We start from the raw sequence: 92,433 nt of genomic DNA on the forward strand, positions 1-92,433 counted from the left end.
GCCGCATCCGCTCTTCTTCGTATGGACTCGTTCCAGTCAGACCCCGTCGGCGCCCAGCGTGCCGAGGTAGAGGCCGATGACCTTGGGGTCGTTGAGCAGGTCGCGTCCCGTGCCCTCGTACGCGTCGCGGCCCTGGTCCAGCACGTAGCCGCGATCGCAGATCTGCAGGCAGCGACGTGCGTTCTGCTCGACCATGATCGTCGTCACGCCCGCCTTGTTGATGTCCGAGACGCGGATGAACGCGTCGTCCTGGCGAACGGGGGAGAGCCCGGCCGACGGCTCGTCGAGCAGGAGCACCGACGGGTCCATCATGAGGGCGCGCGACATCGCCACCATCTGGCGCTCCCCGCCCGAGAGCGAGCCGGCCCGCTGCTTGAGGCGCTTGCCCAGTTCGGCGAAGATGCCCGTGACGAAGTCGAGGCGTTCCCTGTAGATCTTCGGGTTCTGATAAAGCCCCATCTGGAGGTTCTCCTCGATCGACAGCGAGGGGAAGACGTTGTTCGTCTGCGGGACGAACGCGACGCCGCGGTTGACGAGCTTGTCGGCCTTCAGGCCCACGATCGACTCGCCGTTGACGGTGATGTCCCCTCCGCGCACCTTGACCAGCCCGAAGATCGACTTCAGCAGCGTCGACTTGCCGGCGCCGTTCGGGCCGATGATGCCCACGAGCTCGCCCTTGCGTGCGATGAGGTTCGCGCTGTTGATGATGTTGATGCCCGGGAGGTAGCCGGCCAGGAGGTCTTTGACCTCGACGACGATCTCGTCGGACTTCGCCGCCGGCGCGGCCGCGGCCTGAGGCATGCTCATCGGGTCTCCTTGTTCGCCTCGTCGATCGAGTGCTCCTGCTCCTCGTGGATCTCCTCGAGGAGCTCGCGCCCCTCAGCGCCGAGCTCGCCCTCGATGCGGCCGGTCACGACGCCGAGATCGACGTCCTGGTGACTGCCGAGGTACGCGTCGATGACGGCCTGATCCTCCATGACGGTGTCGGGCGGTCCCTCGGCGACGACCTTGCCCTCGGCCATGACCACGACCCAGTCGGCGATGTGGCGGACCATGTGCATGTCGTGCTCGACGAAGAGCACGGTCATCCCCAGGTCCTTGAGGTCGAGGATGTGGTCGAGGAGCGATTCGGTGAGCGCCGGGTTGACGCCCGCCATCGGCTCGTCGAGCATGACGAACGACGGATCGCTCATGAGCGCGCGCGCCATCTCGAGGAGCTTGCGCTGACCGCCGGAGAGCGAGGCGGCGAAGTCGTCGGCCTTCGCGTCGAGCTTGAAGCGGGCGAGCAGCTCGCGGGCCTTCTGCTCGTTCTCGCGCTCCTGCGTGCGCCAGAAGCCCGGCACGAAGCTCGTCCAGAACCGTTCCCCGCGCTGGCCCGTCGCTCCGAGCTTCATGTTCTCGAGCACCGTGAGCAGCGACAGCGCCTTCGTCAGCTGGAAGGTGCGGACCTGCCCCATCCGCGCCACCTTGAACGCGGGGATGCCGGACAGGCGCTTGCCGTCGAACTCCCACGTGCCCGAGTTGGGCTTGTCGAAGCCGCACAGCAGGTTGAAGAGCGTCGTCTTGCCGGCCCCGTTGGGTCCGATGAGCGCTGTGATGGCGTTCCGCGGGATCTCGAGGTGCTCGACGTCGACGGCGGTCAAGCCGCCGAAACGACGCGTCACGTTGTCGACGACCATGATCGGGTCGACCTTCGCGACGCCCGGTGTCGGCTCGCCCTTGGCGAGCCCGGTCGTCTTGGGACGACGGACGCTTCCCGTCACGGGTGCAGGTTCCGACGCCGGCGCGGCGGTCGGCACCGCGGCCGGCGCCGCCGGCTCGTGGCTCGGCACCGCTTCGCGGGCGACGTCGGGCGGGGTGGGGTCCTCGTGCGGGCGGGGCGCCGAGGCATCCCGATCCGGGCCCGGCGTCAGGCCGTCGTTGCTGGGGGTGCTGTTACTTGACAAAGGTCATCTCCCTCTTGTCGCCGAGGATGCCCTGGGGACGGAAGATCACAAGGAGCATGAGCGCGACACCGACGAGGATGAAGCGCAGCGTGCCCGCCTGGATGTCGCTGATCGGCAGGATGCCGGCGGTCGCGAGGTCCGGGAGCAGGTTGCCGAGCAGAGCCATCACGAGCCAGAAGATCACGGCGCCCAGCGACGGACCCAGGATCGTGGCGGCACCGCCGAGGAGCAGACAGGTCCACACGAAGAACGTGAGGGCCGTCGTGTAGCTCGACGGGACGACCGCCGAGGGCAGGACGTAGACGATGCCGCCGAGGGCGCCGATGACACCACCGACGACGAGGGCCTGCATCTTGTAGGCGAAGACGTTCTTGCCGAGCGATCGGACGGCGTCCTCGTCCTCGCGGATGCCCTTGAGCACGCGGCCCCAGGGGCTGCGCATGAGCGACCACACCAGCAGGATCGACAGGCCGAGCAGGATGAGGCCGAACAGGCGCACCCAGAGGCCGACTTCGTTGAACGTCCACGGGCCGAAGCCGTAGGTGCCGGGCGGGAAGGGGTTCGCCGCCCGGAAGCTGTCGTGGTACCCGCCCAGGCCGTCGGCCGAGTTCGTCCACTCGTCGAACACCTGCGTCGTGAACAGCAGGCGCACGATCTCGGCCGCGGCGATGGTGACGATGGCGAGGTAGTCGGCCCGCAGACGCAGGGTCGGGATGCCGAGCAGGACGGCGAACAGCGCCGCCATGATCATGCCGACGATCATGCCGAGCCACCACGGGGCGCCGAAGCTCAGGATCGAGATCGCGTAGCCGTAGCTGCCGAGGGCCATGAAGCCGGCCATACCGAAGTTGAGCAGGCCCGCGAAGCCGAAGTGCACGGCCAGGCCGGTGGCCGCGAGCGCGTACGCGATCGTGACCGGGCTGATCAGGTAGCCCAGCGTGTTGCCGAAGATGGATCCCCAATCCATGGCTAGCCCAACCTCTCTTTTCGTCCGAGCAGACCTTGAGGTCTGATCAGCAGAATCAGGATCAGCACGACGAGCGCCCCGGCGTACTTGAGGTCGGACGGGATCCACAGCGTCGACATCTCGACCACGATGCCGACGATGAGCGAGCCGAGGAGGGCGCCGAACGCCGTCCCCAGACCGCCGAGCGTGATCGCCGCGAAGATCAGCAGCAGCATCTGCGTGCCCATGTCCCACCGCACACCCGGCCGGAAGTACGCCCACAGGATGCCGGACAGGGCGGCGAGCGCACCGGCGAGGATCCAGACGATGCGGATGACGCGGTCGACGTTGATGCCCGACGCCGAGGCCAGCTGCGGGTTGTCCGAGATCGCGCGCGTCGCCTTGCCGATGCGGGTGCCGAGGAGGAAGTACGCCACTCCGAGGATCACGACGATCGAGACGCCCATGCTGATCAGGTCGATGTACGACAGCGAGATCGGGCCGATCTGGATGGGCTGCGGGCTCGCGCCGGGCAGCTGGTACGTCGCTCCGCCGATGAAGAACTGGAAGGTGTACCTCAGTGCGAGGGACAGGCCGATGCTCACGATCATGAGCTGGACGACGCCGAGCCCTCTTCGCCGGAGTGGTCGCCACAGCCCGGCATCGAGCGCGAGTCCCAGGAGCCCGCCGGCGACGATCGCGAGGGCGATGCCGAGCCAGAACGGCAGGCTCCAGAACGACGTGAACACCAGGGCTGCGACGGCACCCCACGTCACCATCTCGCCGTGGGCGAAGTTCGACAGGCCCGTCGTGCCGAAGATGAGCGCCGCGCCCATCGCCGCGAGGGCGAGCAGGAGGCCGAAGTTGAGGCCGTTCACGAAGCGGACGAGCAGCTGATCGGCGAAGGACTGCGTCTGGCGCTCGCCCTCGCCGAGGAACAGGTTGATGATCGCGGTGTTGGTCAGACCGAAGGATGCCTCGAACGACGCGGTCGTGCCCTGCACCGGCTCGAGCGTTTCGGGGAGCTGTGCGGGGTCGACGATGACGCCCTCCGGAAGCGTCTCCTCGTCGACGGTGATGACGTAGTCCTCCTTCTCGGGGACGTACAGGCGCCAGCGGCCCTCGGCATCCGTCACCGTCTCTCCGTCGAAGCCGTTGCCCGAGATCGAGATCACGACATCGGGGACGGGGTCGCCCTCGAACTCGATACGGCCGCCGAAGTAGTAGTCGGTCGCCTCTTGATCACCGCCGGGCGTATCGGGTGCTTCCGCCGCGAAGGCGCTCGCCGGCGATGAGAAGAAGACCATCGCAGCTGCCAGCAGCGCAGCCGCGACGACAACCACCCAGCGCATCGAACGCCCCGCGGTCACAGTCGTAGGACCCACAAAACCTCCCGTCCGGCACAGCGCACCGAAGCTTCCGGGTCGCATCGGCCGTGATGAACGACGGTACGAGCGTAATGTGTCGCGCGTGTTTCGCGCACGAAGCGCCCGGACTCTCGCGCGATCGGCGCCCTGCCGGTGCCCCGCGGGGCCTGCTCTCGGGAATGTTTCCCAGGCTCCGCCGCTTAGAATCGAGTACGGCGCGCCCTGCGCACCGGCCGTCGTCGTCCACCCCGAGCAACGCGCGAGCCACGCGCAGGAGAACCATGGAGCACAACGACCCCTTCGGCTTCGTCGGACTCACGTACGACGACGTCCTGCTGCTGCCCGGGCACACCGACGTCATCCCGAGTGAGGCCGACACGTCGTCTCGTGTGACGCGGCGGATCACCGTCGCCACTCCTCTGCTCTCGGCCGCGATGGACACCGTCACCGAGGCGCGCCTGGCCATCGCCATCGCGCGCGAGGGCGGGATCGGCATCATCCACCGCAACCTGTCCATCGAGGAGCAGGCGGCGATGGTGGATCGCGTCAAGCGCAGCGAGTCCGGCATGATCACCGACCCCATCACGACGACGCCCGAGGCCACGATCGAGGAGGTCGACGCGCTGTGCGCGCAGTACCGCATCTCGGGACTGCCCGTCATCGACGAGGACAACCACCTCGTGGGGATCGTGACGAACCGCGACATGCGGTTCGTGTCGGGCTTCGAGCGGCAGACCACGAAGGTCCGCGACGTCATGACGACCGAGAACCTCGTGACGGGGCGCGTCGGCATCAGCGCCGGCGAGGTCATCGCCCTCTTCGCGCAGCACCGCGTCGAGAAGCTGCCCCTCATCGACGAGGACGGCACGCTCGCGGGCCTCATCACCATCAAGGACTTCGACAAGAGCGAGAAGTACCCCCTCGCCACCAAGGACGAGCACGGCCGCCTCCGCGTCGGCGCCGCCATCGGCTTCTTCGGCGACGCCTGGCAGCGCGCCGAGGCGCTGCGTGACGCGGGGGTCGACGTCATCGTCGTCGACACCGCGAACGGGCAGTCGGCCGGCGTCCTCGACATGGTCCGCCGCCTCAAGGGCGACCCGTCGTTCTCCCACATCGACGTCATCGGCGGCAATGTCGCCACGCGCGAGGGCGCCCAGGCGCTCGTGGACGCGGGGGTGGATGCTGTCAAGGTCGGCGTCGGCCCCGGCTCCATCTGCACCACGCGCGTCGTCGCCGGTGTGGGTGTGCCGCAGGTGACCGCGATCTATGAGGCCTCCCTCGCCGCGCGCGAAGCGGGCGTCCCCGTCATCGCCGACGGCGGTCTGCAGTACTCGGGCGACATCGCCAAGGCGCTCGTCGCCGGTGCCGACACCGTCATGCTCGGCTCGCTCCTCGCCGGCACCGACGAGTCGCCGGGTGAGATCGTCTTCCAGGGCGGCAAGCAGTTCAAGCAGTACCGCGGCATGGGCTCGCTCGGTGCGCTGCAGACGCGCGGCAAGAAGACCTCGTACTCGAAGGACCGGTACTTCCAGGCGGACGTCCCGAGCGACGACAAGCTCATCCCCGAGGGCATCGAGGGACAGGTCGCGTACCGCGGCCCCGTGTCGGCGGTCGCCTACCAGCTGGTCGGGGGCCTGCGTCAGTCGATGTTCTACGTCGGCGCGCGCACCATCGACGAGCTGAAGGCCAAGGGCAAGTTCGTCCGCATCACCGCCGCAGGACTCAAGGAGTCGCACCCGCACGACGTGCAGATTGTCGTCGAGGCACCGAACTACAAGCGCTGAGCGGCCTCGCCTCCTGCGGCGACTTCGGAGATTCGCGCGAGATTCGGACTTCTCGTGCGTTCCGGTCCGAACTTCGTGCACACCTCCGAGCTTCGTCGAGGGATGCCTCGGCGCCGTCTCCTCGACAGGAGCCGCGGTGCGGCATCCATCCACGGATCGGACGCCGACGGTGGAGGGGGCCGTCCCGCCCGGCCCAAGATCGCGGGATGGTGGACGCTGCAGGAATAGGCGCGTGGCTGGCCGCCCGGGACGGGATCGCGCACCGCGAGGCGCTCGTCCGCGCCGGGATCCCCGTCACCCGCATACGGGCATTCGTGCGGACGGGGTCGGCGGAGCTGATCCGGCGAGCCTGGATCGCGCTGCCGACGGCCGATCCCGGCCTCGTCCTCGCGGCGCGGGCCGGTGGCCGTGTGTCATGCGTCTCGCTGGCGCGCCGGCGCGGGTGGTGGATGCCTCCGGCCATCGACTCCCGCCCGCACCTGCATCTCGATCCTCGCGCCGGGTCCGCTCGTCTCGGGCAGGACTGGGAGGGGGTCCTGCACTGGACGCAGCCGATCGCCCCCTCGCCCGGACGTGTTCTTGTCGGCACCATCGAAGACGCGCTTGCGCACATCGCCGTGTGCCAGCCACCCGAGGTCGCCCGACTGCTGTGGGAGTCGGCGGCCCGCACCGAGCGGCTGGCTCCTGAGTACCTCCGATCAGTCCAGTGGCGGCGGCCGGTCGCCCGTGAGCTGGCGCAGGAGGTCACCGGCCTTTCCGACTCCGGCCTGGAGACGCTCGTCGTCGCGCCGCTCGCCCGCTGGGGCATCCGGGTGCGGCAGCAGGTCAAGATCGCGGGGCATCTCGTCGATCTGCTCATCGGGGAGCGTCTGGTGCTGCAGATCGACGGGTTCGAGTTCCACTCGACGAGCGCGGCGCGCACCCGCGACCTCGCACAGGATGCAGAGCTCAGGCTCCGCGGCTACACCGTCCTCCGATTCAGCTACGCCCAGATCGTCCATGACTGGCCGGCCGTCGAGGCGATCATCCGCCGCGCGCTCGCCGCGGGGTTGCACGCGGCCGGCTGAGCTCCGCCATCCAGACGCGAACTCCGGAGCTGCGCACGAGGTTCGGAGTTTCCCGGTCCGTCGGTCCGAACTTCGTCCGATTCTCCGAGGTTCGTAAGGGGCAACGGCGGCCGCCCTCGCTAGCCTGAGGGCATGGCGAGGGTGCAGCCGGCACGGACGTTCTCGACGACGCGCGTCGAGGCCTTCACCGACGGCGTCTTCGCGATCGCCGCGACGCTGCTCGTGCTCGACCTCACGACGAACGCGTTCGGGCGGATCGGCAGCGACGCCGAGATGTGGGAAGCGCTCGCCGACATGCGCGACAGCTTCCTGGCGTTCGTCATCAGCTTCGGTCTGCTCAGCATGATGTGGGTCATCCATCTGCAGCAGTGGCGCGAGATCGCCCGCGTCGACGGCGGGCTGCTCTGGCTGAACAACGTCCGCCTGCTGTTCATCGTGCTGATCCCGTTCACGACAAGCCTCGTCGCCGAGTACTCGGAGTTCTACGCGGGACGGATGCTGCTTCCCATCAACTTCTTCTTCGCGGCCCTGCTCGGCTTCCTGTCGTTCCTATGGGCCTCGGCCCGCGACGGACATCTGCTCCGCGACGAGGCGAAGGACGACGCCCACGCGGAGGGTCTGGCGGGGCTGAGCGCCGTGATCTGCGCGGCGGTCGCCGTCGTCCTCGCGCCGTGGGTCGGATCCTGGGGCTTTCTCGCGTTCGTCTTCAACGAGCCCCTGACACGCGTGCTCCAGCGCCGCTCACGGACGCGGGTCACGCCCGGAGACTGAGGCGGCGCGTCTCCGGGGCGGGTACGGGCAGAGCCCCGACACGTCGGGGCCCTGCTCGGTGATCGTCGGCGGAGCGCGGTCAGGCCCCGACGAGCTCCTTGTCGGGGTCGACCGTCCCCACACCTTCCCTGGGAAGCGCCGAGGACGCGGGGCTCGTGGCCGAGGCATCCGCCCGGTCCGTCTCCTCACGCGCGGCGCGGCCCGAGGGGAGCCACAGCGCCGCCAGCGCGGCCACGAAGAGCACGGCCGCTCCCGTGAGCACGGCGGGTCGGGCCGCGTCGACGTAGAGGTCGGGCTGCAGCGCGCCGCCCGCGCCGACGAAGACCGCGGTCATGACGGCGGTGCCGAGGGCGAGGCCGATCTCGCGGACCGTGGAGTTCACGCCCGACGCCTTGGCGTGATCGACCACGCCGAGCGTCGTGAGGAGAGCGGTGGCCGAGGGCGCGAAGACAAGGCCCATGCCGACGCCGGCGAGGATGAACGGCGCGATGAGCTGGACGTAGTCGAGGGTCGCCGACATCGTCAGCCCGATCCAGGCCAGCGCCACGCCCTGCAGCACGAGGCCCAGGATCATGAGAAGGCGCGTGCCGACGCGGGGTGCGATGATCCCCGCGATCGGGGCGACGAACATGGGCGCGAGCGTCCACGGCGTCGTCTGCACAGCCGCCTCGAGCGGCGTCGAGCCCTGCACGACCTGCATGTACTGGATGAGGATGAAGACGGCGCCGAACGTGCCGAAGCTGAACCCGAATCCGACGACGTTCGTGAGCGTGAACGACCGGTCGCGGAAGAGACGCAGTGGAACGAGCGGTGAGCTCGCCCGGAGCTGCCAGAGCACGAATGCGACGAGGAGCGCCGCGCCGACCGCGATCTCGGCGATCACGCCGGCCGACGACCATCCGTCGTCGTTGCCGCGGACGATGGCGTGCACGAGGGCGAGGACGCCGACCGCTGCCAGCACGGCGCCGACGACGTCGACCCGGGCGCGGGCGCCGAAATCGTTGTTGAGCGCGAAGAAGGCGAAGGGGATGGCGACGATCGCGACGGGGATGTTGATCCAGAAGATGGCCTGCCAGTTCCACCCCTCCATGACGGCTCCGCCGACGAGGGGGCCGACCGCGACGCCGAGGCCCGAGATGCCGCCCCAGATCCCGATCGCGAGAGGTCGGCGCTCCGGCGCCACCCCGCCCGAGATGAGAGCGAGGGAGAGCGGCATCACGCCCGCGCCGCCGAAGCCCTGCAGCGCCCGCGCCGCGATGAGCTGCGCAGGATCGGTGCTGAGCGCGGCGAGCACCGACCCGACGCCGAAGATCATGATGCCCGCGATGAAGACCGTACGACGCCCGAACCGGTCGCCCAGCGCCGAGGCCACGAGGATGGCGCTCGCGAACGCGAGCGTGTAGGCGTTGACGAACCACTGCAGCTGCTCGACGCTCGCCCCGAGCTCGGTGTGGAGCACGGGGAGGGCGTTGGTCATCACGAGGTTGTCGAGGGTCGCCATGAACATGGGGACGGATGCCGCTGCGACGACGAGCCCGAAGGCGCGTCTGCGTGGCGGGGCGGGGGTGAGCACGGCGGTCACGGAAGGCTCCTTCGAATGAGTTGTAATCGAATGATTACTTCGGTTGCCCTGACAATGTAGTAATCGACTGATAACATGTCAACCATGAGTCCGGATCATCAGGTGACTGCGTCACGACGGGAGACCACGGCCCGGCGGATGAGCTCCGAGGAGCGTCGGGAGCAGATCATCCAAGCCGCCATCGCCGTGTTCGGCGCCCGCGGGTACGAGGGCACGACGACGGATGACGTCGCGCGCACGGCGGGCGTCAGCCAGCCCTACGTCGTCCGCCTCTTCGGGTCGAAGGAGAGCCTGTTCCTGGCCGCGATGCAGGAGTCGCTGGACGAGCTGATGCGGGTGTTCCGGGAGGCGCTGGAGGAGGAGGGGTCCGACCGACCCGTCTCGAAGCGGATCGGCCAGGCGTACGTCGACCTCCTGACCGTGCGCGGGCTGCACCAGACCCTTTCGCACGCGTGGCTGCTGGGCGGCCACCCCGTCATCGGTCCCGCCGCCCGCCGCGGATTCGCGGCCGTCTGGCGGTTCTTCCGGGAGGAGGCGGGCCTCGACGCCGAGGAGGCCCGCATGTTCCTCGCCGAGGGGATGCTCATCAACGTCATGATCGGCATGCGCCTCGTCGACGACTACGGGTCCGACCCGAGCATCACCGAGCTGTTCCGCACGTGCTTTCCGACGGAGCTGCCGCACATCCTCGACGTCGCACCGCGCGGAGACGAGCCCTGGTGACCCTGGTCGGCTGAGCGGGGGCGGGCGTATCGTCGGGGGCATGTGCCGCAGCATCCACACCCTCCACAACTTCGAGCCGGCCGCGACCAGCGAGGAAGTGCACGCCGCCGCGCTCCAGTACGTCCGCAAGATCGCGGGCACGACGAAGCCGTCGAAGGCGAATGCGGAGGCCTTCGAGCGCGCCGTGCACGAGATCGAGCACATCACGCAGCATCTCCTCGACGACCTCGTCGCGACGGTGCCGCCGAAGAACCGCGAGCAGGAGGCGGCGAAGGCGCGCGATCGCGCGGTGCGCTCGGGCCGCTACGCCGCTCCTGCGGCCTGACCCCGCCCCGCCCGGCGCCGCCGCGCCGCCGCGGCTCGGCGCGACCCCGCCCGGCGCCCCTTCTTCCCGCGAGTCGAGCTTCCGGGGGCGAGTCGAGCCCGGGTGGAGCTCGACTCGACCCCCGGACCTCGACTCTTCACGCTCCGGTGGGCCACGCCGACGGGGTAGGCTGGTCGGCTCCGCGCTCGCCGGGGCGGACGGAGGGACACGTGGGGCACATCGACGTCAACGGCGTCTCGCTCGCGCTGCCCGACGGGCGTCAGCTGCTCGACGACGTGTCGTTCCGCGTCGGCGCGGGGTCGACGACGGCGCTCATCGGCGCCAACGGCGCCGGCAAGACCACGCTCCTGCGGATGATCCGCGGCGAGGTCCCGCCCGATCAGGGATCCATCTCGATCGGCGGCGGCCTCGGCGTCATGGACCAGTTCATCGGCCACGGCGGCGCCGACCAGACCGTGCACGATCTGCTGGTCGAGGTCGCGCCCGCCCGCATCGCCGCGGCCGCGCGGCGGCTCGAGGCGGCCGAGAACGCCCTGATCGAGCACGACGACCTCGAGGCGCAGATGGCGTACGCGACCGCGCTCGCCGACTACGCCGAGGCCGGCGGCTACGAGCACGAGACGGTCTGGGACACCTGCACGATCGCCGCGCTCGGCATCCCGTACTCCCGTGCCCGGTTCCGCGACCTCTCGACCCTCTCGGGCGGCGAGCAGAAGCGTCTCGCGCTCGAGGCGCTGCTTCGCGGCCCCGACGAGGTGCTGCTGCTCGACGAGCCCGACAACTACCTCGACGTCCCGGGCAAGCGCTGGCTCGAGGAGCGCCTGCGCGAGACGCCGAAGACCGTGCTCCTCGTCTCGCACGACCGCGAGCTGCTCGCCCGTGGCGCCGACCGCATCGTGACGCTCGAAGCGAGCCCCGCCGGCAGCTCCGCCTGGGTGCACGGCGGCGGCTTCGCGACGTATCACCGAGCACGCGAGGAGCGGATGCTGCGCCTCGACGAGCTGCGCCGCCGCTGGGACGAGCAGCACGCCAAGCTCAAGGCGCTCGTCGCCGACCTCAAGGTCAAGGCCGCCGCCAACGACGGCTTCGCGTCGCGGTACCGCGCGGCCCAGACCCGGCTGCGCCGCTTCGAGGACGCCGGCCCGCCCGAGGAGCGGCCGCCCGAGCAGGAGCTCGCGCTGCGCCTGCGCGGATCCCGGACGGGAAAGCGCGCCGTCGTGGCGGAGCGTCTGGAGCTCACCGGCCTCATGCAGCCCTTCGACCTCGAGGTGTGGTTCGGCGACCGCGTGGCGGTCCTCGGGTCCAACGGATCGGGCAAATCGCACTTCCTCCGGCTCCTCGCCCGCGGCGGCACCGACCCCGATGCGCGGCTCGGCCACGTGACGACCGTCGGGGCGGGTCTGGAACCCGTGCCGCACTCGGGCCGGGCTATCCTCGGCGCGCGGGTCGTGCCCGGCTGGTTCGCGCAGACCCACCGGCATCCCGAGTTCTCCGGCCGCACCCTTCTCGACATCCTGCATCGCGGCGATGCCGAGAGGTCCGGCATGCCTCGGGATGCGGCGAGCTCCGCCCTCGACCGCTACGGGCTCGTCCGCCAGGCGGAGCAGGCGTTCGACACGCTCTCGGGCGGCCAGCAGGCCCGCTTCCAGATCCTGCTGCTGGAGCTCTCGGGCGCGACGCTGCTGCTCCTGGACGAGCCGACGGACAATCTCGACCTCGTCTCCGCCGAGGCGCTCGAGGAGGCGCTCGCGCGGTTCGAGGGGACGGTCGTGAGCGTCACGCACGACCGGTGGTTCGCACGGTCGTTCGACCGGTTCCTCGTCTTCGGCGCAGACGGCCGCGTACGGGAGGCGCCGGAACCGGTGTGGGACGAGGGCCGAGTGGCGCGCGCCCGCTGACGCCGCCCGCGCAGGCCGAGGCCGCCCGCAGGCTCGGCGCGTTCCGTCTCGCTTCGCTCGCTCGACGACCGGTGCATCGGTCGCCGAGCAGACTCGCTCCGCTGGCTCGACGACCGTGGATCAGAGGCGTGGAAAGGGTCACCGGTAGGCTGGGACCGTGAGCATGGACATCGAGCTCGGCCGCGCCAAGCGCGCCCGTCGGGCGTACGCGTTCGACGACATCGCGGTGGTGCCCTCGCGCCGCACCCGCAATCCCGAGGATGTCTCGACCGCCTGGTCGATCGACGCGTTCCAGTTCGCCATCCCGGTGCTCGGCGCTCCGATGGACTCGGTCATGAGTCCGCGCACGGCCATCATGCTCGGCCAGCTCGGCGGGCTCGGCGTGCTGGACCTCGAGGGCCTGTGGACCCGGTACGACGACCCCGAGCCGCTCCTCGCGGAGATCGCCTCGCTCTCCGACGAGGCGGCGACCGCGCGCATGCAGGAGCTGTACTCCGAGCCGATCAAGCCCGAGCTCGTGCGCGATCGTCTCGCCGAGATCCGCGACGCCGGGGTCACCGTCGCGGGCGCCCTGACGCCGCAGCGCACGCAGGAGCTATACGAGACGGTCGTCGCCGCCGGCGTCGACCTCTTCGTGATCCGCGGCACCACGGTCTCGGCCGAGCACGTCTCGTCGGTCGACCAGCCGCTGAACCTCAAGAAGTTCATCTACGACCTCGACGTCCCCGTCATCGTCGGCGGTGCCGCCACCTACACGGCGGCGCTGCACCTCATGCGCACGGGTGCCGCCGGCGTGCTCGTCGGGTTCGGCGGAGGCGCAGCATCCACCACCCGTGCCACTCTCGGCGTGCACGCACCCATGGCGACGGCCGTCGCCGACGTCGCCGGCGCCCGCCGCGACTACCTCGACGAGTCGGGCGGGCGGTACGTCCACGTCATCGCCGACGGCGGAGTCGGCACCTCGGGCGACATCGTCAAGGCGCTCGCGATGGGCGCCGACGCCGTCATGCTCGGTGTCGCGCTCGCGCGGGCGACGGATGCCCCGGGCCAGGGCTTCCATTGGGGACCCGAGGCGCACCACGCCAAGCTCCCGCGGGGTCACCGCATGAGGGTCGACCAGCTCGTGAACCTCGAGTCGGTGCTCTACGGACCGGCGCCCGTCGCCGACGGCACGGCGAACCTCATCGGCGCGCTTCGCAAGTCCATGGCAACGACCGGCTACTCCGACCTCAAGGAGTTCCAGCGCGTCGAGGTCGTCGTGGCGCCCTACAGCGGCGGATGACGGACCCCACGCCCCCACACCGGTCGTCGAGCGAGCGCAGCGAGACGAAACGCCACGAGCTCTCCGAGGACGGCGAGCCCGAGGTCTTCCCGCCGACCCTCCGCGAGGTCATGCTCCGGCCACGCTGGATCGCGATGCTCGGCCTGTGCCTCGTCGTGGCGGGGATCTTCGCGTGGCTCGGCCAATGGCAGCTCAGCCGGGCGATCGACACCGATCCCACCCCTCCCGGCGCGACCGAGGTCGTCCGGCCGCTGGCGGAGGTGACGGAGCCCGGCGAGTACCTGCCCGAGCCCCTGGTCGGGCAGCTCGTCGAGACCTCGGGCCGATGGGTGCCCGGCGACTTCCTCCTCGTCGAGTCGCGCTTCAACGACGGGGTCGAGGGGTACTGGGTGACCGGCCAGCTGCGGCTCGCCGACCCCGCCGCACCGACCTCGGTCGCCGTGGCCGTCGGCTGGGCGCCGACCGCCGAGGCCGCCCGGCGCGCCGCCGAGCAGCTGGATCAGGATGCCGCGGCGCCGTCGGCCGAGACCGTCACGGTGGTCGGTCGGCTCATCGCCGACGAGGGCCCGCTGCCTCCTCCGCGGGGGAGCGATCCGCAGACGATGACCCGCATGTCGCCGGCGGCGCTGCTCAGCTGGTGGCACGACACCGAGGGCCTCGACGTCTACCGCCCGTACATCGCGTCGCAGACCGCGCCGGGGGGACTCGACGACATCTCCTCCCCGCCGCCCGACGAAGGATCGCGGGTCAACTGGCTCAACATCTTCTACGCGGTCGAGTGGGCGGTCTTCGCCGGCTTCGCCTTCTACCTGTGGTATCGCCTGGCGAAGGATGCCTGGGAGAAGGAGGTCGAGGAGATGGAGGACCGCGACGCCACGGCCTGACGCGGACCGGCGCGAGTCTGCGCCAACCCGGTCCGGCGGGACGGTCGAGTCCGAGCCGGAGCGGCCGCGGTCAGCGTGCGTCGCCGTCGGCGTCCTGCGGCTGGTCGCTCCAGATCCACACCGTCGTCTCGGCGGGCACGACCCCGATCGGCGCATCGTCGCTCGTGAGGATCGCCTCCGGCGCATCGAGCGCGTAATCATCCGTGCCGAAGTTCGTGACCACGAGCCATCCGTTGGGCCTGCGGAACGAGAGCACGTCGGGTCGCCCGGTGTCCTGCCACTCCAGCTCTTCGTCCGTCTGCAGTCGATGGCGCCACCGGAGCGCCCGCCGGTAGAGCCGGAGGGTGGAGTGCGGATCGTGCTCCTGCACATCCACGGCGAGCTCCCCGAACCAGTCGGGCTGAGGCAGGTGCGCGCCGCCGCCACCGAAGCCGAAGGATGATCCCGAAGCGGTCCAGGGCAGCGGGACGCGGCATCCATCCCTCCCCAGGTCTTCCCCGGGCCGGCGGAAGAAGGTCGGATCCTGGCGCTGCGCCTCCGGGATCTCGGCGACCTCGTGCAGGCCCAGCTCCTCGCCCTGGTACAGGTAGGCAGCGCCGGGCAGCGCGAGGACGAACAGCGCGGCGGCCCGAGCCCGCCGGAGTCCGCGCGAGCGGTCGAGGACCGGCTGCGCGCCGCCCGACAGCAGCCACTCGTTGCCGTGCCGGCGGGCGGGCCGGCCGTCGGCGCCGCGCCCCGGATCGGGCAGGCCGTACCGGGTGGCGTGCCGGACGACGTCGTGGTTCGACAGCACCCACGTGGTCGACGACCCGGACTTCGCCGCGAGGGCGAGGTTGTCGGTCACGATGCGGCGGAACTGGTCGGCGTCGAAGTCCGCCTCGAGCAGCTCGAAGTTGAAGGCCTGTCCGAGGCTCTCGGGACTCGCGTAGAGCGGCACGCGGGAGGGGTCCACCCACGCTTCGGCCACCGCGGTGCGCGGCGGGTCGTACTCGTTGAAGACGCTTCGCCATTCGGCGTAGATCTCGTGCACGTCGTCGCGGTCGAGCACGGGGTGCTGCCCGTCCACGGGCATGGCGGCGAGTTCGTCGCGCGAGGGAAGGGGTTCGGTGAGGTCCTTGGTCAGCATGTGGGCGACATCGATGCGGAACCCGTCCACCCCTCGGTCGGACCAGAAGCGGATGGTGCGCACGAAGTCGGCGCGGACGTCCTCGTTGTCCCAGTTGAGGTCCGGCTGCTCCACGGCGAAGTGGTGCAGATACCACTGTCCGTCGGGAACGCGCTCCCACGCCGAGCCGCCGAACAGGGACTCCCAGTCGGTCGGCGGCTCCTGTCCATCGGCTCCCTTCCCATCGCGGAAGATGTACCGATCCCGCGCCGCCGAGCCCGGACCGGCGGCGAGGGCCTCTCGGAACCACGCGTGCTGATCCGAGGTGTGATTGGGGACGATGTCGACGACGACCTTGATGCCTCGTGCGTGCAGCGCCTCGGTCATCGCGTCGAAGTCGGCGAGGGTTCCCAGACGCGGGTCGACGTCGCGGTAATCCGCCACGTCGTAGCCGCCGTCGGCCAGTTCGGAGGGATAGAACGGGCTCAGCCACACCGCGTCGATGCCGAGCTCGGCGAGGTAGTCGACCCGGGACGTCACTCCCGGCAGATCGCCGAGCCCGTCACCGTCCGCATCGGCGAAGCTGCGCGGGTAGACCTGGTACACCGCCGCCTGGCGCCACCACGGGGGCCCCTCTTCCGGCACGGCACGGCTCTTCGTGGAAACGCCTTCCGTCGTCGTCACCGGATCAGCCCTTCACCGCGCCCTGGGTCACGCCCTCCATCACCCATCGCTGGGTGAACAGGTAGACGATGATCGCCGGAGCCATGGCCATCAGATAGGACGCGAAGGCGACGTTGTAGTTGTTGCTGAACTGCGACTGGAAGAGCGAGTTGAGCACCGGCAGGGTCTGCAGGGCCGGGTCGGCGATGATCAGCGAGGGCATCATGAAGTCGTTCCACGCGTAGAGGAACGCGAAGATGCCGATCGTCGCGCTCATCGGCGACAAGAGCGGGAAGATCATGTGCCAGAAGGTCTGCCAGGTGGTGGCGCCGTCGATGCGCGCGCTCTCCTCCAGCTCGAACGGGATCGAGCGGAGGAAGGCCGTGAACAGCAGCACACTGAAGCTCAGCTGGAACATCGTCGCGAGGATGATCACGCCGGCGGGGTTGGCCAGCCCGACGAGCCCCGTCATCTGCACCTGCGGCAACGCGACCACCGGGAACGGGATGAACATCGCCGCGAGCAGGTAGAAGAACGAGAACCGGAAGAGCTTGCGGTCCCAGTTGCGGACGATCGCGTACGAGGCGAACGCCGCGAGGAAGATCGTCGCCGTCACGACGCCCGCCGTCACCAGCACCGACATCGCCGCGCCCATCGGGAAGTTGGTGAGGTTCCAGGCTGTCACGAACCCCTCGATGCTCCAGGGCGAGGGCAGCGAGAATGCGTTCCCGTCCACCGCTTGCTCGCTGGTCTTGAACGCCATCATGACGGTGACGTAAAGCGGCAGGATGACCGTGATCGCGCACAGGACCAGGATGATGGTCGCGGTCCAGTTGACCCGCTCCATGCGGACCCGGCTCGAGGAGCGCTGCGGCGCGACGCCCTCGAGTACCTCGGTGGCCTCGACCGTTTCGACGACGAGGGCTGGTTGCACAGACATCAGAGGGAGTTCCTTCCGCGCGTGATCGAGAGCTGGAGGAGGGCGATGAGCAGCGTGATGATGAAGAAGACGGTCGCGTTGGCCATCTGGTAGGCGTAGTCGCCCGTCGTGAGTCCGGAGACGACCGTCATGGCGATGCTGTACGTCGAGGTGCCGGGACCGCCGCCGGTGAGGCCTTTGATGACGTCGTACGCGTTCAGGAATCCCTTGAAGCCCAGGATCACGTTGATCACGATGTACCCCACCATGAGCGGGATCGTGATGCGCGTGAGCTGCTGGAACTTGGAGGCCCCGTCGATGTCGGCCGCTTCGTAGACGTCCCCGGGAATCGAGAGAAGACCCGCGATGTAGATGAGCAGGGCGCCCGGGATCGCCTGCCAGGCGGTGACGATCACGATCGCCAGCCACGCCCAGTCCGGCTTGGCCAGGATGCTCTCCTGCAGCCAGGCGATGCCGGAGATCGTCCCGAAGGCCGGCAGCGAGTTGGAGAACAGGAACTTGAAGACGAAGGCGATGATGATCGCCGAGATCACCATCGGGATCACGAAGATCGTCCGCAGCGGTGTCTTCAGCCGGATCTGCGACGTCAGCCCCACCGCCAGCAGCAGAGCGATGACGTTCACGGCCACGACCGTGACGAGCGAGAACCCAAATGTGAAGAGGTAGCTCTGGAGGATGAGCGGGTCGCTCCACATGGAGATGTAGTTCGTCAGCCCGATGAACTTCCACTCGCCGAGGCCGATGGAGTTCGTGAAGCTGAAGAAGATGCCGATCACGGCCGGCACGGTGATCGCCAGCGTGAACAGGACCAGGGTGGGGATCAGGAACCAGTAGTAGAGGCCGTCGACGCGGCCTCGGGGCCGCGCCTGTCCCGATCGTCGCCTATTCTGCGTGACGATCGTCGTCGTGGTCGCCGCAGTCGTGGTGGTTGCCATGGGGGACTCCTTCGTTCCCGGTCACTGCTGTCGGTAAGCGAGCCGCGCGTAGTCGGCGTCGATGTTGCTGAGGATCCGCTGCGGATCGCTGCCTAGCATGATGGCCTGCGTGTAGTTCATGATCGGGATGGCTCGGGGCACGAGCTGCGTCGAACCCTGGTACATCTCGCCGGCGTCGATGTACTCCTGGAGGCCGATGATGCGCGGGTCCGTCACCGGCGGCGCGTTCTTCGTGGGCAGGAAGCCCAGCTGCGATTCGTTGTACGACTGGATGATCTCCGGCTGGTAGAGGTACTCGAGGAACTCCCGTGCGGCTTCCTTGTGCTCGGAGGCCTCGGGGATCCACGCGGCGAGGTCCATGTTGATGCGCGCCTTGAGGTCGTCCGGGTCGTTCGTCACCGGCAGGGGGAACATCCCGAGCTCGAGGTCGGGGGCCGCCTTGGCGATCTCGCCGAACGCCCACGGGCCCTGCATGTACATCGCGCCCTCGCCCTTGGCCATCGCCGTGTTGCCGTCCCCGTAGGTGCGGCTGGGAGCGTCGCTGTTGACGTACTGCGCCAGTTCGAGCATCTTGTCGACGGGCTCGGCCTGATCCTTCTGGAACGAGACGGGGGAGTCGGGGCCGACGTTCACACCCTCTTCCGCGAGGTCCTCGAAGAAGGCGAGCGTGTCGATCATGCCGCCGACGCTGTAGTCGTACCATCCCTGCCCGATGGTCCAGTTGTCGGCGAAGGTCGCGTAGAACGGGGTGACCCCCGCTGCCTCGAGCGTCTCGCAGACCTCGATCAGCTCGTCCCACGTCGTCGGCACTTCCAGGTCGTTGTCCTCGAAGATCTGCACGTTGTAGATGACCGCCGCGCCCATGATCGAGTACGGGATCGCGCTCGTGCGGCCCGGACACACGCCGAACTGGTCCATGAAGGGCTTCAGATCCTCGCGCACGCTCTGAGCCGCCTGCGTGTCGGAGATGTCCGACATCGCGCAGCGCTGGATGAAGCGCGCCGTCTCCTGGTTGTAGTTGTTCAGCCCGATGTCCGGCGGGTCTCCCCGCACGAAACCGGCCGAGAAGGCGTCCACTCCGGACGTGTCGAGGATGACGTTCACTTCGTCCTGAGACGCGTTGTAGGTCTTCACCAGCTCCCGCATGTACGGGATGGCCTCGGGTTTCGCGAACGCGAACCGGACGGTCTCCCGGCCGTCCGAGCTGCAGCCCGCGAGGCCGCCGCCGACGAGGGCGAGCGAGAGGAGAAGCCCTCCTATTCGAATCGGTCGATTTCCAGCTGCAGGCACTTCATCGTCCCTTCTGCCCGTCGGGAAAGACGCTATTGGTTCGGCTATTAGATCAACTGCGCGAATCAACTCTGCTATACTCATCTTCCACCCATCCCAGGCAAAGATCAAGAGCGATGTCGAACGCGCTGACCGATTCGGGGCCCACTCGGGCCGAGAGTCTTCGTGCCGTGCTGTCCTTCCTGTGGGATGCCGGGCCCTTCACGGCGACCGACGCCATGGCGGTGGGCTACACCCGCTCCACGACGATCGATCTCATCGACGAGCTCATCGACCGGGGACTCGTCCGAGAGCTCCCGAACGCGCGCACTGCGGGCGAGTACCGCAAGGGGCGCCCGGCTCGACGCTTCCAGCTCGATGCCGGGTTCCGTGCGGTGATCGGCGTGGACGCCGGTCGCGCGCACGTGACGGCCACCGTCGCCGATCTGGTGGGCGGCGTCCTCGCCAGCCACCACGCGACTCTCCGGCCGGCGGACGACCGGGCGGAATCGAGGCTCGCGGCGGTGCAGCGCGCGGTCGACGATGTGCTGGCCGAAGCGGGCATCGCGATGGATCAGGTGGTCGCTCTCTGCATCGGAGTGCCTGCACCGGTCGACGTCGACGGCGTCTCGCCCGCGGGCCGGGACGGTTTCTGGGCGCGTATGAATCCCGGGCTGCGTGACGCGTTTCCCGCCGTGCCGGCGGTGGAGGTGATGAACGATGCATCGCTGGCGGCGGTCGCGGAGGGCGCTGTGGGCGCGGGTCGCGGCCACGCGAACTACGTCGCGCTCCTCGCGGGCGAGCGGATGGGCGCCGGCGTCGTCATCGACGGTCGCGTGCTGCGCGGTGCGCACGGTGGAACCGGAGAGATGGCCGGGTTCGACTACGTCGAAGCCGTCGGCGGAGCGTGGGGCCTCGGCTACCGCCTCGCCGAGCACGCGAAGGCTGACGTCCGCCACGGGAAGGTCTCCGCACAGTCTCCTCTGTCGCGCCTCCGCACGGACGAAATCACCGGCCGGACGGTCCTCGAGCTCGCACGCGACGGGGATCCGGATGCCTCGCGTATCGTGGAGCGGATCGGCGGCATGCTCGCGACGATCGCCGCCGTGATCAACAGCTTCTTCGATCCGTCGCGCATCATCGTCTCCGGCGCGATCTCGGAAGGCGCCCAGCAGCTCATCGAGGTGGCGACGCGGCAGCTGCCCGAGCGGGTCGACCTTCCCGCGCCCGTGATCGTCGGGTCGAGCCTCGGTGCCGACGTCGTCTCCACCGGCGCGATCTTCCAGGCCATCCAGGCTGCGCGCGAGGTCGTGCTGCGCCTTCCCGCTCCTGCTCGCGGGGACGCCCGCGCCCTCCGTCCGGGCGGGGACGAGGCATCCGGCCGCTAAACTGGAGTCCATGCCCGCCGCCCCGAAACTCGCCTCCTTCCCGGCGATCCGCGGTGCGCTGAGGTTCTACCAGATCTGCTCGGTCATCACCGGCACGATGCTGCTGCTCCTGTGCGCCGAGATGATCGCCAAGTACCTGCTCGGCTACGAGCTGTTCCTCGGTGGGTCGGGGGGCCTCCTGTGGTTCGCGCCGGTCGTAGAGGGTCCCGAGGGCCTCGAGTCGACCGGCGACGGCTTCAACCTCTCGCTCGGCATCCTCGTCGCGCACGGCTGGTTCTACGTCGTCTACCTCTTCTCGTGCTTCCGCGTGTGGAGCCTCATGCGGTGGCACTTCACGCGCTTCCTGCTGCTCGCGGCCGGGGGTGTCGTTCCGTTCCTGTCGTTCTTCCTCGAAGCGCGCGTGGGCCGCGAGGTCAAGAGCTACCTCGCCGAGCGCGAGGCGGGCGAGACGCACGTTCTCGCGAAGCACTCGACGCTGACGCAGGCGATTCCCACCGAGCGCGACCAGCCGCTCATCTGACAGAAAGCACCCGTTGACCGAGCAGACCGAGACCTCCCAGCGCCCCGTCCTCGTCGTCGACTTCGGCGCCCAGTACGCACAGCTGATCGCCCGGCGCGTCCGCGAGGCCGGCGTCTACAGCGAGATCGTGCCGCACACCGCGTCGGCCTCCGACATCGCCGCCAAGAACCCGGTCGGCATCATCCTGTCGGGCGGACCGTCGTCGGTGTACGAAGAGGGCGCGCCCTCACTGGACGAGGGGGTGTTCGACCTCGGCGTGCCGACGCTCGGCATCTGTTACGGCTTCCAGGTCATGGCGCAGGCGCTCGGTGGCGAGGTCGCCAACACGGGGCTTCGCGAGTACGGGGCGACGGATGCCTCGCTGTCGGGCGACGGCGGCGTGCTCCTGGGCGGGCAGCCCGCGGCGCAGAACGTCTGGATGAGCCACGGCGACCAGGTATCGCGTGCCCCCGAGGGCTTCGACGTGCTCGCATCGACGACGGCGACGCCCGTCGCGGCGTTCGGGAGCGACGAGCGGCGCCTGTACGGCGTGCAGTGGCATCCCGAGGTCAAGCACTCCGACCACGGCCAGCGGGTGATCGAGAACTTCCTGCACCGAGCCGCCGGATTGCCCGCCGACTGGAACAGCGGCAACGTCATCGCCGAGCAGGTCAAGCGCATCCGCGAGCAGGTCGGTGACGGCCGCGTGCTGTGCGCCCTGTCCGGCGGCGTCGACTCGGCCGTCGCGGCGGCGCTCGTGCACAAGGCCGTCGGCGACCAGCTCGTCTGCGTGTTCGTCGACCACGGGCTCCTGCGCAAGGGCGAACGCGAGCAGGTCGAGAACGACTACGTCGTCTCCACCGGAGTCCGGCTCGTCACGATCGATGCCCGCGAGCAGTTCCTCACCTCGCTCGCCGGCGTGAGCGACCCCGAGCAGAAGCGCAAGATCATCGGGCGCGAGTTCATCCGCACGTTCGAGGCGGCCGAGCGGGACCTGGTCGCCGAGGCGGCGGCCGACGGCCAGCCGATCCGCTTCCTCGTGCAGGGGACGCTGTACCCCGACGTCGTCGAATCCGGCGGTGGCACCGGCACCGCGAACATCAAGTCCCACCACAACGTCGGGGGCCTGCCGGAAGACCTGCAGTTCGAGCTCGTCGAGCCGCTGCGGACGCTCTTCAAGGACGAGGTCCGCGCGATCGGCCGCGAGCTCGGCCTGCCGGAGGTCATCGTCTCGAGGCAGCCGTTTCCGGGCCCCGGCCTCGGCATCCGGATCGTGGGTGAGGTCACCGCTGACCGCCTCGCGATTCTGCAGGACGCCGACGCCATCGCTCGCGAGGAGCTGACGCGCGCGGGCCTGGACGGTGAGATCTGGCAGTGCCCTGTGGTGCTCCTCGCCGACGTGCGCTCGGTGGGTGTGCAGGGTGACGGCCGCACCTACGGCCACCCGATCGTGCTGCGCCCGGTGTCGAGCGAGGACGCGATGACGGCCGACTGGACGCGTCTTCCCTACGACGTGCTCTCGCGCATCTCGAATCGCATCACGAACGAGGTGCGGGACGTCAACCGGGTCGTCCTCGACGTGACCTCCAAGCCCCCGGGGACCATCGAGTGGGAGTGATCCGAAGGGGCCGGACGCCGCGTGAAGTGGCACCGGGTCCCCGCTCCGTCCCCTCGCGCGTGCGAGACCACTGATCCGAGCCCGAGCCCACACATCCGCGCACCATCGATGTGCGGGCTCGCGCACGGATGTGCGGGTTGAGCGTTCCCACGCTCGAGCGTGAGCCGCGCGGGATCCGCCGGGGTGGATCTGCCCGGGGCAGAACCGCCCCCAGCAGAACCCGCCCCGCCGTGGCCGGGCGCGGCGCAGGCTGGACGCATGGCTGAAGAAGGCACCCTCCCCCGGTTCGGGGCCGAGGCGCGACGCGAGCTGTTCCATCAGCGCGTGCTCGTGCTCGACGGCCCGCTCGACGACGACAACGGCACCCTCATCGCGACGCAGCTTCTCGCGCTGGCCGCCGAGGACGAGGCATCCGACATCGCGCTCTGGATCCACTCGCCCGGCGGCTCGGTGCCGTCGATGCTCGCGATCCGCGACGTCATGCGGCTCATTCCGAACGACGTCGCCACCCTCGCGCTCGGGTTGGCCTGCAGCGCGGGTCAGTTCCTCCTGAGCGCCGGCACGCCCGGCAAGCGCCGCGCCCTGCCGCACGCGCGGATCCTCATGCATCAGGGCTCGGCCGGCATCGGCGGCTCGACGGTCGAGGTCGAGGTGCAGGCCGGCGACCTGCGGCACATGCGTGACACCGTCCTCGGGCTCATCGCCGGCGACACCGGCCAGCCGATCGAGCGGATCTTCGAGGACTCGCTCCACGACCGCTGGTACACGGCGCCGGAGGCGCTCGATTACGGCTTCATCGACGGCATCGTGACGGACTTCGCGCAGGTCGTTCCTCGCCGCCGGCGCCCCGCCGGCCTCAGCGTCGGGGCGGCGGCATGACCTCGTACGCGATCCCCAACGTCGTGGCGCAGCATCCGCGTGGCGACCGCGTCATGGACGTCTACTCGCACCTGCTCGCCGAGCGCGTCGTCTACCTCGGCACCGGCATCGACGCGGGTGTCGCGAACGCCCTCATCGCGCAGCTGCTGCACCTCGACGCCGACAGCCCGGAGCGCGACATCCAGCTCTACATCAACTGCGAGGGCGGCGACCCGGCCGCGATGCTCGCGGTCTACGACACGATGCAGCACGTGAGGCCGGACGTCGCCACGACGGTCGTCGGGCAGGCGATCGGGGTGGGGGCGGTGATGCTCGCCGCAGGTGCGCCGGGCAAGCGCGCGGTGCTCCCGCACGCCCGGGTCGTGCTCCACCAGCCGGCCGGCCAGGGCCGCGGCGCGATCCCCGACCTCATCCTTCAGGCCGACGAGCTCGTCCGGGTGCGCGGCGACGTCGAGCAGATCCTGGCCGCGCATACCGGAAAGGATGCCGCGCAGCTCCGCGCCGACACCGACCGCGACCGCGTCTTCACCGCGGCCGACGCGGTCGCGTACGGGCTCGCCGACCGCGTGCTGGAGCGGGTGGGCGCCGGTCGACCCTGACTCACGAGCCGGCGATCTGCACAACTGAGGAAGAATCGGCTCCGTGCGCGGGCGCGGCCGCGGAATTCCCCTGATCCTGCTCAACCTGCGCGCTGTTCTTCCTGAGTTGGGAGGCTCGCACGGCGGGCACGCCCGAGCCGCGCCGCGTGAATCAGGCCGCGAGGGCGAACGCGGCGCGGACGCTGACGACAGCGCGCTCGGCCGCGCGGCTGCGCAGGTCATCCGCGACGGCCGCGGTCAGCTCGATGAGCGTGACGTCGAGGGCGCCGGCGACAGCGGCGATCATCTCGCTCGAGGGCTCCTTCAGGCCGCGCTCGATCTCGGAGAGGTACTGCGGCGAGACGCCTGCCCGGTCCGCCGTGTCGGCGAGGCGCTCGCCGCGCTCGTGCCGGAGGCGTCGCAGCAGATCGCCGAGCGCGTCGCGCCACAGCGGCTCGGGCTCGCGCGGAGCCGGCTTTCCCGTCGGCAGTTCGATGATCTCGGCCATGCGCTCACGATAGATCGGGACGCGTCGGCCACCGAGCCCTTCCGCTCAGAGCAGAACGGCCGCCGGGCGCGCTTCGTCTCGCTGGGCTCGCTCCACGACCGGGGAGGGTCGGCGCTTTCGGTCGTTGAGCGAGGGAGCGGAGCGACCGAGACGAAACGCGCCGAATGTCCGAGTGGCGGCGCGCATCGGCGGCCGCACGGGTGGGGGAGGATGGACGGATGACCGACCTCCTGCCCGACGCGCACTACCTCGTGCTCGCGAGCCGGCTGCTTCCAGACCGCGACGGCGGCTTCACGATCTCAGTCCTGCGGCGTGCCCTCGACATGGCCGAGGCGGGAGCCGGCCCCCTGCTCCTCACGATCGACCCGGGCGAATCCGAAGATCACGACTCCGACCGCATCGAGTGGGTGCGCCGGGGACTCCTGTCCGAGCCGGACGCCCTCCGCAACCTCTTCGACGACGCCCGCGCCGACCCCGCCTGGCTGCGCGCGGCGGCCGTCTCCGCACCGATCCCCGAGGCAGAGTGGCCGTATCGACCGATCACGGATGCCTCGGGGGCGACCGTCCTGGAACTCCCCGTCGTCAGCGGCGACCCCGCGTGGCACCTGACCGAGGCTCCGGTTCGCATCTGGACGGACGGCGAGCCGACCGGGTGGCTCCCCGGCTACGCCGGTCTCTATCGCGCGTGGATCAACGCCCTCGCCGCCCGCGCGGACAAGCCCGTCGTCCTCGTGTGCGAAGCCCGCCAGGTCGGCGAGGCGCTCGTCGCGCCGGGCGAGCCCGTGCTCGACCCGCGCGTGCGCATCGTCCACACCACCCATGCCTGCCACGTCCTCGCCCCGTTCGCTTGGGACTCGCCGATGGATGCCGCGTGGGAGCGCTGGTTCACCGTAGCCGACCGCTTCGACGCCGTCCTGTGGCTCACCCCGAGCCAGCAGCGAGATGTCGAGCGGCGGGTGGGACGCGTCATCCGTTCGTTCGTCGTTCCGCATCCCGCGCCGCAACCCGAGGATGTCGGCGCGACACCCGTGATCGGCCGCATCGTCATGCTCAACTCGCTCATTCCGCGCAAGCGCGTCGACCACGCGATCCGCGCGCTCGCCGCACTGCGGGCGACACGGCGCGAAGCGCACCTCCATGTGTACGGCGACGGCGCGCAGCGCGCCGAGCTGGAGCAGCTCGCCGCCGACCTCGGGGTCGCCGACGCGGTGGTGTTCCAGGGCCACGCACCGGACACATCCCGCGCGTGGGCCGAGGCCGACGTGTTCGTGCTCGCCAGCACCAACGAGGGCCAGCCGCTCGTCGTGCTCGAGGCTCTCGGCGTGGGAGTGCCGGTCGTGAGCTACGACATGCCGTACGGTCCGCGCGACACCCTCGCCCTCGGGGGCGGCCGGCTCGTCGGCGACGGCGATGTCGACGCGCTCGCCTCGACGCTCGCCGAGGTGATCGGCGACCGCGCACTGCGCGAGAGGCTCTCGCATGAAGGCCGCGCAGCCGCTGCCGAGATGGATGCCGCGGCCTCGATGCGCGCGATGGGCGAAGCCGTCCGCGCGGCCATCGAGGAGCCGGCGCAGCGGGCCGGACGGTGACGGTTCGATCGCGCCCCCGGTCGTTGAGCGAGCGAAGCGAGACGAAACGCGCCTGACCTCCGATCGGACGCCCGGCCCGTTTCGTCCGCGGTCGCTGCGCGACCTCCGCTCAACGACCGGAATCGACGGCGCGGCCCGTTTCGTCTGCGGTCGCTGCGCGACCTCCGCTCAACGACCGGGAGCGCCGGGCCAGACCTTGCCGGCCCAAGGGTCGTAGTCGGCGATCAGCTCCTCCTGCGCAGGGCGCCCGGCCTCGGGCACGTGCTGCAGGTTGATCCGGACGCGGTACCACAGCGAACTCGATCCCCGCATGCCGTCGATCATGACGTCGGCGGGGTGCAGCTCCGCCGCGACCTCTGGATGCCGCGCCTTCCACTGCTCGAGCGCCTCGAGCGCCTCGGGCTTGGTCTTGGTGCGGGCGACCTCGATCAGGGGCATCGTCGAGACCCGCCGGCCCGAGCCGTCGCCGCCGCGCGGCGGCTTCTCGGCCGGTCCGAGGTCCTTCGCGAGCTGCAGCAGCCCGTCGAGCGTCCCGACGGCGTCGTCGATGCCCGCGTGCGGATCCCCGCGATCCGCGAACCGAGCCGGCACGGTGCGGACGGTGAACTCCTCGGGCCGCCGGTCGTGCAGCTCGGCCCAGTCGAGAGGCGTCGAGACCCGCGCATCCGCCAGGGGCCGCACGGAATACGCGGATGCCACCGTCCGGTCCTTCGCGTTCTGGTTGAAGTCGACGAACACGCTCTCGCCGCGCTCCTCCTTCCACCAGCGCGCCGTGGCGAGCCCCGGTGCGCGGTTCTCGACCTCGCGTGCGACGGTCTCGGCCGCGAGCCGCACATCGCGGAAGTCCCACTGCGGCGCGATGCGCGCCAGGATGTGCAGTCCGCGCGAGCCACTCGTCTTCGGCCACCCGACGAGCCCGTAGTCGTCGAGCACTTCGCGCGCCACCATCGCGACATCCACGATCTGCGACCAGTCGACCCCCGGCATGGGGTCGAGGTCGATGCGCAGCTCGTCGGGATGGTCGAGGTCCTCCGCCCGCACGGGGTGCGGGTTGAGGTCGAGGCATCCGAGGTTCACGACCCAGACGAGGCCCGCCGTGTCGCGGATCACGGCCTCCTCCGCAGAACGGCCTGAGGCGTAGTGCAGCGTCGCCGTCTCGACGTAGTCGGGGTGGTTCTCGGGCACGCGCTTCTGGAAGAACGGCTCGGTGTCGATGCCCTTCGGGAACCGCTTGAGCACCATGGGGCGTCCGCCGGCGCCACGCAGCGCGCCCTCCGCGACGGCGACGTAGTACTGCACGAGCTCGAGCTTGGTGATCCCGGGCTCGGGGAACACGACCTTGTCGGGGCTCGAGACGCGCACGTCGCGCCCGGCCGCCTCGACGAACGTCTCGGACTTCGAAGGGCTCATGTGGCCCACGCTAGGGCGATGACGGATGCCGCGGCCAGGGCTTGCGAGAAGCCGCGGCTTCGGCGTCCCCGCGCGCGAGCGACGCAAAGGGCCGCCCCGAACGGGACGGCCCTTCGCGCGAGAGGTGACGGCTAGTTGCTGCCGCGCAGGATCGCAAGGATGCGGAGGATCTCGACGTACAGCCACACGACCGTCACCATGATGCCGAAGCCGCCGAGCCAGCCGTACTGACGGGGAGCGCCGTTGCGGACGCCCTGCTGGATCGAGTCGAAGTCGATGACGAGCGAGTACGCGGCCATGATGACGACCAGCACGCCGATGATGAGGCCGAGCGGGATGCCGAAGACCGTGGCGCTGTACAGGCCGAACATCTGATCGGCGGGGAGGACGCCGAAGAGCATCAGACCGACGTTGAGGAGGGCGAACACCAGGTAGCCGACCATCGCGATCATCCAGATCTTGGTCGCGCGCTTGGACGCGCGGACCTTGCCGCTGGCGAAGAGGGCGAGTGTCACACCGACGACGGCGAGGGTCGCGAGCGTCGCCTGGATGACGATCCCCGGCCAAAGGAACTCGAAGTAGGCCGAGATGCCACCGACGAAGAGCCCTTCGAAGGCGGCGTAGGCGAAGATCAGAGCGGGACGGACCTTCTTACGTGACGTGAAGATGACGACCATCGCCATGACGAAGCCACCGAGGGCGCCGATGATCCACGGCATGATCGTCGGGTTCGGGTTCTCAACCGACACCGGAGCCATCGTCCAGACCCAGCCCGCGACCGCGCCGACGAGCAGCACGACGAAGAGGCCGAGCGTCTTCATGACGGTGTCCTCGACCGTCATGCGCCCCGTCTCGACCGAACCGGCCGGGGGAGCGGCGTAGGCGCCCTCGAGGCGGGCGTTGGCGGCAGCATCCATTCCGGCGTGCGCCGTCGAGGCGTACTGGGTCGGTCCGCCGAGGTTCGCCGCCTGCGGACCACCCGGGTAGGTCTTCACTGCGCGCGGGTCCTGGAAGGCGGGGTTGTTGAATGCGGGGTTTGCCGAGGCCATGCTCGATCACACTCCATTGGTCGTTAGCAGCACGGTGCTGTTGATCAACGATATCCGATGGGTGGTATTCCGCCGGGGGCCGGTGCTGTGAAGGGTCTTTGAGCCCGCGGGGCGATCGTCGCCCCGCGGGCCGCGGATAGCCTGGATCCATGCCGCGCATTCGCCCGCTCGTGATCGGGCATCGCGGAGCTCCGGGGTACCGGCCCGAGCACTCCCGCTCCTCGTACGACCTCGCGCTCGCGATGGGCGTCGACGCCGTCGAACCCGACATCGTGGTCTCGCGGGATGGCGTGCTCGTGGTCCGGCACGAGAACGAGATCGGTTCGACGACGGATGTCTCGACTCGTCCCGAGTTCGCCGACCGGCGCACGACGAAGGTCGTCGACGGCGCCGAGCTGACCGGCTGGTTCACCGAGGACTTCGCGTGGGAGGAGCTCGCGACGCTGCGGTGCCGGGAGCGGCTGCCCAAGATCCGCGAGAGCAGCGCATCGTTCGACGACCAGCAGAGCGTGCTTCGCCTGCACGACGTGCTCGAGCTCGTGCGCGGAGCCTCGCTCGAACAGGGACGCGAGATCGGCGTCGTCCTCGAGATCAAGCACGCCACGTATTTCGAGGGACTCGGATGGGATGTCGCGTCCCTCGTCGACGCCGAGCTCCGGGCCTCGCGCTGGGCGGGCGGCGAGCTGCCGCTCGTCATCGAGTCGTTCGAGTCGACGGTGCTCGCGCGGGTGAAGGAACGAGGCATCCGCGGCGCGTACGTCTACCTGCTGGAGGCGTCGGGGAGCGCGTTCGACCTCGTGGCAGCGCACGGGAAGGCGGCGCCGACGTATCGGCAGACCGCGACCCCCGCGGGACTCGACGCTCTCGCAGGGGTCGTCGACGGCATCAGCCTCGACAAGCGGATGATCCTCGCGCCGGATCGTCTGGGCCGGGCGACGGGGCCGTCGCGGGTCGTAGCGGACGGGCACGAGCGCGGGCTGCAGGTCTTCGCGTGGACATGCCGCCCGGAGAATGCGTTCCTCGTGCCGCAGTTCCGGACGCGCGGGGGCGCCGCCGCCTTCGGCGACTGGGAGTCGGAGTGGGCGGTCATTCGGGATGCCGGCATCGACGGTGTCTTCGTCGACCATCCCGACCTCGGCGTGTCGTTCTTCCGCTGAGTGCAGCCCGGTCCTGGAGCCCGTCGAAGGGGTGATAGCGGCGCCTTCTCGCGACGTCGGCGCGTTTCGTCTCGGTCGCTCCGCTCCCTCGCTCAACGACCGCGGGAGAGGCGCGCCACCCGCCGGTCGTTGAGCGAGCGAAGCGAGACGAAACGCGCCTAACCCTCGAAGGAACTACGTCCGCCTGGCGTTCGCCTCGGTCGCGGGCTCGGCGTGCAATGAGCACTGCTCAGCGGAAGGGATTCGCCCTGTCGCCCCCGCCCGCGTCGGCGATCCCCGCCGCGTAACCCTGGTCCCAGGCATCCCCTCGTCCCTCGAGGTCCTGGCGCAGCGCGTCGGCCGCGAGGATGCGCTGCGCGAGCACGACCCAGTCCGACCAGTGCGCAGCGCCGTCGGCCTGCCAGAGGTCGGCGTCGTCGAGGGGACGCAGCGCGATGCGCCCGATGTCGATCGGCCTTCTGCGGGAATCCGCCATGGTCTCGCCTCCGCGGGCAAGGCTAGTGCTCCACAGCCCGGCCGGGGCGCTGAGCGCCTGTGCGACGATGCTGGAGATGGATGCCGATGCCACCGCAGAGCTGCGGAGACTCCGGGCGCGGGCTTATGGGCCCGGTGCCGACATCCACGACGATCCCGCGGCGATGCGGCGGCTCGAAGAGCTCGAGGAGCGGAATCGCCCCGGGGAGGACGACGCGGTCCGGCCCGCCAGGCCGAGCGACCCGGTGCAGGCTCGGCCGGCCGCGGCGATCGGCACCGAAGACCCGGCCGACCCCGAAGACCCGGCCGGCCCCGAAGACCGGGCCGACCCCGAAGACCCGACCGACCCCGGAGACGCGTCGGACGAGCCCGCCGAGGCTCCCCGCCGCTTCCGCTTCTGGGTCCCGTCCCTCTGGGCCGCCTCTCTTCTCGTCGTCGCGGTGCTCGCCGGCGTCTGGACGCTCACCACGACCGTCGCGGTACTGACGCCGATCGAGCGCACCGGCGAGGGGCGTCAGATCGCCGTGCTTCACGTGGATCCGGGCTTCCAGCCGCCGCCGATCTTCGGACAGGGTGAAGTCGGGCAGGTCGGCTACGAGGACTTCCACGGCCTGACGGCGATCTCGACGACGGGCTCGTGGATGGGCGGACCCGGTGCGCCCGAGGGCCGATGCCTCTTCGTCATGCGCACGGACGCGATCGACGTCGACTCCCAGTCGTTCAACGGACCGATCTTCAACGACTGCACCGCCGGCACCTTCCCGGCGACGATCGAGATCGGCGTGGGCCGGGATCTTCCGGCCGAGATCCGCGACCGCTTCCCCGAGGGAAGCGCGCTGCAGTTCGTCCTCGACGGCGATCGCGTCGGAGTGTTCACCGACGCCGGATGACCGCCGCCGAGTCGGGCCTACGCGGCCGTTCGAGCGCCTGCGTCGCGCTGCACCAGGCCGTACGACGGGTCGCGCAGCGCGCGGATCCAGGCGTACTGCTCGGATCCGGGGAGCGGATGCCGTGCCGCGTCAAAGCGCAATTCGGTGTCGTCCTGGTCGGGTGCGAGCCGGAGCTCGACATCGGCGAACGGATGCCATTTGCCCGTCGTCGTCGCGTGGTGCAGCCGCAGCCGCCATCCGCTCGTCTCGAGCTCCTCGTCGAGCGCCGGCCCGCCGGCGGGCAAGGCGCCGGGTGCGAGCGTGCGCGCGCAGACGAGCACCGGTCCCTGCGTGCCGCGGTACGGCAGCAGCGTCCCGAGTCGTGCCCGCGCGGGTGAGCGCTGCGGCAGCAGCAGGAAGCGGGAGGGGATGCCGAGGCTCGACGAAGACAGCTCGAGGTCGGCCGGCCGCCCGTCGGCGTCGAAGCGGAGTGCGAGTCCGAGGATGTCGGGGAAGCCGTCCGGCAGCCCGACCGAGCGGGAGAGCCGCGCGACGACCGGCTGCGGTGCGGGGGGCACGGTGTCGATCCACGCGATCCCCGATGGCGCCGCGTTCGGAAGCCACGTGATCCAGCCCTCGAGCACCCGGCCTCGCGAATGGATGGGCCGCGGGCGACGCAGGAGGAGGATCGCAGCGAAGGCCGCGCGCAGCATCCATCCCGCGAACTGGGCGATGCGAGTCAGCATCCGGCCATCATGCGGGCTGGCGGCCTGCATGCGTGGGGGACTTCTCGCGGGGGCCTTCTCGCGTTACCCTGCGCCGGCACATCGAACGTAGCGCGATGTTCCGACGCGGGATCGGTCGGGAGGCCCCGGTGGGTGGGGGCAGTCGCGCCGCGCGTGGAGGGCGCGGCCGGGCGTGCGAGGTCCCTCCCGGCTACTTCTGCTCGCCGACGGTGCTCGACGGCCACGCGAACGCGCCGCCGCGGAATCGTGCGTCGAGCCAGTTGCCGAGCAGGGCGTTCGAGATGCTCAGCTGGGTCGAGCGGGAGATCGAGCCGCGGTCGCAGCCGAGGCCGAGGAAGGACGACGAATCGAGGAACCCGCAGTGGTACCCGCCCGTGATCGACACCCACGTGGCGGGCGACGGCTTCGCGTCGAAGATGGCGCGGGTCGAGGCGGGGCGCACGACGGTGTCGGCCGAGCCGACGACAAAGAGCCCGGGGGCAGCGACCGTCCGGGCGGCAGCGACGGCCGACGGGCGCGTCTCGGCAGCGGCGAGGGTCGCGAGCGTTTCCAGCTCGGGATGCCTCGACGCGGCCAGCACCGCCGCTCCGCCGCCCATCGAGTGGCCCACGACGGCGTCGAAGGAGGGGTGCGCGTTCGGCTGCGTGCGGTGCGCCCACACGGCGGCCGCCCAGAGGTCGTCGGCGAAGGCGGAGTGGTCGGGGAACAGGCCCGTCTGCGAGCCGGGGGCGATCACGACATAGCCGCGGGCGGCGAGCGCGTTCAGCGTCGAGGCGTACCGGCTGGGCGACTGCGTGAAGCCGTGCCCGAAGACGACGACCGGGTAGGCGCCCGGCGCCGACCCGGTCGGCTGCACGAGCCGGGCCGACAACCGGCGGCCGTCCTGCGAGACGTCGACGGTCGTCGTCGACACGGGGAGGGCCAGGGGCGCGGCCGATACGGGACCCGTCGGCTGCGCCGAGGCGGCGGAACCGGGGGCGACGGCGAGGGTGATGGCGAGGGCGAGAGCGGCGAGGACCGGGGGGAGGCGCTTCATGCAGTCATGCTAAGTCGGCCCTTCCGATTGTGGGACGGGGATTTTCGGTGCCCATCCGCAGGGGGTGATCCCCGTCGCGCGGGGGGTTCGAGGTCGTCCCCTCCTCTCGTCGCTTCGCTCCTCGCTCGGGGACCGGATGGTCGCGGGTTCTCGCTCGGGCACCGGTTGGTCGCGGGTTCTCGCTCGGGGACCGGTTGGTAGCGAGCGGAGCGAGAGGAGGCCGCAGTGCCCGTGTCCTCGTGTGACGACGTGGACGCGACGGCAGGAGTCGAACCTGCAACGCTGCCGGTTATGAACCGGTGCCCGGGACCGCCCGGATCGCCGCGATGACCCCACGCTAGCGCCGAACCGCGACAGGGTGAGAGACCGTTAACCGGGGTTTCGCTGTGAGTCGCCCTATGACGCCCGGAGGCCGTGCGCCGCGCGCGGCAGCGGTGTCCGTGGCCGCGTGGGTCGCGGTGTCCGCGCGTCGGCCAGACTGAGATGCACGACCCGTCGTGGTCGCACCCGTGTCGGACGATCACCCGGAGGTTACTCGATGGCCCACTTCGACCTGCCGTTGGACGAGCTGCGACGCTATCGCCCGGAGGTCGGCGAGCCTTCCGACTTCGACGACTTCTGGGCGCGCACCATCGGGGAGGCGCGATCGCACGGCCGGCCGACCAGCGCGACCGGTGCGCAGCCGCTTCTCACGACGCTGGAGGTGCGGGACGTCCGCTTCGCCGGCTTCGGCGGCGAGCCGATCGCCGCGTGGCTCCTCACCCCGCGGGACGGTTCGCCGCGCGGCGGGATCGTGCAGTACGTGGGCTACGGCGGAGGGCGGGGGCTCGCGCACGAGCACCTCGCGTGGGCGTCCGCCGGCTACGCCCATCTCGTCATGGACACGCGCGGGCAGGGAAGCGGCTGGAGCCTCGGGGTCACGGCGGATGCGGTCGGCTCCGCGCCCGCTGCGCCGGGGATGATGACGCGGGGCATCGGCTCGCCCGACACCTACTACTACCGCCGTCTCATCACCGACGCCGTGCGCGCGGTCGACGCGCTGCGCGGGCTGGACCTGGTCGACCCGGCACGCATCGCCGTCGCCGGCGGCAGCCAGGGCGGCGGGCTGGCGCTCGCCGTGGCGGGTCTCGCCGATGAGTTGTGGGCCCTCGCCGCGGACGTCCCGTTCCTCTGCCACTTCGAGCGCGCGGTCCGCCTGACCGACGAGTACCCCTACCGCGAGATCGCGAACTACCTGGGCGCCCACCGCGCCGACGTGGACGAAGTGTTCGCCACTCTGGCGTACTTCGACGGGGTCAACTTCGCGAAGCGGGCCTCCGCGCCGGCGCTCTTCTCCGCGGCTCTCGAAGACCTCATCTGCCCGCCGTCGACGGTGTTCGCCGCCGCGAACCACTACGCCGGCCGCGCCGAGGTCGATGTCTACTCGTTCAACGCGCACGAGGGCGGCGGCGCCGAGCGGTGGCCGCGACATGCGGAGTGGCTCGCGTCCCTGACGGCGGCGGGAGCCGGCTGAGCGGTCAGCCCGACGGCGCCCGGAAGGCGCGCAGGTGCTCGACGACGAACGCGTGGTCGTCGGCCTGCGGGAGCCCGGAGACGCCCACTGTTCCGACGACGCCGACACCCGCGATCGTGATCGGGAACACCCCTCCGTGCGCGGCGTACTCCGTGGTGTCGAGCCGTGCCGACGTGTCGAAGTCCTTGCCCGCTGCCCGGAACGACAGGCCCACCCCGTACGAGGAGCGGCCGAAGCGGCGGGCGACGCGCGACTTGCGCTCGAGCCAGCCGTCGTTGTCGGCGCTCGATCCCGGCAGCGCCGCGTGGAAGACCCGCGCCTCGCCGAGCGAGATGCCGATCACGATCGGCAGACCCCGCTCGAGGGCGGCGGCCCGCATCGCCGAGCCGAGGCGCCACGCGTCGTCGAGGTCGAAGCGCGGCAGCACGATCTCGCGCTCCTCCGTCTCCACGCGGGCAAGGATCTCGGCGGGCGTCTCGTCGCTCATGATCGCGAGCGTATCGCCCGGTGACGGATGGATGCCGGGTCCCGGCGCCGACGCCCCGAGACACCGCCGCCCGCATCGGCGCACCCGGCCGGCGACCCGCGGCGCTCAGCGCCGGATGCGGGCGCGGGACGAGGCATCCAGCGCCCGAGGTTCCGGCGGAGCGGCATCCAGCGCGCGCAGCATCCGCTCCAGCACTTCGCGCAGCTCGCCCCGGGCGGGCTCGGCGAGGTCGGTCGTGTACTCGACCCCGACCGGCACCCATGACATGCCGTACATCGTCTCGCGGAAGTCGGCGCCGCCGACCGGCCAGCGCGTGTGGCCGTCTCCTTCGGCGGACGCACCCTGACCCCATTGCCCGAACCACTCCCGCATGACGTCGTAGGGCAGCTCCATGACGAGGTCGGTCTCGACCGGCTGGCGCACCCACGAGCGCGCGACGAGGATGAACTCCTCGACCTGCTCGGGGGCGAGCGGGCGCGGCTCGAAGAGCACGCGCGTGTGATCGACCTCGGCGAGGCGGTCGACTCGGAAGGTGCGCCAGTCCTCCTTCTCGAGGTCCCAGCAGAGCAGGTACCAGTGCCGGTCCGCGGGCGCGAGCACGTGCGGCTCGACCCGCCGCCGGGTCACCTCGCCCGACGCGGCGGTGTAGGTGAAGCGCACGCGCTCGTGATCGCGACAGGCGAGGGCGAGCTCGCCGAGGACATCGGTCGACACGGCGGCGCCCGCATGGATACCCGTCGGCTGCACGGCATCCGCCAGGGCATTCACTCTGCGGCGCAGGGGCGCCGGGAGCACCTGCTCGAGCTTCGCGAGCGCCGTCAGCGTCGTCTCGGGGCCGTCGATGAGGCGCTGGGATGCCGCGACCCGCAGCCCGATCGCCATCGCCACGGCTTCCTCGTCCGTGAGCAGCAGGGGCGGCACGGCACTGCCCGCCTCGAGGCGGTACCCGCCGGCAGACCCGGGCGTCGACTCGATGCGGTAGCCCAGGTCGCGCAGGCGCTCGACGTCGCGGCGGACCGTGCGTTCGGTCACGCCGAGGCGCTCGGCGAGCTCGGAGCCCGGCCAGTGCCGGTGCGTCTGCAGCAGGTTGAGGAGCGATAGGGCCCGGGTGGTCGTATCGGACATGCCTCCAGATTGGCATGCTTTGCGGACCTAATCTGTCCGCATTCGCGTCTACCTTCAAGGCATGGCGAACGAACCGATCATCGAGGCCTCGCGCCTCACCAAGAGATTCCCCGATCAGCCCAAGAGGAACTCGAAGAAGAAGACGGTCGAGGCCGTGACCGACCTCACCTTCACCGTGCGCCGCGGCGAGCTCGTCGCGTTCCTCGGGCCGAACGGCGCCGGAAAGTCCACGAGCCTGCGTATGCTCACGACCCTCATCCCGCCGACGTCGGGCACCGCGCGCGTCGTCGGCCACGACATCCTGAGGCAGTCCGTCGACGTGCGTGCGCGCATCGGGTACGTCGGGCAGCTCACGAGCGGAAGCTTCGCGCAGCGGGTCCGCGACGAGCTCCTCAGCCAGGGCGCGTTCTACGGCATCGGCAAGCAGGCGGCGGCGCAGCGGGCCGACGAGCTCATCGAGTCGCTCGACCTCGCCTCTTTCGCGACGCGGACGGTGCAGCAGTTGAGCGGAGGGCAGAAGCGCCGGCTAGACATCGCGCTCGGGCTCATGCACGCGCCCCCGCTCCTGTTCCTCGACGAGCCGTCGACGGGGCTCGACCCGCAGAGCCGGGCGAACCTGTGGCAGCACATCCTCGACCTGCGCGCCGAGCACGGCACGACGGTCTTCCTCACGACGCACTACCTCGAGGAGGCTGATCGCTACGCCGAGCGGGTCATGGTCATGGACAGAGGACGTGTCATCGCCGACGACACCGCGACGGCGCTCAAGGCCAACCTCGCGGGCGACGTGCTGACGTTCGGCTTCGGCTCGGACGAAGAGGCGTCGCGCGCGGTGGGGGTCGTGCAGGGACTGACCGATCGCGAGGTGCGGCGCGAGGGCGAGGCATCCATCGTCCTCACCGTTCCGGACGGCGACGGTCTGCTGCCGACTGCGGTGCGGGAACTGGATGCCGTGGGCCTCCGCGTCCGGACGGCGACCGGTGTGCCGCCGACGCTCGACGACGTCTTCCTCGCGCTGACGGGTCGCACGCTGCGGGAGGCGGGCGAGGGCGCCGGCGCCGGAGAAGAGCAGGACGAAGCGGATGCCTCGACCGAGGCATCCGCGCACGACAAGGCGGGAGCCAGCCGATGACCACTTCGACCACACCCGACACGGCCGTGCGGCAGAACGCCGCGCGCGACACGTGGAACGTCCTCACGCGGGAGCTCAAGCCCGTCGTGCGGGATCCCTTCACGCTCATCTTCAGCCTCGTGCAGCCGCTGGTGTTCCTGGGACTGTTCGCGCCGCTGCTCATCGGGTCGTCGGGGCAGCCGCCGGCGGAGACGCTGCAGTGGTTCGTCCCCGGAGTGCTCGTGATGATCGTGCTGTTCGGCACGGGGGCAACCGGGTCGAACCTGCAGTACGAGATGATGACCGGCTCGCACGAGCGCACCCTCGTCGCGCCGCTGTCGCGGGCGTCGCTGCTCGTCGGCCGTGCGCTCAAGGAGATCGCGCCGATCGTCGTGCTGGCGGTGCTCATCGTGCTGATCGCGTGGCCGTTCGGGTTCTCGATCAACCCGGCAGGGCTCGTGATCGGGCTCGCGCTGCTGGCCGTGTTCGGGGTCGGCCTCGGGTCGCTCTCGTACACGCTCGCGCTCAAGACGAAGGACCGCGAGTGGCTCTTCTGGGGCGTGCAGCAGACGCTGATCTTCCCGCTGCTGATCCTCTCGGGGATGCTCCTGCCGCTGGATGACGGACCGGCCTGGATGAAGGCCGTCGCAGCGGTGAACCCGGTGAACTGGGTCGTGCAGGCCGAGCGCGCGCTCTTCGCGGGCGATCTCGGCGCGATCACGGTGCTGTGGGGGTGGGTCGCGGCGCTGATCCTCGCGGCGCTGGGGCTCTGGGCCGGCGTGAGGGCGATCCGCACCTCGAGCTGAGGCGTGCCGAAGCGCCCCGGACCCGCGTTTCCCGTGGGTCCGGGGCGTTTCGTCTCGCGGGGGTCGGGGTCCGCTCCCGGTCGTTGAGCGGAGGCGCGAAGCGCCGGAGACGAGACGTCCGAGGCCGACGCATCCACCCAGGCGAGAACAGCACGGGACGATAACGATTGCCGCGGGGGCCGTCCACAGCGTGCACGGACGGGCGAATCCCCAGGCTGGCCCCGCTTATGCTTCTCCGCATGCCAACGGCGCGCCGAAGGGGGATCCTCGCAGCCGTCACCGCCATCGTCCTCCTCGCCTTGGGCCTCGGAGTGGGAGTCGCCGTCGGTGATGCGCTCGGGATCCGCACCGAACCTTCCACCCAGATGACGCCGGCCGACCCCGTCGTGCCGGCGGTCCAGCAACCGGTCTTCCCGCCCGAGTTCACGACGATCGTCGCTCCCGGCACGCCTCGCGTGACGGCGGCTCTCGACGAGCTGACGGATGCCGCGGCATCCGCCACCGAGAAGAACGGCGAGGCGACGCTGACGGTCGTCGCCGGAGAGGGCGACAGCGCCGACGACTCGTACACGCTGAGCGGGAACCCGACGGCGCTGCGGATCGATGCGTCCAGCGAGGCCGGCGCGGCGCGCGGGATCTACGACATCGCCGACTCCATCCGCATCGGCTCGCCGGTCGAGGCGCTGATCGGCGAGCATCCGGCGGCGGAGCTGCCCCTGCGGATGGTCGACCTCGGGGCGGTCGGGGTGGATCCCGACCCGTCGCAGTGGGCGGACGGCACCGACTACTCGCATGTCTCGCGCGCGTTCGAGGACGTCTACCTCTCCGAGCCGCCCTACATCGATCAGGACGCCCTGACCGCCGCCTACGACGAGTGGGACGAGTTCCTGCGGCACTCCGTCGCCAACGGCTACAACGCCGTCTCGTGGCCCGGGTTCATCGAGTTCGCCACCTTCGCCGACGTGCCGGGCGGGCCCGTCTACCCCGAGGGCGACCCCCACGTCGCGCGGGCCCTCGCCTTGCGTGGCGCTTTCGGGCCGTTCTGGGACCGGGCGGCCGAGCTCGGCGTCGACATCTACCTGCGCACCGACATGCCGATGCTCACGCCCGAGCTCGCGGACTTCTTCGACGCGCAGTTCGGCGGACTCGACACCGAGAACCCCGAGCTCTGGCAGACCTATACGGCGGCCCTCGACGAGCTCTACGCGGCGGAACCCGCGCTCTCGGGCATCCTCATCCGCATCGGCGAGGGTGGCAACGTCTACCAGGAGCCGGGCTGGGACTACTACTCCGAGATCGCCGTCCGCTCGGTCGCCGCCGTCCGGACGATGCTCGAGACGTACGCGGCGCAGGCCGAGGCATCCGATCGTGACGTCATCTTCCGCACGTGGAGCGTCGGCATCGGCGACGTCGGCGACATGCACACCGACCAGGAGTCGTACCGGCAGGTGCTCGACGGCATCGATTCGCCCGCCCTGATCGTGTCGACGAAGTACACGCTCGGCGACTTCTACTCGTGGCTGCCGCTCAACGACACCCTCGAGATCGGCGATCAGCGCCGCATCGTCGAGTTCCAGAGCCGCCGCGAGTTCGAGGCGTTCGGCTCGTTCCCCAACGACCTCGGATCCGAGTACCAGTGGGCGCTGCAGACGCTCCTCGCGGCGAACCCGAACATCGAGGGCATCTGGACCTGGACCCAGGACGGCGGCCCGTGGCGCGCCGGCCCGATGTCGCTGTATCTGAAGAGCGGGTTCTGGCAGCTCTACGAGCTCAACACGCAGACCGCCGCGGCGCTCGCCCGCGACCCCGACGCCGACATCGGCCAGGTCACCGTCGATTGGGCGAGGGAGTGGTTCTCGGAGGACCCGGCAACGGTCCGAGCCATCGCCGACGCGATGGCGCTCTCGCGCGACGCGATCACGCAGGGCCTCTACATCGAGCCGTTCGCCGAGCAGCGCACGTTCGCCCTCGGCCTCGAGCCGCCGCCGCAGATGTGGATCTTCGAGTGGGACATCCTCACCGGCGACTCCGCGACGCTCGGCGTCATCTACGAGATCGCACAGGACCGGCTCGACGAGACGATTGCGGCAGGGCACGAGGCGGTCGCGAAGGCCGAGGAGATGCGAGACCTCGTGGCGGGGACGGATGCCTCGACGTGGCGCGACGCCGAGCTGCGCGATGCTTTCGTCGGCGCGATGGACTACCAGTCCGACGTGCTTCGGCTGCTGGGCGCGTACCGCGAGATGTTCCTGGAGCAGATGCGCTGGCACGACACCCTCTCGCCCGAGGCGGAGGCCGCGTGGCAGCAGGCGCGTGACGAGTTCGGGGCGCTCGCCGATCAGCACCTCGCGACCTACACGGGCGACATCGACCACCCCGCCTGGAACCTCGACGCCGCTCTGCAGTTCGAGCAGCGTGCCGACCGGGACGAGGCGATGGCCTGGATCGCGCGGATCCTGCTCGTCCTCGCCCTCGCGTGGGTCGTCATCGGCATGGCCGCGACCCGCACTCGGCTCGTGCGGCGGCCCGGCGCCGCCGCGGCGCGTGTCACGTGGCTCGCGGCGACCCGGCCGTGGCGTGCGCAGGAGTCGACGCTCGGCCTTCTGCCGCTCGACCGGTGGCTGCTGCTCATCGTGCCGGGCGCGCTCCTGGTCGGAACGCGCGCCGTGCAGACCTCGTTCCTCTCCTGGACGCACCTCGCCGTCGTGCTCGCGGCGTGGCTCATCTTCGCTCTCGCACTCGATCTCCTTGTGACGCGCAAGCGCTCCCCGTGGCCCGTGCTCGCGGCGGTCGGCGGGGTGATCGTCTTCCGCTGCATCGTCACGCTCGCAGCGCTGTCGGTCACCGGGCCCGGCGGGTACTGGTTCGCGTTCTGGACCGACCCGGTGCGGCGCACCCTCTACATCGGAGTCGCGTTCGCGCTGTTCCTGTGGGTCTTCGTCGCCGCCGGCTGGGCGCTCTCGACGCAGCTCGGCCGACGTCGTGCGACGGGCGCCGTGCTCGCGGCGATCGGCGCGGCGCTCGCGATCCCCGCGACCGTCGTCGCGATCATCGGCCTCGAGCCGTCGCTGTCGCTGTGGAACGACCAGCTGGGACTTCTCCCGTGGGGGCTCGCGCGCATCCTCGGGCTCACGACGTACCTCGAGATCCCCGCCGATACGGCGTGGTGGGCGGCGGCGTTCGGCGCCCTCCTGGTCGGGATCGGCGTGCTGCTCACTGTTCCGTGGGGTCGTCGCCGCGGGGGCGCTGGTCGGAGCGCCGAGGCGGGGCATCCCGAACCCGTCCACGGCTAGCGCTGCGGGGCATGCGTCCCGTCGCGGTGGGTCGAGTACCGGGGGGTTTGTCGAGCGTGCCGAAGGCTTGACCCGCACCCCGAGCCCCGACTCGGAGACGGGGAGCTGCCGCAGCGGCACGGGGCTAGGCTGGCGCCACGCGCGCTCGCCCGCGCGCGCCGAGCGCGGGAGACGCGGATGTCGAAGAAGAAGTCCAAGGACGGCGGCCTGAGCGGCAAGAAGTACGACAAGGAGCTCAAGAAGCTGCACGTCGAGCTCGTCAAGCTGCAGGACTGGGTCAAGCACGAGGGCGTCAAGATCTGCATCGTGTTCGAGGGGCGCGACGGCGCAGGCAAGGGCGGCGTCATCAAGGCGCTGACCGAGCGCGTGAGTCCCCGGGTCTTCCGCGTCGTGGCGCTGCCCGCACCGACGGAGCGCGAGCTGAGCCAGATGTACATCCAGCGGTACGTGAAGCACTTCCCGGCCGCGGGCGAGGTCGTCATCTTCGACCGCTCCTGGTACAACCGCGCCGGCGTCGAGCGGGTCATGGGCTTCACCGACGACGAGACGGCCGACAGGTTCCTGGCGCAGGTGCCGCTCGTCGAGAAGGCGATGATCGACTCGGGCATCGTCCTGTTCAAGTACTGGCTCGAGGTGAGCCCGGAGGAGCAGACCAGGCGCCTGGAGGACCGCATCTCCGACGGACGCAAGACCTGGAAGCTCTCGCCCATGGACCTGAAGTCTTACAACCGCTGGTACGACTACTCCCGAGCCCGCGACAAGATGTTCGCCGCGACCGACACCGACTTCGCGCCGTGGAACGTCGCCGTCTCGGACGACAAGGAGAAGGCGCGGCTCAACATCATCTCGCACCTGCTGTCGATGATCCCCTACGTCGAGATCCCGCGCGAAGAGCCCCTGCTCCCCGCGCGCCAGGAGCCGGGCGACTACGTCGAGCCCGACTACCCCTACCGCTACGTCCCCGAGACCTACTGAGGCGGCTGCGTCGCGGCGGGTTGACGCCGGGTCGGGTCCCGGCGGGGTGGTTGGTCCGCTGGCTAGGCTCGGGAGATGGCGAACGGTCACGCGACATTCACGAGGCGCGAGGTCGTCGTCGTCGCGCTCCACACCGCCGCGGCGGAGGTCGCCGAGACGGCTCCGGCCGCCCTCGCGGACGAGCCCGACGGCGTGCACCAGCACCGCGTGCGTGTGCGACGGCTGCGGAGCGTGCTCGCGGGCTTCCGCGACGTGCTCGACGAGCCGGCCGCGGAGGCCGTCCGGGTCGAGTACAGGGAATGGGGTCGCGAGCTCGGAGTCGTGCGCGACATCGAGGTGCGCGCCGACGTCGCCGAGGGCGAGCTCGCCGACGCCGGCATCGACGATCCGCGGATGCGCCGGCGACTCGTGGAGAGCGAGCGCGACGCCTACGCGCGGGCGCACGCGCGGCTCGTGGAGCTCGCGGCGCTGCCCCGGGCCGAGAAGCGGAGACGGGCGCTGGACGCGCTGGTCGCAGCATCCGTCGTCCGCGATCCCGACGCGGACGCCGCACCGTTCGTCGCCACCGTCCTCGCGAAGCAGGCGCGCCGCCTGCGCAAGGCGGTCGGACGGATCGACGGATCGGAGGACTCCTACCACGCCGTCCGCAAGGCCGCCCGACGGCTGCGGTACGTGGCGGAGGCGACGGCGCGGGCCGCGCCGGGTCTGTACGTCGAGCAGGTCGCCGAGCTCGCCGTCGTCGGTGACGCGCTGCACGACGCCCTCGGCGGGCATCGCGACGCGCTGCTCTTCGCCGATCACCTCGAGCGCGAGGCCGTGAGAGCCGCGCGGGCGGGCGAGCCGGTCGACGCCTACCCTGTGATCGAGGCCTCGGCGCGCGCGGCGGCCGCGAAGAAGCTGACCGCGCTGCCGGACGCGATGCGGAGACTCCGCGCCGCAGCATCCGATCTCCGCTGACCGAGCCACCGACGGCGCAGGCTGTCGCCACCCGCGGCGAACGGCGGGGGCATCCCGCGAGCCATGCCGACCTCGACGAGGGCCACGCTGCTGTCGGGCGTCGCGCCTAGACTTGTCGGGCCATGACCGACGCCAGAACGCCCCTCATCGTCGGCAGCGACATCGGACCGCAGACCTCCCTTCGGCAGGGCCCGGGATCGCGGCCCGACGAGGATCTGCTCGCGGGACTCAATCCGCCGCAGCGCGAAGCCGTGACCTACCGCGGCCCGGCCCTGCTCATCGTCGCGGGCGCCGGCTCGGGCAAGACGAGCGTCCTGACGCGGCGTATCGCCTCGCTCCTGCGCAACCGCGAGGCGTGGCCGAGCCAGATCCTCGCCATCACGTTCACCAACAAGGCCGCCGGCGAGATGCGTGAGCGCGTGCAGCAGCTCGTCGGCGAGCAGGCGTCGCAGGGCATGTGGATCTCGACGTTCCACTCCGCCTGCGTGCGGATCCTCCGCCGTGAGGCGCAGCAGTTCGGCTTCACGAGGGCCTTCACGATCTACGACTCGGGCGACTCGCGCGCGCTCATCAAGCGACTGGTCAAGGAGCACGAGGCGGATGCCTACGGCCTCACTCCTGCGGCGACCCAGAGCAAGATCTCCAAGCTCAAGAACGAGCTCGCGGATGCCGAGTCCTACGCCCGTCAGGCGAACATGAACGATCCCGCGGAGCGGATCTTCGTCGACCTGTTCGCCGATTACCAGCGCGCCCTGCAGCGCGCCAACGCGTTCGACTTCGACGACCTGATCGCGCAGACGGTCTACCTCTTCCGCGCGTTCCCCCGCGTCGCCGATGTGTACCGCAAGCGGTTCCGGCACATCCTCGTCGACGAATATCAAGACACCAACCACGCGCAGTACGCGCTCATCCATGAGCTGACGCAGCCGCTCTCGGAGCCCGAAGGCGAGTCGTTCGGCGACAGCGGCATGATGATCTTCGCGCCGTCGACGGGCTCGGGAACCGGGGATGCCGACGCGCTCCCCGCCGCGTCCCTCACGGTCGTCGGCGACTCCGACCAGTCGATCTACGCTTTCCGCGGCGCGGACATCCGCAACATCACCGAGTTCGAGCGCGACTACCCGGGGGCCAAGGTCGTGCTCCTCGAGCAGAACTACCGGTCGACGCAGAACATCCTGAGCGCCGCGAACGCGGTCATCAGCAACAACTTCGACCGCAAGGACAAGAAGCTGTGGACCGACGTCGGCGCGGGCGACAAGATCGTCGGCTTCACCGGCTACTCGCAGCACGACGAGGCGCAGTTCGTCGCGGACGAGATCGAGGGGCTGCGCCGCAAGGGCGTCCCGTACGCCCAGATGGCGGTGTTCTACCGCACGAACTCGCAATCCCGAGCGCTGGAGGAGATCTTCATCCGCTCGGCCGTGCCCTACAAGATCATGGGCGGCACGAAGTTCTACGAGCGCGCGGAGATCAAGGACGCCCTCGCGTACCTCGTCGCCGTCGCCAATCCCGCCGACGAGATGGCGGTCCGGCGCATCCTGAACAAGCCGCGCCGCGGCATCGGCGACGTGACCGAGACGGCGATCGCCCGCTACGCCGCGGACGAGGGCATCACCTTCCGCGACGCGCTCGCGAACGCGTCCGCGCTCGGCGTCGGACCGAAGATCCAGGCGGCGATCGCGCAGCTCGACGCCGTGCTCGCGGAGGCGACCGAGCACATGCTCCCGGCGACGGGTGAGCTCGCTCCGCCGACCGCTGTCGCCGAGGGCCTCCAGATCCTGCTCCAGAAGAGCGGCTACCTCGACGCGCTGCGCGCGAGCAAAGACCCTCAGGACGAGGCGCGTGTCGAGAACCTCGACGAGCTGGTCGCGGTGGCCCGCGAGTTCGCCCGCAACAACCCCGAGGGAACCGTCATCGACTTCCTCGCAGAGGTCGCGCTCGTCTCCGACGCCGACGATCTCGACGACGCCTCGGGCTCTGTGTCCCTCATGACGCTGCACACCGCGAAGGGCCTGGAGTACGACGCCGTCTTCATCACGGGCGTCGAGGAGGACCTCATCCCGCACCGCATCTCGGCGGGGGAGCCGGGCGGCCCGCAGGAGGAGCGGCGCCTCTTCTACGTCGGCGTCACACGCGCCCGCAAGCGCCTGTTCTTCACGCTCGCGATGACCCGTGCGCAGTTCGGCGAGGTCACCGTCGCGATGCCGAGCCGGTTCCTGCAGGAGATCCCGGCCGAGCTCATCGACTGGCGGCAGTCGCCGGGTGACGTCAACTCCCGCGGCGGCACGCAGTCGCGCGCGCTCAACGCGCGCCGGCCGGGCGGCGGATGGGGCGGCTCGCCGGCCTCGGGCGGCCGTCGGTACGGGGAGGACCTGGTGCCGAAGTCCACGTCGATCGAGCGCTTCGCGAACAAGATTCCAGCGAAGGTGCGTGACAACGGCGACATGGTGCTCGGGCCGGGTGACCGCATCCGTCACGAGGACTTCGGCGAGGGACGGGTGGATGCTGTGACCGGCGAGGGCGCGAAGCGCGTCGCGCACGTGCGATTCGACTCCGCCGGCCCGAAGAAGCTCCTGATCAAGATCGCCCCGATCGAGAAGCTGTAGGGTCGCTCGACCACCCCGTGGGCGGCGGCCCCCGGGGTTAGGCTCGATCGATGGCTCTCTTCTCACGCGGCAAGCGCGATCGTGACCAGCCCGTCGACGCCGAGGTCGAGCGGCCCGCCGAGCCCGAGGCGGGCGAGTCGCCGGACTCCGCGTCGTCGGATGTCGTGACGCCGGAGGCGACGGATGCGGCGGCCGAGGCATCCGTCGGCATCTCGATCTCGTCGTTCCGCGGCGTCGGAGTAGCGCCCACGACGCCGACCCAGCCCGCCGCGGCGCTCCGAGCTGAGCCCGGCACGCGAGCGGAGCCCGGCACGCCGGCACACGCTGGAACGCAGCCAGACGCTGGAACGCAGCCAGACGCCGGGACGCAGCCAGACGCTGGAACGCAGCCCGCCCCCATCGGACAGCTGCGGCTGGGGCGGGAGGTCGCTCCGCCCCCGCGCGAGACCGTCCCGGGACTTCGCGACAACGTGCTGCTCGCCGACGCGCTCGCGGCGCTGCCGACCGATCCGACCGGCCAGCAGATCCTCCACGTGGCTCGGCAGCTGCTGCAGGGCACCCTGTATCTGCGGGTCAAGGGCGATGCGCGCGCGCTGCTGTCGGAGGGCAAGGAGCTGCCCCTTGCCATCGTGACGCTCGGCGAGGAGAACTTCGTCGTCGCCTACAGCGGCGGCGAGGCTCTCGGTGCGAGCCTGCGCAACGACGGTGCGAACGACACCTCGGCGATGGGGCAGCCCGCGCTGACGGTGATCCGGTACGTGCTTGCTGGACCCTACGCGGGTCTGGTGATCGACCCCGCCTCGGCGCCGGCCCGAATCGTGCTGCGCCGGGACATCCTCGAGCGCATGGTCGACGGCATCGATCCGCGTCTCGAGATCAAGGCGCTCCTCTCCGGAGAGAGATCGGCGGCGACACCCGCCGCGGTCGCGGAGGCCCTCGGCCGCGCGCCGTTCTGGGTCGCCGTGAGCAGGGTCGGCGACGCGGGCAGGCTCGGCGTCGCCGAAGCCCGAACGGCGGAGGGGGAGCGGTTCGTCGAGCTCTTCTCGCACCCGCTCGAGGCGGTCGCGCTCGGTCGCGGCGACCAGCCGGCGCCGATGAACGCGGAGCAGCTCGCGAAGGCGCTGCGCGCCGATCCGGGGATCACCGGAGTGATCATCGATCCCGCCGGTCCGTGGATCCGCATCCACCGCGACGACCTCGAGGCGCTCGCGGCCCCGGCGTAGGAGCAGGAATGGGCACCGTCATCGCCTCCGCCACCGTCTCGCTCGACGGGTTCGTCGCCTATCCCGACAACACCCCCGGCGAGCTGTTCGACTGGTACGAGAGCGGTGACGTCGAAGTCGAGCATCTCGGCGACTTCCCGAGCTTCCGGCTGACTCCGCAGAGCGCCGCGTACTGGCGCGAGTTCACCGGCTCGCTCGGCGCGCTCGTCGTCGGCCGCACGCTGTTCGACATCACCGACGGCTGGAGGGGGCAGCATCCACTCGGCGTCCCCGTCGTCGTCGTGACGCACGAGCCGCCCATCGACTGGTCGTATCCCGGGTCGGAGAACTTCCACTTCGTCACGACCGGCATCGAGGACGCCATCGCACGGGCGCAGCAGATCGCCGGGCACAAGGCGGTGGCCGTCGCGGCGGGCACGATCGCGAGCCAGGCGCTTGCGGCGGGACTGCTCGACGAGGTCGCGATGGACCTCGTCCCGGTCCTGCTGGGCGCCGGCGTGCCGTACTTCATCGACCTGCCGACGGTCACGGTGATGCTCGGCGATCCGACCGTCGTCGTGCAGGGGAACCGCGTGACCCACCTGAAGTTCCCCGTCCTGCGCGGCTGACCCTTCCGGCGTCCCGCCCTCGGGCCGGAAGGGCAGGCGTTCGTCGGCGTGCCGGGGCCGCCGCCGACGTGCCGGCGTGCCGGGGCCGCCGCCGACGTGCCGGCGTGCCGGGCCGCCGCCGACGTGCCGGCGTGCCGGGGCCGCCGCCGACGTGCCTGCTCGGCGGCGAGCGCGGCGCAAGGCCATGACGAGCGTCGGGATGTGCCCCTAGGGTCGGATCCATGGCCTCCCCGCGCATCACCCTGACCGTCCCGGGACCCGACGGCGACCGCGAAGTCGGCATCTCGAACCCCGACCGCGTGCTGTGGCCCGAGGTCGGCATCACCAAGCGGGAGCTGGCGGAGTACCTCGTGACGGTCGCCGAGCCCTTCCTCGCCGCGAACGGCAACCGCCCCGTCTCTCTCGAGCGCTTCCCCGACGGCGTCGACGGGGAGCGGTTCTACTCCAAGAACCCGCCGAAGGGCGCGCCGTCGTTCGTCGACGCCCAGACCGTCACCTACAACAGCGGCCGGAGGCATCCGCAGATCGTGTTCACCGAGATCGCGGCGGCGGTGTGGGCGGCGCAGATGAACACGGTCGTGTTCCACCCGTGGGCATCGCTCACATCGAACACCGACAACCCGGTCGAGCTGCGGATCGACCTCGACCCGCAGCCGGGCACGGACTTCCAGGATGCCGCAGCCGTCGCCCCGGCGCTCCGCGACGTGCTCGCCGAGGCGGGTCTGACGGCGTTCCTCAAGACGAGCGGCAATCGCGGCATCCACGTCTTCTGCCCCATCGAGCCGGAGTGGGAGTTCCTCGACGTGCGGCACGCCGTCATCGCCGCGGGGCGCGAGCTCGAGCGGCGCCTTCCCGACCAGGTCACGACGAACTGGTGGAAGGAGGAGCGCGGCGAGCGCATCTTCGTCGACTTCAATCAGGCCAACCGCGACCGCACGATGGCCGGAGCCTACAGTCCCCGGGCGCTGCCGGCGGCGACGGTCTCCACGCCGCTCACGTGGGATGAGCTCGAGGCCGGGGTCGACCCCGGCGCCTTCACGATCCGCACCGTGCCCGAGCGCCTCGCCGCTCAGGGCGACCCATGGGCGACGCTCCTCGACAGGCCGGGCCGCATCGACACGCTTCTCGAGTGGTGGCAGCGCGACCTCGACGGAGGGCTCGGCGAGCTGCCCTTCCCGCCGGACTTCCCGAAGATGCCCGGCGAGCCGCCGCGTGTGCAGCCCAGCCGCAAGAACGAGGCGAACTGGCCCAAGGATGGCGAGGCCTGACCCTCGCCGTGACCCGGCGGCGCCGCATCCTCAGTCGAGGACGTCGCCCAGATCGTAGGCCGAGACCGTCTCGAGCTGGTCGTAGGTGCACGAGCGCGGATCGCGGTCGGGGCGCCAGCGCTCGAACTGCACGGTGTGCCGGAAGCGCCAGCCCTCGAGCTGGTCGTACCGCACCTCGAGCACCTTCTCCGGCCGGAGCTTCACGAACGACATGTCCTTGTCGGCCCCCGTGAACCGCGACTTCTCGCCGGCCCCGGTTACGGCTTCGCCCGACTCATCGCGCTCGACGAGCGGGGCGAGCTCGTCGACGAGTTCGAGTCGGCGCGAGTTGCTCCACGCCGAGACCGCGCCCACGGGCAGCAACGTGCCGTCGTCACCATAGAGGCCGACCAGCAGCGACCCGACACCCTGCCCGGACTTGTGAACGCGATACGCCCACGCGACGACGTCGGCCGTGCGGGCGTGCTTGATCTTGAACATCGTGCGCTTGTTCGGCGCGTAGGGCTGCGCGAGCGGCTTCGCGACGACGCCGTCCAGGCCCGCGCCCTCGAACTCCGAGAGCCACCGCCGGGCGAGCTCGGCGTCTTCGGTGGTGCGCGTGACGTGCACGGGGTGCGGCACGCCGCCGAGCAGGTCGGCGAGCTCGGCGCGCCGCACCGCGAACGGCTCGTCCAGCAGATCGCGTTCGCCGCGCGCCAGCAGGTCGAAGGCGATGAACATGGCCGGCGTCTGCTCCGACAGCATCTTCACGCGGGATGCCGCGGGGTGGATGCGCTGGGTGAGCGAGTCCCAGTCGAGCCGCTGCTTGCCGCCGACGTCCTTCGGGACGACCACCTCTCCGTCGATCAGGCAGGGCTCAGGGAGAAGGCGCGAGAACGCCTCGACGAGCTCGGGGAAGTACCGGGTGAGCGGCTTCGCGCCGCGCGATCCGATCTCGACCGACTCGCCGTCCCACGAGATGAGGGCGCGGAAGCCGTCCCACTTCGGCTCGAAGCTGAGACCGCCCGCGACAGCATCCGGACCCGGAACCTCGGGGACGGACTTCGCGAGCATCGGCGCGGGGATCTCGTGCGGCATGCACCCATCCTGCCCGCCGGGACGGACACCGGCGAGAGCGGTCTCGGGGTCGGCGCCGCCGCGACCGCGGACGGCTGCCGGATCCCGCCGCGACCGCGGACGGATGCCGGATCCCGTCGCGACCGCGGACGACGATTGGATCGCGCCGCGACCGCGGACGGATGCCGGATCCCGTCGGGAGCGCACGGACGACGGATGCCGAGGCATCCTGCCCGTGATCCGTGCGGTCTCGACCGGGAAGGCCCGGGGGCTAGGAGCTGACCGCGCGCTTCGGCCGCGCCCAGCGCGCCGGCCGGTCGGGACCGTCCCACACCTGTACGACGCCCCACAGGACGGCGGCGATCGGCACGGCGAGCACCGCACCGAGGATGCCGTTGACCGCCGTGCCGACGGCGAGGGCGATCAGCACGACGAACGCGTGCAGGCGCATCGTGCGACCCATCAGCACCGGCTGGAGGAAGTTGCCCTCGAGCTGGTTGACGAGGATCACGACGCCCACGACGAAGAGCGCGTTGACCCAGCCGTTGGCGACGAGCGCGACGAGGGCGGCGATGATCCCGGCGAGCACGGCGCCCACGATGGGGATGAAGGCGAGCAGGAAGACGAGCACGGCCAGCGGGATGGCGAGAGGTACCTGGAGGATCAGGAGGCCGATGCCGATGCCGACCGCGTCGACGAACGCCACGAAGGCCGTGCCGCGCACGTAGGATCCGAGCACGCCGACGGTCTTGTCGCCGATGCGGCGGGCGCGCTGGTACTTGGAGCCGCGGAAGGGGCGCAGGACGAACTCCCACATCTGCGGTCCGTCCTTCAGGAAGAAGAACAGGATCGTCACCATGAGGACGAGTCCGGTGAGGAAGTTGGCGATCGCGTTGACCCCCGCCAGCGCCCCCGAGCCGAACTGCGCGCTGGTGAGGAAGTCGGTGAGCTGTCCACCCCAGTCCTGCAGCTGCTCGGAGGAGGGCGCGAACGGCAGTGTGTTGACCCACGAGATCACGCTCTGGAAGCCCTCTTGCGCCTGGACCGCCAGCTCGTCCCATTGACCGCGGACCGCCCACACGATGAGCCATCCGACCGCGCCCAGGATCAGGAGGATCGCGAGCAGCGTGATGATCGTCGCGAGCACCGACGGGACGCCGCGCCGCTTCATCCACGCCATGACGGGTGCGAACGCCGACGCGAAGATGAGGGCGAGCATGAGCGGGATCGTGACGAGCGTCACCTGCTGCAGCACCCACACCGCGCCGACCGTGATCGCCACCACGAGGATGATCTGCAGCGCGCGGGTCGCCAGGCGGCCGAAGCTGTCGGCCCACAGGCTCCACGGCGGCTGCGACGCACGCAGACCGACCTCAGAGGTCTCGAGTTCGACGTACTGCGGCCCGCGGGGTCGGAACATGCCCATGTCACGAAGGTACGACCACGACGGGGTGGGGTCGTGGGGCTTGCGCATGCGACGCGCCGTCTCTATCGGCTCACCCGCAGGGGACGATGCACCCGTTCCGGCGGCGCCGGAGGCCCAACACTGGACGTGCGGAACACACGGCCGCGTAAGGAGGAAGCATGTCCGAATCAGACGTCGTCGCGACCAAGGCCCAGGCCGAGGAGCCGACGACCACACACACCGGCGAACTCGCGGACGAGGAGCTGGGCCCCATCGACTACATCGTCGTGGAGTTCCCCGCCGATGAGGCGAACTTCACGGGCGAGGCCGCGGCCGAGCTCGTGCGCCTCGTCGAGTCGAACACCATCCGCGTGCTCGACCTCATCTTCGTGTACAAGAACGACGACGGCTCTGTCGACATCGACGAGCTCGAGGATGTCGACGACCTCGGTCCGCTCGGAGGCATCGTGTCGTCACTGGCCGAGGTGCTCGCGGAGTCCGACCTGCTGCAGCTGGCCGAGACCCTGAGCCCCGGCAGCCGCGCCGCCGTGCTCGTGTGGGAGAACACGTGGGCGGCGCCCTTCGCGGTCGCCCTGCGGCGCACCGGAGCGCGCCTCGTGGCGAGCGACCGCATCCCGACCCAGGCCCTCATCGCATCACTGCAGGACGAAGGAGAATGACCATGCCCATCGGAGTCGGACGCGTCGGACGCGTCGGAGTCATCGGCCGCCCGGTCGCCCGCACGGCGGCTGTCGTCGGCACCGCCAAGGTGGTGTCCAACGGCATCGACCGCCGCCAGGACCGCCGTCAGGATCGTCGCGACCGCCGCTTCTGAGCACCTCACGACGAGCCGCACGCCGTCGGATCCGCACAGCGGGCCGGCGGCGTGCGTCGTGTTGGGTCGACGCCGAGCGGAGCGTCCCCTGTGGCCTCCGGCGGCGCGGCGGTCAGGATGCCTCGGCAGCCGCGGTCGATGAGAAGAGCGCAGCGGCCTCGGCGCGGTTGGCGGCGCCGATCTTGCCGAGGATCGCCGAGACGTGCACGGATGCGGTCTTCGGGCTGATGAAGAGACGCTCGCCGACCTGCGCGTTGGTGAGACCCTCGGCGACGAGCGCGAGCACCTGGCGTTCCCGGGGTGTCAGCGCCTCGATGCCCGTGACGGCTGCACCTCGGCGCGGGGATGCCGCGGTACCCGCGCGACGTGCGAGTTCGGCGGCGCATCGGCTGATGCTCGCGACGCCGTGGGCCGTGGCATCCGTCGCAAGAGCCCCCAGCAGCTCGCCCGCCTCGTCGCGCGCGCCCGACTCCACGAGCGCCGCGGCGAGGCTCAGCCGTGCGAGGTGCCGGTGACGGACCGGCATGACGCCCTCGCCCGTGGCCGCGACGACGGCTCGCCAGTTCGCGATGCGTGCCTCGACGCCGTCGCCGGCGGCGTCTGCGAGGGTCGCGCGGACGAACGCGGCGATCGTCGGGGCGGTGCCGCGCGGCGCCCACCGCCCGGCCGCCGTTGCGACGAGTTCGTGGAGCTCGGCCGCCCGCGCCGCTGCGTCTTCGCCCGCGAGAGCCCGGACGACGAGCGCTCCCGCGACCGCGGCATAGCGTCGCGAGGGCGGGGAGCCCTTCCCGTTCACCGCCGCGGAGATCGACGCGATGCGCGCCGGCCAGTCCGCGGGGGCCGCTCCCGTCCGCCGTCCGATCGTTGCGCTCAGGACGGCGTCGACGGTCTCGGGCACCCACCACTCGCGGCGCTCGGGATGGCGGCGGGTGTGCTCCTCGAGCGCTGAGCGCTCGCTGTCGAGCAGGGCGCGGCGCGCGTCGGGCTCGTCGTTCCAGGCGTGGTGGGTCGCGAGCATCCGCACCACCGCGACGCGCGCGTGCCGGTCGAGCAGACGCCGCGCCCGCTGTGCGTAGTGGAGGGCCGTGTCGGTGTCACCGGTCGCGAACGACGCGTGCGCGACCGACACCGCGATCCCGGCGCCGACGCCGCGCTCGATGCCGGCGCGCGCGGACTCGGCGTGAAGGCGCCTGCCCATGTCGGCGGCCTCGTCGAAGCGGCCGAGGCGCGACAGCAGACTGACGTACGCCTCTCCGACGTAGGCCCTCGTGGACGGGTTGACCTTCAGGGTCAAGGCGCGCTCCAGGGGCTCGAGAGCGGCCGGCTCGTCGTCGTCCTCATCGGAGATCCGCCACGACTTGTTGGTCAGGGCGATCGCGAGGGCGGTGTCGTCGCCCAGCTCCTCGGCGATGGCGAGCGCGCGCTCCAGGTGTCCGGGGGACTCCGGCCCGCGATCCTCGCCGACCAGATTGATGAGCGTGCGCGACAGCAGCACGCGCGCACGCTCGCCGGGAACGCCGTCCAGCAGTGCGATGGCCTCGTGGAGCCCGGAGCGGTCGGGATTCCTGTCGAGGTTGAACTCGTGGACGAACCGCTGCCGCAGGAGGCCCGCGCGCACGAGCGGATCGCCCGTGTCGATGGCCAGTCCCTCGTTCGTCGCGCGCAGCGCCCGCTCGGCGTCGCCGAGCTCGTGCCACCACTGCGCGGCGGCCAGGTGAAGCTCGGGCAGAGTCGTCGACGCGCGGGTCGCGGCATCCGGAACCTGGTCCCACAGCTCGGTCAGGCGCTCGGCGAGCTTGACGGACGTCGCGGGGGCGAAGGTCGCCCTGGACTGCTCCAGCGCCCGCACGGTGGCATCGAAGGCCGGGCCGATCTCGCGCGCGATGAGCCAGTGCTCGGCGACGGCCGACACGGCGTCGGGGGAGTCCGCGCGGTGCTCGGCGAGGCTCTCGGCAAAGCGGCGATGCACGCGCACCCGCTCGCTGGGCAGCATCTCGCCGTAGACCGCCTCGTGCGTGAGCGCGTGCCGGAAGGTGTAGCCGGCTCCGTCGGCGACGATGACGCGCGCCTCGATCGCCTCGCGGAGCGCGGTGTCGAGCTCGTCGTCGTCGCGGGCCGCCACGGCGCGCAGCACGTCGTGGTCGGTGTGCACCCCTCCCGCCGCCATCGCCCGGACCACCTCGCGCGCGGCGTCGCTGAGCCGGCCGTAGCGCGCGAGCACGAGGTCGCGCAGCGTGTCGGGCAGCTGCGCCTCGCCGAGGTCGACGAGCTCCTCGACGAGGAACGGGATGCCGCCGCTGCGGTCGCTGAGCGCGCGCAGCGCGCCGTCGGGGAAGTCGCGGGACGAGAGGAGGGCGACCTGCTCGGCGACCTCGTCCGCGCTGAGCGGCGCGATCTCGACGCGCACGACCGCGCGCGTGCGGTCGAGCTCGGCGAGCACCGGCCGAAGCGGATGGAAGCGGTCGATGTCGTCGGAGCGGTAGGTCGCGATCACGGTGAGATGCCGTCCGCGAAGGGTGCTTGCGAGGGTGCGCAGGAGCGCCAGGGTCGCAGCATCCGCCCACTGCAGGTCTTCGACGACGATGACGAGGTGCCGACGCCGCGACAGCGACTCGAGCACGACCTCGATCGCCTCGGCGAACTCGCCGGTGTGCTCGTCGACCGCGGATGCCTCGTCGGCGATGCCCGGGACGAAGGAGGCGAGGGTCGCGACGGCGCCTGGGGAGCCGGCGGCCTCGCGCAGCGCCTCGGTTCCGAGCGCGGCGGAGAGATCGCGCAGCACGCGGCGGATCGGCCCGAAGGGCGCGCCGATGGGGCCCAGGTCGACGCACTGGCCGATCGCGACGACGACGGGGAGCTCGGAGCTCTCGTCGGAGGCGATGGCGACGAGGAACTCCTGCACCAGGCGGGTCTTCCCGATCCCCGCCTCTCCGCGCACGACGACCGTGCGGGGCGTTCCCCTGCGGCCCTCGGCGAACGCCTCGAACAGGCTCTCGAGCTCGCGGCGGCGGCCCACCATGCGAGGACTCGACGCGAGTGCGGGCATGCTCATATGCTCGCATCTCCCCCCGACATGCCGCAGGGCCGAGCGACGGGGACAGGTCGGCGGCGCCGGAGCGATCCGCGCCGCTCCGCCTGTCGCACCGGCCGGTGCGCCGGCCCGACGCGCGTCAAGAGCTAGGCCCGGCGAGCGCGAGCTCCTGCTGCCCGCACACCGCGGCCGCCATGCCGCCGTCCGGGGTTGCGGTGGCGCGAGCGGCGGCTCGCCGAGCGTGGGCCGCGCGGATCGCGATCTCGCGCTGCAGTTCGGCGTCGCGGTGTGCGGCGAGTCGGCTCGCTGCGAAGGTCATGGCATCCATGTCGCTCTCCTGTTCTCGCCCCTGCGGGCTTCTGACAGGTACGACTCTCCTCGGTAAGGCGGGGCCGCCTCATTGGGCGGATGCCTGATCTTCGCGGCGCTCCTCGCCTTAGGTGCGGGGCCGACGTCTTAGGCGCGCGGCCGCGCGCCACCGGACGCGCCGGGGCCGAGGCATCCGTCCGCTCGCTCGGCGCCGTCCCTGGGTTGGCGCATTCCGTCGCTCGCGGGCGGCGTGTGCGGCGATCTGCGCCCAGTGAAGCGTGACCGGGACGAGCCATCCGTCCCCGCTCGGCTGGCGCCTTCGTTCACTTGGCGTATTCCGTCGCTCGCAGGCGGCGTGTGCGACGATCCGCGCCCAGTGAAGCGTGACCGGGACGAGGCATCCGTCCCCGCTCGGCTGGCGCCTTCGTTCACTGGGCGCATTCCGTCGCTCGCGGGCGGCGTGTGCGGCGATCTGCGCCCAGTGAAGCGTGACCGGGACGAGGCATCCGTCCCCGTGAAGGGCGAAATCCGTGCCGAGGCGGGTCAGGCGAAGGCGCTCATCCCGGTGATGTCGCGGCCGATGAGCAGAGCCTGGATCGACTCCGTCCCCTCGTACGTGTGAATCGCCTCGATGTCGGCCATGTGCTGCATGACGCCGTTCTCGAGCAGGATGCCGTTGCCGCCGAGGAGGTCGCGCGCGGATGCCGCGATCCGCCGCGCGGCGCGCGTGTTGTGGTACTTGGCGAGCGAAGCCTGCGTCGGCCGCAGGCCGCCGGACAGCTCGAGGTCGGCGAGGTGCCGGCAGTAGAGCTGCATCGCCGTGAGCTCCTCGAGCATCTGCGCCAGGCGCTCCTGCACCATCTGGAACTTCGCGAGTGGCTTGCCGAACTGCACGCGCTGCTGCGAGTAGGAGAGGGCCGCCTCGTAGCAGGCGGTCGCGTGGCCGAGCGCCGACCACGCGACACCCGAGCGCGTCGAGTACAGGACGGTCGAGGCGTCCTTGAAGCTCCTGGAGCCGGGCAGCACGGCCTCGAGCGGAACCCGGACGTCGTCGAGGGCGATGTGCGCCTGGTGGATGCCGCGCAGCGACCCCTTGCCCTCGATGACCGTGCCGGTGTAGCCGGGACTGCTCTGCTCGACGAGGAAGCAGCGGACGGCGCCGTGCTCGGCGGCGCCCTCGTCGTCGACGCGCGCCCACACGAAGGTGACGCCGCCCGAGGCGCCGTTGCCGATCCACTTCTTGGCTCCGTTGAGCACCCACTCGTCGCCGTCGCGCCGGGCCGCCGTCTCGAGCGAAACCGAGTCCGAGCCGTGATCCGGCTCCGTGAGCGCGAAAGCTGCCGGCACCTCGGCGCGCGCGATGGGCCCGAGCCACGCCTCCTGCTGCGCCGGACTGCCGAAGAGCGCGAGCGTGCGGAGGGCGAGGCCGCCCTGCACCGCGACGACGGTGCCGAGCGAGCCGTCGCCGCGCGAGACCTCCATGTTGACCAGGCCCGCTGCCAGCGGCGAGAACGGCGTGAGGTCCGGGTGCTCGATGCCGTCGTTGAGGAGGTCGAGCTCGCCGAGCCGGCGTGCCAGGTCGAGCGGGTACTCCGCCCGGTCCCAGGCCGCGCGCATCCGCTCGCCGACCTCGTCGACGAAGGCCTGCGCGCGCTCCCAGACAGCCCGATCCGCCGCGGGGATGTCGTCGAAGACGGCGTAGTAGTCGGTGCCGAGGCGACGCGTCACGTCGTAGCTCTCGACGGTCTGACCGGGGCGGGCGCTGAAGTCTGACACGGTTCTGCCTCCAGATGCAGGGGACGGATGCCTCGATTCTACTGGAACTCAGTCTCAGGTTTTCTCGGACGCAGTGTCACTCCAACCGCGCCGGCGCGAGACGGGAGTCGCCCGTACGCCGCACGCGCGCGGCGCGCGCACCATCGTGGGGGATGCGAACCCAATCGCCGTGCTACCTTCGCCGCATCGGCCGCGCGCCGAAGGACGAGGAGGTCCGGTGGGAAGGTTCGAGGGACGGGTCGCGCTGCTCACAGGAGCAAGCCGCGGGATCGGCTTCGCCGTCGCGCGCCGGCTCGTCGCCGAAGGTGCCCAGGTCGTCCTCACCGGGCGCAAGCAGGACGCCCTCGACACGGCGGTGAAGGAGCTCGGGGATGCCGCGAGCGCCGTCGCCGGACGCGCCGACGACTCCGAGCATCGCGCCCAGGTCTTCGCGCATCTCGCGGAGCGCCACGGCCGGCTCGACCACCTCGTCAACAACGCCGGCATCAACCCGGCCTACGGTCCGATCGCCGAGGTCGACCCGAGCGCCGCCCGCAAGATCCTCGAGGTCAACGTGCTCGCGACGCTCGAGTGGACGAAGGCCGCCGTCGCGGCGGGCCTCACGAGGTCCGTCGTGAACCTCGCATCGGTCGCCGGCCTCGGCGCGAGTCCCGGCATCGCCGTCTACGGCATCTCGAAAGCCGCGGTCATCAACCTCACGATGCAGCTCGCGTGGGAGCTCGCTCCCGGCATACGAGTGAACGCCGTCGCCCCGGCCGTCATCAAGACGGCCTTCGCCCGCCCGCTCTACGAGGGGCGCGAGGAGGAGGCATCCGCCGCCTACCCGCTCCGCCGGCTGGGAGAGATCGACGACGTCGCCGGACCCGTGGCGTTCCTGCTGTCAGACGACGCGGCCTGGATCACGGGCGAGACCCTCGTCATCGACGGAGGGTCGAGCATCCGGCCCCTCGCCTGAGTCGCTCCGGCACGGCGTCAGTCGAATCCGATGAGCTGGCGCAGCTCGCCCCCGAGCGCAAGGCGGTCCATCGCGGCAGGAAGCTCGTCGAGGCGGATGCGCGACGAGACGAGCCGTTCGAGGGGCAGGCGGCCCTCGCGCCAGAGCTCGACGTAGCGGGGGATGTCGCGCTCGGGCACGGCCGACCCGAGATAGCTGCCGATCACCGTGCGGGCCCCGGCGGTCAGCGCGAGCGGTGAGATCTCGGCCCGGGCGTGCGGGGCGGGAAGGCCGACGGTCACGGTCGTCCCGCCCGGCGCGGTCAGGGCGAACGACGTCTCGAACGCGCGGGCGGAGCCGGCGGCCTCGATCACGAGGGGAAGACGGATGCCGCGCTCGGCCGCATCGTCGGGACTCACCGCCGTTGCCGCGCCGAGCCGGCGGGCGAGGTCGCGCTTGCCCTCCACGACGTCGACCGCGACGACCTGGTGCCCGAGGGCGACGGCGACCAGGAGCGCTGCCATGCCGACGCCGCCGAGTCCGACCACGCCGACCGTCGAACCCGGCGCCGGACGACCGGCGTTGATGACAGCTCCGCCGCCGGTGAGCACCGCGCAGCCGAGGAGCGCCGCGACGTCGGCCGGCACGACGGGGTCGACCCGCACGACGGACGTGCGGCTCACGACCGCGTGCGTCGCGAAGGCGCTCACACCGAGGTGGTGGCGCACCTCCTGCGTTGCGCCGCCGGGATCTTCGCGGTGCAGGCGGATGCCGCCGCCGACCAGGACGCCGGCGGTGTTGGCCGCCGTGCCGACGTCGCAGGGCAGTCGCCCGTCCGTGAGACATCCGGCGCACTCCCCGCATCGGGGGAGGAAGGTCATGACCACACGGTCGCCGCGGACGACGTCGGTGATGCCGCCGCCGATCTCCTCGACGATGCCGGCGGCCTCGTGACCGAGCAGCATGGGCGTCGGGCGAGGGCGGTTGCCGTCGACGACGCTGAGGTCGGAGTGGCACACCCCGGCTGCCTCGATGCGCACGAGCAGCTCGCCGTCCTGCGGAGGATCGAGGTCCAGCTCGCCCACAGTGAAGGGTCGGGATGTCGTGAACGGCGCCCGCGCGCCGGATGTCTCGAGCACGGCTCCCGTGATGCGCACGCGACCTCCTTCTCTCGGCGTCGCTCCAGTCTGCGACACGTGAGCGCCTGCGTTAGGGAGCCGGGCCGCGGGACGAAGAACGTGCGTCAGGGGCGCAGCATCCCTTCCCGCGGCGCGAGCCGGCGCCGGCGCACCCACTTCTCGACCTCGACGAACACCGGGACGATGAGCGCGAGTCCCACGCAGATCAGCCACTGGTCCCCGTCGAGGGAGGTCGTGCCGATGAGTCGCTGCAGGAACCCGATCTCTACCGCGGCGACCGTGATGACGATCGGGATCGAGAGCCACTTGACCGCCTTCAGGATCGGCGGTGTGAGCCCCGACTCCGGGTCGCGGCGGATCGCGACGCCCCCGAGGATCGATCCGAACGCCGCGATGACGAAGGTCATCGTGACGGGGACGTTGGGAGCGGTGGAGCTGAGCTGGTCGGGGTAGATCAAGAGCGGGATGAGCGAGGTGAGGAAGATCAGACCGCCGTAGACGAACCAGAGGACGACGGCCTTGCGGTTGGCGATCGTCTTCTTCGGGTCGCGGGGAGGCTTCTGCATGATGCCGTCGGGAACGGGATCGAGCATGATGACGATGACGGGGAAGATCGTCACGAAGAAGTTGAGGAAGAGCACCATGATCGGCGTGAGCGGGACGCCGTCGTTGATGTCGAAGATGCTCGCGACGAGGAACAGCAGCACGAGCGAGAAGAGCTGCGCCATCTGGTACCGGACGTAGCTGACGATCTTCTCGTAGATCGCGCGGCCCAGGCGCACGGCCGTGACGAGGGTGCCGAAGTTGTCGTCGACGAGGATCATCTTCCCCGCCTGCTTGGTCACGTCGCTCCCGGAGCCCATCGCGACGCCGATGTCGGCTTGCTTGAGCGCCGCCGCGTCGTTCACGGCGTCGCCGGTCATGGCGACGACCGCGCCGTCCTCCTGCATGAGGCGGGCCAGGCGCAGCTTGTCCTCGGGCGTGACGCGCCCGAACACGTGCAGATCGGGCAGCTTCGCCTTCAGCTCCTCGTCGCTCATCGCCTGGATCTCGGCGCCGCTCGCCGCGCCCGCGCCGAGACCGAGCTTCGCGCCGATCGCGGCCGCCGTGATGGCGTGATCGCCCGTGATCATCCGCACCTCGATGCCCGCCTCACGCGCGATGCGCACCGCCTCCTTCGACGACGGGCGGAGCGGGTCGATGATCCCGACGAGCCCCGCCAGGGTCAGGTCCTGCACCTCCGCCATCGGGTCGGCCGGCACGGGCGTGCCGGGCGCGAAGCGCCGGAACGCGAACGCAAGCACCCGGAGCCCCTGCTCCGACAGCTGCCGGTTCGCATCGAGCACGGCCTGCCGCCTGTCGGCGATCGGTGCGGCGCCGTCGGCGGTCAGGACGCTCGCGCAGCGGTCGAGCACGACGTCGGGGCCGCCCTTGACCAGGGCGATGAGCTGCTCGCCGCCCTCGCGCGGCAGCGTGTGGAAGGTCGCCATGAACTTGTAGGCCGAGTCGAACGGCACCTCCGCCGCACGCGGGTACTGTGCGCGGGTCAGCTCGGCATCCGCCCCCATCTTCGCCGCAAGCACGACGAGAGCCGCCTCGGTCGGATCGCCGACCACGACGCCGTCGTCCGACACCGTGGCGTCGCTGCAGAGGGTGAGGCCGAGGGCGAGCGGGGTGAAGTCGGGGTTCGCGGAGCCCGCGACCCGCCGGATCTCGCCCGACTTCTCGTAGCCGCTCCCGCCCACCGTGAACCACTCGCCCGCGAGGTAGAGCGACTCGACCGTCATCTCGTTCATCGTGAGCGTGCCGGTCTTGTCGGAGTTGATCGCGCTCGTCGCGCCCAGCGTCTCGACGTCGGTGAGGTTCTTCACGACGGCCTTGTGCTCGGCGAGCTGACGCGAGCCGTACGAGAGCATCGCCTGGACGAACGACGGCATGCCGGTGGGGATCGCCGAGATGGCCATCGAGATGCCGAGGAGGATGACGGATGCCACGGGCTGGCCACGCAGCAGACCCGTGATGACGATGACCGCGACGGCGCCCCACGCGATCCAGCCGAGCACCCCCGTCAGCGAGTCGAGCTCGCGCTGCAGCGGGGACTTCGACGGCTTGACCGCCGAGAGCATCGTCGCGATGCGTCCCATCTGCGTGTCCATGCCGGTGTCGGTCACGACGATCGCCGCGGTGCCCCGGGTGACCTGGGTGTTCTGGAAGACCATGTTGGCGCGGTCGCCGAGCGTCGTGTCGGGAGCGTCCAGGGACGCGGCATCCTTCGCGATCGGCGCGCTCTCGCCCGTGAGCGCCGCCTCCTGCGTCTCGAGCGTGGCCGAACGCAGGATGCGTCCGTCGGCGGGGACGATGTCGCCCGCCTCGAGCGTCACGATGTCACCGGGGACGAGCGTCGTCGCATCCACCTGAGCGAGCGTGCCGTCGCGGATGACCTTGGCCTTCGGGATCTGCATCTTGGCGAGGGCGTCGACGGATGCCTTGGCCTTCAGCTCCTGCCGCGTGCCGAGGACGACGTTCAAGATGACGAGGGCTCCGACGAGGATCCCGACGCTCAGCTGATTGATGACGAGGCTGATGATCGCGACGACCACCAGCATGATGTTCATCGGGTCGGCGAGCTGGCGCAGCGCCACCTGCCAGACCGACGGGGCCGGCTCGGCGGCGATCGCGTTGGGTCCGTGCTCGGCGAGCCGCCTGGCGGCATCGGCCTGCGTCAGACCGCGCTCCCGATCGCTGCGGAACGAGGCGACGACGGCGTCGCCGTCCTGCGTGAACCACGGGGCGCTCGCGGGGGTGTCGACAGTGCTCATGGGGCCGAAACTAGTCCCGCGCCCGCGGAGCCGAGGCGGCGCATCAGCCGCCGTGGGCGAGGGATCCGGCGACTAGCCCGACCCGAGCCGGCGCCCGACGCGGCGTGCGACCTCGGCCGACGGCATCGACCGGGGGAACACCGCGACCACGAGGTCGTCGGGCGCGGCATCCGCCCCCTCCGGATGCACGCCGTAGCGGCGCATCACGTCGTCGAGAGCGCGGCGCAGCACCGAGACCGGCACGCGCTTCGTCCCGCGCAGGAGCTGGCGCAGCACGTGATTGTGCACGGCCGTCACGAGGGCGGCGAACCCGACGGCGTCGAGCGGCTCGAGGCCCGGCAGCGACTGGCGCAGGTACTCGTCGAAGAGCCGCTCGTACCGGAACACGGTGACGATCTCCCGCTCGCGCAGCGCCGGCACGCCGCGCACGACCGCGTAGCGTCGCCGGGCGAGCTCGGGGTCGGCGGTGAACTGCTTGAAGACCCAGAGGGATGCCTCGCACACGGCCGCCCACGGATTCTCGTGCGGCTGGGAGAGGTAGGCGCGCAGACCGTCCAGCAGCAGCTCGTGATCGGCGAAGACGACGTCGTCCTTTCCGCCGAACTGGCGGAAGAAGGTGGAGCGCGAGATGCCCGCGGCCTGGGCGATCTGCTCGACGGAGGTGGCCTCGAAGCCCTGCTGCGCGAAGAGGTCGAGAGCCGCGGACACGACGGCGTGGCGCGGGGCGGTTGCCGAAGCGGTGTCGCTCATGCGCAGAGCCTAATGGCGGGCTCGTCGTGTTCTCCGGCGAACCGCGGGGTCTGCCGCGACCGCACACCGGCGCGGAACGCGGAGGCGGCGACGACCGCACACCGGCGCGGAACGCGGAGGCGGCGACGACCGCACACCGGCGCGGAACGCGGAGGCGGCGACGATGGGCACCGGCACGGACCGCTCCGTCGTCGGTAGTAGGCTGGGGGACTGGTCGATCTCTCGACATCGAGAGATCTCTCGGCCGTTTCCCCCACATTCGCCCCCAGCGAAGGACTGCACTGTGGATCTGTACGAGTACCAGGCACGCGATCTGTTCGAGAAGTACGAGGTGCCGGTGCTTCCGGGCATCGTCGCCGACACCCCCGAGGAGGCGAAGGCGGCGGCGGAGAAGCTCGGCGGCGTCGTCGTCGTGAAGGCGCAGGTCAAGACCGGCGGCCGCGGCAAGGCCGGCGGCGTCAAGGTCGCCAAGACCCCCGACGAGGCCTACGAGGCCGCGAAGGCGATCCTCGGCCTCGACATCAAGGGACACGTCGTCAAGCGCGTCATGATCGCGGGCGGCGCCCGCATCGCCAAGGAGTTCTACTTCTCGGTGCTGCTCGACCGCGCGAACCGCTCGTACCTCTCGCTCGCGAGCGTGGAGGGCGGCATGGAGATCGAGCAGCTCGCCGTCGAGAAGCCGGAGGCGCTCGCGCGCATCGAGGTCGACCCGCTGACGGGGATCGACCAGGCCAAGGCGCTCGAGATAGCGAAGGCCGCGAACTTCGACGACGAGCTCGCGCCGAAGGTCGCCGACGTCTTCGTCAAGCTCTTCCAGGTCTACAAGGGCGAGGATGCCACCCTCGTCGAGGTCAACCCCCTCATCCAGTCGGAGGACGGCGAGATCATCGCCCTCGACGGCAAGGTCTCGCTCGACGAGAACGCCGAGTTCCGCCACGCCGGCCACGCCCTCCTCGAGGATAAGGCCGCGGCCGACCCGCTCGAGGCGAAGGCCAAGGAGAACGACCTCAACTACGTCAAGCTCGACGGTCAGGTCGGCATCATCGGCAACGGCGCGGGCCTGGTCATGTCGACCCTCGACGTCGTCGCCTATGCGGGCGAGAACCACGGCGGCGTCAAGCCCGCGAACTTCCTCGACATCGGCGGCGGCGCTTCGGCGGAGGTCATGGCCGCGGGCCTGGACGTCATCCTCGGCGACCCGCAGGTCAAGTCGGTCTTCGTCAACGTCTTCGGCGGCATCACGGCGTGCGACGCCGTCGCGAAGGGCATCGTCGGCGCGCTCGCCGAGCTCGGGTCGTCGGCGACCAAGCCGCTCGTCGTCCGCATCGACGGCAACCGCGTCGAGGAGGGTCGTCGCATCCTGCAGGAGGCGAACCACCCGCTCGTGACGCTCGCCGCCACGATGGACGAGGGCGCCGACAAGGCCGCCGAGCTCGCGAACGCCTGACGCCGCGACAAGCTCAGCGACCGGATCACAACATAAGGAATCTGAAACATGTCGATCTTCCTTGACAAGAACTCCAAGGTCATCGTCCAGGGCATCACCGGCGGCGAGGGGACCAAGCACACCGCTCTCATGCTCAAGGCCGGCACGCAGGTCGTCGGCGGTGTCAACGCGCGCAAGGCCGGCACGACGGTGCTCCACCGCGACGCGGACGGCAACGGCGTCGAGCTGCCCGTCTTCGGATCGGTCGCCGAGGCGATCGAGAAGACGGGCGCCGACGTCTCGATCGCCTTCGTCCCCGCCGCCTTCACGAAGGCCGCGATGATCGAGGCCATCGACGCCGAGATCCCGCTGCTCGTCGTCATCACCGAGGGCGTGCCGGTCGGCGACACCGCCGAGGCGTGGGCCTACGCCAAGTCGAAGGGCAACACGACCCGCATCATCGGACCGAACTGCCCGGGCATCATCACGCCCGACGAGGCGCTCGTGGGCATCACTCCCGCGAACATCACCGGCAAGGGCCCGATCGGGCTCGTCTCGAAGTCGGGAACCCTGACGTACCAGATGATGTACGAGCTGCGCGACCTCGGCTTCTCGACGGCCATCGGCATCGGCGGCGACCCGATCATCGGCACGACGCACATCGATGCGCTCGAGGCCTTCGAGGCCGACCCCGAGACCAAGGCGATCGTCATGATCGGCGAGATCGGCGGCGACGCCGAGGAGCGCGCGGCCGACTTCATCGCGGCCAACGTGACCAAGCCGGTCGTCGGCTACGTCGCCGGATTCACGGCCCCCGAGGGCAAGACGATGGGCCACGCCGGCGCCATCGTGTCGGGCTCGGCGGGCACCGCGCAGGCGAAGAAGGAGGCCCTCGAGGCCGCCGGCGTCAAGGTCGGCAAGACGCCGTCCGAAACCGCCGCGCTGATGCGCGAGATCATCGAGTCGCTGTAGCCCGCACGGCGGGATCGAGGGGCGGATGCTGCGGCATCCGCCCCTCGTCGTCTGCCCGGCCTGCCCGCCACAACGGAGGAGATCTGCACAACGGAGGAGCGCGAAGCGCTTCCCGGTCCTGAGAAGTGCAGATCTCCGGAGTTGTGCACCTAGCGAAGGCGACGGATGCCGCGCCCGGGCCGGGACGCGGCATCCCGAGCCGTCAGATGCCGAACGCGGCGGAGATCGGCCCGCGCGCGAAGTAGAGGACGAACCCGGCCGCGACGATCCAGAGCAGGGGGCTGATCTCCTTCGCCTTGCCCGTGACCGAGCGGACGACGACCCACGAGATGAAGCCCGCGCCGATGCCGTTTGCGATCGAGTAGGTGAAGGGCATCACCGTCACCGTGAGGAAGACCGGCACCAGCACGGAGAAGTCGCTGAGGTCGACGTGACGGATCTGCGACATCATGAGCGCGCCGACGATCACGAGCGCGGCGGCCGCGACCTCCGACGGCACGACCGTCGTGAGCGGCGTGAAGAACATCGCGGCGAGGAACAGCGCCCCCGTCACCAGGTTGGCAAGGCCCGTGCGCGCGCCCTCGCCGATTCCCGACGCGGACTCGACGAAGACGGTGTTCGACGATGACGACGTGAAGCCGCCCGCGACGGCGCCCACGCCCTCCACGATGAGCGCCGAGCGCAGGCGCGGGAAATCTCCCCGGGGGTCGGCGAGTCCGGCCTCGCGCGAGAGCCCGGTCATGGTGCCCATCGCGTCGAAGAAGTTGGTGAAGACGAGCGTGAAGATGAGGCCGATCGCCGCCGGCGCGCCGATGCGCGCAAAGGCGCCGAACAGGTCGACCTGCCCGACGAGGCTGAGGTCCGGAAGGCTCACGAGATTCGCCGGCAGCGCGGGCACCGACAGGCCCCAGCCTCCGACCGTCACCTCCCCGTCCGGCCCGACGGCCGGGCCGAAGTGCCAGATCGCCTCGGCGACGATCGCGAGCACCGTGCCGGCGACGAGCCCGATGAGGAGGGCCGCGCGCACGCGGAGCGCCATGAGGACGGCGCACAGCAGCAGCGTCAGGACGAACAGCAGCGTCGGGACGGTCGCGATCGAGCCGTCCACGCCGAGCCCGACGGGGGGAGAGCCGAGGCCCGTCGACGTCACGAAGCCTGCGTCGACGAACCCGATGAAGGCGATGAACAGGCCGATGCCGACCGTGATGGCCGTCTTGAGGGCGACGGGCACGGCGTTGAAGATGAGACGGCGCAAACCCGTGGCGGCCAGCAGCACGATGATGAGGCCGTTGATGACGACCAGCCCCATCGCCTCCGGCCAGGTCACCTCGCCGACGACGCTCACGGCGAGGTACGAGTTGATGCCGAGGCCCGCCGCGAAGGCGAACGGCAGCCGCGAGACGAGGCCGAAGAGGATCGTCATGACGCCGGCGGTGAGCGCCGTGACGGCGGCGACCTGCGAGAAGCCGAGGGTGTCGCCCGCGACATCCGCGCTCCCCGACAGGATGATCGGGTTGAGGATGACGATGTAGGCCATCGTGACGAAGGTCACGAGCCCCCCGCGCACCTCGGCACCCGGCGTCGAGCCGCGCCCGGTGATCTCGAAGAAGCGATCGACGCGTCCGCGTGGTTCGGCGACGTCGGTCGCGCGCGACGGCGTAGTGGTCACAGGCAGCCTCCAGGATTTCCGGATTCGACGTTAGCCGCCGTGGCACGCGGTCGGAGCACCGTGGCGGGATGATTCTTGTGGTGCAATGCCATCCGGGCGGGGGCGCCCGGTGCGAGGGGGCCAGATGGAACAGCGGACGCGGCGCGCCTTCCCGCGCCATCCGTGGGACCTCGTCATCGCGACCGCGGCGGGCGTCGTCCTCTCCGCTGTCATCGCGGGCGCCGCTGCCGCGATCGTCCCGCCCGCCGTCGCGAACATCGGCTCCGAGGTCGCTGACGGCGTCGCTGCGGTGGAAATCGGGGATGCCGGGGCCTCGGTGGTCGTCCCCTCGGGGTGGGTCGTGGTCGGCGGCGGGGCGGACCGCGTCACCGTCCGATCGCCGGACGGTGTGCTGACCGTGCGGCTGACGGCGGTGGACGGCGGTCTCGATCGGGCCGCGCAGTCCGCCCTCGACGAGGCCGCGTCGCACGCCGGGGAGGGGGAGCGGAGCCGCCCGCTCAGCGAGACGCTGCGATCGGGCGCGACCTTCCGCCACATCGACATCGGTGATCGATTCCTCGCCGGCGGCCTGGCGTCCGGCGCCGGCGCGGAGGACGCGATCGCGGTGGTCGCCGCCACGTCCGACGAGGTCACGCTCGACACGTATCGCCCCGCGCTGGCCGAGCTCGTGGAGCGCATCGACCCATGAGACGCCGCCGCCTCGCCCTCCTCGCCGCCGTCGTATTCGTGCTCGCCGGCTGCGCGCCCGCCGTCGACACGTCGTGGCAGCCGCCGGGCTGGCCGGCGACCGAGGTCGGCGTGCTCGACAGCGAACCCCCGACAGTCGCCTCCGCCGCTGTGCCTGGGCTGGTCGCCCAGCGCATCCGGCACGACGGCCTTGGCCTGCAGGCGCGCTTCACCTATCTTCCCGGCCGGGGGGCGCTCGTCGACCCGTTCAACGATGCGGTCGACTCATTCGTCCGCGCTGCGATCGATGCCCGTGCGGGAGCATCGGGGATCGCCTATTCGCCACAGGTGCATCCCGCCGGCGCCGGGCTCGCCGATCGCGCGTGCGTCGAGGGGTCGACGGTGCGCCCGGCCGGCGAGGTGCTCGCCGACCCCGCGCTCGGTCCGGCGGGCGGAGCCGGAGCGGCCGTCGTGTGCGATGTCGTCGTCGCCGCGGGAGCCCTCTTCGCCGAGCGCCTGCGCATCGTGACGGGGTCGGCCGACGGGGTCGTCGCCGACACCTCCGCCGTCTTCTACACCGACACGCGCACGGGTGAGGTCGTGCAGGCCGCGGGACTGTGGACGGATGCCGCGGCCGCCGCCCTCGCCGAACACGTCGTCGAGGCGACCCGCCGCGATGCCGGCGCGCTGAGCCTCGCTCCGGCGGTCAGCCCCGGGGGAGAGGAGGCCGCGGCCATGCAGGCGGCGCTCGCCTCCACCGTCCCGGCCGAGGGCGGCGGGTTCGCGATCACGCTTCCCGCCGGCTTCACCGGGCCCGCGCTCGCCGCCGCCGGGATCGCGCCGACGGCCGAGCCCAAGACCTTCCGCATCGACGCGGCGCTCGCCCGTTCCCTCGCGTCGCCCTTCGGCGAGACCGTCCTCGCGGAGGCGGGCGAGCCGTACGCGGGCCCCGCCGACCAGCCCGCGGGGTGGGACCGGATCGACTGCCGCCTCATCCCCTGCGTCGGCCTGACGTACGACGACGGACCCTCCGACCTCACGCCCCGCATCCTCGACGCCCTCGCCGCCTCCGAGTCGTCGGCGACCTTCTTCGTGCTCGGGCAGAAGGCGAGGCAGTACGGGGGGACCATGAAGCGCGCGGTGCGGGAGGGGCACCTCGTCGAGAACCACACCTGGAGCCACCCTCACCTGCCGAGGCTTCCCGGCCCGCAGGTCGCCACGCAGCTCGCCGACACGAACGCGGCGATCTCGGCGGCGACCGGCGTCGCCCCGATCGCCTTCCGCCCGCCGTACGGCGACTGGAATCAGGACATCCTCCGCATCGCGGGGATGCCGGCGATCCTGTGGGACATCGACACCCTCGACTGGCAGGGACCGGCCGACGACGAGCTGCTGCGCCGCGTCGTGGATCAGCCCTCGCCGGGGTCGATCGTGCTGCAGCACGACGTGCACGGCAACACCGCGCGCACCGCAGCCGCCGCCTACGAAGGCCTGCGAGACCGCGGGTTCTCGGTCGTCAACCTCGTGCAGCTCTTCCGTGGGGAGTTCCCGGCGTCGGGCGCCTGGCGCTCCGCCCGCTGAGTCCGTCGCCCGAGGCTCCCGGATCCCTCGACACCGGGCGTGCCCGCGGAGGCGCCTCGGAAGCGGTGGGTAGGGTCGGAAGTCGCATGCACCGCCTGATCGTCGCCCTCCTCGCAGCCTTCGACGCCGCCATCGCGGTCGCCGTCGGGATCGCCGCGATCCTGGCTCCCCTCACCCTCGTCTGGGTGCTGGGCCTCGGCGACACCGCCGACTGGACCGCTCTCTGGCCGGCGGGCGCGGCGGTGTGGCAGTTCGGGCACCTCGCCCCCTTGCAGGTCACGCTGCCCGGCGACTACCTCGCGGTAACGGGGATCGACGAAGCCGCGGCATCCTTCGTCCTCTCCCTCGCCCCGCTCGCCTTCGCGACCTTCACCGGCGTCTTCGCCGCACGCTCAGGCGTGCGTGCGTCGCGGGCCGACGCGTGGGCTACCGGGGTCGGAACCGGAACCCTCGTGGTGGCGGCCCTCGCGACGCTCGTCTCGCTCACGTCGCAGAATCCGGTCGCCGTCGCCGAGGTGTGGCAGGCGATCCTCTTCCCGACGCTCGTCTACGCCGTGCCCGCTCTCGTCGCCGCCGTCGTCGCCGAGTGGAGAGAAGCGCCGGACGGCGTCGTCGCACGGATCCGTGACCGCACCGAGGCATGGCGCGGCGGGTGGGGCGATGTCGTGGGCGTCTCGGCGCGGGCGTCGGCGGTGGCCGTGACGGGTCTCGTCGGGGTCGGGGCGCTTCTCGTCGCCGTCGCCCTCACGGCCCGTGCCGGCGACATCGTCGCGCTGTATCAAGCGGCGAACCTCGATCTCCTCGGCGCCACCGCGGTGACGCTCGCCCAGTTCGCCTACCTGCCCACGCTCGTCGTGTGGGGGATGTCCTTCGCGGCCGGCCCCGGCTTCAGCCTGGGCGCGGGCTCGGCGGTCTCGCCGTCAGGCACGCAGGTCGGCGTCGTGCCGGGCGTGCCGATCCTCGGGGCGATCCCGGAGTCGACGTCCCCCTGGCTCCTGCTGATCGTCCTCCTCCCCATCGGCGTCGGAGCCCTTGCCGGCTGGGCGGCCCGCTCGCGCCTTCTCGCCGCGGCGGGGTACGTCCCGCAGGGTCGCGCGCGACGCCCGGAGAAGAGGGTGGATGCCTCGCCCGCGGCCCCGCCGGCGGTAGCCTCGACGAGCGTCGCGCAGACCGGCGATGCCCGCCGCTCGAGCCTCGAGGGCCTGCTCGCCGCGAGCCGGGAGCCGGCGGCCGTGGAGCCGGCGGCCGAGGCGCCGGCCGTGGAGCCGGCCGCCGCGGATGCCGCGTCCCCGACCGCTCGTCCGGCGGTTCACGAGCCGTTTCTTCCACGCCTCGCCGTCACGATCGGAATCGCCGTCGCCGCCGCGGGCGCGGCCGCCCTCCTCGCCGCCTTCGCGTCGGGATCGGCGGGACCCGGCCGGCTCTCCGAGATGGGGCCTGCTCCGGGGCCGGTCGCCCTCGCGGTGGGCCTGGAGACTGCGGTCGGCGCCGGCATCCTGCTCCTCTCGGGTCGTCGCGGCTCCGGGGACCGGCCGCTGGATGTCGCGCCGGAGACCGCTGCGCCCGCGAACGCGGGTGACGAGACCGTGCCGACGCCTCCGTGGATGGCGCCGCTCCCGCCTCCCGCCGAGTCGGCGTCGCCCGACCCATCCGCCCCTGCGAGCGAGCGGAGCGTGCCTCCGGCGTCGCCCGAACGGCTCGCCGGCACCGGCGGGGCGACGGCCGAGCCCGACGCCGTGACGGCTCCGATCGAGCTCCCCCCGGCGCCGGACACGCCGCCGAAGCGGCCGTCGGTAGACTAGCCGGGTGCTCACGGTCGCCGTCCTCATCTCGGGTACGGGATCGAATCTGCGGGCGCTGCTGGATGCCGCGGCCGACCCGGACTATCCCGCTCGCGTCGTCGTGGTCGGCGCCGACCGGGAAGCCGAGGGCTTCGCCCACGCCGAGGAGTACGGCGTCCCGACCTTCCTCGTCCCGTGGCGCGAGTACGACTCCCGCGAGGACTGGGGTTCCGAACTGGCCCGTCAGCTCGACGTCTGGCGGCCCGACCTCGTGGTGCTGAGCGGCCTGATGCGTCTGCTGCCGCCGTCGGTGGTCGAGGCGTGGGCTCCGCGGATCATCAACACGCACCCCGCCTACCTGCCCGAGTTCCCCGGCGCGCACGCCGTCCGCGACGCGATCGCAGAGGGCGCCGTGCAGACCGGCGCGAGCGTCATCGTCGTCGACGACGGGGTCGATACCGGCCCGATCGTCGCACAGGAGCGCGTGCCCGTCCTCCCCGGAGACGACGAGCACAGCCTGCACGAGCGCATCAAGCCCGTGGAGCGCCGGCTCCTGATCGACGTCGTGCGGCGGATCGCGACGGGCGAACTCGACCTCGCGGCGGCCGCGGCATCCGTCTCTCCTTCCTCCTGACCCGGCGGACGCTCCCGCGCCCGCCCCTCGACCCCTGACGACCTGACCCGAGGAGCCTTCATGGCCGGCCCCAGCCACGACCCGTCCCTCTACCGCGATCGCGATGTCGTGCCGATCCGTCGGGCGCTCATCTCGGTGAGCGACAAGACCGATCTGCTGCAGCTCGCCCAGGCGCTGCAGGCCGCCGGGGTCGAGATCGTGTCGACGGGCGGCTCCGCGGCGATGATCCGGGATGCCGGCATCCCCGTCGTCGACGTCGCCTCGGTCACCGGCTTCCCCGAGTCGCTCGACGGGCGGGTGAAGACGCTGCACCCGAGCGTCCACGCCGGCCTGCTCGCCGACCTGCGCCTCGAGGACCACGAGCGTCAGCTCGCCGAGCTGCACATCGACCCCTTCGAGCTCGTCGTGGTGAACCTCTATCCCTTCGTCGAGACCGTCGCCTCGGGTGCGCAGGGCGACGACGTGGTCGAGCAGATCGACATCGGAGGACCCGCCATGGTGCGCGCGTCGGCGAAGAACTACGCCAACGTCGCGATCGTGGTCTCGCCCGAGTCGTACCCCGCGATCATCGACGCGCTGGGGGCGGGCGGCACGAGCCTCGGGCAGCGCCGCGAGCTCGCCGCACGCGCCTTCGGGCACACGGCGCAGTACGACCGCGCCGTCGCCACGTGGTTCGCCGAGGGCACGCTGAGCGAATCGGACGACCTGCCGCAGCACCTCACCGTCAAGGCCGAGCGCCTGGCAACGCTGCGCTACGGCGAGAACTCGCACCAGCGCGCCGCGATCTACTCCCGCGTCGGCGGTCACGGCATCGCGCAGGCGACCCAGCTGCAGGGCAAGGAGATGTCGTACAACAACTACGTCGACGCCGACGCAGCCCTGCGCGCCGCCTTCGACATGGTCAAGCCGGCGGTCGCGATCATCAAGCACGCCAACCCGTGCGGGATCGCCGTCGCCGCGCCGAACGCCCTCGACCCGATCGCCAGCGCGCACCTGCGCGCGCACGAGTGCGATCCCGTGTCGGCCTTCGGCGGGGTCATCGCCGCGAACCGCACCATCACGCTGAAGATGGCCGAGAACCTGCGCGACATCTTCACCGAGGTCGTCGTGGCGCCGGACTTCGAGCCCGAGGCGCTGGAGGTCTTCAAGCTCAAGAAGAATCTGCGAGTGCTGCAGCTCCCGGCTGATTGGCGACAGGAGCCGATGGACGTGCGCCTCGTCTCGGGGGGACTCCTTCTCCAGGACGCCGACCGTTTCCCCGACGAGATCGACGTCGTGGCGAAGGACTGGCAGCTCGTCTCCGGCGATCGCCCGGCCGAGGAGGAGATGGAGAACCTCATCTTCGCGTGGAAGTCGTGCCGCGCGGTGAAGTCGAACGCCATCGTCCTTGCCAAGAACTCCGCGACGGTCGGGATCGGCATGGGTCAGGTGAACCGCGTCGACTCGTGCCGTCTCGCCGTCGAGCGCGCGGGTGAGCGCGCCGCGGGCTCGGTCGCGGCATCCGATGCCTTCTTCCCGTTCGCCGACGGCCCGCAGGTGCTTCTCGACGCCGGCATCTCGGCGATCGTGCAGCCCGGCGGATCCGTCCGCGACGACGAGGTCATCGAGGCGGCGCGCGGGGCCGGCGTGACGATGTTCTTCACCGGCGAGCGCCACTTCTTCCACTAGCGGCCCGGTGGGAGGGCGCATTGTCCTCCCGTTCTCCCGTCGCCGCAAGACACTTCTCGACGCGCATCTGAACCGGTTTAGTGGCGGCAGAGATGGCCGCATCCGCGCAGCGAGGCGTGCACGAAGGAGTGACGGAGATGGGTCAGACGCCGCCGACCATCGCCGACGTCGCGCGCCGTGCCGGGGTCAGCAAGGGGCTCGTCTCGTTCGCCCTCAATGGGCGCCCCGGTGTCGCCCCCGAGACCCGCAGCCGTATCCTCGAGGTCGCGCGGGAGCTCGGCTGGACGCCCAGCCTGCAGGGCCGGTCGCTCAGCACGGGGCGCTCGTTCGCGTGTGGGCTCGTAATCGGGCGCAGCGCCGACGTCATCGCGGCCGACCCGTTCTTCCACTCCTTCATCGCCGGGCTCGAGGACGAGTTCTCGGTCTCGGGACAGGTGCTCGTGCTCGCCGTCGCCAATCCCGGACGACAGGAGGAGGCGACGTATCGTGGGCTCGCCGTCGACCGGCGCGTCGACGGCGTCGTCCTCACCGATCTGCGGGCCGCCGACGAGCGGGTGCCGCTGGTCGCGGGACTGGGGCTGGCCGCCGTGACGCTCGGCGTCCCCGACGTCGAGAGCCCGTTCTCCTCGGTCGCCGTCGACGACGGCGCCGGCATCCACTCCGCCGTCGAGCATCTCGTCGCCCTCGGCCACCGCCGGCTGGCGCATGTCGCCGGTCCTGACGCGATGCTTCACTCCAAGCGCCGCCGCGATGCGTTCCACGCGGCCGTCACGGCAGCCGGTGCCGACGGCCGCTCCATCGAGACCGACTTCAGCGCTGCCGAAGGAGCCGCCGCAACGGAGGCGATCCTGTCGGCGCCGGATGCCCCGACCGCCATCGTCTACTCGAACGACCACATGGCCACCGCAGGACTCGGCGTGGCCCAGCGGCGCGGCATCGTCGTGCCGCGCGACCTGTCGATCACCGGATTCGACGACACCGACCTCGGCCGATACCTGCACCCTGCACTCACGAGCGTCACCACCGACGCCCGTGCGTGGGGACGGGTCGCGGCGCGCACGCTCCTCGACGCCATCGGCGGCGGGGAGCGCGTGCGGCTCGACCTCCCCGCATCCACCCTCGCCCTGCGCGACTCCACCGGACCCGCGCCGAACGATCAGAGCGGCTGAGCCGCCGAGAACAAGGAGCACGACATGCGACGACGCATTCTGACTCTCGCGGCTGTCGCCGCGGGAGCCCTCGCCCTCACCGCGTGCGGAGGAGGCGGCGGTTCGGCCGGCGAGGGGATGGACAGCAAGGGCGACATCACCATCTGGTACTCCAACAACGAGGCCGAGATCGAGTGGGGCAAGCAGATGGTCGAGGCGTGGAACGCCGACCACCCCGACGAGCAGATCAAGGCGCAGGAGATCCCGGCCGGCAAGTCGAGCGAGGAGGTCATCGGCGCCGCCATCACGGCGGGCAACGCTCCGTGCCTCGTGTTCAACACCTCGCCCGCCGCGGTGCCGGGCTTCCAGAAGCAGGGCGGCCTGGTCAACCTGTCGGACTTCGAGGACGGCGACTCGTACATCACCGAGCGCAGCGGCGACATCGCCGAGCAGTACCGGTCCGAGGACGGCGGCTTCTACCAGTTCCCGTGGAAGAGCAACCCCGTGATGATCTTCTACAACAAGGCGCTCTTCCAGCAGGCCGGGCTCGACCCCGAGAACCCGAAGCTGTCGACGTACGACGAGTTCCTCGAGACGGCACGCACCATCTCGCAGTCCGGTGTGGCCCCCTTCGCGATCAACCCCGCCCCGACGAGCGAGTTCTTCCAGTCCTGGTTCGACTTCTACCCGCTCTACGCCGCCCAGACCGGTGGCACGCAGCTCGTCGAGGACGGCGCAGCGACGTTCAACAGCGAAGACGGCGCGACGGTGGCCGACTTCTGGCGCACGCTCTACGACGAGGGTCTCGCCGGCCGGGAGCAGTACCAGGGCGACGCGTTCGCCGACGCCTACGCCGCGATGGCGATCGTCGGCCCGTGGGCGATCTCGGTCTACGAGGACGTCGATTGGGGCGCCGTCCCGGTGCCGACCGAGAACGGCACGGATCCGGCCGAGACGTGGACCTTCAGCGACGCCAAGAACGTCGGCATGTTCAGCGCGTGCGAGAACAAGGGAACGGCCTGGGACGTCCTGAAATTCGCCACCAGCGAGGACCAGGACGGCAAGTGGCTCGAGTCGACGGGGCAGATGCCGCTCCGCCAGAACCTCACCGAGACCTACCCCGACTACTTCTCGGCGAACGCCGCCTACGAGCAGTTCGGCGACCAGGCCTCGCGCACCGTCGAGGTGCCCAACGTCCAGAACTCGGTCGAGATCTGGCAGACGTTCCGCGACGGCTACTCGAAGTCCGTGATCTTCGGCGAGGAGGATGTCTCGGCCTTCCTCCAGGATGCCGCCGACAAGATCGACTCGCTGGCATCGGGCAGCTGACATGACCACCACGGTCGCGGGACCGGCCGGCCGGACGGGGAAGAACGACCCCGCCCGGCCGGGACCGCCCGCACGGGAGCAGGGGCGGGGCCGGCGGCGGCGCGGCATCCTCGGGGAGAACCCCATCGGGGTGCTGCTCTCGGCGCCCTACATCGCCTTCATCGCGCTCGTCTTCGCCTATCCGATCGTCTTCGCGGTCTGGATGTCGTTCCACGACTACTTCTTCGCCGCGCCCGGCGCGCAGGTCGACCGGCCCTTCGTCGGCTTCGAGAACTACGTCGCGGTGCTGTCCGATCCGAAGGTGTGGCAGTCGTTCTACAACGTCGGGGTGTTCCTGGTCATCAACGTGCCGCTCACGGTGGTGATCTCGATCCTGCTCGCGACGGCGCTCAACCGGGTCGTCCACGCGAAGACCTTCTTCCGCGTGAGCTACTACGTGCCGTACGTGACAGCATCCGTCGCCGTCGTCGCGGTGTGGATGTTCCTCTTCGCCAAGAACGGTCTGATCAACCAGATCCTCGGGCCGCTCGCCCCGAATCCCTCGTGGCTGGTCAACTCCGCGCTCGCGATGCCGACGATCGCCTTCTTCGTCACGTGGAAGGGGATGGGGTTCTACATCCTGCTGTACCTCGCCGCGCTGCAGAACATCCCGAAGGAGCTCTACGAGTCGGTCTCTATGGACGGCGGCGGACGCGTGCGGCAGTTCTTCAGCGTCACGGTGCCGGGCGTGCGTCCCGCGACGCTCCTCGTGGTGCTGCTCTCGACGATCACGGGGGCGAACCTCTTCACGGAGCCCTACCTGCTGACCGGCGGCGGAGGGCCGAACGGCGCCTCGGCGACGCCCGTCCTGCTCATCTACCAGAAGGGCATCCAGCAGGGGAATCCGGATGTGGCAGCCGCCATCGGCGTGATGCTCATCATCATGGTGCTGGCTCTGGCGGCCATCCAGCGCAAGTTCGTCGGGGGTGAGGAGTCATGAGGCGCGCGCTCGGAAGCAAGGTCGCGCTCTACGTCGTGCTGTCGATCGGCGCGCTCGCGTTCCTCTTCCCCTTCTACTACATGGTGATCGGCTCGCTGCAGACCGACCCCGACCCGACCGTCGCCGGAGCGTTCCCCGATCCGGCGAACATCAGCGCCGACAACTACGTCGCGATCAACGAGCGGATCAACCTGCTGACGGGTCTGGCGAACTCGGGGATCTTCACGATGGGGGCGATCCTCGGCACCGTCGTGTTCGGTCTTCTCGCCGGGTACGCCCTGGCGGTGCTGCACTGGCGGGGACGCGGCACCGTGTTCGCGCTGGCGCTCCTCGTGCAGGTCGTGCCCTTCCAGCTGCTGATGATCCCGCTGTACGTGATGATCGCGCGCGACTACGGCCTGTCCGACAGCTACCTGGGCATGATCATCCCGTTCTTCATCAACTCGACAGCCGTCGTCATCTTCCGGCAGTACTTCCTGCAGCTCCCCAAGGAGATGTTCGACGCCGCCCGCATCGACGGGGCAGGGGAGCTGCGGCTCTTGTGGAGCGTCGCACTGCCGCTCGTGCGACCCGCTCTCCTGACGGTCGTGCTGCTCACCTTCATCGGCCCGTGGAACGAGTTCCTCTGGCCCTTCCTCATCACGAAGGAGGCGTCGATGCAGCCGCTGGCCGTCTCGCTCGCCAACTTCATCTCCAACATCGCGGCCTCGACGGCCAACCCGTTCGGAGCCATGCTCGCCGGCGCCGTCGTGCTCGCCATCCCGGCGGTGGTGCTGTTCCTCGTGTTCCAGCGGTGGTTCACGTCGAACGAGCTCGGATCGGGAGTGAAGGGATGACCATGCCAGACCCCACCGTCCCCTACCGCCTCACGCGGGTCGGCGTGCTCATGACGCCCGACCCGGGCGATCCGACCGAGGCCGAGGGCGTGCTCAATCCGGCGTCGGGACGCGGTCCCGAGGGCGAGCTCTACCTGCTCCCGCGCCTCGTCGCCGCGGGCAACGTCTCGCGTGTGGGCCTGGCCCGCGTCGTCGTCGACGGGGGCGTGCCGGTCGGGGTCGAGCGCGAGGGCATCGTCCTCGAGCCCGACCGAGGCTGGGAGCGCGGTGTCGGCAACGCCGGCGTCGAGGATCCGCGCATCACGTGGATCGAGGCGCTCGGCCTCCACGTCATGACGTACGTCGCGTACGGACCGCTCGGTCCGAGGACTGCCGTCGCGGTGTCGACCGATCTGCGCGAGTGGAGGCGTCTCGGGCCCGCGCTCTTCCGCTACGACGACGCGCTCGACATGGACCTCAACCTGTTCCACAACAAGGACACGGTGTTCTTCCCCGAGCCGCTCACGGCGCCGGACGGCACCGAGGCGCTCGCGGTGCTCCACCGGCCGATGTGGGACCTCGGCGAGACCAAGCCCGGGCAGGGCGTGCGCCTCCCGGCCGGCGTCGACGATCCGCGGCAGTCCATCTGGATCAGCTACGTCCCGCTCGAAGCGGTGCGCGCCGACATCGCCGACATCGTCCTGTGGGAGCAGCACCGCTTCGTCGCGGGGCCACGCTACGACTTCGAGGAGCTGAAGATCGGCGGCGGCCCGCCTCCCCGGCGGGTGCCGGAGGGGTGGCTCATCCTGCACCACGGCGTCACGGGCGTCATCGACAGCGCGTTCTCGCAGCAGCAGAACGTCAACTATGCGGCGGGGGCGATGATCCTGGATGCCGCGGACCCCGCTCGCGTGCTCGCCCGCACCGCTCAGCCGCTCCTCAAGGCCGAGACGGAGGAGGAGCGCAGCGGCATCGTCCCGAACGTCGTCTTCCCGACGGCGATCGAGGAGATCGACGGGCAGCTCTTCGTCTTCTACGGGATGGCCGACTCGAAGATCGGCGTCGCGCTTCTCGAGCGGACGGGCGACGACCGCCCCTGACCCCACCTCGCGCCGCTCGCCCGGCGCGGCAGAACCGACCACCCCGCGCCGCTCGCCCGGCGCGCCAGCACCGACCACCCCGCGCCGCTCGCCCGGCGCACAAGAAAGGAAACATCGATGGATCTCTACGCACGGCGAGGTGCGTGGGTCGCGGGTGCCGCGATCGCGCTCACGGTGGCGCTCGCGGCGCCGCCGGCCTCGGCATCCACTCCCCTCCCGTATCGCGCGACGGCCACGCTCGACGTCGCGCCGCTCACGAACCTCGCGCACCTCGACTTCCTGCTCGACCAGGCGACGCCGCCGGCCGACGTCGAGGGCCACACGACGTATCGCCTCGCCGAGGAGCCGACGCTCACGCTTCCGTGGACGTACGCCGACGCGCGCCCGGGCGGCACGTTCGAGCGGGTCGGCGGCGGCGGCCTCGACCCCGCGACGGGGTACTGGCGGCAGGGCGCTTACAACGCCGACGACATCGCGCGCGCCGCGGTGGTGTACCTCCGGCACTGGCAGCTCACGGGGGAGGACTCGAGCCGCGACTCGGCCTACGAGCTCCTCCGCTCGATCGCGTACCTCCAGACGATCGACGGACCGAACGCCGGCAACGTCGTGCTGTGGATGCAGGCGGACGGTACCCTCACCCCCTCCGCCGAGCCGGTCGAGCTGCCCGACCCCTCGGATTCGGGCCCGAGCTACTGGCTCGCACGGACGATCTGGGCCCTGGGCGAGGGCTACGCCGCGTTCGCGGAAGAATCCCCCGAGTTCGCCGCGTTCCTGGAGGACCGGCTCGCTCTCTCCATCGACGCGCTGAACCGCCAGGTTCTGGTCCGGTACGGCGAGTGGGCGGTGTCGGACGGGATGCGGGTGCCTGCGTGGCTCATCGTGGACGGGGCGGATGCCTCGGCCGAGGCCGTGCTCGGGCTCGCGGCGCGGGTCGAGGCCGCGCCGGGCGACACCGCGGCGGCCGAGGCGATGCGCGAGCTCGCCGAGGGCATCGCGGCGATGTCGGCCGGCGACGAGCGCTCGTGGCCGTACGGCGCGATCCTCCCGTGGGCGCAGTCGCGCAGCATGTGGCACGCGTGGGGGTCGCAGATGCCGGCGGCGCTGGCCGAGGCATCCGTCGCCCTGGGCGATGCTGCGCTCCTGCGGCCCGCGGTCCGCGACTCGGCCGTCTTCACCCCGACGCTCCTGACGGCCGGAGGCCCCGACAACGGATGGTTCCCGACTCCGAGCGACCGCGTGCAGATCGCCTATGGCGCGGACTCGCGGGTGCAGTCGCTCCTCGCCGTCGCCGATGCGACGGGGTCGGCGGGCTTCGCCGACCTCGCCGCGATGCAGGCGGCGTGGTTCTTCGGGGCGAACCGGTCGGGAGCCGTCATGTACGACCCCGCGACGGGCGTGACGTACGACGGCCTGCAGCCCGACGGCTCGGTCAACCGCAACAGCGGCGCCGAGAGCACGATCCACGGGCTGCTGACGATGCTCGCGCTGGACGCCCGGCCCGCGCTCGCCGAGCGCGCCCAGTCGGTCGCGACGGTCGCCGAGCGAGCGGGGCTGCGCGTCGTGGAGGCCGAGGGGGCGCAGACCGATGGCACGGTGTTCACGCCCGAGGCGTGGACGGGTGAGTCGCTCTGGTCGGGCAGCGCCCTGCGCCTCACGGCCGGCCAGCGGGCGACCTTCGACATCGGCGCCGACGACACCTCCCGCTGGGTCGAACCGGTCGTGTGGTCGATGCCGGGGTCGTCGAGCACGTCGCGGTGGACGTCGCACCATCGGCCCATCGGGACGCTCACCGAGAGCGGCTTCGAGCAGGGCATCTCGCCCGTGCCGGGGGTGCTGCTGCCGCGGCAGCTCTCGAAGTGGGTCGCGGCCGACCGCGCGGGGCTCGACGTCGCCGTGACGCAGGGCACGCTCACCCTCGACGCGCTCCTCGTCCGGCCCTTCGTGTCGCGGCTCGCCCTCACCGGCGACGGCGGACGGACCGAGCTGGTGCACTCGTCGGCCGCGTCGCCGCAGCCGGTCGTCGTCGGCCAGTCCGGCGCCGCGTCGGTCGCGTCGGTCTACGACGCGACGGGAAGGCTCGTGCGCACGGCCGAGTTCGACGGCTCCCGCAACGTGGTCCTGCCGGTGGGAGGGTTCGCGATCGTGCAGGGCTGACCCCGCTCCTGATCTGGTTCTGACCTCGAGACCGCACCTGAGCGCCGAGACAGCGGTTGACACCCGCTGTCTCGGCGCTCGGTCGCATCCTCGCCGGTGCAGGGGGCGGGGAGGGGAGGGATGGATGCCGCCACCGCCGTGTCCGATTTCCGCCAGCCGGTGTCTGCGGGGCGTGTCAGAGTGGACGCATGGGCAGCCCCGTGACGAACAGCAGCCCGCCGGAGGCGGGCGGCACGGCGACGGCCGTCGCGATGTCGTTCGCCGAGCGGTACCGCGTCATCCAGTCGCGCGACCCGCGCTTCGACGGTCAGTTCGTCACCGCCGTCCGCTCGACGGGCATCTACTGCCGGCCGAGCTGCCCGGCCCGCACGCCCAAGGAGTCGAACGTCACCTTCTACGCCACGAGCGCCGCCGCCCACGAGGCGGGCTACCGCGCGTGCAAGCGGTGCCTTCCCGAGGCCGCGCCGGGATCGCCGGCATGGAACCTGCGCGGTGACACGACGGCGCGCGCCATGCGACTCATCGCCGACGGCGTCGTCGAGCGCGAGGGCGTGCCGGGTCTCGCCCGGCGGCTGGGCTATTCGCCTCGCCACCTCACCCGGCTGCTCACGGCCGAGCTGGGCGCCGGGCCGCTCGCGCTCAGCCGCGCGCACCGCGCGCACACGGCGCGCATGCTGCTCGTCGGCACCGACCTGCCGGCCGCCGACGTCGCGTTCTCGGCCGGCTTCGCGAGCGTCCGGCAGTTCAACGACACCGTGCGGGAGGTGTTCGGGATGCCGCCCCTCGAGCTCCGTGCGCGTCGACGGCGTCCTGCCCACGCCTTCGCGGCGGCTGCCGACGCCCCCGGCGCGATCGACCTGATCCTGCCGCACCGCGGCCCGCTGGACGCCGCGGGCCTCTTCGCCTGGATGAGGGCGCGGGCGATCCCCGGCGTCGAGACCGCGTCCGACTCCACCTTCTCCCGCACTCTCCGGCTCGCGGGCGGCCCCGCCTGGTTCGAGCTCCGCCTCGACGACGGCGGGCACGTCCGGCTCCGCGCCCGCCTCACCGCCCTCCGCGACCTCCCCGCCGTCGTCGCACGCGCGCGGCGGCTGTTCGACCTCGACGCCGACCCGATCGCCGTCGACGAGGCGCTCGCCCGGCATCCGGCGCTCACGGATCTCGTCGCGCGGATTCCCGGCATCCGCGTTCCCGGGGCCGCCGACCCGCACGAGATGCTCATCCGGGCGATGGTCGGCCAGCAGATCACCGTCGCAGCCGCGCGCACCGCGCTCACGGCGCTCGCCTCCGTGCTGGGCGAGCGGGTCGACGGCTTCGGTGACGACACCCTCCTCTTCCCGACGATGGCGGCCATCGCGGAGCGCGGGCACGAGGTGCTGCGCGGGCCCGCGGCGCGCACGCGCGCGCTGCTCGGTGCCGCCACGGCCCTCGCCGACGGCAGTCTCACGCTCACGACCGGCGATGACGGGCCGGAGCAGCGGGCCGCGCTCCTGGCGATGCCCGGCATCGGCCCGTGGACGGCTGACTACGTCGGCATGCGGGTGCTGGGAGATCCCGATGTGCTCCTCCCCGGCGACGTCGCCGCCCGCGCGGGCGCCGCGGCCGTCGGCATCCCCTCCGATCAGGCGGGACTCGTCGCCTGGTCGGCCCGCACGGCCCCCTGGCGCAGCTACCTCATGGCTCACCTGTGGGCGGCGGCTCCGGCATCCCGCCCGCGCCGCGTCGATCCGGCATCCCGCCCGCGCGGCGTCGACTCCGCGGGCCGCGCCGGCCTCTCGACCCCGAACCCCGCCCGGCGTACATCCGCCCCCACTCTGGAGACCTCATGACCACCGCCACGATCCAGACGATCGACACCCCCGACGGCGCCTTCACTATCGTCGCCGACGCGCGCGGCCGTGTGCTCGCCTCGGGCTGGACCGCCGACCCCGCGGCGGCTCTCGCGCGCATCAGCCCGCGGCTGCGTCCGGTCTCGGTGACGGAGGGGGAGACGGATGCCGCGGCCGCCGCCCGCGCATACTACAGCGGCGACCTGTCCGCCATCACGTCGGTCGAGGTCGCGCAGGGCGGCACCGAGATGCAGCTCGCCGGATGGCACGCGCTGCGCGACATCGCGCCGGGCGCGCCCCTCACCTACGCGGAGTTCGCCGCCGCCCTCGGGCAGCCGAGTGCCGTGCGGGCCGCGGCATCCATCTGCGCCCGCAACGCGCCGGCCCTCTTCGTGCCGTGCCACCGCGTGCTGCGATCCGACGGCTCGCTCGGCGGCTTCGCCTGGGGGCTCGAGGTGAAGCGCTCGCTCCTCGCCCGCGAAGCGGCCTGACCCGCACCCGCTCCGGTCGTCGAGGGGGGGAGCGCAGGGTCCTCTCCCGGTCGTCGAGCGAGGGAGCGCAGCCTGCCCGGTCGTTGAGCGAGGGAGCGCGGCGACCGAGACGAAACGCCCGGGCTTCCTCGGCCGGTCGGCGCGTTTCGTCTCGCTTCGCTCGCTCAACGACCGAGGGTTCTGCCTTCTCGTGAATGACCTCCGGTCGTTGAGCGAGGGAGCGCAGCGACCGAGACGAAACGCCTCGGGGTTCCTCTCCCGGTCGTTGAGCGAGGGAGCGCAGCGACCGAGACGAAACGCCTCGAACCCGCGCACAACTCCTCCTTGCATCCAGCATCCTCTCAGGCTTAGGCTGGAGGGCTGTCGCGCGACCCGCGGCACCCCACGATCCGAGGAGGAAGCCATGTATCAGGCCGTCGCCGACATCCAGCCGGTCGCCTTCCGCCTCGTCCTCGGCACGTGGATCGGCAAGGCCCGTCCCGCCGCAGGAGACCCGCGGCACTAGCCGCGTCCCGGGTCCGGCATAGCCTCGGGCCCGCCGGCGTTCTCCTCGACAGGTCGGTCGACCGGCCTCCGCGCGTCTGTGCGCTCTCCTCGCTGTTCCGTCGCGATGTCGCGGCATCCGTCACCCCACAAGGATCATGACTTCCACTGCCCCCTCCACCCGGCTCTCCACCGCACGAGCGCTCGCGAGGCTCCTCCCGTTCGCCAAGCCCGTCATGCCGCGGCTCGTCCTCGGCGCCGTCAGCGCGCTCCTGGCGAGCCTCGTCGCGCTCGGGATCCCGCTCGTGCTCGAGGCATTCGTCGGCGAGAACGGCCCCATCGCCTCGGGCGAGCTGTGGCCGATCATCGGTGCGAGCGCCGTCGTGCTCGCCCTGGGACTCGCCGAAGCCGGACTCATCTGGCTGCGCCGCTGGTTCGTGCTGACGCCCGCGACGTCGGTGGAGTACGACCTGCGCACGAGCTTCTACCAGCGCCTGCAGCGCCTGCCGGTCGCGTTCCACGACCGGTGGCAGTCCGGCCAGCTGCTCAGCCGCATGATGCAGGACCTCAGCGTCATCCGCCGCTGGCTCGCGTTCGGCCTCATCCTGCTGCTCGTCAACATCCTGACGATCTTCGTGGGGTCGCTCATCCTGTTCCGCTGGCATTGGGCGCTGGGGACGACGTTCCTCATCTTCTCCCTCCCGATCTGGTACGCGGGCTACCGCTTCGAGAAGCGATACGGCGCCCTGACGCGCCAGAGTCAGGACCAGGCGGGTGACTTGGCCACGGCGGTGGAAGAGAGCGTTCACGGCATCCGCGTGCTCAAGGCCTTCGGACGCGGCAAGCACGCCCTCCGGCAGTTCACGCGCCAGGCCGAGACGCTGCGCGAGACCGAGCTCGACAAAGCCCGCGCCATCGGGCTCATCTGGTTCTGGCTCGTGCTGCTGCCCGACATCGCGTTCGCCTCGTGCCTCGCGGTCGGGATCGTGCTGAACGCCACCGGTCAGCTGCAGGTGCAGGAGCTCTTCGCGTTCTTCGCGATGGCGACGGTGCTGCGCTGGCCCATGGAGTCCATCGGGTTCCTGTTCTCGTTCCTCCTCGACGCACGCACCGCCACCGACCGCATCTTCGAGGTCTTCGACGAGCAGAACACGATCACCGACCCCGAGAACCCGGTCTCGATCTCCCAGCCGCGCGGAGAGCTCGCCTTCGAGGGCGTGCACTTCCGGTATCAGGATGCCCCGGCCACCCAGCGCGACCTCCTCGACGGCATTGACCTCGTCCTCCGGCCGGGTGAGACGATGGCACTCGTCGGGCTCACGGGGTCCGGCAAGACGACCCTCACCACCCTGCCGACGCGGCTGTACGACGTGACGGGCGGTCGGGTGACCCTGGACGGGGTCGACGTGCGCGATCTCAGGCTCGCGGAGCTGCGGCGGCACATCTCGATGGCCTTCGAGGACGCGACGCTGTTCTCGTCGTCGGTGCGTGAGAATGTGCTGCTCGGTCGCGAAGACCTCGCCCCCGGCAGCCCCGAGGCCGACGCGGCTCTGGCCGAAGCGCTCGCGGTGGCCCAGGCATCCTTCGTCTACGACCTCCCCGACGGGGCCGACACGATCATCGGCGAGGAGGGGCTGTCGCTTTCGGGGGGTCAGCGCCAGCGGCTCGCCCTCGCCCGAGCGGTGGCGGCCAAGCCCGCCGTGCTCGTGCTCGACGACCCCCTGTCGGCGCTCGACGTCGACACCGAGGCGCTCGTCGAAGAGGCGCTGCGCCAGGTGCTCGCCGACACGACGGCGCTCATCGTCGCGCACCGTCCCTCCACCGTCGCCCTCGCGGACCGGGTCGCACTCCTCGAGCGCGGGCGGGTCACGGCGGTGGGGACGCACTCCGAGCTCCTCCGCACGAGCGAGCACTACCGACACGTGATCTCGAGTCTGGAGCTCGAAGAGGCCCGCGTGCGGGCACCGCAGGCAGAGGAAGCGAAGGAGGTGGCCCGATGAGCGCGACCGTCACCGGCACGAGCGGCGAGGACCGCTCCGACTACACGCGCCAGGAGAGCCGCCAGATCCGGCGCCGCTCGCTGCGCCTGCTCGGCTCGCTCGTGAGCCCCGTGCGCTGGCAGCTCGTGCTCGCCGCGTCCGTGCTCGTGATCTCGACGATCCTCCGCGTGCTCGGGCCGGCCCTCATCGCGTACGGCATCGACACGGCGCTGCCCGCCGCGGTCGAGCAGGCGGACTGGATGCCGACGATCATGGTCGTCGCCGTCTACCTCGCCTCGGCGCTCGGCGGTGCCGCGCTGATCGGGTGGTACGTCGTCGTGGCGGCGCGCCTCACGCAGGCCGTCATGCTCGACCTCCGCAAGCGCATCTTCCTGCACACTCAGCGGCTGAGCCTGGAGTTCCACGAGTCCTACACCTCGGGCCGGATCATCTCGCGGCAGACGAGCGACCTCGACTCGATCCGCGAGCTCCTGGACGGCGGGCTGAACGAGCTCACCTCCGGCATCCTCTACGGCGGGTTCACGCTGATCGCCCTGCTCCTGCTCGACTGGCAGTCGGGGCTCATCCTGCTCGTCATGGGCATTCCGATGCTGCTGCTGATGCGCTGGTTCTACACGCGGTCGCAGAAGGCGTACCGGCAGTCCCGCACCGCCAGCGCGAACGTCATCGTGCAGTTCGTCGAGACCATGACCGGCATCCGCGCGGTCAAGGCGTTCCGCAAGGAGCCGCGCAACGACGAGCAGTTCGGCGAGCTCGCGAGCGGCTACCGCGACGTCAACCTCCGGACGATCCGCATCTTCGGCACCTTCGAGCCGGGCCTCATCGCGATCTCGGGCATCGCGCTCGCGTTGGTGCTGATGTGGGGCGGCCTCCGGGTGTCGGCGGGCGCGCTCGAGGTCGGTGTGCTCCTGGCGGCCGTCCTGTACGTCCGCAACTTCTTCTCGCCGATGCAGGAGGTCGCCTACTTCCTCAACTCGTACCAGTCCGCCACGGCGGCGCTCGAGAAGGTGTCGGGCGTCCTCGAGGAGGAGCCCACGGTCCCCGACCCGGTGGATCCGGTGGACCTGTGGACCGCGCGCGGCCACGTGCGCTTCGACGACGTCACGTTCGGCTACAGCCGGGAGCGCGTCATCCTGCCGCACTTCTCGCTCGACATCCCGTCGGGCCAGACCATCGCGCTCGTGGGCACGACGGGAGCCGGTAAGTCCACGCTCGCGAAGCTCGTGTCGCGGTTCTACGACCCGAGCGAGGGGAGCGTGACGCTCGACGGCGTCGACTTGCGATCGCTGCACCCGAAGGACCTCCGGCGCGCGATCGTCATGGTCACGCAGGAGGCGTACCTCTTCAGTGGCTCCGTCGCCGACAACATCGCACTCGGCAAGCCCGACGCGACGCTCGCCGAGATCAAGGCTGCGGCGCGCGCGGTCGGCGCCGACGAGTTCATCGAGGACCTCCCCGACGGCTACAACACCGACGTCAACAAGCGCGGCGGCCGCGTCTCCGCGGGGCAGCGGCAGTTGATCTCGTTCGCCCGGGCGTTCCTCGCCGACCCCGCCGTGCTCATCCTCGACGAGGCCACGGCGTCGCTCGACATCCCGAGCGAGCGGCTCATCCAGGAGGCTCTGCAGAGCCTCCTCGCCGACCGGACCGCGATCATCATCGCCCACCGCCTGTCGACGGTCGCGATCGCCGATCGCGTCCTCGTCATGGAGCACGGCCGCATCATCGAGGACGACGCCCCCGGAAACCTCATCGGCGGCTCGGGCAAGTTCGCGCAGCTGCACGCCGCATGGCGGGAGTCGCTGGTCTAGCGCTGGAGCGGATGGATGCCTCGGCCCCGCGCGTGCGGGCCTGGCCTCCGTCCCTGCCGGGCCGCGCCGTGCCGCGCCGAGGCTCCCGTCCTCGCTGCGCCGAGGCATCCGTGGCTGCCGGGCCGCGCCGTGCCGACGCATCCGCCCTCCCCGCGCCGAGGCATCCGTCCTCCCTGCGCCGAGGCATCCGTCCTCTCCGCGCCGACGCTTCCGTCATCCCCGTGCCGAGGCATCCGCCCTCCCACCCCGCGGGGGGCGGGCGGTGGACTGTCGCCCGCCATGCACCGCGGTCGGAGAAATCCACTTCGGTCGGATCCTTCGCGTCGGATCATCCGACTGCGCTCGATTTCTCCGACCGTCACGCGGCCACGTGCGCCCCCATGGCAATGGCTCGGGCGATGGTGCGCTCCACGGTCGGCCAATCGTGTACGACCTGCGAGTAGGTGAATCGCAGCACGGTGTATCCCCGGAGCCTCAGTTCGGCATCGTGCGCCAGATCCCGGCTCCTCTGAGCCGAGCTGGAATGGTGCGCGAACCCGTCGATCTGGACCACGAGCCGCTCGCCGATGAGCAGATCCACGGGCTTGCGCGCCAGGACCGCCTGCTGACGGATCGGGATGCCCCACCTGCTGAGACGCGTCACCGCAATGGTTTCGAGGCCCGAATCGGAGAGGCCGTTCACCTGCTCCGCGCAGCGACGTGCTGCGAGCGATCTCCAGCGGACGTTCCTCAGGGCGTCGACCGAGATGCTCTCCACCCGGATCGCCGATTCCCACACGACGAGGGCGGCCTCTTCGGAGACGCACGAGGCGATATGCGCGAGCGCGTCCTCGGGCGACTCTGTGAGGGCGAACGGCGGCGCGGGAGCGATCGACTGGCTCCAGTGGACGACCGCGTCTTCACAGACCCGGGGAGCTCGGCCGTGCGGCTTGACGGAGAAGTGCCGCCCGGAGACGACTCCCTCGGGAATCCACCAGCCGCGCCGTCGCGCGAGAGAGAGACACGTCACGCGTGCGCCGGCGCCCGCCGCGGCGACCAACTCCGCATCCGCGTCAGGAAGGGCCAGCCATGCGCGTCGAACGACGTGCACTTCACCGCTTGCGATGCAGCGCGTCTGCTGTCGCGGTCCGAAACCCGCGAGGCGCGCGGCATCCCGGTGACCGATCCCGTCGCTGCGGCTCAACCACTCGCGCAGATCCATCCGGCGATTCTGGCGCGCCTCGCGGCCGGCGGATCGTCCGGGTGCCGGAGACGAGGAGAAGGCGCAGATCGGAGGTCCTGAGGAGGAGCGGATGCGGCGGCATCCGGTCGGAGGAACCTCGCCGCGTCGGAGCAATCCGGCGGAATCGTCCGACCGCGCGCGGATCATCCGACCCGAGCCAAGCGCGGCGCGAGGACATGGCGGCCGCGGAAGCTTCGGGCGGGGGATGCGGGGGCGCGGATTCAGAGCCAGGAGAGGCGGCGTGGTTTTCACGAGGGGTCGATGCCGGGGCATCCGGTCGGAGAGGCGGCGTGGTTCTCACGAGGCGTCGATGCCGGGGCATCCGGTCGGAGAGTGTGCGCCCCGTCGGACAGATCCAGTCGGATAGTCCGACCGCACGCGAATCATCCGACCGCTGAGCGGGCGGGGGGCAACGCGCGACGCCGCCGTAGTGCGGGGGCGCGCACTGCGCGACCCCGCCGTAGAGCGACCCCGCCGCTGCGCGGCCCCGCCGCTGCCCGGCCCCGCCCCAGAGCGGGCGGAGGGCTAGAAGCGCACCTCGGCGATGACCTCGCCGTACTCCGTCTCGCCGACGGGGGTGAAGCCGACGCGCTGGAAGAACGCCTCCGGACCGCCCTCGCCCGCCTCGTAGATCACGTCCACATGGTCCTTGCCGCGCGAGCGCGCCTCTTCGAGCAGCTTCTCGACGGCGAAGCGGCCGACGCCGCGGCCCTGGTCGTCGGCGTCGACGTTGATGCGCCACAGCACCGACCGGAAGTGCTCCTCGGGCGCGTCGTCGTCGAAGTTGGCGCTGACGAATCCGACCACCTCATCGCCGTCGAGGACGACGCGCTGCCAGGCGGTCGCGGGGTTCGAGACGGCGCCCGCGACGGCGTACGAGATCGGGGCGAGGAACTGCTCCTGCCCGGGCTTGAGGGAGAGATTGTTGACCGCCACGATCGTGCTCGCCGACAGTTCCACAAGTCGCAGGTCGCCCATAGTGCACAGGCTAGCCGCAACACGCGCGGTTGAGCACATTCGAGTCTCGGGGTGACGAGCCGATATCTCGACGTCAAGATACTTTGGGCGCCTGCGATAGGCTGAGCAGGCGACCGAACGAAAGACGACTCAGGTGACCGAATCGACCATCATCTACACCCACACCGACGAGGCGCCGGCTCTCGCGACGGCCTCCTTCCTCCCGATCATCCAGGCCGTCACGCGCCAGGCCGGGGTCGACGTCGAGACGCGCGACATCTCGCTCTCGGGCCGGATCCTCGCGGCGTTCCCGCAGAAGCTCACCCCCGAGCAGCAGGTCGGTGACGCCCTCGCCGAGCTCGGCGGACTCGCCACGCTGCCCGAGGCGAACATCATCAAGCTGCCGAACATCTCGGCGTCGATCCCTCAGCTCAAGGGCGCCATCGCCGAGCTGCAGAGCCAGGGCTACGACATCCCCGACTACCCCGACGAGCCCGAGACCGTCGAGGACAAGGACGTCCGGGCCCGCTACGACCGCATCAAGGGCTCGGCCGTGAACCCCGTCCTCCGTGAGGGCAACAGCGACCGCCGCGCGCCGCTGGCCGTCAAGGGCTACGCGCGCAAGCACCCGCACCGCAACAAGCCCTTCGCCGCCGGTTCGAAGACCCGCGTCGCGACCCTCGGCCACGACGACTTCAAGTCGAACGAGAAGACCACGGTCATCCCGGCCGACGACGTCCTGACGATCCAGCACGTCGGCGCCGACGGAACCGTGACGCAGCTCAAGACGGGGCTGAAGGTCCTCCCGGGCGAGATCGTGGATGCCACGTTCCTCTCCGCCGCCGCCCTCGACGCCTTCCTCGCCGAGACGCTCGAGACGGCCAAGACCGACGACGTCCTCTACTCGGTGCACCTCAAGGCCACGATGATGAAGGTCAGCGACCCGATCATCTTCGGACACGTCGTGAAGGCCTACTTCGCCGACGTGTTCGACCGCTACGGCGACAGGATCGCCGAAGCCGGCCTCACTCCCAACGACGGCCTCGGCGCGATCCTGGCCGGGCTCGCCGACGTCGAGGGCGGCGACGAGATCGCCGCGGCCATCACGGCCGGTCTCGGAAGCGGCCCCCGTCTGTCGTATGTCAACTCCGACAAGGGCATCACCAACCTGCACGTGCCGTCGGACGTGATCGTGGATGCCTCGATGCCGGCCCTCATCCGCAACGGCGGCAAGCTGTGGGGCGTCGACGGCGGAGAAGCCGACACGCTAGCGGTCATCCCCGACTCGTCGTACGCGTCGGTCTACCAGACCACGATCGACGACGTCATCGCGCACGGCCCGCTCGACCCCGCGACCATCGGCACGGTCCCCAACGTCGGCCTCATGGCCCAGGCCGCCGAGGAGTACGGCAGCCACGACAAGACGTTCGAGATCGAGGCCGCCGGCACCGTCCAGGTCGTGAGCGGTGCGGGCGACGTGCTCCTCGAGCACGCGGTGCAGCCCGGCGACATCTGGCGCGCGATGCAGACGAAGGACATCGCCGTCCGCGACTGGGTGAAGCTCGCCGTGACCCGCGCGCGCGCGACCGGCGCCCCCGCCGTGTTCTGGCTCGACGAGAACCGGTCGCACGACGCCGCCCTCATCGCGAAGGTGCGCGAGTACCTGGCCGAGCACGACACCGACGGCCTCACGATCGAGATCCTCGCGCCGGCCGAGGCGACGCAGTACTCGCTCGACCGCCTGCGCAAGGGCGAGGACACCATCTCGGTCACGGGTAACGTCCTGCGCGACTACCTGACCGACCTGTTCCCGATCCTCGAGGTCGGCACGAGCGCCAAGATGCTGAGCATCGTCCCGCTCCTCGCCGGTGGCGGCCTCTTCGAGACGGGCGCGGGCGGCTCGGCCCCGAAGCACGTGCAGCAGCTTCTCGCCGAGAACTACCTGCGCTGGGACTCCCTCGGCGAGTTCTTCGCCCTCGCCGCATCGCTCGAGCACCTCGCGACCTTCACCGGGAACGTCAAGGCGCAGGTGCTGGCCGACACGCTGGATGCCGCGACCGGCACTTTCCTCGAGAACGACAAGTCGCCCGGCCGCGCGCTCGGCACGATCGACAACCGCGGCAGCCACTTCTACCTCGCCCTCTACTGGGCCCAGGAGCTCGCCCGGCAGCAGGCCGACCCCGAGCTCGCGGCGGTGTTCGCGCCGGTCGCCGAGGCGCTCGCGTCCGAGGAGCAGGCGATCGTCGACGAGCTGATCGCGGTGCAGGGCTCGCCGGTCGACATCGGCGGCTACTATCGTCCCGACACGAAGCTCGTCGACGAGGTCATGCGCCCGTCGGCCACCTTCAACCGGATCGTCGACGACCTGCGGTAGACCCGGAGGACGAAGAAGAGCGGATGCCGAG

Annotated in this window: 75 protein-coding genes and 1 tRNA gene; 47 read left to right on the forward strand and 29 right to left on the reverse strand. The window is 70.9% G+C overall.

What is annotated here, in order from left to right:
• Positions 1–36 precede the first annotated feature (36 nt).
• The 4 genes from EV279_RS16340 to EV279_RS16355 all read right to left on the reverse strand — a co-directional run bounded on the left by EV279_RS16340 (position 37) and on the right by EV279_RS16355 (position 4,244).
• Positions 37–801, reverse strand: a complete 765-nt coding sequence (locus EV279_RS16340) for an ABC transporter ATP-binding protein (RefSeq protein ID WP_133546081.1) — start codon at positions 799–801, stop codon at positions 37–39.
• A gap of 2 nt (positions 802–803) precedes the next feature.
• Complete coding sequence (locus EV279_RS16345; protein WP_208109594.1) at positions 804–1,679, reverse strand: ABC transporter ATP-binding protein; 876 nt, start codon at positions 1,677–1,679, stop codon at positions 804–806.
• 256 nt (positions 1,680–1,935) lie between these two features.
• Positions 1,936–2,913 (reverse strand): branched-chain amino acid ABC transporter permease, encoded by a 978-nt coding sequence (locus EV279_RS16350; protein WP_133545956.1) that lies wholly within the window; start codon positions 2,911–2,913, stop codon positions 1,936–1,938.
• Between the two features lie 2 nt (positions 2,914–2,915).
• Positions 2,916–4,244 (reverse strand): branched-chain amino acid ABC transporter permease, encoded by a 1,329-nt coding sequence (locus EV279_RS16355; protein WP_208109593.1) that lies wholly within the window; start codon positions 4,242–4,244, stop codon positions 2,916–2,918.
• Positions 4,245–4,540: 296 nt separating this feature from the next.
• On the opposite strand from EV279_RS16355, the gene guaB reads away from it, so the two are divergent.
• From guaB to EV279_RS16370, 3 genes are all read left to right on the forward strand, one after another.
• Positions 4,541–6,043 (forward strand): IMP dehydrogenase, encoded by a 1,503-nt coding sequence (gene guaB / locus EV279_RS16360; RefSeq protein ID WP_133545958.1) that lies wholly within the window; start codon positions 4,541–4,543, stop codon positions 6,041–6,043.
• A 206-nt stretch (positions 6,044–6,249) separates the two neighbouring features.
• Positions 6,250–7,110: a DUF559 domain-containing protein gene (locus EV279_RS16365; RefSeq protein WP_133545960.1), complete on the forward strand. Its 861-nt coding sequence runs from the start codon at positions 6,250–6,252 to the stop codon at positions 7,108–7,110.
• Positions 7,111–7,242: 132 nt separating this feature from the next.
• Entirely contained in the window at positions 7,243–7,881 is a 639-nt protein-coding gene (locus tag EV279_RS16370) for a TMEM175 family protein (RefSeq protein ID WP_133545962.1), read from the forward strand.
• A 79-nt stretch (positions 7,882–7,960) separates the two neighbouring features.
• On the opposite strand, the gene EV279_RS16375 is transcribed toward EV279_RS16370, so the two are convergent.
• The gene (locus EV279_RS16375; protein ID WP_243728661.1) at positions 7,961–9,463 is read right to left on the reverse strand and encodes a DHA2 family efflux MFS transporter permease subunit; all 1,503 of its coding nucleotides are present in this window, start codon (positions 9,461–9,463) and stop codon (positions 7,961–7,963) included.
• Positions 9,464–9,601: 138 nt separating this feature from the next.
• Between EV279_RS16375 and EV279_RS16380 the strand changes: the two genes are divergently transcribed.
• The 5 genes from EV279_RS16380 to EV279_RS16400 all read left to right on the forward strand — a co-directional run bounded on the left by EV279_RS16380 (position 9,602) and on the right by EV279_RS16400 (position 14,575).
• A complete protein-coding gene (locus tag EV279_RS16380; protein WP_243728662.1) occupies positions 9,602–10,186 on the forward strand; it encodes a TetR/AcrR family transcriptional regulator in 585 nt (194 codons plus the stop codon).
• Between the two features lie 40 nt (positions 10,187–10,226).
• Positions 10,227–10,511: a DUF2277 domain-containing protein gene (locus EV279_RS16385; RefSeq protein ID WP_133545964.1), complete on the forward strand. Its 285-nt coding sequence runs from the start codon at positions 10,227–10,229 to the stop codon at positions 10,509–10,511.
• A gap of 209 nt (positions 10,512–10,720) precedes the next feature.
• Entirely contained in the window at positions 10,721–12,409 is a 1,689-nt protein-coding gene (locus EV279_RS16390) for an ATP-binding cassette domain-containing protein (protein WP_133545966.1), read from the forward strand.
• 163 nt (positions 12,410–12,572) lie between these two features.
• The gene (locus EV279_RS16395) at positions 12,573–13,691 is read left to right on the forward strand and encodes a GuaB3 family IMP dehydrogenase-related protein (RefSeq protein ID WP_133546089.1); all 1,119 of its coding nucleotides are present in this window, start codon (positions 12,573–12,575) and stop codon (positions 13,689–13,691) included.
• 110 nt (positions 13,692–13,801) lie between these two features.
• Positions 13,802–14,575, forward strand: a complete 774-nt coding sequence (locus EV279_RS16400) for an SURF1 family cytochrome oxidase biogenesis protein (RefSeq protein WP_133546091.1) — start codon at positions 13,802–13,804, stop codon at positions 14,573–14,575.
• Between the two features lie 70 nt (positions 14,576–14,645).
• Here the strand turns inward: EV279_RS16400 and EV279_RS16405 are convergent, their stop codons facing one another.
• The 4 genes from EV279_RS16405 to EV279_RS16420 form a co-directional block, all read right to left on the reverse strand.
• On the reverse strand, positions 14,646–16,364 hold the full coding sequence (locus tag EV279_RS16405; RefSeq protein ID WP_133545968.1) for a glycoside hydrolase family 13 protein: 1,719 nt from the start codon (positions 16,362–16,364) through the stop codon (positions 14,646–14,648).
• 4 nt (positions 16,365–16,368) lie between these two features.
• On the reverse strand, positions 16,369–17,190 hold the full coding sequence (locus EV279_RS16410; RefSeq protein ID WP_243728667.1) for a carbohydrate ABC transporter permease: 822 nt from the start codon (positions 17,188–17,190) through the stop codon (positions 16,369–16,371).
• A gap of 92 nt (positions 17,191–17,282) precedes the next feature.
• Positions 17,283–18,218, reverse strand: a complete 936-nt coding sequence (locus EV279_RS16415; RefSeq protein ID WP_133545972.1) for a sugar ABC transporter permease — start codon at positions 18,216–18,218, stop codon at positions 17,283–17,285.
• Positions 18,219–18,239: 21 nt separating this feature from the next.
• Positions 18,240–19,508, reverse strand: coding sequence for an extracellular solute-binding protein (locus EV279_RS16420; protein WP_243728663.1), 1,269 nt, complete (start codon positions 19,506–19,508; stop codon positions 18,240–18,242).
• Between the two features lie 170 nt (positions 19,509–19,678).
• Between EV279_RS16420 and EV279_RS16425 the strand changes: the two genes are divergently transcribed.
• The 5 genes from EV279_RS16425 (at position 19,679) to EV279_RS16445 (ending at position 24,470) form a co-directional block, all read left to right on the forward strand.
• Positions 19,679–20,875, forward strand: coding sequence for an ROK family protein (locus EV279_RS16425; protein ID WP_243728664.1), 1,197 nt, complete (start codon positions 19,679–19,681; stop codon positions 20,873–20,875).
• Between the two features lie 10 nt (positions 20,876–20,885).
• Positions 20,886–21,395 (forward strand): DUF3817 domain-containing protein, encoded by a 510-nt coding sequence (locus EV279_RS16430; protein WP_133545978.1) that lies wholly within the window; start codon positions 20,886–20,888, stop codon positions 21,393–21,395.
• A 13-nt stretch (positions 21,396–21,408) separates the two neighbouring features.
• Positions 21,409–22,992, forward strand: coding sequence for a glutamine-hydrolyzing GMP synthase (gene guaA, locus EV279_RS16435; RefSeq protein ID WP_133545980.1), 1,584 nt, complete (start codon positions 21,409–21,411; stop codon positions 22,990–22,992).
• Between the two features lie 258 nt (positions 22,993–23,250).
• Complete coding sequence (locus EV279_RS16440; protein ID WP_133545981.1) at positions 23,251–23,871, forward strand: ATP-dependent Clp protease proteolytic subunit; 621 nt, start codon at positions 23,251–23,253, stop codon at positions 23,869–23,871.
• Positions 23,868–24,470, forward strand: coding sequence for an ATP-dependent Clp protease proteolytic subunit (locus EV279_RS16445; RefSeq protein WP_133545983.1), 603 nt, complete (start codon positions 23,868–23,870; stop codon positions 24,468–24,470). Before EV279_RS16440 ends, EV279_RS16445 begins: the two co-directional genes overlap by 4 nt.
• Positions 24,471–24,621: 151 nt before the next feature.
• On the opposite strand, the gene EV279_RS16450 is transcribed toward EV279_RS16445, so the two are convergent.
• A complete protein-coding gene (locus tag EV279_RS16450; RefSeq protein WP_133545985.1) occupies positions 24,622–24,957 on the reverse strand; it encodes a helix-turn-helix transcriptional regulator in 336 nt (111 codons plus the stop codon).
• A gap of 218 nt (positions 24,958–25,175) precedes the next feature.
• Between EV279_RS16450 and EV279_RS16455 the strand changes: the two genes are divergently transcribed.
• Positions 25,176–26,546, forward strand: a complete 1,371-nt coding sequence (locus EV279_RS16455) for a glycosyltransferase (protein ID WP_166644551.1) — start codon at positions 25,176–25,178, stop codon at positions 26,544–26,546.
• Positions 26,547–26,714: 168 nt separating this feature from the next.
• Here the strand turns inward: EV279_RS16455 and ligD (EV279_RS16460) are convergent, their stop codons facing one another.
• Entirely contained in the window at positions 26,715–27,956 is a 1,242-nt protein-coding gene (ligD, locus tag EV279_RS16460; RefSeq protein WP_133545989.1) for a non-homologous end-joining DNA ligase, read from the reverse strand.
• A 131-nt stretch (positions 27,957–28,087) separates the two neighbouring features.
• Entirely contained in the window at positions 28,088–29,005 is a 918-nt protein-coding gene (locus tag EV279_RS16465) for a Bax inhibitor-1/YccA family protein (protein ID WP_133545991.1), read from the reverse strand.
• 149 nt (positions 29,006–29,154) lie between these two features.
• Between EV279_RS16465 and EV279_RS16470 the strand changes: the two genes are divergently transcribed.
• Positions 29,155–30,162 (forward strand): glycerophosphodiester phosphodiesterase family protein, encoded by a 1,008-nt coding sequence (locus EV279_RS16470; protein WP_133545993.1) that lies wholly within the window; start codon positions 29,155–29,157, stop codon positions 30,160–30,162.
• A 229-nt stretch (positions 30,163–30,391) separates the two neighbouring features.
• On the opposite strand, the gene EV279_RS16475 is transcribed toward EV279_RS16470, so the two are convergent.
• Positions 30,392–30,637 carry a hypothetical protein gene (locus EV279_RS16475; protein WP_133545995.1) on the reverse strand — a complete coding sequence of 82 codons (246 nt, stop codon included), beginning with the start codon at positions 30,635–30,637 and terminating at the stop codon, positions 30,392–30,394.
• A 76-nt stretch (positions 30,638–30,713) separates the two neighbouring features.
• Here EV279_RS16475 and EV279_RS16480 point away from each other — a divergent pair, with 76 nt between their 5' ends.
• Positions 30,714–31,526 carry a hypothetical protein gene (locus tag EV279_RS16480; RefSeq protein ID WP_133545997.1) on the forward strand — a complete coding sequence of 271 codons (813 nt, stop codon included), beginning with the start codon at positions 30,714–30,716 and terminating at the stop codon, positions 31,524–31,526.
• A 17-nt stretch (positions 31,527–31,543) separates the two neighbouring features.
• Here EV279_RS16480 and EV279_RS16485 read toward each other — a convergent pair whose 3' ends face one another.
• From EV279_RS16485 to EV279_RS16895, 3 genes are all read right to left on the reverse strand, one after another.
• The gene (locus tag EV279_RS16485) at positions 31,544–32,251 is read right to left on the reverse strand and encodes a hypothetical protein (protein ID WP_133545999.1); all 708 of its coding nucleotides are present in this window, start codon (positions 32,249–32,251) and stop codon (positions 31,544–31,546) included.
• Between the two features lie 190 nt (positions 32,252–32,441).
• Positions 32,442–33,287: an alpha/beta hydrolase gene (locus EV279_RS16490; RefSeq protein ID WP_133546001.1), complete on the reverse strand. Its 846-nt coding sequence runs from the start codon at positions 33,285–33,287 to the stop codon at positions 32,442–32,444.
• Positions 33,288–33,537: 250 nt separating this feature from the next.
• Positions 33,538–33,613 (reverse strand) — tRNA-Met (locus tag EV279_RS16895).
• 212 nt (positions 33,614–33,825) lie between these two features.
• Between EV279_RS16895 and EV279_RS16495 the strand changes: the two genes are divergently transcribed.
• On the forward strand, positions 33,826–34,800 hold the full coding sequence (locus EV279_RS16495) for an acetylxylan esterase (RefSeq protein ID WP_133546003.1): 975 nt from the start codon (positions 33,826–33,828) through the stop codon (positions 34,798–34,800).
• Between the two features lie 4 nt (positions 34,801–34,804).
• Here the strand turns inward: EV279_RS16495 and EV279_RS16500 are convergent, their stop codons facing one another.
• Positions 34,805–35,287 (reverse strand): heme-degrading domain-containing protein, encoded by a 483-nt coding sequence (locus tag EV279_RS16500; RefSeq protein WP_133546004.1) that lies wholly within the window; start codon positions 35,285–35,287, stop codon positions 34,805–34,807.
• 105 nt (positions 35,288–35,392) lie between these two features.
• Positions 35,393–36,412: a YafY family protein gene (locus EV279_RS16505; RefSeq protein ID WP_133546006.1), complete on the reverse strand. Its 1,020-nt coding sequence runs from the start codon at positions 36,410–36,412 to the stop codon at positions 35,393–35,395.
• A gap of 61 nt (positions 36,413–36,473) precedes the next feature.
• On the opposite strand from EV279_RS16505, the gene EV279_RS16510 reads away from it, so the two are divergent.
• The 9 genes from EV279_RS16510 to ligD (EV279_RS16550) all read left to right on the forward strand — a co-directional run bounded on the left by EV279_RS16510 (position 36,474) and on the right by ligD (EV279_RS16550) (position 49,259).
• Positions 36,474–37,544 carry an ATP-binding cassette domain-containing protein gene (locus tag EV279_RS16510; protein ID WP_133546008.1) on the forward strand — a complete coding sequence of 357 codons (1,071 nt, stop codon included), beginning with the start codon at positions 36,474–36,476 and terminating at the stop codon, positions 37,542–37,544.
• On the forward strand, positions 37,541–38,329 hold the full coding sequence (locus EV279_RS16515) for an ABC transporter permease (RefSeq protein WP_133546010.1): 789 nt from the start codon (positions 37,541–37,543) through the stop codon (positions 38,327–38,329). Before EV279_RS16510 ends, EV279_RS16515 begins: the two co-directional genes overlap by 4 nt.
• 239 nt (positions 38,330–38,568) lie before the next feature.
• Positions 38,569–41,622, forward strand: a complete 3,054-nt coding sequence (locus EV279_RS16520; protein WP_133546012.1) for a hypothetical protein — start codon at positions 38,569–38,571, stop codon at positions 41,620–41,622.
• A 177-nt stretch (positions 41,623–41,799) separates the two neighbouring features.
• Positions 41,800–42,597, forward strand: coding sequence for a polyphosphate kinase 2 (gene ppk2 / locus EV279_RS16525; protein WP_133546014.1), 798 nt, complete (start codon positions 41,800–41,802; stop codon positions 42,595–42,597).
• A 75-nt stretch (positions 42,598–42,672) separates the two neighbouring features.
• Positions 42,673–43,554: a CHAD domain-containing protein gene (locus EV279_RS16530; protein WP_133546016.1), complete on the forward strand. Its 882-nt coding sequence runs from the start codon at positions 42,673–42,675 to the stop codon at positions 43,552–43,554.
• Between the two features lie 122 nt (positions 43,555–43,676).
• A complete protein-coding gene (locus tag EV279_RS16535; RefSeq protein ID WP_133546018.1) occupies positions 43,677–46,160 on the forward strand; it encodes a UvrD-helicase domain-containing protein in 2,484 nt (827 codons plus the stop codon).
• A 50-nt stretch (positions 46,161–46,210) separates the two neighbouring features.
• Positions 46,211–47,383 carry an SseB family protein gene (locus EV279_RS16540; protein WP_133546020.1) on the forward strand — a complete coding sequence of 391 codons (1,173 nt, stop codon included), beginning with the start codon at positions 46,211–46,213 and terminating at the stop codon, positions 47,381–47,383.
• Between the two features lie 8 nt (positions 47,384–47,391).
• Positions 47,392–47,991, forward strand: coding sequence for a dihydrofolate reductase family protein (locus tag EV279_RS16545; protein ID WP_133546022.1), 600 nt, complete (start codon positions 47,392–47,394; stop codon positions 47,989–47,991).
• 221 nt (positions 47,992–48,212) lie between these two features.
• Positions 48,213–49,259, forward strand: a complete 1,047-nt coding sequence (gene ligD, locus EV279_RS16550; RefSeq protein ID WP_133546024.1) for a non-homologous end-joining DNA ligase — start codon at positions 48,213–48,215, stop codon at positions 49,257–49,259.
• Positions 49,260–49,289: 30 nt separating this feature from the next.
• Here ligD (EV279_RS16550) and EV279_RS16555 read toward each other — a convergent pair whose 3' ends face one another.
• Positions 49,290–50,336 carry an ATP-dependent DNA ligase gene (locus tag EV279_RS16555; protein WP_133546026.1) on the reverse strand — a complete coding sequence of 349 codons (1,047 nt, stop codon included), beginning with the start codon at positions 50,334–50,336 and terminating at the stop codon, positions 49,290–49,292.
• A gap of 250 nt (positions 50,337–50,586) precedes the next feature.
• Complete coding sequence (locus EV279_RS16560; RefSeq protein ID WP_133546093.1) at positions 50,587–51,741, reverse strand: AI-2E family transporter; 1,155 nt, start codon at positions 51,739–51,741, stop codon at positions 50,587–50,589.
• A 158-nt stretch (positions 51,742–51,899) separates the two neighbouring features.
• Between EV279_RS16560 and EV279_RS16565 the strand changes: the two genes are divergently transcribed.
• Positions 51,900–52,400 carry a DUF6325 family protein gene (locus EV279_RS16565; protein ID WP_243728665.1) on the forward strand — a complete coding sequence of 167 codons (501 nt, stop codon included), beginning with the start codon at positions 51,900–51,902 and terminating at the stop codon, positions 52,398–52,400.
• Between the two features lie 2 nt (positions 52,401–52,402).
• Entirely contained in the window at positions 52,403–52,555 is a 153-nt protein-coding gene (locus tag EV279_RS16900) for a hypothetical protein (protein ID WP_166644552.1), read from the forward strand.
• A 112-nt stretch (positions 52,556–52,667) separates the two neighbouring features.
• Here the strand turns inward: EV279_RS16900 and EV279_RS16570 are convergent, their stop codons facing one another.
• From EV279_RS16570 to EV279_RS16580, 3 genes are all read right to left on the reverse strand, one after another.
• On the reverse strand, positions 52,668–55,601 hold the full coding sequence (locus EV279_RS16570; protein WP_243728666.1) for a LuxR family transcriptional regulator: 2,934 nt from the start codon (positions 55,599–55,601) through the stop codon (positions 52,668–52,670).
• Positions 55,602–55,725: 124 nt separating this feature from the next.
• On the reverse strand, positions 55,726–55,914 hold the full coding sequence (locus EV279_RS16575) for a hypothetical protein (protein ID WP_133546028.1): 189 nt from the start codon (positions 55,912–55,914) through the stop codon (positions 55,726–55,728).
• Positions 55,915–56,438: 524 nt separating this feature from the next.
• Positions 56,439–57,671, reverse strand: coding sequence for an acyl-CoA dehydrogenase family protein (locus EV279_RS16580; protein ID WP_133546030.1), 1,233 nt, complete (start codon positions 57,669–57,671; stop codon positions 56,439–56,441).
• 217 nt (positions 57,672–57,888) lie between these two features.
• Between EV279_RS16580 and EV279_RS16585 the strand changes: the two genes are divergently transcribed.
• Complete coding sequence (locus EV279_RS16585) at positions 57,889–58,626, forward strand: SDR family oxidoreductase (protein WP_133546032.1); 738 nt, start codon at positions 57,889–57,891, stop codon at positions 58,624–58,626.
• 17 nt (positions 58,627–58,643) lie between these two features.
• On the opposite strand, the gene EV279_RS16590 is transcribed toward EV279_RS16585, so the two are convergent.
• The 3 genes from EV279_RS16590 to EV279_RS16600 all read right to left on the reverse strand — a co-directional run bounded on the left by EV279_RS16590 (position 58,644) and on the right by EV279_RS16600 (position 63,313).
• Positions 58,644–59,762, reverse strand: coding sequence for an alcohol dehydrogenase catalytic domain-containing protein (locus tag EV279_RS16590; protein ID WP_133546034.1), 1,119 nt, complete (start codon positions 59,760–59,762; stop codon positions 58,644–58,646).
• Between the two features lie 86 nt (positions 59,763–59,848).
• A complete protein-coding gene (locus EV279_RS16595) occupies positions 59,849–62,563 on the reverse strand; it encodes a cation-transporting P-type ATPase (protein WP_133546035.1) in 2,715 nt (904 codons plus the stop codon).
• A gap of 72 nt (positions 62,564–62,635) precedes the next feature.
• Positions 62,636–63,313: a TetR/AcrR family transcriptional regulator gene (locus EV279_RS16600; RefSeq protein WP_133546037.1), complete on the reverse strand. Its 678-nt coding sequence runs from the start codon at positions 63,311–63,313 to the stop codon at positions 62,636–62,638.
• Between the two features lie 283 nt (positions 63,314–63,596).
• On the opposite strand from EV279_RS16600, the gene sucC reads away from it, so the two are divergent.
• Entirely contained in the window at positions 63,597–64,760 is a 1,164-nt protein-coding gene (gene sucC, locus EV279_RS16605; RefSeq protein ID WP_133546039.1) for an ADP-forming succinate--CoA ligase subunit beta, read from the forward strand.
• Between the two features lie 48 nt (positions 64,761–64,808).
• Positions 64,809–65,711, forward strand: a complete 903-nt coding sequence (gene sucD, locus EV279_RS16610) for a succinate--CoA ligase subunit alpha (protein WP_133546041.1) — start codon at positions 64,809–64,811, stop codon at positions 65,709–65,711.
• Positions 65,712–65,913: 202 nt separating this feature from the next.
• Here the strand turns inward: sucD and EV279_RS16615 are convergent, their stop codons facing one another.
• Entirely contained in the window at positions 65,914–67,380 is a 1,467-nt protein-coding gene (locus EV279_RS16615; RefSeq protein WP_133546043.1) for an NCS2 family permease, read from the reverse strand.
• Between the two features lie 124 nt (positions 67,381–67,504).
• On the opposite strand from EV279_RS16615, the gene EV279_RS16620 reads away from it, so the two are divergent.
• The 15 genes from EV279_RS16620 to EV279_RS16690 all read left to right on the forward strand — a co-directional run bounded on the left by EV279_RS16620 (position 67,505) and on the right by EV279_RS16690 (position 87,849).
• On the forward strand, positions 67,505–68,068 hold the full coding sequence (locus EV279_RS16620) for a hypothetical protein (protein ID WP_133546045.1): 564 nt from the start codon (positions 67,505–67,507) through the stop codon (positions 68,066–68,068).
• The gene (locus EV279_RS16625; RefSeq protein WP_133546047.1) at positions 68,065–69,627 is read left to right on the forward strand and encodes a polysaccharide deacetylase family protein; all 1,563 of its coding nucleotides are present in this window, start codon (positions 68,065–68,067) and stop codon (positions 69,625–69,627) included. The genes EV279_RS16620 and EV279_RS16625 overlap by 4 nt, the downstream gene beginning before the upstream one ends.
• Positions 69,628–69,713: 86 nt before the next feature.
• The gene (locus EV279_RS16630; RefSeq protein ID WP_133546049.1) at positions 69,714–71,429 is read left to right on the forward strand and encodes a DUF6350 family protein; all 1,716 of its coding nucleotides are present in this window, start codon (positions 69,714–69,716) and stop codon (positions 71,427–71,429) included.
• A 4-nt stretch (positions 71,430–71,433) separates the two neighbouring features.
• The gene (gene purN / locus EV279_RS16635; protein WP_133546051.1) at positions 71,434–72,042 is read left to right on the forward strand and encodes a phosphoribosylglycinamide formyltransferase; all 609 of its coding nucleotides are present in this window, start codon (positions 71,434–71,436) and stop codon (positions 72,040–72,042) included.
• Positions 72,043–72,102: 60 nt separating this feature from the next.
• On the forward strand, positions 72,103–73,710 hold the full coding sequence (purH, locus tag EV279_RS16640; protein WP_133546053.1) for a bifunctional phosphoribosylaminoimidazolecarboxamide formyltransferase/IMP cyclohydrolase: 1,608 nt from the start codon (positions 72,103–72,105) through the stop codon (positions 73,708–73,710).
• Between the two features lie 137 nt (positions 73,711–73,847).
• Positions 73,848–74,879 (forward strand): LacI family DNA-binding transcriptional regulator, encoded by a 1,032-nt coding sequence (locus tag EV279_RS16645; protein WP_133546055.1) that lies wholly within the window; start codon positions 73,848–73,850, stop codon positions 74,877–74,879.
• Between the two features lie 24 nt (positions 74,880–74,903).
• Complete coding sequence (locus tag EV279_RS16650) at positions 74,904–76,187, forward strand: extracellular solute-binding protein (RefSeq protein ID WP_133546057.1); 1,284 nt, start codon at positions 74,904–74,906, stop codon at positions 76,185–76,187.
• Position 76,188: 1 nt separating this feature from the next.
• On the forward strand, positions 76,189–77,166 hold the full coding sequence (locus EV279_RS16655) for a sugar ABC transporter permease (protein WP_133546059.1): 978 nt from the start codon (positions 76,189–76,191) through the stop codon (positions 77,164–77,166).
• Complete coding sequence (locus tag EV279_RS16660) at positions 77,163–78,002, forward strand: carbohydrate ABC transporter permease (RefSeq protein ID WP_133546061.1); 840 nt, start codon at positions 77,163–77,165, stop codon at positions 78,000–78,002. Before EV279_RS16655 ends, EV279_RS16660 begins: the two co-directional genes overlap by 4 nt.
• Entirely contained in the window at positions 77,999–79,081 is a 1,083-nt protein-coding gene (locus EV279_RS16665) for a glycosidase (protein ID WP_133546063.1), read from the forward strand. The genes EV279_RS16660 and EV279_RS16665 overlap by 4 nt, the downstream gene beginning before the upstream one ends.
• Before the next feature lie 117 nt (positions 79,082–79,198).
• A complete protein-coding gene (locus tag EV279_RS16670; RefSeq protein ID WP_133546065.1) occupies positions 79,199–81,235 on the forward strand; it encodes a hypothetical protein in 2,037 nt (678 codons plus the stop codon).
• Between the two features lie 251 nt (positions 81,236–81,486).
• The gene (locus tag EV279_RS16675) at positions 81,487–83,064 is read left to right on the forward strand and encodes an AlkA N-terminal domain-containing protein (RefSeq protein ID WP_208109596.1); all 1,578 of its coding nucleotides are present in this window, start codon (positions 81,487–81,489) and stop codon (positions 83,062–83,064) included.
• Positions 83,061–83,555: a methylated-DNA--[protein]-cysteine S-methyltransferase gene (locus EV279_RS16680; RefSeq protein ID WP_133546069.1), complete on the forward strand. Its 495-nt coding sequence runs from the start codon at positions 83,061–83,063 to the stop codon at positions 83,553–83,555. Before EV279_RS16675 ends, EV279_RS16680 begins: the two co-directional genes overlap by 4 nt.
• A 641-nt stretch (positions 83,556–84,196) precedes the next feature.
• A complete protein-coding gene (locus EV279_RS16685) occupies positions 84,197–86,038 on the forward strand; it encodes an ABC transporter ATP-binding protein (RefSeq protein WP_133546071.1) in 1,842 nt (613 codons plus the stop codon).
• Complete coding sequence (locus tag EV279_RS16690; protein WP_133546073.1) at positions 86,035–87,849, forward strand: ABC transporter ATP-binding protein; 1,815 nt, start codon at positions 86,035–86,037, stop codon at positions 87,847–87,849. Before EV279_RS16685 ends, EV279_RS16690 begins: the two co-directional genes overlap by 4 nt.
• Positions 87,850–88,207: 358 nt before the next feature.
• On the opposite strand, the gene EV279_RS16695 is transcribed toward EV279_RS16690, so the two are convergent.
• Positions 88,208–89,050 (reverse strand): DUF559 domain-containing protein, encoded by an 843-nt coding sequence (locus tag EV279_RS16695; protein ID WP_133546075.1) that lies wholly within the window; start codon positions 89,048–89,050, stop codon positions 88,208–88,210.
• Between the two features lie 546 nt (positions 89,051–89,596).
• Positions 89,597–90,049, reverse strand: coding sequence for a GNAT family N-acetyltransferase (locus tag EV279_RS16700; RefSeq protein ID WP_133546077.1), 453 nt, complete (start codon positions 90,047–90,049; stop codon positions 89,597–89,599).
• A gap of 133 nt (positions 90,050–90,182) precedes the next feature.
• Here EV279_RS16700 and EV279_RS16705 point away from each other — a divergent pair, with 133 nt between their 5' ends.
• Positions 90,183–92,402 (forward strand): NADP-dependent isocitrate dehydrogenase, encoded by a 2,220-nt coding sequence (locus EV279_RS16705; protein WP_133546079.1) that lies wholly within the window; start codon positions 90,183–90,185, stop codon positions 92,400–92,402.
• Positions 92,403–92,433 lie beyond the last annotated feature (31 nt).

This window comes from Microbacterium sp. BK668, from assembly GCF_004362195.1.
In the GTDB taxonomy this organism is placed as follows: Bacteria; Actinomycetota; Actinomycetes; order Actinomycetales; family Microbacteriaceae; genus Microbacterium.

Coding starts and splice junctions, on each gene's coding strand:
- EV279_RS16690 (WP_133546073.1), top strand. CDS start 86,035: ATGAGCGCGACCGTCACCGGCACGAGCGGCGAGGACCGCTCCGACTAC.
- EV279_RS16565 (WP_243728665.1), top strand. CDS start 51,900: ATGTCCGAATCAGACGTCGTCGCGACCAAGGCCCAGGCCGAGGAGCCG.
- EV279_RS16685 (WP_133546071.1), top strand. CDS start 84,197: ATGACTTCCACTGCCCCCTCCACCCGGCTCTCCACCGCACGAGCGCTC.
- ppk2 (WP_133546014.1), top strand. CDS start 41,800: ATGTCGAAGAAGAAGTCCAAGGACGGCGGCCTGAGCGGCAAGAAGTAC.
- EV279_RS16570 (WP_243728666.1), bottom strand. CDS start 55,601: ATGCCCGCACTCGCGTCGAGTCCTCGCATGGTGGGCCGCCGCCGCGAG.
- EV279_RS16530 (WP_133546016.1), top strand. CDS start 42,673: ATGGCGAACGGTCACGCGACATTCACGAGGCGCGAGGTCGTCGTCGTC.
- EV279_RS16465 (WP_133545991.1), bottom strand. CDS start 29,005: ATGGCCTCGGCAAACCCCGCATTCAACAACCCCGCCTTCCAGGACCCG.
- EV279_RS16340 (WP_133546081.1), bottom strand. CDS start 801: ATGCCTCAGGCCGCGGCCGCGCCGGCGGCGAAGTCCGACGAGATCGTC.
- EV279_RS16540 (WP_133546020.1), top strand. CDS start 46,211: ATGGCTCTCTTCTCACGCGGCAAGCGCGATCGTGACCAGCCCGTCGAC.
- EV279_RS16695 (WP_133546075.1), bottom strand. CDS start 89,050: ATGGATCTGCGCGAGTGGTTGAGCCGCAGCGACGGGATCGGTCACCGG.
- ligD (WP_133545989.1), bottom strand. CDS start 27,956: ATGAGCCCTTCGAAGTCCGAGACGTTCGTCGAGGCGGCCGGGCGCGAC.
- EV279_RS16505 (WP_133546006.1), bottom strand. CDS start 36,412: ATGTCCGATACGACCACCCGGGCCCTATCGCTCCTCAACCTGCTGCAG.
- EV279_RS16345 (WP_208109594.1), bottom strand. CDS start 1,679: ATGGTCGTCGACAACGTGACGCGTCGTTTCGGCGGCTTGACCGCCGTC.
- EV279_RS16645 (WP_133546055.1), top strand. CDS start 73,848: ATGGGTCAGACGCCGCCGACCATCGCCGACGTCGCGCGCCGTGCCGGG.
- EV279_RS16555 (WP_133546026.1), bottom strand. CDS start 50,336: ATGCCGCACGAGATCCCCGCGCCGATGCTCGCGAAGTCCGTCCCCGAG.
- EV279_RS16440 (WP_133545981.1), top strand. CDS start 23,251: ATGGCTGAAGAAGGCACCCTCCCCCGGTTCGGGGCCGAGGCGCGACGC.
- EV279_RS16475 (WP_133545995.1), bottom strand. CDS start 30,637: ATGGCGGATTCCCGCAGAAGGCCGATCGACATCGGGCGCATCGCGCTG.
- EV279_RS16450 (WP_133545985.1), bottom strand. CDS start 24,957: ATGGCCGAGATCATCGAACTGCCGACGGGAAAGCCGGCTCCGCGCGAG.
- EV279_RS16900 (WP_166644552.1), top strand. CDS start 52,403: ATGCCCATCGGAGTCGGACGCGTCGGACGCGTCGGAGTCATCGGCCGC.
- EV279_RS16520 (WP_133546012.1), top strand. CDS start 38,569: ATGCCAACGGCGCGCCGAAGGGGGATCCTCGCAGCCGTCACCGCCATC.
- EV279_RS16700 (WP_133546077.1), bottom strand. CDS start 90,049: ATGGGCGACCTGCGACTTGTGGAACTGTCGGCGAGCACGATCGTGGCG.
- EV279_RS16600 (WP_133546037.1), bottom strand. CDS start 63,313: ATGAGCGACACCGCTTCGGCAACCGCCCCGCGCCACGCCGTCGTGTCC.
- EV279_RS16455 (WP_166644551.1), top strand. CDS start 25,176: ATGACCGACCTCCTGCCCGACGCGCACTACCTCGTGCTCGCGAGCCGG.
- EV279_RS16625 (WP_133546047.1), top strand. CDS start 68,065: ATGAGACGCCGCCGCCTCGCCCTCCTCGCCGCCGTCGTATTCGTGCTC.
- EV279_RS16670 (WP_133546065.1), top strand. CDS start 79,199: ATGGATCTCTACGCACGGCGAGGTGCGTGGGTCGCGGGTGCCGCGATC.
- EV279_RS16515 (WP_133546010.1), top strand. CDS start 37,541: ATGACCACTTCGACCACACCCGACACGGCCGTGCGGCAGAACGCCGCG.
- EV279_RS16630 (WP_133546049.1), top strand. CDS start 69,714: ATGCACCGCCTGATCGTCGCCCTCCTCGCAGCCTTCGACGCCGCCATC.
- EV279_RS16365 (WP_133545960.1), top strand. CDS start 6,250: ATGGTGGACGCTGCAGGAATAGGCGCGTGGCTGGCCGCCCGGGACGGG.
- EV279_RS16355 (WP_208109593.1), bottom strand. CDS start 4,244: ATGCGCTGGGTGGTTGTCGTCGCGGCTGCGCTGCTGGCAGCTGCGATG.
- EV279_RS16495 (WP_133546003.1), top strand. CDS start 33,826: ATGGCCCACTTCGACCTGCCGTTGGACGAGCTGCGACGCTATCGCCCG.
- EV279_RS16500 (WP_133546004.1), bottom strand. CDS start 35,287: ATGAGCGACGAGACGCCCGCCGAGATCCTTGCCCGCGTGGAGACGGAG.
- EV279_RS16385 (WP_133545964.1), top strand. CDS start 10,227: ATGTGCCGCAGCATCCACACCCTCCACAACTTCGAGCCGGCCGCGACC.
- EV279_RS16675 (WP_208109596.1), top strand. CDS start 81,487: ATGTCGTTCGCCGAGCGGTACCGCGTCATCCAGTCGCGCGACCCGCGC.
- EV279_RS16350 (WP_133545956.1), bottom strand. CDS start 2,913: ATGGATTGGGGATCCATCTTCGGCAACACGCTGGGCTACCTGATCAGC.
- EV279_RS16545 (WP_133546022.1), top strand. CDS start 47,392: ATGGGCACCGTCATCGCCTCCGCCACCGTCTCGCTCGACGGGTTCGTC.
- EV279_RS16490 (WP_133546001.1), bottom strand. CDS start 33,287: ATGAAGCGCCTCCCCCCGGTCCTCGCCGCTCTCGCCCTCGCCATCACC.
- EV279_RS16395 (WP_133546089.1), top strand. CDS start 12,573: ATGGACATCGAGCTCGGCCGCGCCAAGCGCGCCCGTCGGGCGTACGCG.
- EV279_RS16510 (WP_133546008.1), top strand. CDS start 36,474: ATGGCGAACGAACCGATCATCGAGGCCTCGCGCCTCACCAAGAGATTC.
- EV279_RS16560 (WP_133546093.1), bottom strand. CDS start 51,741: ATGGGCATGTTCCGACCCCGCGGGCCGCAGTACGTCGAACTCGAGACC.
- EV279_RS16380 (WP_243728662.1), top strand. CDS start 9,602: ATGAGCTCCGAGGAGCGTCGGGAGCAGATCATCCAAGCCGCCATCGCC.
- EV279_RS16485 (WP_133545999.1), bottom strand. CDS start 32,251: ATGCTGACTCGCATCGCCCAGTTCGCGGGATGGATGCTGCGCGCGGCC.
- EV279_RS16575 (WP_133546028.1), bottom strand. CDS start 55,914: ATGGATGCCATGACCTTCGCAGCGAGCCGACTCGCCGCACACCGCGAC.
- EV279_RS16680 (WP_133546069.1), top strand. CDS start 83,061: ATGACCACCGCCACGATCCAGACGATCGACACCCCCGACGGCGCCTTC.
- purH (WP_133546053.1), top strand. CDS start 72,103: ATGGCCGGCCCCAGCCACGACCCGTCCCTCTACCGCGATCGCGATGTC.
- EV279_RS16655 (WP_133546059.1), top strand. CDS start 76,189: ATGACCACCACGGTCGCGGGACCGGCCGGCCGGACGGGGAAGAACGAC.
- EV279_RS16445 (WP_133545983.1), top strand. CDS start 23,868: ATGACCTCGTACGCGATCCCCAACGTCGTGGCGCAGCATCCGCGTGGC.
- EV279_RS16400 (WP_133546091.1), top strand. CDS start 13,802: ATGCTCCGGCCACGCTGGATCGCGATGCTCGGCCTGTGCCTCGTCGTG.
- EV279_RS16415 (WP_133545972.1), bottom strand. CDS start 18,218: ATGGCAACCACCACGACTGCGGCGACCACGACGACGATCGTCACGCAG.
- sucD (WP_133546041.1), top strand. CDS start 64,809: ATGTCGATCTTCCTTGACAAGAACTCCAAGGTCATCGTCCAGGGCATC.
- EV279_RS16650 (WP_133546057.1), top strand. CDS start 74,904: ATGCGACGACGCATTCTGACTCTCGCGGCTGTCGCCGCGGGAGCCCTC.
- EV279_RS16480 (WP_133545997.1), top strand. CDS start 30,714: ATGGATGCCGATGCCACCGCAGAGCTGCGGAGACTCCGGGCGCGGGCT.
- EV279_RS16470 (WP_133545993.1), top strand. CDS start 29,155: ATGCCGCGCATTCGCCCGCTCGTGATCGGGCATCGCGGAGCTCCGGGG.
- EV279_RS16535 (WP_133546018.1), top strand. CDS start 43,677: ATGACCGACGCCAGAACGCCCCTCATCGTCGGCAGCGACATCGGACCG.
- EV279_RS16660 (WP_133546061.1), top strand. CDS start 77,163: ATGAGGCGCGCGCTCGGAAGCAAGGTCGCGCTCTACGTCGTGCTGTCG.
- guaB (WP_133545958.1), top strand. CDS start 4,541: ATGGAGCACAACGACCCCTTCGGCTTCGTCGGACTCACGTACGACGAC.
- ligD (WP_133546024.1), top strand. CDS start 48,213: ATGGCCTCCCCGCGCATCACCCTGACCGTCCCGGGACCCGACGGCGAC.
- EV279_RS16410 (WP_243728667.1), bottom strand. CDS start 17,190: ATGGAGCGGGTCAACTGGACCGCGACCATCATCCTGGTCCTGTGCGCG.
- EV279_RS16370 (WP_133545962.1), top strand. CDS start 7,243: ATGGCGAGGGTGCAGCCGGCACGGACGTTCTCGACGACGCGCGTCGAG.
- EV279_RS16665 (WP_133546063.1), top strand. CDS start 77,999: ATGACCATGCCAGACCCCACCGTCCCCTACCGCCTCACGCGGGTCGGC.
- EV279_RS16430 (WP_133545978.1), top strand. CDS start 20,886: ATGCCCGCCGCCCCGAAACTCGCCTCCTTCCCGGCGATCCGCGGTGCG.
- EV279_RS16595 (WP_133546035.1), bottom strand. CDS start 62,563: ATGAGCACTGTCGACACCCCCGCGAGCGCCCCGTGGTTCACGCAGGAC.
- EV279_RS16620 (WP_133546045.1), top strand. CDS start 67,505: ATGGAACAGCGGACGCGGCGCGCCTTCCCGCGCCATCCGTGGGACCTC.